The organism is Rosistilla carotiformis, from assembly GCF_007753095.1.
GTDB classification, from domain to species: domain Bacteria; phylum Planctomycetota; class Planctomycetia; order Pirellulales; family Pirellulaceae; genus Rosistilla; species Rosistilla carotiformis.
The window spans coordinates 5,780,838-5,896,180 of sequence record NZ_CP036348.1 but is presented as its reverse complement, the minus strand read 5'-3'; the positions used below and the strand labels follow the sequence as shown (position 1 = coordinate 5,896,180).

The following is a 115,343-nucleotide window of genomic DNA, read 5'->3' as shown; positions in this document are numbered from 1 at the left end:
CGCCGCGACGATCTCTTCGACCACACACTCGTCCTGCCGCGTCAATTCGCGGCCCAGTGCGTAGGTCATCAATCGCCGGGTGAGTTCGGTTACAAACATCGTGCCGCGAGTCTCTCGCAGCATCGCTATCATCTGCTGGGCATCGGCGAACGTTTCTCCCGTGGGAAGCGTTCCGGAAGCGTCGATCGGATGTTTGCCATCGCGATCTCGCCACTGGCCGGTGACATCAAAATGTTCAAAGCTGAAGCCGATCTGATCCATCACGCGGTGGCACGAGGCGCACATCGCATTGTCGCGGTGGATCGCCAATTGCTCGCGGAGCGGAGCGTCGGGATTCGACTCGTTGGTCGCCTCCAATTCGGGAACGCCCGCGGGTGGATCTGGCGGCGGGGTGCCAAGGATGTTCTCCATCACCCACTTGCCCCGCTTCACCGGCGAGGTTCGCGTGGGATTACTGGTCAGCATCAGAATGCTGGCCTGAGTCAGGATGCCTTTGCGACCGGTTCCCTTCAGCGAGACGCGGCGGAATTCATCTCCTTTGACCCCTTCGATGCCATAGTGATCGGCCAAACGTTGGTTCAGGAAGGTGTCTTGCGAATCGAGCAAGCTCAGCACGCTGCCATCGCCTCGCATGCAATCCGTAAACGTCAGACGCGTTTCCTGGACCATCGCCTCTCGCAGCTTTTCGTCGAATTTAGGGAACTGCTTTGGATCGGGAGCCAAGCCACTGAGGTTTCGCAAGCCAAGCCATTGGTCGGCAAAGTTCTCCACCAACGCTTCCCCCTTGGGCTCGGCGAGCATTCGTTTGACTTCGCCACGCAACACCGCTTCGTCGGTCAATTTTCCCTGCTTGGCCAGATCGCGAAGCCGGTTGTCGGGCATCGAAGCCCAGAACATATAGGACAACCGACTGGCCAATTGGTACGGATCCAGTGCGACCAAGTCGCCCGGCTTTGCACCTTCGCTTGGCAATTCGCTGCGGAACAGGAAGCGAGGTGAAAGGAGCGATGCGGTGATCGCGACCTGCATGCCCCGTTCGAAGGTCTCTTCGCGTTGGACAGCGACATCGACCAGCGCCGCATAACGGGCGACGGTTTCGTCGTCGACGGGCGAACGGAACGCCAGCGGTAGATAGTCTTTCAGGTTCTCTTTAGCAGCATCGAGTGTCGAACGTTTGTTTCGTTGGGGGCGATGGCGAAGCAGTTGCCAGTGCGTTCCCGAAAGTCGCTCTTTGGGAATCCCGTAAGGACCTTCGAAGTACATGCCCCGCATCCGGAACTGCGGCAATGCGTCGTCGCTCTTCTTGTCGTCGCTCTTCTTCTCGTCGTCCTTCTTCTCGTCGTCCTTCTTCTCGTCGTCCTTCTTCTCGTCGTCCTTCTTGTCGCCGTCCTTCTTGTCGCCGTCCTTCTTGTCGCCGTCCTTCTTGTCGCCGTCCTTCTTGTCGTCGCTCTTCTTGTCGTCGCTCTTCTTGTCGTCGCTCTTCTTCTCGTCGCTCTTGGCGGCGCGAATGTCGATTGTGTGCTTTCCCTTGGTCAGCTTCACCTTCAGCGTTTGGCGATGGACGCCACCGGTGCTATCGCGGAATTTAAAGGTCGTCTTGCCGAGCGATGTCTCGCCATCGAGGAAGGCTTCGAGCGTGACCGTCGAATCTTCTGCGACCGCAGCAGCTTCGACGATCAATCCATAGTCGCCGTCGTAGGGCGATTCGAACTCGCCATGGATCTCGCCATCGCCATCGATCGTATGGATCTCAAAGTTATTGGTCGTGTAATTGCCTTTGATCTGGACCTTGTCGGATTGCCAGCGGGCGTCGATCTTGGTCAGAGTCTTCGGATCGGTGACGGCGACGGCAGCGACCTGTTCCGCCGCTTCGACGTATTTCTCCAACAGCATCGGCGGCAGAGTCAGTACGTCGCCGTTGTTGTCGAAGCCCGCCCCCACCTCATCCGATGGGAACGCATCGGCCGGTCGGATGGACACGCCAAAGAGATCGCGGATCGTGTTGTTGTATTCGTTTCGATTCAGCCGCCGAACGGTCACCTTCCCCGGCTTGGCATCGAGATCGCATTCGCCGCCGTAAAGCGCTCCTTCGATCAGCGCCAGCAACGTCTTTCGCTCTTCGTCGGTGGGCTGGTCGACATCCCCCGGAGGCATCGAACCGAATTCGACCTGCTTGATCGTCTCTTTCCACATGTTCTCCGCAGCGATCAAACTCTCGGCTGCCGCAAAACCCTCCAGATTGACCTCCGCTTCCTGTGTTGAATTGCTGTGGCAATCGAAACAGTATTTTTCCAGCAGAGGAACCGCTTGTGCTGGCCACAGGTCATCGCCTTGGAGTCCTGGGGCCATCAAGCCGTGTGATAGCAATAGGCCGAGCAATAATCGGAGCTTTGGAGTGCGCACGGTTTAGGCGGGGGGATTGTGGGGGGAAACGAAACCGCAGGTTGCGATTAATCGATAATCGGGCGGGAAAGGGGGGCCGGTGGGTGAAGCCTTAATTGTAGCAGAGCGTTCTGCGGAGTCCACTGCGAAAATTGCTCGGCAAAGTTCAGCGAGCTTGGGATTTGCGGGCTGGCAGCGTTGGGGTAATCTAACGTTTAGGCGAAGGGTGGGTTTGCAAAAGGATGCAAATCGCGAGCATCGGTTCAGGAGACAAAGATCGTGCCGAAAGTCATTCATGATCAGGGGGAAAGGCCCCTCATCGTTCATTCGGAACTTCAGGGGCCGATTCGCGAGCTGAGTTTTATGCGGCGATCATTATTATTCGCCGAACTCTCGATGATCAGCTACAACGACGAGCGGGAAGCCACGCTGGCGGGGCAGGCGATTGGATTTCCGATCGTCAAATTTTTCAACAACGATGGATCGCAAGCCTATCAATTCGCCAACGAATTCGATTGTGTGATCGCCGCCCGTGGCACCGAACCACACGAATGGAACGACATTCAAGCCGATGCCAACGCGGCAACGGTCTTGGCGGAAACCGCCGGCCGTGTCCACCGCGGCTTCAAAAAGGAAGTCGACGATCTGTGGCCGATGATCGAAGGCGTGCTCAAAACCAACAACCGACCGTTGTGGTTTTGTGGGCATTCGTTGGGGGGGGCGATGGCGACGATCTGTGCCGGACGCTGTTTCCTGTCTTACATCGCCAGCAATCCCGAAGAACTCTACACGTATGGCAGTCCACGCGTCGGCGACCGACGCTATGTGAATTACGTGAAGCTGACCCATTATCGATGGGTCAACAACAACGATATCGTCACCCGCGTGCCACCGACCTGGTTAGGCTATCGTCATCGGGGAAACGAGATTTATTTGGATTATCGAGGTCGGATTCGTAAGCTCGAAGGGTGGTGGCGAACTCAAGATCGCTTGCACGGTTTTTTACGCGGCCTGCGAAAATTTAACATCGACCATTTCAGCGATCATAGCATTCATCGCTATATCGAATCGATCCTGTATGCGATGTATGAGGAGGAGGGGATTACCGAGCCTCCGGTTCCGGTCAAACTCGCTCCGCCAGCCCCTCACACCTCCGAAGCCCAGCCGAATCGGGCGTCGACGACCTAGTCGCGTCGCCGAGGTCGCTCGATTTTTCTTCTTTCCTGGGAACGCTTGCAAATTCAATCCAGGCAAGCTGGGGCGCGTCGCGCGAACAGCCAAGCGATTCCGACCGTCACGATGATTCCAACCGTTAGGGCTTTTCCGGCCGATAACGTGGACTAATGCAAGTCGGGTGAGATGTTGCGGGCGTGATCGTCGACGGCAACGCGGGCCCTTGTGAAACGTTCCACTCCTCTGTTGGCAATCCACCGGGAACATAAGAATGCGGCCACTGCGAGATCTACTGTTTGGCAAATCGAACCAGTCGAAGACGAATAAAAGGCGAGCCCGTCGCGGGTTGCGACTCGAATCGCTCGAAGGACGCCAATTGATGGCTGTCGATTTTGGCGGAATCAACGGAACCGTCTACAACGACCAGACGGGCGATGGGCTAACCACGGACGACGTCGCCCCGCCCACGGTGACGCTGCACCTGTACCGCGACGGTGGTGATGGAACGTTTGATTCGGCCTCCGGGGTCGCCGGTGGCGACGATGTGTTTGTGGAGACCCAAACGACCGATGCCAATGGCGAATTCGCCTTCGATCGTTTGATCGAAGGTGACTACTTTGTGGAACGGAATTTACCCGCCGGATTGATCGCCGAGCCCGGCACGAATGTTTCGTCGTTGATCGCGATCAGTGAGTCGGAGGCTTCGGGCGTCGACGCGGGCGTCCAGGTCGACAGTTTCTCCGAAGGCACGCAAAGCTTGCAGGCCGATGCCGGAACTCCCAGCGACGAAGGTTTCTTTTCTGCTCCTGCCGGCAGCCAATCGATTCTGGGACGCGAGCGCGACCTGATGCTGGACTATACGTCGGGCCTCCGTGTGAATCTGGATGTCAACACGACATCGGGCACGCTCAGCTACAGTTCCCCTACGAATGCGACGGGCGGCTATACCGTCGACTACGATGGCATCGATGGTTCAGCGACCCTTGATCCCACGGGGTTAGGCGGCGTCGATCTCACCAACGGCGGAACTGCCGATCAATTGATGTTGATGCTGGGCGCCGATATCGCAGGCGTTCCGATCACCCTGACGGTCTATACCGATGGCGGGAATTTTTCGTCGTTTACAACAATCTTGCCCGTCACCGCTGGTGGTGGCGCGACGGATGAGTTGTTGATTTTGATGACCGATTTCGATGCGAACCAGACCGGAAACGGAGCCGATTTTACCAACGTCGGCGCGATTCGCGTGGAGGTTACGGGCGCTGCGGCGTTCGATAGCGATGTTTCTGTGGTGGGTACGGTTGGGCAGACGAACAAGATGGTCAACTTTGCATTGCTGGAACCGCTCACGCTTGGGAATCTGGTCTGGGAAGATCTGAATAACAACGGCGTGTACGACGCCGCGTCCGAAGCCGGGATTGGCAACGTCGCCGTCAATCTTTACGAAGACACCGATGGCAACGGCCAGTACACTGCGGGAACCGATACCCTCGTCGACTCGACAACCACCAGTGCAGCGGGAATGTATACGTTCACCAACCTGCTGCCCGGCGACTACATCGTGCAATTGGCGCAATCGAACTTCAACACCGGTGGCGTGTTGAACAATTTCGTCTCCAGCAGCGGCGTGGCGGATCCCAATAACAACGTCGACAACGATGACAATGGCGTTGTGTTGGCAGGGCAGGGGATTGTGTCAGCGGCGATCACGCTGTTGGTCAATTCCGAACCGACCAACGACGGCGATACCGACAGCGACACCAACCTGACACTTGATTTCGGTGTCGTCTCGACGCTCGACATCCAAATCGTCAAAGCGCTCGCCGCGACAACGCCCACCGCGGTTGCTGGCGGTGAACTGACCTATGTATTGACGATTCTCAACAATGGTCCGATCGATGGTACGGGAGTGACGGTCACCGACGTGCTTCCGTCGACATTGACGATCGTGAGTGCTTCGGCCAGCCAAGGATCGGTCACGCCCAATGGCAACAGCCTGTCGGCCAACCTAGGCAATTTGGCCAGTGGGGCTACGGCGACGATCACGATCGTGACCACGCTGGCTGCGTCAGCCACCGGTACGGTCACCAATACCGCCAATGTTACGTCGAACGAGACCGATTCGAACACCAGCAACAACCAATCGACCATCAGCAGCACGGTCACGCAGCAAACGGACCTTTCGATCGTCAAGACCGATATTGGTGATCCGACATCACCCGGCAACACGATCGATTACACATTGACCGTCACCAACAACGGTCCTTCCAATGCAACCGGCGTCGTCGTGACCGACAACCTGCCTGCCGGTGTAACCTTCGTCAGCGGTTCCGGATCGCAGGGAACGGTGACGAACAACAATGGAGTGATCACGGCGTCAGTGGGGAATCTCGCTTCGGGCAGTACCGCCACCGTCACGATTCGTGTTCAAGTGGCATCGGGGACCACCGGCACGATCTCCAATCAGGCAACGGTCACCGGGAACGAACCCGATCCGGTTTCTACCAACAATTCGTCCTCGACCACGACGACGGTCCAGTTGGCCAGTCTCAGCGGGTTCACCTACCTCGATGCCGACAACGACGGAGTCTTCGACACGGGGGAAACACCGCTTGCGGGAGTCACCGTGGAATTGATCGGCACCGATTTGTTAGGGGCCGACGTCAGCAGAACGGCTGTCACCGATGCGACGGGAGCGTACTCCTTCGACAATCTGAATCCGGGCACCTACCGCGTTGTCGAGACGCAACCTGCCGGCACGCGTGACGGGATCGATACGGTCGGAACGGGAGCGGACGACAACGGTACCGCAGGGGCGGATGCGATCATCGACATCGTTTTGGGGACCGGTGACAACGCTGTCAACTTCAACTTTGGCGAACAGTTGGAGATGTCGAAGCGACGCTTCCTGGCCTCGTTCGTGAACGCGTAACCAAGCGTTGGATGCGTTGACGGCCATAGACACCCTTGTCGCAACAATCCCCAAGGGATCGAAGACGGTAGCCGGAGGTCGTCGCACAGCGGCGCACCTCCGGGATCCGACGGCCATAATGATCAACGCTCCCGAAGGGATCGCAGACATTTGCAATGTACGACCCCGCCGGGGTCGGCGAGCATTTTTGCCTTGGGCCCGGTGGTATTCGCTACGCTCAAACCACCGGCTACCTTCTAAAACCGCTTCGCGGTCAACGCGTTACGACTTCGCCCCAATGCAATAGAGGGCCTTGTCGCTGCGGAGATAGAGCTTGCCATTGGAAACCGCTGGCGAGGCATTAAAATCGCTTTCGTCGTCGGCGATCTTGTTTTGCGCGATCGGCTCGAAGGCGTCCCCGGGATCGAAGACCAGCGTGCCGCTGCGGCGCGTGACGACGTAGATATGGTCGCCGATCAAAACCGGAGATGCATAGACCGGCCGGCCGCTCTGCAAATTGCCGACGCGTTTACGATAGATCACCGCGCCATCCTCGGCCGAAGTGCAATAGGCGATCCCGCGATCATCGATCCAATAGAACCGGCCATCGTGCAGCAGCGGCGTCGCGACGTACGAACTCGATTGGTTCGTCCACAGGACCTGGGAATCGGAGACATCCTCTTTGCCTCCCGCTTTCACGGCGATGCATCCCGAGGCGCGATAGCCGCCAAAACTATAGATCGTTTCTCCGGCGACGATCACCGACGGGGTGACGTTCCCCGTCATCGGCGTCTGGGCGTACCATTTCAGTTTCCCGGTGACCGGATTCATCGACCACATCTCTTCGGGAACACTGATCACCAGTTCGGATTCGCCATCGGCTAACGAAACGATCCGCGGCGTGCCGTAGGTTAGTTCGAGCATCCCCGCCTCCTGTCGCCACAGTTCTTTCCCCGTCGCTTTGTCCAGCGCGATGATCGCTTTGCTCTCCTCCGCGGCGTTGACGATCACACTGTTTTCAAACAGCAACAGACTCGCGGCCGATCCCCAGCGTCGGTTGCTCGATTCCTTGCCGACATCGACACTCCAGCTCCGCTGGCCGTCGAGTCCGATGCAGTGCACGCCCCCTTTGCCGAGGAACACATAAACGTTTTCGCCATCGGTTACCGGCGTGTTGCTGGCGTAACCATGTTCGGTGATGTAGCCCTGGTAGCCGTCTTCGCGATAGTCGATCGGGAAATCGACCGACCAAAGCTGTTCGCCGGAGTTCTTATCGAAACAAAGAACCTGCCGCTTCGCGTTCCCATCGCCGTTGACGTAGCAGGTCACGATCACGCGATCCCCCGTGATGATCGGACTGGATGAACCCGATCCCGGCAGCTCGACGCGCCACGCCATGTTCTCCGATTCGCTCCACGAGGTGGCGACTTTATCGCTCGACCTCGCGGCTCCTTGAGGTCCCAGAAATTGAGGCCAGTCGTCGGCGCGTGTGACCAGTGGGAAAAGCAGCAGTGTTGCGGTCAGTAGGATTTTTCGAAGCATCGTCGGTCCGTTCATCGGTGGTAGCGAGGTGTCTCATGAAATGTCGCAGGTCACTTTGTCTTTGACTTAAACCCCAACTGGCGGCGAGCGTTTTGATAAGTCAATAAAAATTCCACGGTTTCAAACCAGGGCGTCGACTGGGCTTCAGGGCCCATTTGCTCGGTGGGCAAGGCGATTTCAACGGCCGCTTCGCGGGCCTTGGCCAGCTCGGCTTCGGCCTGATCGCGCCGGCCCACGTTGTCGTAAGCGATCGCCAAGCTGGCATGAACGATCGATTGCGAACGCCACCGGTTTTCCTCCAGCACCTCCGTCCAGCACTCGATCGCCGCATCGTTATCGCCAGCTCGCAGGTACAACAATCCGAGAATGTAGAGGCAAATCTCGCGAGGAACCGACGGTCGCCCTCCATCGTGTCGCCGATCCGGCGGCGGTCTCCATCGCATCGCGTCGGAGGCGAGGTGCCACGCTTCACCGATGCGTGCCAGTTCGTCGTGCGAAACCGAAAAGGTGTAATCATCCGATACGGCGCAGTCGCGCAACAATTCCCAGTTCGGCCGCTCGTCGAGGTTGGCGAGTCTTTGATCCAGCCGCTCGCAGATGCTTCGATAGTCGTTCGGTCGATCGGTCAATAAAAACAACGCAGGCGTTCCCCACCAGGAAGACGTGTCGGTCGGCGCTCCCAGTGTCAGCGCCTTGGCGTAATCCTCCGCGGCCGCTTCCCAATCGTTTCGCCCGGTATGGAATTGAGCCCGCGCCACCCACGGTTGGTAGTAGCCCGGTTGCAGCGCGACCGCCGTGTCGAAATCGCTCTGAGCCGCTTCGGTTCGGCCGGCGTTGACGTGCGCCTGGGCGCTGGCGATCAACGAATTCGCTCGCGTGATGTTCTCGGCGAACTGTTCGATCTCCGCCTTCGCGGCGGTCGCTTCGCGAAGCGCCGCTTCCTTCTGATTCCGTTGGTCGATCGCTGCGGTCATCTGCCACAGACTGACTGCCGAACCGATCAACATCGTCACGCCGACCAACATCGCCGTGACCAACGCCGCGCGATGGCGACGGGCAAATTTGCGAAACTGATACGCTCGCGACGGCGGTCGCGCTTCGACCGGTTCGGAATTCAAATAGCGCTTGATATCGGCAGCCAGCGCGGCCGCCGATTCGTAACGCCGCGTCCGATCCTTTTCCAACGCTTTCATCACGATCCAGTCGAGATCGCCACGGATCGTTGCGGCCAAGCGGATCGGTTGCAGACGGCGGGTGGTGGCGACCGTCGACAGGGCGTCGTTGAGCGTTGAGAGTCGCTTGCTTGGTTTGGGAGGATCTTCTTCGCGAATGATCCGACGCAGTTCGTCGTAGCCAGCCGAATCCATCCGCTCTCGATCGAAGGGCGTCGCGCCGACAAGCATCTCGTACATCAAGACACCCAACGAATAGATGTCGCTGCGCGTGTCGATGTCCAGTCCACTCATCTCCGCCTGCTCGGGACTCATGTACAGCGGCGTTCCAATCATCGAAAAGAACCGCGTGTAGATCGTCTTGTCGGTCAGCGTCTGCCCGATCGCTTTGGCGACGCCAAAATCGATCACCTTTGCCACCGGCTTGGCATCGTGCAGCGTAACCATCACGTTGGATGGTTTGATGTCGCGATGAATCACCCCTTTCTGATGGGCGTGATGGACGGCGGAACAGACGTCGACCAACAGCTTCAACCGCTCCCGGACGGTCAATTGATGGTTGTCGCAGAATTCCGTGATCGGCAAACCGCGGACCAGTTCCATCACGAAATAGGGACGATGATCGGCCGTCACTCCGGCGTCGAACACCTGAGCGATGTTGGGATGATTCATCATCGCCACCGCCTGCCGTTCGGCCTCGAACCGAGCGATCACCTCTTTGGAGCCCGAGCCCGGTTTGACGATCTTCAACGCCACTTTGCGGGCAACCGGCTCTTCTTGCTGAGCGACGAAGACAAGTCCAAACCCACCTTCGCCGATCTGTTCCATCAACCGATAGGCATCGATCTGCAACCCGATGTGCTCGATCGGTTCGGCGAGGGGAGGCGTCATCGTGGCGGCGATCCCATGGCCTCCGCCGATCGGTTGATCGAGCAATTTGGCGGGTTGGTCGTGCGCGGCCAGCAAGGCTTCGACCGAAGCGCGAAGCTGCAGATCGCCGCCGCAGGCAGATTGCAAATAAGCAGCGCGATCCTCGGCGCTCTCCTCATCGATCGCTTGCAGGAAGATCGCTCGTTCGGCCGGATTGGTCATCGCATTTCGTCTTACTTAAACGTCGTCGGTAACTCTGGCTCCCTGGATTCCTTCACCTCGGGAAGTGCCGAGCTGTTCCGCTCTCGGGAAGTTACAGCCATTTAATATACCGACTCCAACGCGCGCCCCGATCGGCACCGCAGTAAATCGTTTAACCGCGTGGGCATCGCCCCGCGTTTCATCCTATCTCCTGTATCCACCACACGGCCAAGCGGCCCTATAAAACTTAACGGTACGGGTCGTCTAACCGCGCGGGAATCACCCCCGCATGTCACCGAGTGTAGCGTTTCGGAGACGCGCGGCCCGTTGGGCACGCGGTTAAACGAGATCGGCGCTAGAAGGACCTTCGCGCCGATGAGTTATTCTGGGCGACGTGGGCGATCGCCTTGCTCTTCGCCTGGAGCGCCGTGCCCCTGCGGGCCTTGGGGGGGCTGCTGCAACGCGACCAATTGCTCGTCGTTCAAGATCGCCGCGAGGCGTTTGTCGACAGTCGTCTGCAGCGCGGTCAACTGTTTGGTCTGCCGTTCGGTCAAGCTCAATGATTGAACGACGAAGTCGGGAATCAACTGGCCTGGCCGCGGTGGCGGGCCGTGATGTCCCTCTTGCCCCGGTTGTTGTTGTCCCATCTCGCCGCCAAGGGGACCGCCTTGCGGAGGCGGACCGCCGGGTCCCCCCGGTCCACGACGTTGACCGCCTCGCATCGACTGCATCGTTTGCATCGCAACCGAAAGTTCCTGCTTGGTCAGGCTGCCATCGCGGTTCGTGTCGGCGTGATCGAACAATTGGCTGATCATTTCCAAAGGCGATCCACCGCGACCGGGAGGCTGTGCCGAAACGGTGGTCGCCATTGTGAGTATGCCGCTGATAGCGAGCAGTCGAAGGGTTGAGTTCACGGTGGATTGTCCTTGCGGAGATTGAGAGAAGAGGTGAGTCGCAAGGCTCAATGCGTCTTCGAGTGGGCTGGGGGGACACGAATCTTCCAACTTTTGAAGAGATTGTTCACCAAGCCCAATCCCGACCGCAAATCCAACGTTTTCCAGTGGTTTTGCCAATGTTGGACGCTCAGAATCACGAAAGTGCTTCTTGCCAACGTGTAGTAAGTTGAATCCGTTGGCTCGCCTCGAAGCCAATTTTTTAAGGAGCGACAAATGAGCATTTCCGCAACGGGAGCCTCTTTCACATCCCCCACCAACCACGCCTCCGGATCCAATCGGGGCCCGTCGGCCGAAGAGAAGCAAGAGCATCTTGCGGCGGCACTGCAGTCGATCGGAGTCGATTCGTCGACGGCGTCGGATGTGTTGAGTCAGGTCGAAGAGACGGTGGAGTCGCTGACAGCAAATGGGTCGACAACCAGTCGGTCTTCGCTCCGCAGCGCTGTCGAGGAAGTGCTCGAAGCCAACGGCATCGACTCTGCCGAAGTCGAGGCAGCGATCAAAGCAAATCGACCGCCGGGACCTCCGCCCCGAGGGCCCAAGCCGAGCGACGACGATTCGACCGATTTGGAGTCCGCGCTCCTCTCATCGAATCTCGACGCGGGCACCTTGGATTCGTTGCTCAGTTCGATCGTCGATACGATCCAAGAGCTGACCAGCGATTCGGCGACCGAAGTGTCCGATGAGTCGATCCGGTCGGCGTTGACGCAGTCGTTCGAAGAGAGCGGCCTCGATATCGATCTACTGGAACAAGCGTTGGGGCAGCCGATCGGATCCAGCGGCAGCATTTTGAATCGCCTCGCCTAGGTGGAACTGGCACGGGGCAAGTTTTCCTGTTTTGCCTGTCCCAACTCGGCGGTCAATGACGCATTGAAGGCTGCCGGTTCGCTCCGGCCCCTTTTTATTGCGATTCATTTGGCCGAGTTGATCCCTATGCGAAGCTGGTTCCGTCAGAACTCCACCTCCCCCAAACGTCCTGCCTCAAGCCTGCGACGGCGACTGCGACTAGAAGTTGTCGAACCGCGGATGATGCTGCACGGCGATGCCATCGACGAACTATCGATCGATGCCGAAGGGGAGGCTTTGCTGATGGACGAGACAACGGTCGAGGAGACATCGGCATTTGCCGTCAGCGCGTTGGCTGCGGACGATCTGACGTCATCGTTCTGGGATCCCGTGGCGATCGACGACGAAGCTGCCGCTTTCTTTGACGACAGCTACGTCCATGAGATCTACATCACGTTTGAAGCTCCCGATTGGTACGACACGCTTTACGAATCGCATGCCAACGACATCGACGATCCCTATTTCGAGGCCAGCTTCGTTGGCGACGGTATCGAATTGGGCAGCATCGGGGTTCGGTTCAAGGGCAATTCCTCGTTCGACGGGACCGGTATAAAGAAGTCGCTGAAGCTCGATTTCAATGAGTTTGAACAGGATGGCGAAGACCTCTCCTTCCTGGGCCTGACCAAGCTGAATCTGAACAACAACTACAACGACCCCACAATGCTGCGGGAAAAATTGTTCTACGACTACGCATCGAACTTTGTCGAAGGGGTCAGTCGAGCGGTTCACACGAAGGTCTACATCAACGGAGAGTACTACGGGCTCTACACGGCAGTCGAACAGGTCGACAAGAACTTTGCCCAGAGTCGTTTCGGTAGCGATGAGGATGGCAATCTCTACAAAGGAGCCGCACCGGACGATGCAGGTGACGACCCGCAAGCCGACTTCGGTTCGGATCTAACCTACCTGGGCGCGGACCAAACCGCGTACGAAGAGTTCTACCAACTAAAGACCAACGAGACGGCAAACGATTATACGCAGTTGATCGAAATGATCGACGTGCTTAACAACACACCGTCGGGCGAGTTAAGCGATGCGATCGAATCGTTGCTCGATGTCGACGACACGCTTGCTTCGTTGGCGTTAAACAACCTGTTTGGCAATTTGGATTCTTATCTCGGATCGGCGCACAACTACTACCTGTACGACCGGGACGACACCGGACAGTTCACCCATATCTTCTGGGATGTCAATGAATCGTTTGGCACTTTCACCCAGTTCGTCGATCGCGGCACCGACCTCGTGCAACTGGAGCCCTTCTGGTTGCCAGTGGAAACGGCTGCGGGACCTCCCGGTCCACCAACAACGGGCGAAGATCAACCGCGCCCGTTGGCAGAGAATCTGTGGGCCGTCGACGAATATAGCACCGAATACCTTCGCGATCTGGCGGAAATGTTGCGGGAAGGCTTCGACGTCGCGTCGGCGACCACGCGGATCGATGAACTCGCCGATTTAATCCGCGATGATGTCGCCGCCGATCCGAACAAGCAGTTCACGACAGCGCAGTTCGAACAAAACCTGACGACCGATGTCGTTTCGGGACAACGCATCTATTATGGCCTCAGCAGCTTCATCGAAGAACGATCGACCTACCTGTCGTCGGTCTTGGATGTATACGCTGATGATGCCGATCTGGCGATCAACGAATTGATGTCCGTCAATGTCGCAACGGCCCAGGATGAATCGGGCGACTTCGACCCATGGATCGAAATCTACAACAACGGCCCCGGTACGGTCAGCCTCGAGGGGCTGTATCTGACCGACAACCTGAGCGATCTAACCCAGTGGGCGATCCCCGCAGAAGACCTCGGCGATGGTCGGTTCGCAACACTTTGGGTCGATGGGGAAATCGGTGAAGGTTCCAACCATACGAGTTTCACGCTCAGCGCCGGTGGCGGTAGCCTGTATTTGACCGATGGGACCACCGTGATCGATGCCGTCACCTACACCGCGATGGCTAGCGACACGTCGTTGGCTCGAATTCCCGACGGTACCGGTGATCTGGAGACAACCGATCAACCAACGTTTGGCAACGAAAATCAGGCGAGTCTTGTCAACGTCGAATCGGTCGAGATCTACATCAACGAATGGATGGCCGACAACGATTCGACGATCGAAGATCCCGACGAAGCGGAATCTTATGAAGATTGGATCGAACTCTACAATCCCGGCACGACAGCGATCGATCTGAGCGGGTTCTACCTGACCGACGATGCTTCCGAACCAACGCAGTGGCAATTCCCCGTCGGATCGACAATCGATGCCGGCGGCTATCTGGTCATCTGGGCCGATGGAGACACCGACCAAGGAGACGACCACGCTTCGTTTAAGCTGTCCTCTGGTGGTGAAGCGATTTGGCTGTACAACGTCGACGGAGTGTCGATCGTCGATACGGTGACGTTTGGCGAACAGACAACCGATGTCGCTTATGGACGCTCTCCCGACGGAACAACCACCTTCGGTCAATTGACCGAGGCGACTCCTGGAGCTGCCAACGCATCGATCCTCACCGCGGCAACGGCAGTCGAGATCTACATCAACGAATGGATGGCCGACAACGATTCGACGATCCAGGATCCCGACGAAGCGGAAGCTTACGAAGATTGGATCGAACTCTACAATCCCGGCACCGCAGCGATCGATCTGAGCGGATTCTACCTGACCGACGATGCTTCGGAGCCAACGCAGTGGCAGTTCCCAACCGGATCGACAATCGATGCCGGTGGCTATCTGGTCATCTGGGCCGACGAAGACACCGACCAAGGAGACGACCACGCTTCGTTTAAGCTGTCCTCTGGTGGGGAAGCGATTTGGCTGTACAACGTCGACGGAGTGTCAATCGTCGATACGGTGACGTTTGGCGAACAGACAACCGACGTTTCTTACGGGCGCTATCCCGACGGATCAGATACTTTGGTTTCGATGTCGACACCAACGCCCGGTGCAACGAACCAAAACGTCGCGACCTCCGATGGCACATTCGATCTCGACGCGTTGATCGAAGACATTTCGATCGACGTTGTCGACGATGAAGTTCTCGTCACCAGTGGCGATTCTGTCCTGTTCCGCGCGGCGGCCTCGACATTGCTGATGCAAATCAATGGCAACGGGAGTGACAACACGATTCTCTTCGATCACCTGGCACTTGCCCTGGGGCTAAATATCTCCGGTGGCGACGGTAGCGACCTATTGCAGCTTGTTGGCAACGGGCACGTTCTCGACCTGACCGCCCGCGTGATCGAAGCGATCGAATCGATTGACATCCGCGGCGATGGTGCCAATCAGCTAATGCTCGATCCCGAATCGGCCCTAGCTGCCGCCGATATCCTTCGCGTGACCGTCGACGACGATGATTCGGTCGATTTCGGCGACGGCTTCACCGTTGATGACCCTCAATTTGTCGACGATCAATTTGTGACCGTTTTGGTGGCGGATAGCGGAGCGATCGTGCAGTACGTCAGTTCCGCTCCTTGGATCAACCCGCTGAACCCTTTGGATGTGAACCACTCCGGCGATGTGACTCCGCTGGATGCCCTGGTTATTCTGAACCGGCTGAATCTTACTTCCGCAATGGAACTGCCGACACCCACCGTCGATGGCGAATTCCCCGGATTCTACTACGACACCAACGGCAATAACTTTCTCGCTCCGATCGATGCGTTGGTCGTGTTGAACTATCTAAATCGCTTGACGGTCTTCGGTGAGGGGGAGTCGGCAACCGCCATGCCGCTGGAGACTTTTGCCAGCGTCGAGTCGACCGAAGAAGAATCCGAAGTGGCGTTCGAGGAGCCCGCGGACTACACCGAATCGTTGCCCGTCGCGATGGCAACGCAAGCGGTTCCATCGCAATGGACTCCCGAATTAATCGATCTCGCCCTGACATCGATTCACGAAAAAACGTTCGAGTCGGTACCGCGGGATGATGACGAGTTTCTACAATGGCTGAATGAGGTATAACGCGAAACAAGTCGTTCCGCCCGGAGACTGAAATCCGAATATCGGCAACACCAGCTTTCGTCGAGAGAGCTATTTTTACCACGCCGGAATGGTTGGCATCATGAATGTTGTGAAACGCGACGTCACGAGGATTCTGTCGGCCATTCACGATGGGGATCGGCAGGCTGCCAGTGAATTGTTGCCATTGGTTTACGAAGAGCTGCGCAAACTGGCGACCAGCAAAATGAATCAGGAGAAGTCGGGGCAAACGCTGCAACCGACCGCGCTTGTTCACGAAGCGTTCTTGCGGCTCGTCGGTGGCGAGACGCCGCAGGAATGGGATTCTCGCGGCCACTTCTTTGCCGCCGCAGCTGAAGCGATGCGACGGATCTTGATCGATAACGCCCGTCGGCGAGGCCGCGACAAACGGGGCGGCGATTACGTCCGGCAGGAACTTCACGAAGAGAGTGCTTTTGTCGATGCCGACGACGTCGACGATCTGCTCGCGCTCGACGATGCCCTCAACAAACTGGCCCTCGAAGACGCCGACCTGGCCAAGCTGGTCGAGCTGCGGTACTTCACGGGGCTGACGATCGAAGAGACGGCGCAAGTCCTGGGGCAATCCCCGCGAACCGTCAAACGCCACTGGGCCTTCGCCCGCGCCTGGCTGCAACGCGAAATCAACTCGTAGCCCATCGGTGGGCGGTCCCCCAAAGGGTGTGAAGCGACCGAATCCTCTCGCCTGCCCCGTGGTTGCGATTTCTCAAAACTGCATAATTGGAACGTTGCCGCTGGCGACCGCCGTTCTCTAGGTTTCCGATTTGCCAGGACGAGGGTTTTGTGTCTCGAGGATTTGTCGATTACGTGATGATCGTATCAGCGGGCCTGCTGTACGCGATCGCGCTGAAGTATTTTGTTCTGCCGTCGAAAGTCATTCTGACGGGAACCGAAGGGATCGCGGCGGCACTCTCTTATTACTTCGAAAGCTATCCGCTGTTCATCGTCTTGTACCTGGTCTTCCAGGCGGCGCTGCTGGCGTTTGCCTTCACGCGCGTCGGTCGCACCTTTGCCCTTCGCTCGCTGATCGTTGTCGCCACGGTCGTCCTCGCGCTCGCCGGGCTGCCCGAATTGCAATTCGCTTCGCCCGAACCTCAAAACGAACGGATCATCCTAGTCATCTTCGGCGGCCTGTTGGCTGGGTTTGCCAAAGCGCTGGCCTTCAAAAATCGTGGCTCCACCGGCGACGAAGATATCCTGGGCGCCTACTTTGCCATGAAGTATCTGAAGCCGGTCGGATCGATCGCGATCTTTGCCGCCGTCGGCTCGACCGCCTTTGGCCTGGGGATGGAGCTGCTGAAACATGGGCACATCGAATCGGTCGTCAACACGCTGATGTACACCTGCATCTACATCTTCGCGTCGGCCGAAACGCTGAACAATCTGTACCACAAGTTCAAAATCACGATGCTGGTGATCATCACCCGCAATCAAGAGGCGATCGGCGAAGCGATCACCGCCACATCGGCACATCGCACCTACACCGTGCAGCCAGGAATCGGTGGCCACAGCGGCGAATCGTTTTGGATGGTACGGACGATCATCACGCAAGAGGAACTTCCGCATCTGGTCGACGCTGTCGAGGAATCGGACCCCAGCAGCTTTCACTACAACTATGATATCGAAGGGATCTCGCGTCGCTACTACATCACGCCGATCAGTTAGCCGCGTGAGCGAGTGGCTTCTTTACGCTGCCAGTTTAAGACCAACAATTCCCCCGATGATCAACCCGATACATGCGATCCGGATCGCCGACGCCGGCTCGCCAAACAGTAAGATCCCCAGCGATGCGGTCCCGACGGCGCCGATGCCTGTCCAGATCGCATAACCAGTTCCCAGCGGAATCTCTTTGATCGCATGGGACAGGAAATAAAAGCTGGCGATCATCAGTACAACCGTGATCATGCTGGGGACAAGCCGCGTCCAACCTTCGGTCTGCTTCAACCCGATCGCCCAAGCGACCTCTAACAAGCCAGCGATCACCAAATATAACCACGCCATGAACTGAGACCATTTCCGTTTGTGAGTGAGCCGTTTTTACGGTGTCTATTTTTCTGCGGGTCGCGCGTCGGCAGCAGCCCCTTCGTCGCACTTCTTGCATTGCATCAGATGCCCGATCATCCCCGCGCGGCCCGCGGCGGTTGTCACCCAAGGGCGATTCATCCACGGCGGCGTATGGCGAACGTGTTGATTGTGACCACATCCGAGCTGAGCGACCCAGTCGCCCTCTTCATCGGTGTGGTAGCCAGTGATCGGTTGATGCATCGCGCGTCGCAGAAACATTGGGAGAGTGGCGGGAGGATCCGACGGCAATGCATCTATTTAGCTTTGAATCGTTCGCTGGACAACCCAAGGCAGGACAAATGCGACAGCGAACACCCGTTCAATTTGCGAAACAAACCGCCCATCGATCGTCCCAGAAGACTGTTTCTAAAAAACGTTGCCCGCTTCGTGGCGCGAAGTGCAGTTGCAGTCGAGTGTGGTTAGAATACCCGGCATGACCATTTTGTATTACGATCCGATTTTCATGGAACACCTGACGGGAGACCATCCCGAACGGGGCGGGCGGATTCTGCCCGCGGTGCGGAACTTGAGCTTTCTCGCTTTGGATTCGGCTTGCAAACGTCCCGCTTGGGATTCGGTTTCGAAAGACCGTTTGCTCTACGTCCATCAACACAAATACATCGAAGCGCTGCAACAGATGGCCGAGACCGGTGGCGGGTTGATCGATACCGATACTGTCGTCAGCCCGAAGTCTTATGAAGTCGCATTAAAGGCGACCGGAGCTGTTTGCGACGCGGTCTGTCGCGTTGTCGCCGGCGAAGACAAGACGGCATTTTGTCTGATCCGCCCTCCCGGACATCACGCCATGCCCGACCACGGTATGGGGTTTTGCCTGTTCAACAATATCGCCGTCGGCGCGCGCGTTGCGACCAACGAACTTGGAATCGAGCGGGTGCTGATCGTCGACTTCGACGTCCATCACGGCAACGGAACCCAAGCGATGTTCTGGGAGGCTGCCGACGTCGGTTATTTTTCGATGCATCGATCTCCCTTATACCCGCATACCGGTGCGGCGGATGAAATCGGCATCGGCCCTGGCAAGGGAACGACGATGAATCTGCCCGTCGCCTTGGGAACGCCGCGCGAAGAACAGCTGGAGACCTTCACCAACGGAGTGCACGCGTTTGCCGACACGATCCAACCGCAGTTGGTGATGGTCAGCGCCGGCTTCGACGCGCACAAAGAGGACCCGATCGGATCGCTGGGACTCGAGAGCGAAGATTTTCGTGCGCTCACGCGCGTGCTGTTGGATGTGGCCGACAAACACTCCGGCGGCCGCTTGGTCAGCGTTCTGGAAGGGGGCTACAACGCCGAAGCGATGGCCGAATGTGTTCCTATCCATTTAGAACAATTGATCGAAGCGTAAGCTGCTGGGCAGCCAAAGCTTTCACCGCGGGTCAGTCGGAATCGACCAAGCTCTTCTTGACCATCACGGTATCAAACGATTTGGATCGATCGATCTCAAAACCGCGTCGCTGGAACATTTGGATCATCCGATGGTTCGACGCGGCGGTCTCAGCAACGACCGATTGGATGTTCCAGCGTTTGCAAATCGTCAGGCACTTGTCGGTCATCAACGACCCAAGCCCGCGTCCCTGCCAGCGATCGGCAACCAGGATTGCAAATTCCGCTTCATAGTGATCGGCGTCGGCGACAAACCGGGCAACGCCCGCGATCTGCTTGACCCCCTCTTCGACCACCTCCACCACGATCGCCAGTTCGCGGTCGTAATCGATGAAACAAAATCGAGAAGCCATCGCATGGGTGGCGGTGCGGAACATGTAACGGAAGCGCTGCTGGATCGTTTCGGCGGAACAGCTTTCGATCAACCGATGCCACATCGGTTCGTCTTCGGGTTTGATCGGTCGCAGCACGACCGGAGTGCCGTCGCGGAGTTCGATGTTGCGAATGAATTCTTCGGGATACGGGCGGATCGCCAAGTGCGCGAATCGTGAACTCGCTTTCTGGCGTGTCAGTCCGTCGAGAATGATTCGTGAATCGAGCGCGATCACATCGCGGTCGCTCGCCATCAACGGGTTAATATCGATTTCAGCGATCTCGGGACACTCGACGATCATCTTGGACATCCGCAACAAGCATTCCACCAACAGATCGACATTCACGCCGCGACGTCCGCGGTATCCTGTTAAAAGAGGCCACGATTGCAGCGATTCCAACATCCGCCGTGCGAGTCGTTCGTTCAGCGGCGGCAACTCCATCGCGCAATCTTGCACCAACTCCGCCGTGATCCCTCCCGCACCGACCAACAGCACCGGTCCAAAGACGGGATCGCGTTTTGCCCCGAGGATCAATTCACGGCTAAGGGAAGCGACAACCATCGGTTGCACCGTCACGCCGCCGAACTCAAAGTCGGACCGATGTTGCGCTACGCGTCGACCGATTTCTTGGTACGCCTCGCGCACTCGGTCGCCGTTTGTCAAATTCAACTCGACGCCATCGACATCGGTCTTGTGCATGATCTGCGGCGAATAGACTTTCAAGACGACGGGGTAGCCGAGCCGATCGGCGATCGCCACCGCCTCCTCCTGCGATCGAGCGATCTCGGTCTCCGCGACCCGAAAGCCATAGTTCTTGAGCACCAACTTCGATTCGTATTCGCTCAGCGGTGTCCGCTCGTCGGGGCGTGCGTTGCCCGCGTCGACAACACATTTCCGCCGCTCCGTTTCGTCGACCGGAAAGGTCAGCGGCACCTCCAACGGCGTTTCGCACAACATTTCGCGGTTACGGCCATAACGCACCAACTGCATAAACACCCGCACGCATTTTTCGGGCGTCGCGTAGACCGGGATGCCCCCCTGCGTCAGCCGCCGAATTCCTTCGGCCACGCGAGTGCAGCCCATCCACGACGCCAAGACCGGTTTGGTCGTCGACTTGGCAGCGGCGATCACCGCGTCGGCAACCCCGCTGGGATCGGTGGTCGCTTGCGGTGCCAGCAACACCAACGCCGCGTCGACGTTCGGATCGCGGAGCACGGTTTGCAGGGTGGCGGCGTAGCGTTGGTCGCTCGCGTCGCCGATCACGTCGACCGGGTTGCAGCGCGACCAAGCGGCTGGCAATTGAGCGTCCAACGCGGCGATCGTTGCGTCGGACAGCGGCGCCAGCTTTCCGTTCCGCTGCAACAAGGCGTCGGTTGCCATCACGCCGGGGCCGCCCGCATTGGTGACAATCGCCAACCGGTCGCCGCACGGCTTGGGGTGGCGAGCCAAGAATTCGGCGCTGTCGAAGAGGTCGTCCAGTTCGTTCGCGCGAACGATTCCCGCCCGCGCGAATGCCGCTTCGTAGGCGCTGTCGACACCCACCATCGCTCCGGTATGCGATGCCGCTGCGGCCGCCGACGCGTCGAAACGCCCCGACTTAAACGCGATGATCGGTTTGGATTGCGTGAACGCTCGCGCGGCCGAGAGGAACGCGCGGGCTTCGGTCAACGATTCGACATACAGCACGATCGACTCGGTCCACGGGTCCTCCGCAAAATAGTCGATCAAATCGGCGATGGTCACATCGGCCATGTTTCCGATCGAGACAAACTGAGAGAAACCGACGTTCTGCTGGATCGCCCATTCGAGGATCGGCGTACAGAGGGCCCCGGATTGCGAAATGAAAGCGACGTTGCCCGCCGGAGGCATCTCGCTGGCGAGGCTTGCGTTGAGATGCCGATGCGGCGAGATGATGCCAACACAATTGGGACCGATGATTTTTGTCCCAGGAAAGGCTTTGGCGACCCTCACGATCTCGTCTTGCAACCGCGCCCCTTCGGCTCCAACCTCGCAAAAGCCGGCCGATTGGATGATGATCCCGCGGATCCCCGCCTGGCCGCACTGCTTGACGACTTCGGGAACCGTTGCCGCCGGGGTGCAGATGATGGCCAGATCGGCCACCTCGGGGATCGCCGCGACCGACGGGAAACTGGGCAGCTGTTGGATCGATTCGTAGTTGCGATTGACGGGATAAATTCGCCCGCGGAACCCGCCCTCGATCAGGTTTCTCAGCGACAACCTGCCGACACTCTCCTCCCGTTCACTGGCACCGATCACCGCCACGCTGGCCGGTGAAAAGATCTTCTTCAGGTGCTTTGAGGTCATATGTAGGTTTCCCTTCCAGACACGGCGACGTCAAACTCCCAGCAGGCGTCGGATCGCCCGACGGTCGTCGGCGACCGCTTCGATCCGCTGAGCCGCTTTTTGCGGATCGCGATGATCGATGTATTCCATGTGGACCGAAACGGGGATTCCCGCGATCGGATCTTTCCGCAGCCGATCATAAAAGCTGGTGGAGACCAGTCCCGATCCCAACGGAACGTTCTCCACCTTCGCCTCGTTCCAGCGAAAATCTTTGCAATACAACGCGCCGACATGTTCCCGCAACATGCTCCAATGTATCGGCCACGACAGCCCGGCTTCAACGGTAGCATGCCGGATGTCGAACGCGACGGCCAATTGTTCCTTTGGCTGGTCGGCAGCAATCCGATAGAGATCCCACATCCCCGCACCGCAATACCGCGTCCCCGCGTGATTCTGGTAGAGCGCCGTGATGCCCACCTCGCGGTTCAGCTGTACCAACTGTTCGACCTGGCGAGTGAATCGATCCAGCTGGGGCAAGATCGGTCGATCGAGGTCGTATCGATAGTAGGACATTCGATAGTAGCGGATCCCCAACTTGGCCGCCTCCCGCAATGTCGGTTCGGTCAGCGGTTGTTCGACGCTGTTGATATCGCTGGCGAACAACACGACCTGCTTCTCTTTTGCCGCCAACGCATCGACCAGCTTGGGCAATTGCTCCCCAACCTGCGGCGGCTCCACCTGGCCTCCCTTGCGAACGGTCGCTTCGATCCCATCCCACTGCTGCTTAACCAACAGATCGGCCAGCTCCGGGAAACTCAGCATCTGCAGCGGCTTGGCAAAGACGCACAACGGTCCCCATGGGGATGGCGAATCCGAACTTTGCGGCTTTTCATCGGCGTGAGTCCAGCGAGCGGCGAGGCCTGCAGCGAGTGCGCCCATCGCGAAGCGTCGGTTGTATTTCATCGGATTGCAAAAGGGGGTACGAGTCGCACGATCCGGCTTCGATCCATCGAGACGCAGGTTCGTTGGAGGTCAAGAAAAGCTTCTCATCCAAGCACGCTGGGTTGTCACACCAACCGTGAAGGCGAGAAAAACGTATGCGGTAACCAGTGTAACCGTTCAAGCATCGGAGCGTTCAACATTTCGACTCCTCCGGCGCGGCCATCCGCTGATGGGATCGTGCCCCAACCGCGGCGAACGGCAGACAGCCCCAACTCGCTCCGAAGCCGCTTGCCAATAATGCACTCAAAGGTATACATTAATAGAGGTCACCGGAACTCATGTTTCATCCAGCCCGTCACCCTCAAATTTTGGAGCCGCATCGGATGACAATTCCCCACGCAAAATCTGGCGAGATCATCGCCGTCGGCCCCTTAGGGAGCGAGCTTCCCACGGCGAAGACCCACGCGCTGTTGAAGTCGGACGCGATGGAACTGTTGCGGATGGTCCTTCCCGCGGGGAAGAAGATCGCCGAACACAAGGCACCAGGCGAGATCACGGTCCATTGCCTGGAAGGGAAAGTGGAATTCACGGCGATGGGCAAGACACACGAACTGACATCGGGACGACTGTTGCACCTTCCTGCCGCCGAACCGCATGCGCTACAAGCTGTCGAAGACTCGTCGCTGCTGGTGACGATCTTACGTCGTCCGGCAGATGCGTAAGCGGAGCATCGAAAGCGACGCCGATCGTTGTGAAGGTTGGACGACTTGTGGCAATGACTAGCAGGATCGCCGACGCTGTTTGGTTGTCAACCGAACCGGACAGTGTCGCCGACGGTTGACGCGATTCGGGACGTCGACTCGGAATTCTCCACAAACTTGCCAATTATCTGCCGTTTCAGCGATCTGGCATGTTGATTGCGTTGTGGTGTGATCGACACCAACGGGGGTGCCGTTTCTTATCTCCGATTGAAAGAGTCCCATTATGTTGATGCGCAACCCGGAAATGACGCTCGTCGATCCGCTCGAACGCGACGAAGAGATTCTCGCTTCTCGCCGTCGCGAAACCTTGTTTGGGCAGGTGATTGCAATCCTTGTGGTCGTGATCGCAATTCTGTTGCGATCGCTTTGCTAATCGCGATCCCCAGAAGCCAGTGGGACGCGAACCGCTGCGGGTGTTAAAATGAACGCGATGAAAACCAAGCCGGAACTACCATCCGACGCCCGTGGGGAGATTAGCAACGACTACTTCCGGGCGATTGCGAACTACACCTACGACTGGGAAAGTTGGCTCTCGCCATCGGGCCGATTGTTGTGGGTCAATGCAGCGGTCCATCGAATGACGGGGTATTGGCCCGACGAGTGTCTGGCGATGACCGATTACCCGTTGCCGATGATCGTACCGGAGGACCGCGCTCGGATCTCCGCGATGATGCATCAAGCGAAAGCGGGGCAGTTCGGAAACGATGTCGAATTTCGGGCCATCCATCGCGATGGAAGCATCCGTTGGATGGCGGTCTCATGGCAACCGATGTACGACGAATCGGGCAAGCACTTAGGTTTCCGAGCCAGTGCACGCGATTTCACCGAGCGACAGAAGCTGCGCGACCAACTGCGTCTGCACGCCGAGCACCTAGAACAGTTGGTGCAGGAGCGAACGGCGCGGATCGCTCAGCTGGAAATGCACCGCCGGAAGATGGAAAAGCTTGCCGCGTTGGGGCAATTAGCCGCTGGAGTTGCTCATGAAGTCAACAATCCGTTGGCGGGAATTCGCAACGCGTTTGCGCTGATCAAAGGCGACATGTCACCGGAGCACGAGCATTACGAACTGCTGGAACTGATCGACCGCGAGATCGAACGGATCAGCTCGATCACCCACCAAATGTACCAACTGTACCGACCCAGCGCGCAACATAAATCGCTGTTGACGATCGAACACACGATCGCCGATGTCGTGTCGCTGCTGGAACCCGTTGCAAAAAAATACGACGTTCAGCTGGAATTCCACCCAGCGAAGCGTCCGAACGAAATCACGCTTTCCGAAGGGGAGGTGAAACAAATCCTCTTGAATCTGATCCGCAACGCGATTCAAGCGTCTCCCGCGGGAGAAAATGTGTCGATTGCTGTCGAATCGGCCGGGCATTCGGTGCGGGTGGAGGTTTCGGATCGCGGCGAGGGGATCGCCCCGGAAACGTTGAGCCAGATCTTCGACCCATTTTTTAGCACTAAGACAGGGCAACCACGCCAGGGAATGGGGCTGGGATTGTCGGTCTCGCGGAGCCTGATCGAAGCGATGGGAGGTTCGATCGAAGTCGACAGCCAAGTCGGACGTGGATCAAAATTCATCGCGGTATTCCCAAAAGAATAACTCTGTCCCCCGACTCACCCCGACGTCTCACAACACGATCGAATCGATGAACCCAACCCCATCCGCACGGATCTTGATCGCCGACGACGAACCGCTGTATCTGCGGACGACCGGTGAACTGCTGCGCAAGGCCGGCTATACCTGCGTATGCGTCGCCGATGCAGGGGCCGCACTGCACGCGTTGCACGAGGCTCCGTTTGACCTAATCCTTTCGGATCTCAACATGCCCGGCAATCTGAAGCTGGAATTGCTGCACGAAGGGCGAGGGAACTGGCCTCAAATCCCAATGATCGTGATCACCGGCGTGCCGTCGGTCCCATCGGCAATTGAAAGTGTGCGGTTAGGCATCGCTGACTATCTATTGAAGCCGGTCAAATTCGAGGACCTGTTGGGGAGCGTTCGCCGCGCCCTGGTCCAATCCTCCTCGACAACCAAAGTTGAAGTCGCGCCGACCGACGATTCGCGGACGTTAAACGAACGGTACCCCGAGATCATCGCGCGCTGCCCGCAGATGATCGAACTGCTGGACATCGTCGACCGCGTCGCCGCTGTCGACACCAACATCTTGATCACTGGCGAAAGCGGCACGGGGAAGGAGGTGATCGCGAGGGCGATCCACCAACACAGCGCCCGCCGAGAGAATCGTTTCCAAGTGATCGATTGCACCGCGATCCCCGAATCGCTATTCGAATCGGCACTGTTTGGCCACATCAAAGGCTCGTTCACCGGTGCGGTGAAGGATCAGGTGGGGCTATTGAATCAGTGCGATCGGGGAACGGCGTTCTTCGACGAATTGGGAGAACTGCCCGCCACGTCGCAGGCGAAACTGCTTCGCGCGATCCAAGAGCAAACCTTCACGCCGGTTGGTCAGAGCACTCCCGTCCAAGTTGACACGCGATTCATCTGTGCCACCAACCGGAATCTGGAACTGGAAGTTGCCGCCGGACGCTTCCGCCGCGACCTCTTCTATCGCCTGGGTGTGATCCACATCGAACTCCCTCCGCTGCGCGACCGCGGCGACGACGTGCTGTTGCTGGCCGAGCGATTTCTTCCTCAACTGAAACCGGCCGGATCGTCGGTTTCGGGATTCTCCGATGCAACACTGCGGTGCTTCCAGCAATACGACTGGCCCGGCAATATCCGCGAACTGCGAAACGCTATCGAACGCGCCACGGCGCTGGCGCGGACCGATTGTGTTGAGGTCGGCGACCTCCCCGAAGCCGTCCGGCAAGCTGCCCAACCCGGGATGCGGAAAACGCTCGATGTGGCGGCTAGCGTGTCGGGACTGGAGAATTCATCGCGAGATGAAGCTATCGAAAACGCCGAACATGCCTACCTCTCTTCGTTGCTAGAGAAACATGCAGGCAACATTTCGCAGGCGGCTCAGCAAGCGGGGCTGTCGCGCCAGGGGATGCACAAGCTGCTGAAGAAGCATGGGATCGCTGCGGCGGATTATCGCAGATAGACCGTTTTGATCGGTGGATACAGCCAATGGCACCCCGCTTGCTCTGTTGATGGTCGTAACTTCTTTTTTGCGTACTTCTGACAGGGACGGTGCCGATGATTTTGGAGCAATGGAGTCGAGAGAACCAGTGGCGGAACGAATACAGTGCGGAATTGATCGCTCAAACGCATGGCTCGGTCCGACCGATTTCGTTGGAGGTCGATGCGGAAACCGCTGTGGTTCACGCGGTAGCCGCGTCCTATCACGCGGTTCAGTTAGCGATTCGCGTCACGCAATCGTTGGGACGCCAGCAATCCGCGTTTGCCCAAACTCAGCTCTCGCTTACCGTGGACGGCCGCAGGCTGGACCTGATGATCCCGCATGAAATCGCGACTCCCTGGGTGTCACTTCCGGTTGACACTTGTCAGCGTGAGTTGACATTGGTGGGCTAACCGACGAAGCCGATGGGACGTTGGGCCCCTTTGTGTCCGTGGGCGTGTTTCGCTGCTGGACGCTACCGCTATCAAAAGCACAGACAACTCGGCTTGCCCGAACGGGTTTTCCCGGGAATTGATCTGTACGTCCCACCAAAATGCTTGGTAGGGTGGATCGCAAGTTCCCGCAGAAAGCGTGGGAGAATGGGTATTCGAGAGATGTTCAATCCAAATGTGACTTGATTGCAATGCGTCAACAAACCAAATCACTTGTAGCCTTGCTTGCGTTTGTGGCCCTGGCCACAGGCTGCCGTCAAGGGACGCCGATCCCCAATCCGATGACGGCGCTCACGCCAAGCCGCGTGCCCCCGCCGGCAACGGGCAGCTATCCGATTCCCGATCGCTACTACAAAGGGCAACCGGTAGCCGGTCAAGCCAACGCGGCAGCTAGTGCGTCGACAGTCAGTTTGGCCAGCAACAACGCCGCCGTCGGCAGCGGGGCTGTGGGCAGCGGCGTCGTTCAGTCATCGTTTGTCGATCGCAATAGTGCAGCCCAACCAACGGCCAGTGTTCAGACGAATGGTGGCGAGTTGGGCGGTTTCCGCGGATTTGCCGAAGCTAGGCAGCCCGTTCCTTTGTCCACGCCCGCATCCAATTTTGCTCCGACGCCACAACCGGCAACCAGCACCGCTCAGTATGCGGGAATGCAAGATGATCCGCCGGCGCCAAAACCATCGACCTCTCCGCTGAATTGGCAACAACCGGTTCAGTAAGCGGAGCCGTGCGGCGGCCGATTCAGGCGAGCCGCGATTGATCGGTTAGAACGCGGACGACCTCTTTTTTGTCGCCGCTGAGTTCGAATAGATCTCGCTGTCGTTGGGCCCAGCTGGGGCCTCGAGCGACCCTGGAAATCTCTGCCAGTTCGTCCTCGCAGCCCAATTCTTGGGCGATCGGTTTGAGCCACGTCGCCAAGCTGTCGGCCACCTCGACCACTGGTTGGACTTCGTAGCTGTAGGTGTTCACCAGCCCGGCATCGATCCCATAGCGCGCGGCTCGCCATTTGTTCTGTTGGACCATCATCGGATGGCAATCGAATTGGTAGGTCCCCTCGTCGATCTCGTCCGACAGCTGTTTGACCAGGCACTGGATCAGCGCCGACAACGCGCAAACATCGTCCATGCTGCCAGGCATATCGCAGACGCGAACCTCGACGGTGCCAAAATTATGGTGTGGACGAACGTCCCACCAGATCTCGCGGATCGAATTGATGAACCCGGTTTCGATCATGTGGTTGACCAACCAAACGTATTCGCTCCAGTTCCGCATCAGCGTCGGCAGGCCAGCGGTCGGCAGCCCTTCCATGATCTTGGAGCGATGAGAATGCAGCCCGGTATCGCGATCCTCCCAGTACGGACTGCTGCAACTGAGGGCCAACAGGGTCGGCAAGTGCTGCATGATCCGGTCGCAGATCATCACCGCTTTGTCTCCCGAATCGACGCCGATATGGACATGCAGTCCGAAGGTCGCCATCCGCCGGGCCATCTCTTCCAGCAGGACGACCAGGTTTTGGTACCGTTCGGTTGGGGTGATCACTTGATCGCGCCAGTGGCTGAACGGATGCGTCGATCCCCACCACAACCGCATACCCAACGCCTCGGCTGTCGATTCCAGCACCTTGGTTTTGCCGGCCAAGTCCTGGCGTACTTGGGCTACGGTCTCGCAGACACCCGTGTTGATCTCGACGCAATTTTGCATCAGTTCGGGTTTGTACTGACCGGCAAATTCAGGGGGGAGACGATTGATGAGTTCGTCCGATCGGTTGGCCAACGCAAACGTTTGGGCGTCGACTAATGCGAGTTCGATTTCGACGCCGATCGTCTTCGAATCGTTGCCGTTGAAGTGCAATTTACCCATCGGAGACTGTCCTCTGGAACGCGAGGTTTTATGGTTGATCCGACACCATCGTGGCTTCGCCAGCAAACGTCCGCTGCGAGGTTCGTGAGAGCCAGCGAGGATTGTCAGCCGTTGCGATGGGGATCAAAATATTCGATCACCGTCGCTGCTAATAATCGTACACCACCGGCGATCGCTCGTTGGTCGATATCGAAATGGGGCGAATGCAGCGGCTCTTGCCCGATTTGTTCGCTACACGTTCCCAACCGGAACATCGCGCCGGGAATGTGCTCCAGGTAATAAGAAAAGTCTTCGCTTCCCATGCTGGGACGGGGGATCGGTTCAACCGCGTGATCGCCCAGGGTTTGCTGTGCCGCGTGGGTGACAACGTCGACCAGGTGAGGATCGTTGACGACTGCTGGCGCGGAAAAGCCGAGTTCAAAGTCGACCAGGCAGCCTGTCGCCATGGTCAATGCTTCGCTGATCTTGGCGATCGTCTCCAGAGCCGAGGCCCGTGCGCCGGAATGGAACGTACGCAACGTTCCTTCGAGAACGGCGTGGTCGGGGATCACATTCGCTTTATTGCCCGCTTCAAAGCGGCCAATCGAGATCACCGTCGCTTCGTGGGGATCGAACGCGCGGGAGACCGAACGGTAGACCGATTGCACCCACTGCGTTGCCGCATCAATGGGGTCGATCGTTTGATGAGGTCGAGCGCCGTGGCCGCCACGCCCCCGAAACTTGACCTTAAACATGTCGCAATTCGCTGTCAGCGGGCCGGGGCTAATTCCGATCCGGCCGACACTGCGACTGGGGTCGCAATGGATTCCGATGATCGCCGCGACATCATGCAATGCCTGGTTCAGGATCATGTACCGCGCGCCGACAGCGGTCTCTTCGGCGGGTTGGAAGATGCCACGCACGGCGATCGGCCAAGGCAATTGATCGCGCGACGCCATTTGGTGAAGCACGCGCAACGCTCCGTAGAGCATCGTCGTGTGGACGTCGTGACCGCACCCGTGCATGACGCCGTCGCGGGTGCTGTGGTAATCGACCTGCTTGGCGTCTTGGATCGGCAGCGCGTCGATGTCCGCTCGCAGCGCCAATCGAGGTAGATTGCTTGCCGCATCGGGGGCGAGCAATTCGCAAGTAAGGCCGCGGCGTTGATCCGCGATTCTCAGCGGAAGCGGGAGCCCTTCGATCAGCCGGGCAACGTGGGTCGTCGTTTCGAACTCTTCACCCGAAAGTTCCGGGTGTTGGTGCAAATAACGCCGCAGCTTGAACAGCCCATCAAGCGACTCTTCAACGGCGGATTCAAGCGGCCCTATCCAGGCGGCGGATTGCTGCGGTGCCTTGGATTCCACGTTGTCTCTAAGGGGTTTATTCCATCATCATGTCGACAACGATGTCCGAGATGGTGTCCATGGGACGAGGTGCCACGGTCAGACCCGCACCGATGAAGATCGCATCCAACGCTTCTTGCGCCTTGTTGCCAACGGTTTCCCGCGTTCCACCACGGACGTTGCCGGGGGCGGAGTATGCCGAAACAGGACCGCTGTATTTGATCGAAACCAGGTGCTTGGCGATTGCGACAAAGTCGATTGCTTCACAGATTTCTGGCAACGTGCGGTCGGCACGCTTGATCGCTGCAGCGTCGGCTTCTTCGGAGATGCCCGACAGGCGAACGGAAGTGATTTTCTCTGGCTTCAACGCGGTCAATTCCTCCAGCGTTCCGCCACCAGCAAACCAATTGAAAGTGTCGATCAGGAAGCCGATATTGTCACCAGCACCTTTCACCAGTGGCAGGAAGCCTTCGACATTGCGGATGAATTCGAACTGCTTGCCTTCAGCCAATTCCGAAGCGGCTTGGAAACCGACGGCCAATTGGATGTTCTGGCCAGCCAAGCACTCGGCGATTTGATTCAAACGCTTGGTGATCGCTTCGAAGTACTCGTGGTAGGGCAAACGATCGGTTGCCGCAGGGACGACGATGCTGCCGACCTTGGCGTTCAATTTGCCCGCGACTTCGGCCGCTGGATGCAACTGAGCGACTTGAGCGGCAAAGGCGTCGTCGTCGGCATCGAGATTGACGGGAACATCAAAACCACTCACGACGACATCGGCGGCATGCAGGAAGCGCGCTGCGCGATCGAAGTCGCTGCGTTGAACGCGGCGGTACATGTCGCTCAGATCGATGTCCAGTCCACGGAAGCCGTAGGTGAGTGCCAGCTCGATCAATTCACTTTGGCGACCCGAAATCCCTAAACCCTGTGCTGCGAAATTTTTGTACACAGATCTACTCCGTACCAATTCTTATCTATTAACGTTTGTTCGTGTCGCCCACCGCGGGCAGTTGTTTTTGTCGATTCAGAACGCAGAAGTATGGCAAAAAGCACGCAAAACGTATAGTGGGTTTTAGCAAATCGTTGCGGTTCGGCGTTGAGAAAGCGGGGGCGATCCCGGTTGGAGCCGAGAGCAAACCCGGTTAGGCTTGCGAATTGCAACGATTCAGCGTGTTTCGTCCTCCTCGATCGCTCAATTTTTTGGTCACTTTCGTGAAAAAGAAACTGGTCTCCACCGACTTTTCGGGCCAGATGATCATGCTGGGAACCGGAACCAGCGTCGGGGTTCCCGCGATCGGTTGTGGATGCGACGTCTGTCAGAGCTCGAATCCGAAGAACAATCGGACCCGATGTTCGGTCATCTTGGGGTTGCCCGAGGGGAATCTGTTGATCGACACCCCCCCCGATCTTCGCGAACAATTGCTCCGCGAGCGGATCGGGCTGGTTCACGCGGTCGCTTACACCCACGAACACGCCGACCATTTATATGGTCTCGACGACCTGCGGCTGTTCCCTTTTTATGTTGGTCATCCGATCCCGATCTACAGCGAACCGCTGGTTCAAAAGCGGATCTACGCCGCCTTCGACTACGCCTTCGCCGACCGCGACGACACGCATCCCGGAGCTCGCCCGTCGCTGACGATGCTGCAGATCGGGCTGGAACCGTTTGACGTTTTGGGGTCGACAGTGACGCCGATCCGCTTGCGTCACGGGCCGCACTTCGATGTTTTGGGCTTTCGCGTCGGCAACGTCGCCTATTGCACCGACACCAACGAGATCCCAGACGAGAGCTGGCCGCTGCTGGAAGGGCTCGATGTGTTGATCATCGACGCCCTCCGCTACACGCCTCACGCGACGCACTTTAGCGTCGATCAAGCGATCGAAGTCGCTCGCAAAACGGGAGCCAAGCAGACCTACCTGACGCACATCTGCCACGAATTGGATCACGACATCGACGACGCCAAACTGCCGCCGGGAATCAACCTCGCCTACGACGGGATGCGAATCCCACTGACGTAACGTCGGCCCGCTCTGATTCTAATGTCCCAGCGGCCGCGGCTTCAGCGGAAACACATTCGCCCGCTCGGCGTACGCCTGCCATAGCGCAGCCAGTTCTTTGACGATCTGCGGCTGCTGCGTCGCCAGGTCGTTCTGTTCGCTGCGATCGGCGGCGATGTTGTACAGTTCCCATTGCCCCTCAGCTCCCTTGGCGACCAGCTTGTAATCGCCGCGGCGAACCGCTCGGTTCCCTTCGTGCTCCCAGTAGATCGCTTCGCGCTGCAGCGGTCGTCCGGCAAAGGTGGGCAGCAAGCTCTTTCCCTCCATCGGTTGGATCGACTGGCCGTCGTGAAAGATCTCGGGATAGTCCGCCTCGGCGACATCGACAGCTGTCGCCATCAGATCGATCAAGTGGCCCGGCGTCTTTTCCAGCTCTCCCCGTCGGTCGATCCTGGCGGGCCAATGGACGATCATCGGCGTCGAAACACCTCCCTCGTGCGTCCAGTGTTTGTATTCGCGAAACGGCGTGTTGGAGACCGTCGCCCAGCCGCGACCGTATCCGATATAAGTGTCCGCCGGTCCCGCCATGACCCCCTTGCCGACGCGGACCGGATATCCGTCGCGCGTCTGTTTGGGCTGCATGTCGGGTTCCAGATAATCGTCAGCCAACGGCGGCAGTGTCGGTTTGTCTTCTCGCGGTGGGCCGATCTTGCCGCGACCGTAGTTCTCCGCGCATCCACCGTTGTCTTGCAGATAACAGATCAGCGTGTTGTCGAACTGGCCGGTCGCTTTCAGCGAAGCGATGATCCGCCCGATCCCCTGATCCATGTTGTCGATCATCGCCGCATAGACTTCCATGTTGCGAATATCCCAGTCGAGAAACTTAGTCAGCTTCCAGGCGTCGGGGATCGGCCAATTGATCGTGCTCCCCGCATCGATCACTCCCAAATCGATCATCCGCTGGTACCGAGCATCGCGGATCGCCTGGTACCCCGCGTCGTATTTGCCTCGATATTTGGCGATGTCCTTTTCCAACGCGTGCATCGGCCAATGAGCGGCGGTGTACGCAACGTACATAAAAAACGGTTGCTGGTCGATTTGATCGCGATGCTCCTCGATAAACCGCACCGCGTGATCGCTGATCGCATCGGTGTAGTAATAGGTCTCCGGCTGGTACTGCGAGTCGGCATAAGGGGAGATCAAATGGTTGTCGCGAGTCAACGAATTGGGATCGTAGAAGCTGCCCGCGCCGTGGATCGTGCCATAGAAGCGATCGAATCCGCGCTGCCGTGGCCAGTTGTGTTTGCCCGATTCATCTTTGGGCTGAACCGTCTTGGTGACATGCCACTTGCCCGACATGTAAGTCCGGTAGCCCGCCTGCCCCAGCACCTCGGCGATCGTCACACAGTTCCGGTTCAGGTCGCCGCGATATCCGTCGTGTCCGCGATCGTCCATCATGTGACCGATGCCCGCTTGATGCGGATAGAGTCCCGTCAGCAGGCTCGCTCGCGTCGGACAACACCTCGCCGTGTTATAGAACTGAGTGAACCGAATCCCGTTGTCAGCCAACGCATCCAAATTCGGCGTCGCGATCTCGCTGCCATAACAACCGATGTCGGAGTACCCCATGTCATCGGCCAGGATGTAGATAATGTTCGGCCGATCACTGGCCTTGGTCTCCTCAGCCACCACGTCGCGCTGCGGCCCGGCCAGCAGGATACCGACGATCCCAGCAAACGCCGCCATCGGCAAGCGACTCCGCCAACAAGTCGTCCGACGGTGCGCAAACACTGCGTGAATTCGCATCGACGTGGCAACAAACAAACGCATACCGAACCCCTTAGAGTTTTGGATCGATCGGGAGCAAGCGACGGCTCGATTCCGCAAGTCACTCTCGCGCGGCAGATCGATGAGGCATGCCACCCCCATCGCGCCGCCAACTCGCCACATCCCCGAGCCTCAGACAAACAGACCTTGCGACCCAATAGTGTCGTTGGTCGCAAATCACAAATCAATTCCCGCGTGGTCCTCGAACCAAAACACGCCGGGTGCTTGTCAATTCGGTCGGGCGATAGACCGCCGTTGTTGACGGTGAATCGAACCTGCAGCACGAGTTGGGCGGCTAGCCACAACACCAGCGGATCAGCCCATCGGAAAAGAGGAGCGAAACGAGTCGAATGCTGCGCCACCGATGAGAGCAAAGGCGAGGATCGCCAAGAGCGTCAGGATCAAAAGAGTTAACGCGATCAGATTCAATGTGCCCCAAACGATCCAGAAACTTGGCAAGCTCGTCATTACCTGGGACATCGCAGCTTGCGCAATAAGAAGAGTCCTGCCCACCTCTTTTTGCTCGTTGGGAAGGCGATCATTTTGTGGATGTCCCCTCCTGCCCCAACTTATTCGATTCACGGGCTTTGGTAACGGCTTAGATTTGGGGATTGGGATTGGGACGCAACTGCCGTCCTTCCATAGCGGCTCGCAGCAACAAAGCATCAAATTCTGGGACTGAGTGAAACGACTTGCCGAAGCGACCGCTGGGTTCATCCACGGCCAGTTCGACTTCGGCGTTGAGTACTCGCGAACGACGAAAGAACTTCTGTTGCTGTAATTGGTTCCGCAGTGCCACGGCTTGCCAAGCAGGAATGTCAAGCGTTACGACATCCACGACTCGACGATCGGATCGAGGTGAATCGGGGTGTTGCGACGCAAAACTTGCGAGCATCGTTGGCACGCTGGCGGTTTCATCATCGTCGAGATGTGTAATTAATGTAACTTGAGCCGACTCGGCAGTCCCTGACGGATGGGGGTACTGAATTTGCATTGTGCTGCGTGTCATATTTGGCAGCACCATCTGTGACGCGTGGCCGTGAGCTGCCAGTAGCGTTGTTGCCGCGCCGCCTGCGAGATTCAGACGATCCGACGCCGTGCTGTAAGTTATCCGAGTCGTGGCGGTCGGCGCGACTTCCGACTCGGGTGATGCCACCGTCTTCGCAGCGGGTAACCGGCATCCTGCTGCGTTACATGTCAGGCACACCAATGCGATCCATAGTAGTCGCTGGGAAACAATCATCGTGACATCGCCTGTGTTAGATGGAAAACTGCACGTGGGCGTACGAAAATCGTCGCGTCGTAGAACTTTCCGGAGTTGGAGGGATGATCGTCACCGCAAGTTCGGCTGCGCAACGATAGTGCGATCGTTTCGGGTCGTAACGTTTATGTGAGATATTTGGGCAGGCATATGCGCCGGCCTGCAGCTGACCGAGGGCGTCTGTAGGTCGTTGACTGTGGGCTACCCCAAATCCGACATCAACATAGATGAACAGAGAGTCTCTACTAGCTTGCATGGTTGTAGTCACACGGGTCTTGCGACGTCTTACAACTACGTTCTGCTTCCCCCCCCGATCTGCAAATAGCATTGGTAGATCGAGTGCCGAGACGATGCAGCTTGGTAGCGATGTACGCCGCCAATGAAGACATTGGCTCCCGTGTTAGGTGGCAGGATTTGGGCGGCGACTTCGTACGCTCAACCTCGCCGAAGTACCTGTACGGTCGTGTACGTAAATCATTCTTTAAGGGACTAAGGCGATGAGATTGTTATTTTTGTTTTCCACGTTTGCGATTTGCTCGGTAATCGGGGGACTTGGCAACGTGGATGCCGCGGATGGACAGAACAGTCGTTACTTCAATGGAAATAGCAGCGGCTTTAATTCGGGTGGTGCCTTCATCATGCCCGAACTGTTGTTGCTTCGTCCTTACAATACGGATCCCGATGGTGACTCGGATTCCGACACGCACGATTTTAAGGAGGCGCTCCGCCTGACAATCGGCTACGTTAGTCCTACCGGATTTGGATTCCGCGGCCGCTGGTTGGACTACGACGTTAACACCCAGGACTCAGACTTCACGGTGCAAACCGTCGACGGTGAGTTGTTTAGTACGATCGAAATGGGTAGCCGTTGGTTGGGAACGTTCTCTGGTGGTGCCCGCTGGGCTGAGATGACCGAGACAGAAGGCGATACGCTGGAGGACGGTTATGGATTAATCGTCGGGGCCGAACTTCAATACATGTGGAGCGATTCGATTGCTCTTTACAGTATCGCTCGCCACAGCGTGTTGTTTGGTGACAGCGGTAACGACGATGACCTGGCAGTTAGCGCCACCGAATTACAAGTCGGTATTCAAGGTCAACTCGCCTTGAGGTGTGGCGGCATGGTATTCGGTCGCGCCGGTGTGGAAGCCCAGAACTGGAACGGCTATACCAACGATAATGGCGAGACATTCGGCTTATTTGGTACCGTGTTCGCTGTTGGCTACCAGCGATAGTTAAATCCGCACGCGAGCAGACTCAGCAGGCGAATTCATCGATCGAATTCGTCTGCGACTCTGTGCCATAGTGTTTCAGTGAGAGCCCTTGTGCTGGGGGCCGGAGAACTCTCACGGAGACACGAAGGCACAGAGTAGCAGACGAGGGGCCTGGTGCGAAAAAAGGGGTGAAACTCTTTCCGGCTTAATTTGCCCTGGTATTCCTAAAAGATCACATGCCCCCAAACGAGCTGACGAGGCGAACGCGATCTACCACGCATTAAACCGTGGTATTGCGCGGGCCGATCTCTTTCACAAGGAAGCCGACGACGAAGCCTTTGAGCGAATGTTGGCCGAGGGATTGGTGCGGTATTCCGTTCAGCTGCTCGCTTATCAGTTGTCGCCCAATCACTGGCAGTTGGTGTTGCGGCCTACGGAGGCTGGACGCATGAGCAAATTTCTGCGGTGGGTGCCTGCCACGCATACGATGCGCTACCACGCTCACGATCACACCTCCGGTGAACGAAATGTCTACCACTGGCGATTCAGGAGCTTTCCGGTCCAAGACGACGATCACTTCCATGTTGTCTGGCCGCGCGGCGGTTGGCGCAGAGCCTTTAGGCGAATTCAGCTGCGCATAAATCGGCTGAAGCCTCGACTCCAACGCTCATGCTCGCGCCATTCAGTCCTGCCCTCGGTTAATCGCAATACCGTTCAACGAAGGAGCCTCGGTCCGTCGAAAGCTTTAGCGGCGGGACGTCGTGGACGAGGTTACGAGTCCCAGCGATTTGGTCTGATGCAAATGGACTCGTAACCTCGTCCACCACGCTTCGTTGAACGGTATTGCGGTTAAGCGAGTAAATAGATCTCGTGAGCCGCACGTGTCGTTGCTCGCAGATCACAAATCAATTTCCTGGCGTAAGCAACTGCCGGGCGTTTGTTGTTACGGACCCTCCAGCTCTTTATGATGGTGCGACAATTCAGGCGGCCTATGTTAATTTGCTTCACTGAATCGGAGGGTGCGTCGGAGTGCACGCTCTGGCCGGTTCGATGATTCTTGCAGGCGGCGATCCTACCGTTTTACCTAAGAGGCCAAGGAGCTGATGAAAAACTTTCGCGTTGCTTCGGTTCAATTCAACCATCTGCCAGGCGACAAGGCGGGGAACCTCGCGATCATGCGTCCGTTTGTTGAAGCGGCGGCGGGGCAAGGTGCCGAACTGGTTTGTTTTCCCGAGTGCTGCGTGACCGGGTATTGGCATCTGCGCAAACTGTCGTCGCAACAGCTGGCCAAATTGGCCGAACCGGTTCCCGACGGGCCAACCACGCAAACGCTGCTCGCTTGGGCTGCCGAACATCAGATCACGATCGGAGCGGGACTGATCGAGGTCGACGCCGCGGGGGTGCTTTACAATTCGTACGTCGTCGCGACGCCCGCCGGCGAAGTGCATTGCCACCGTAAACTGCATTGCTTTATCAGCGAGTTCATGGAGTCGGGAGACACCTACACGCTGTTCGATCTCCCAAATGGTTGGCGCGTTGCGGTGCTGATCTGTTACGACAACAACATCCTTGAAAACGCGAGAGCTTGCGCGCTGGCGGGGGCTGAGGTGATCTTGGCACCTCACCAAACCGGAGGTTGCAATTCGGGAAGCCCGCAGGCGATGAGCGTGATCGATCGCCAAGTCTGGGATGCGCGAGAGACCGATCCCGAGGCGATCGGAGCCGAAATCACAGGCGACAAGGGACGCGGGTGGCTGATGCGATGGCTCCCCTCGCGAGCCCACGACAACGGCGTTTTCTATGTCTTCAGCAACGGCATCGGCCCGGACGACGACGAGGTCCGCACCGGGAACGCGATGATCCTGGATCCCTACGGCCGCGTGATCGTCGAAACGTGCAAGGCTGGCGACGACATGGTTGTCGCCGACCTCGATCCCACGCTTCGCGATCGCTGCACCGGCGTGCGTTGGATGCGCGCCCGCCGGCCCGATCTCTATAGGTCGCTAGCTCGCCGCCGCGGCGACGAACAGGATACCCGCGCCGTCCGCTTCGACCACCGATCGTAAGCCGCCGGCGATTCCCAACGTTTCCTATTTCCGAACGCTCAGCGCCGCGGTGGTCGCCAACCGCAGCGGCGTCGTTTCTTCGTAGGTGATAAACGCTTGCGGATTGATCCCATGGATCATCGACATCAGGGCGGGGACCATTTTCCGCGGGATGACACTCAGATTGACTTGCACGTCGCCATCGCGTCCGCGAGCGTCGACGGTCGTCACGTAATAGCCCGCGTCGCGCATCAGTTGCGACAGTTCGGGAGTCCCGGACGGAGTCACGATTCGGACCAACGCATCGCCGATCGCCAACCAGCTCTCCACGGTGCTCCCCAGCATCGTCCCGGCGGCGTATCCGCTGGCAAAGGCGATGAACTTGATCGGGCTGTCGAGATTCCCCAACACCAACGAAGCGGCGATCAGCCAGGTGAGTGCTTCAAAAAAGCCAAACATCCCGGCCAGCGCGCGGCGACCTCGAAACAACATCGAGATCCGCAAGGCTCCCAGGGAAACATCGACCAGGCGCAAAACAAAGATCAGTGCGGCACTGGCTAGCGGCACGCTGAAACTTTCGATCACTTCTTCTCCAATCTCGGATAGTCAAAAGGGTGGCGCAAGTTCCCCACAGGAATGTGCAGGAGGATTTGCAAACGGAAACGCAACAACAGGCGAAACGCAAGAGCAGACAGCAAGCAGAAAACAACCGCGACAGATCCTTCGGCGGACTGGCGACGGCATCACGTCGATCGACGTGTGTTAGAGAGCATTCAAACGCGAAAGTTCAACAATCGGAGCGGATCGCAACGCGGCCAGGTCAAACGACCGATGGCAGGATTGGATGCGCGAACAATTACTGTGGAAGCGTGTGAGCGGCGAAAGGTTCACGGCCCGGCGGGGGACTCCGAGAACCTCTTTGTGAAAATAGAGTGTTTTGATGTTTGATTTTTGTTGTTGTATCGACAGCCCCCGCCGGTCAGCAATGCCAAATCGTTGGGGATCGATCCGATTGCGAACAATTTCTGTTTGCAGTCGCCCCATCCGGCGAAGAGCCACCGAATTGAGACGCCCCATGCGGCGGAGACTCCGCTCGCGCGGGGCAAGTGCTGTCGCGGTCTGTCGATCAATCGGCGATGCAGAACAGATGTCGCTCGCCTCGGATGAACAGTTCGTTGTCGACCGGCGCGGGAGTCGCGTCGACGGTTTCGTTCATCGCGTTGGTCGCCACGATCTCCAGTTCCGGCGAATCCTTGATCACCACAATCCTGCCGCTGCGACCGCTCAGGAAGATGTACCCGCCGGCGGCGACGGGGGAGGCGTAGGTGCTGTTGATACCGTTGACACGCGAAGCGGCGAAGTGCGGCTGCCCGGTCTTGGCATCCAGGCAGGTCAACAACCCCGACCTCCCTTTGTAGAAGTACAGCCGCCCCGAAGTGAGCAGCGGTGAGGCGATATCGGGCGTGTCGCGGCCGAGCGACCAGACAACCTTTCCTGTCCCTTCGATATCCCCTTTACCGTCGGGGGTGAAGGCGCCGAGATACGCACCGCGAAAGCCGCTTGCGACGTAGACCATCCCGTCCCCCGCGACCGCCGACGCGCCGGGACGCATCGTTTGACCGCCGCATCGCCACAACTCCTCCCCCGTCTCCAGATCGTAGCTGCGGGCATATCCGTCGCCGTTCATGACCACTTGCATCTGACCGTCGTGTTGAACGACCAACGGAGTCGCCCAGCCGGTAGGTTCCTCGCGTGCAACTTTCCAGATCGTCTTCCCGGTCAACTTGTCCAACGCCATCAGCGCCGAAGGGCCTTCGTGATCCCAGGGGACGATGATTTTGTTCCCCGCCAGTACCGGAGAGCTCCCTTCGCCAAAGCCGTTGCGGGTGTTCATCTTGCCAAAGTCGTCCCGTTTCCAGACCAGTTGGCCGTCCAGGGTGTAGCAATAAAGTCCGCGCGATCCGAAGTGGGCGTAGACATGTTGCCCGTCGGTGCAGGGGGATGCCGATGCGAAGCCGTTGGTCGCGTGCGTTCCTTGGTGCGGACGGGCGGTGGCCGCTGTCTGTTGCCACAAAAGTTTGCCAGTGGCCCGATCAAAACACATCAACAGAAAGTCGAGCGTCTCGGCAGGAGCGTTCGCTGCGGGGGCGGCCGTGACGACAAAGACTTGGTTCTCCCAAACGACAGGCGATCCGGAGCCTTTGCCCGGGATCGCAACTTTCCATTTCACGTTCTCCGTGTCGCTCCACTGCGTCGGCGGCGATGCGTTGGCCGCTGCACCGTTGCCGCCAGGGCCGCGCCAATGTCCCCAGTTGTCTGCCTGGGAGGTGGAGATGGCAAAAGAGAAGCTGATGGCCGTGGCGAGGAGCATCAAACGCATGAACGTATCCTGAAAGGGAAGAATCGATAGGTTGATTTGCGAATTGGATTATAACCCCAACATTTCAGGATAGGGTCGCTCCATTTTGCCTGCCGCTGCGGACGGCTTGCGTCGGCAGAGGCACCACTGTACCGGAAGCTTCTGTTTTGAACGCACCACTCGCTGCGAGCCATTAGGTCGCCGCGGTGCCCGATGGGCCGTGGAAGACGCACAACACGACAGCGGGCCGCTTGTAGGAATTGATGATCCGATGCGGAACGCTGCTGTCGAAGTAGATCGCATCCCCCTGGCGAAGCAATTCGCTCTGGTCGTCGAATTCGAACTCGATCGTCCCCTGCTGAACCATCAGGAACTCTTCCCCTTCATGGGCCAATGGTTGTTCGCGAGCCACGCCTGGCGGGATCGTCAGCAGAAAAGGATCCATCGCCCGGTTGGGCCGCTTGTGAGCCAAGGCTTCGTAGACCGTGGTGTTCTCGCGACTGCGGTCGCGTTCGACCACCTTGCGTTCGTTGGCGCGGACGACTACCAACGCCGGTTTGTTGTCCAGACCGGCGACCAGGTCCGCCGTCGATACCCCTAGCGCTTCGGCGATCTTCGCCAAAGCTGGCAGCGACGGTGTGATCCGAAAATTCTCGACTTTGGAAAGCCAGCCAGGCGTCAAGCCGGCGCGCGACGCGACTTCGTCGAGCGTCAGCCGACGGTCGAGACGGAAGGCGCGGATTCGTTGGGCGAGTTCGACAAGATTCATGGCGGGATGATACGCGAATCCCACCGCAATGACTACGGTCGGCAACCACCGCGCAGCAACTCGACTCTCCGTCACCGATCGTTCCCGACACCGCACCCAAACTTTCATTCGCGCAAGCGGATATTGCGTGGGCTGGGGGAATCCCTTTCAAAACACAACGAATTGGTTCTCTGAAGCTCCACGTTCCCGGGTGTGATTTCCAAACGCCGAGTCGCCATCGATCGTTCAACAGCCGAGTCGCCTCACACCGCCTCATCCCAGAATTCTTGCAATCTTCATCAACCAGAAGAGCGGGCTGCGGAAGAGCACGTTACAACCTAACGACACGCCCCAGTGCGACGTTTGTGTCCGGTTTGTTCACGCCGCGCCCGATCGCATTGAGCCAGGAAATTGGACGGTTGGATCAGGCAAGTTGCATCCCTGCCTTGCCACGAGGGCGGAGCCCCGTCCCCTTGAATCGCGGAGGAGGAAACTCGCCTCCGGGGCGATGTCGCGTCCGTTGAGGGGGCAACGGATGGCGGAAGATGTGAACGACCGGGCTCTCACGTAGTTGACTGAGAGTCACGTTTTGTGCATCGTGGCAAAACGGAAAGCGTTTGATTGCCGCTTGGTGCATCACAACGAAGCCCTTGATTGCGTCGAGCCGAGTGATGGTTCAGCAACGCGTTGCCACCGGCGCAGTCGAGCGAACGAACGCTTTCCCGCGACAACCCACCCGTGAAAGATTCACGGCCCGCAAGCTACCCGTTGGAACACCGATGACTATTCAGAACGATTCTGTTTTTTTGAATCCGGGGGATCTCGCCCAAGTGGCTCAGATCGTCCACCGCCTGGCTGCCCAACGGATCATGATGGTTGTCGATCGGGCGGCCTATGATGCGAGTGGCGCCGCGGCGGTGTTGCAGCCGATTCTGGAGACGCTCGACGTTTCTTGGTTTTGCGATTTTGAGTTGAATCCAAAACTTGCCGACGTCCAACGCGGCGTCGATCAGGCGCGAGCGTTCGCTCCCGATTTGGTGATCGCGTTGGGAGGGGGAACGGCGATCGATCTGGGGAAATTGATCAGTTCGCTTTCCCATCAAGACGCGTCACCTCGCGAGATCGTGACCGGGCAGGCGTCGATCGGACGTGCCGGGACGCCGCTGCTGGCCATTCCGACCACCTCGGGGACCGGCAGCGAAGCGACTCATTTTGCGGTCGCCTACGTCGGGCACGATAAATATTCGATCGCGGATGATTCGCTGCTGCCGCGCTACACGATCGTCGATGCTCAGCTGACCTACAGCCTGCCGGCGACAATTACCGCAGCGACGGGGCTGGATGCGTTTTGCCAAGCGATCGAATCGATCTGGGCGGTGGGGTCGACCGACGAATCGATTGGTTACGCCGTTGCCGCTGGGCGCTTCGCGTTGCAACACCTTGTCGCCGCGACACACGATCCGACGCCGGCAGATCGATTGGGGATGTGTCGCGCCGCGCATCTGGCGGGACGCGCGATCAACATCAGCAAGACGACTGCTTCGCACGCCCTTTCGTATCCGTTGACCTCGCTGCACGAAATTCCGCATGGGATCGCCGTCGCGATGACGCTCAGCCCAATGCTGGCCTATAACGCTCAGGTCTCCGATTCCGATTGCACCGACCCGCGTGGTGCCGAAGCGGTCCGACGACGAATCGCGATCATCGTCGAACTGCTGGAAGCTGCCGATGTCGCCGACGCTTGCCAGCGAATCGAAGCTTTTTTTGCGGAACTCGGCTGCCCTTCGTCCCTTGCCGAAGCTGGCATCTGCGACGACCAAGCGCTGCGACAGATCGTCGACAGCGTCAATACGCAACGGCTGTCCAATAATCCGCGCAGCGCAAGCCCCGAAACCTTGCTGCAGTTGCTCAAAGGCAACCTCGCGGAAAACGAAGCCTAAAAAACTCTGCAACCTCCAACCCTCATCCGCAACGGAACTCTCATGAACAACGAAACGGCAAATCCGATTCGCCTGGTCGTCTTCGACTGGGCCGGCACCACCATCGACTTCGGCTCCCAAGCCCCTGCGGCCGCCTTCACCAGCGTCTTCGCCGCCCGCGGAATCGAAGTCAGCGGCGATGAATCGCGCGCTCCGATGGGGCTGAATAAACGGGAGCATCTGATCGCGATGCTGCGTCAGCCGGAGATCGCCCAGCGATGGCGAGATGTCTATCAAAGGGATTGGACCGACGACGATATCGATGCGATGTATCACGAGTTTGTGCCGTTGCAATTGAAGGCGATCGAGCAGTTCGCCCAATTAGTGCCTCAGCTGACCGAGACGGTGCAACAATTGCGCGACCGCAACCTGCAGATCGCGGGAACGACAGGCTACTTCCGCGCGGCGGCCGAAGCGGTCGCCGATCGCGCCGCGGCGGCTGGTTTTGTCCCCGACACCAACATCTGCGCCGATGACGTTCCCCAGGGCCGCCCCGCTCCTTGGATGATCTATCGCGCGATGGAACGCTTGGGCGTCTATCCGCCATCCGCCGTTGTCAAAGTGGGCGATACGGTCGCCGACATTCAGTCCGGCCTGTCCGCCGGTTGCTGGTCGATCGGAGTCTGCGACAGCAGCAGTCTGACCGGTCTATCGGTCGAGCAATTTGCAGCACTGACCGAAGAGCAACGCCAGGACCGGCTGGCCCAAACCGCCGCGGCGTTTCGAGCTGCCGGTAGCCATGCGGTGATCGATTCGATCGCCGACCTGCCCGCGTTGATCGATACGATCAACGAGCGCTCGTTGGAGTATCCGCAAGTCATCGATCCCGTCGCTGCCACGCTCTGATCGTCACACGCCGGTCCCATCCAACCCCTTCAATCACACGAGAGCCCGCCCGATGTCTGCTCCCAATCGTCCCGCACCCGTTGCTACGCCAACCAACAGCTTTACGCGTTTTGGGTTTGCGAGAAGTTGGCGGATCGCGCTGTGGTGCGTTCTGATCGTCGCAATCCAACTGCCAGCCAGTGCCAACGATGTCGTGGGGCCTGTCGTCGGTGCGGTGGAAGCGACGACGGCTCATCTTTTGTATCGCCCCGCGGCAGCGGAAAAGCAGATGCGGCTGACGCTCCTTTCCGAAACGGGCGACGTGATCAAGACGGTCGATGCGAGCAGCGAACAGGCGAACGACTACGTCGCCAAGTTTGCCGTGGCGGGACTGCAGCCCGGTACAACGTATCGCTATAAGATTGAAGAGCTGACGGAAAAGTCGAATCGCCAGGCGAAACCAATCGCGTTGGTGGAGGCCGACGCAAAACATGCGTTCACGACCGCCACGCCGGCACGCGACGACAACCGCGTGAGTGTCGGATTTGTCTCGTGCGTCGATATCGAACCCAACGGGATGTGGGCCGACATGCGGAAACTGGGGATCGATACGCTCTGCCTGATGGGCGACACGCCCTACATCGATACCGCCGATCTCAAGGTCGTCCGCGACCGACATCGCAAGTTCATGCAGATGGAAGATCTGGGCGCGCTTGCTCGAACGACCCCGGTCGTCGGCACTTGGGACGATCACGACTTTGGCAAGAACAACGGAAACGGATTGAACATGCAAACGGGAAAGCCGGCCACGCGCCGCGGCTTTGTCGAATACCGTGCTCACTCGCAATACGGCAACGGCAGCGAAGGGGTTTATCACAAGGTCGACCTCGGAATGATCGAGGTCTTCTTCTTGGACCCGCGTTATTTTTCGCAGACCGAACCGTCGCCAGTCGATCCGAGCCAACCGACTTGTTTTGGCAAACAGCAGTGGGAATGGCTGTTGGAAGGCCTGCGGCAATCGAAGGCGCCGTTCAAGGTGCTGGCGATGGGAGCGATCTGGCAGGACAAGAAGAACCGCGAAACCGACGACATGTTCACCTATTGGTACGAACGCGACGCGCTGTTGGATTTTGTCAAACAGCAGAAGATTGGGGGCGTCGTGTTGTTGGGAGGGGACATTCACGTCGCGCGACATCTACGGCATCCGCAACGCGTCGGTTACGACCTGCACGACTTTGTGATCTCACCTGGGCACACCCGCGTGATCACGGAACTGGATGTCTATCACCCGTCGCTGGAATGGTCGCTTGTCGAAGGCTGGCAGTTCCTGACTCTGACCGCTTTGGGAAAGGGAGCCGATCGCAAGCTGGTAGCTCAGTTTCGCCAGCCCGACGGAATCGTGAACCGCGAGGTTGTCATCGATCTCGAATCGGCAACGCCAATCCCAACCAAAGTTAATGCCGACACGGATTCGCTGTCGCGTGAACTGCGAGCGTATTGGAGCTTCGACGACGACCTCGCCAATGCGTCGGTCTTGGGGGATCGAATCGATGCGTCGGCGAAAAACGGAGCTGCCGTCGTCGCGGATGCTGGAATCCGCGGCGGTGCGGTTCAACTGAAGCGTTCGCAGCAACAGTTCCTCAACGTCTCTCGCAGCTTCCTCGACGAGACCTCCACCGCTCACACCGTCTCGGCTTGGTTCCGATCCGACAGCCTGCCGGCTCACGGTTCTTCGGAGCGTCAGTTTCTGTTGGAGAGCACCGCCGAAGGGTCTCCCGACGGCCAGCGCGCCTGGCACTTGTCGCTCGGTTTGCGGACTGGCGAGAAGCCCGATCAGGTCAACTTGCAAATCCACACTGTGACGTTGCAGCCGGCAGCGAACCCCGAAGCCGCTCCGCAAGCGATCGCTCAAGGGCCGTTTAACGCGATGCTCGACCGCGACCAACTGAAAGGCCAATGGAATCATGTCGCTTTGACGTTTGATGCCCAACGGATGCAGATGTTCGTCAACGGCCAAAAGGTGATCGATCAACCGCTCCCCATCCCCGGACCGGCTGCCGAATTCGGCGGCTTGATCCTCGGCGGGCATCGCGCGGGCGTGGGCCGCAATTTCGATGGCGCGATCGACGAGGTGGCGATCTGGCAACGGGTTCTCTCAGCGGCGGAACTGCAATCGCTGTACGGGAACGGCAAACCCGCCAAGATCGGCCAATAGCAGGCGTTGCGGAAAACGCAGCAGGTTGCCGCGCCACGGCACAGATTCCCCAGGGTGGAAGGGAAGGCCATTTGGGTGGAATCCGAACGCGGCGCTTGCCAGGATGTCAGACAGCAAATAGCATGTGGTTTGAAGGAATGGAAACGCCAGGATCTCTTGGTCCGATCCGACGACGCAGACGTTCAGCGAATGGCATGTGGTTTGACCCAATGGAAAACGCCCTTGCAAGGCTTCAGATTTCGATCGAGATCGCCCATGAAAAACCGCTTGCCTTCCACTTCTTTGCCTACCCCTCGTGATGGTTCTGCGGCTTTCGCCCAGGATCGAATTCCCGCCTCTCGCTTAGCCTCTCGCCCGTACGCGTTTTCTAACAGCGACCGCATCCCATCCGCCTTTGCATGCGGTCGTCGGTTGCCTTGAAATATCGAAGCGAGTTGCGCCGGCTTGCACATCCTTTGGAGAAAGAAACGATGAGACGAATAGGTCCGATGGCCTTCGCAACCCTTGTCATGCTGTCGCTGACAATTGGAATCCAGTCAGCCCAATCGACCGCCAACGCGGCGGCTCCCGAAGGCTTTACGCCTCTGTTCAACGGCACCGATCTGTCGGGCTGGAAGGGTTTGGTTGGAAACCCCAAGACGCGGGCGGCGATGAGTGCCGACGAGCTGGCCGCCGCTCAAAAGGAAGCCGACCAGGTGATGCGCGACCACTGGTCGGTCGAAGATGGCACGCTGAAGTTCGACGGCAAGGGGAAGAGCCTTTGCACCGACAAGGACTACGGCGATTTCGAAATGTACGTCGACTGGAAAATTTTGGAGGGAGGCGACAGCGGGATCTATCTGCGTGGCAGCCCCCAGATCCAGATCTGGGACACCGAGTTTGAGAACTATTTCCGCCACGGTGCCGAAAACGGTTCGGGTGCGTTGTGGAACAACCAAAAGAACCCACGCTTCCCGCTAGCCAAAGCGGACAAGCCGGTTGGCCAATGGAACAAGTTCTACATCCGCATGGTTGGCGAACGCGTGACCGTCAAGCTGAACGGCACGCTGGTTTTCGACGACGTCGTGATGGAAAACATCTGGGACCGCGGCCTGCCGATCTACCCTCGCGGCCAGATCGAATTGCAGAACCATGGCAACACGCTCTACTTCCGCGACATCTCGATCCGCGAGATCCCCACCGAAGAAGCTAACGAGATCTTGGCAGCTCGCGAGCCATCCGACTTTTTCACGCCGATCTTTAATGGCAAAGACCTGACCGGATGGAAAGGTGCGTTGGATGAGCACGAAGTTGTCGACGGCGCGATCGTCTGCAAGCCGGGCAAAGCGGGAACGATCTTCACCGAAAAAGAGTACTCCGATTTCGTCGCCCAATTCGAATTCAAACTGCCACCGGGCGGAAACCATGGCCTGACCTTGCGTTATCCCGGCAGCGGGGCGCCGCACTTGGACGGCTTGGAACTGCAGATCCTCGATAATGAAGATCCTAAATACGCCAAGCTCGATCCGCGACAATACCATGGTTCGGTCTACGGTCTGGCCGCCGCACACCGCGGTTATCTGCGTCCAACCGGCGAATGGAACTTTCAAAAAGTGACGATGGTTGGTTCGAATGTTAAAGTCGAACTCAACGGAACGACGATCCTGGAAACCGACCTGTCGACGATCAAAGAATCGAAAGATGGCGCAGTGCCTCCGGGAGCCAAGCGCAAGAGCGGCCATTTTGGTCTGTGTGGCCACAACGATCCGGTTGCGATTCGCAACTTGCAGATCCGCGAACTGCCAGGCGAGCCCGCGACGCCGCCGAGCCGCGATGTTGCGATCAGCCCAACCGATGGCCCGATCAAACTGTTCAACGGCCGCAACCTGGAAGGCTTTTACACCTGGATCCGCGACACCGCCTACGCCGATCCTCGCAAGATCTTCACCGTCAAGGATGGCATGATCCACATTACCGGCGATGGCTGGGGTGGACTGATCACCAACCAGATGTATCGCGATTACCACCTGATCATCGAATTCAAGTGGGGCGAGCGAACCTGGAGCACTCGTGAGGATCGGGCGCGCGACGGCGGCGTTCTGCTGCACTGCTGGGGTCCCGATGGCGGCTATGCCAAAACCTGGATGGCATCGATCGAAGCTCAGATCATCGAAGGGGGCGTCGGCGATATCTTGGTTCTCACGGGAACCGATCCCGAGACCGGACAGGTCCTGCCGACTTCGTTGAGCGCAGAGATCACCAAGGATCGCGACGGCGAGAAGATCTGGAAGAAGGGGGGCGAGATGACTTCGCTTTCCCGCGGCCGCGTCAACTGGCTCAAACGTGATGTCGATTGGGCCGACAAGATCGACTTCCGCGGCAAAGACGATGTCGAAAGTCCCTTCGGTGAATGGACACGGATGGAAGTCATCGCCGACGGAGATCACTTGATCTACAAAGTCAACGGCGTGGTTATCAACGAAGCCTTCGACGCTTCGCCAAGCTTCGGCAAGCTGCTGTTGCAAACCGAGTTGGCCGAGATGTTTGTCCGCCGCTACGAACTGTGGCCACTGGGCAAAGCTCCCAACGACGAGCTGAAGCAATAGTCAAAACGTTGGTCGTTCATTCCGCCGGACCGGTCGCAGCCTAAGCGGCGGCTGGCCGAGCGGTAAACGTCAACGGACGAGAATTCGAAACGACGCGCTGCGATCCGCAACGCGTCGTTTTTTCGTGCGCACCTTGAGATTCGTTTAAACGCGTCGCCAGCAGGCCCGCGAATCGAGCTGCACCGTTAGGCCGCAAGGTCCAGGCGATCACGCACGCGATTCCATACGCCAACGGCGTTGTGCCACCGGCTGCCGTTTGCGGCGCCTGCGACGTTGTGCTGCCTACTACTGTCTAAAACGCTTGCAGCGTTGTTATGCGATCACTTCTTTGACGACTCGGGCTGGCCGATGAGCGGTGACGATCTGTTGTTGGTTGCGGTGGGGGAAGACGACTTGTTCGTGATCGAGCCCAAACAGATGCATCACGGTCGCTTGGAAGTCGTTGGGGGTGACGACGTTTTCGACGGCGCGGTGGCCAAACTCATCGGTCTTGCCAAACGTCATCCCGCCGCGGACACCGCCACCGGCCATCCAGATGCTGAAGCCCTGGCCGTTGTGATCGCGGCCCGCCTTATCGGCGGCCCCTTGCCCCTGCGTCACGGGCAGCCGACCGATCTCGCCTCCCCAGTGGACCAGAGTGCTGTCGAGCATTCCGCGTTGGCGAAGGTCGGCGACCAGTGCGGCGGTCGGTTGATCGGTCTTTTCGCAGATCGATGTCAGGCCTCCCTTGAGGTTGCTGTGATTGTCCCAAGGCTGGCCGCTGTGGAACAGCTGCACAAACCGGACGCCTCGTTCAACAAGCCGCCGAGCCAACAAACACCGCGTGCCGTATTCGCGCGTCTTGGGATTGTCCAAGCCGTACATTGTGTGCGTCGCGGCGGTCTCTTGCGAGATGTCCAACGCTTCGGTCGCGGCGGTTTGCATTCGGGCTGCGAGTTCGTAGCTGGCGATCCGGGCTTCGAGATCCGATTCGCCCGGATGCGAGTCCAGATGCTGGCGATTCAGTTCCTGCAAGAAGTCGAGGTTCTGACGCTGGTAGTCTCCCGCCAGATGCGACGGCGGCTGCAGGTTCAGGATCCGTGGCTCCTTCGGCCGCAGGACCGTTCCCTGGAACATCGACGGCATAAATCCGTTGCTCCAGTTCGTTGCCCCATCGACGGGATGGCCGCCAGGATCGGCAAGGACCATGAACGCGGGAAGGTCTTGCGTTTCGGAGCCCAAGGCGTAGGTCAGCCACGAACCAAACGTCGGCCGCCCCAATACCGCGGGGATGCCGCCGTGGAAGTAGCGGATCGAAACCTCGTGCCCATTGGCACCGGTATGCATGCTGCGGATCAAGCACAGTTCATCGGCCACGCCCGCGGTGTGCGGCAGCAGTTCGGACAGCTCCATCCCACATTCGCCGTGCGCCGCAAACTTGAACGGAGTGCCGAGCAGCTTTTTACTGGCGTCGTTGACAAACGAAAAATGGATGTCGCCCGAGTATTCGGTGCCGTCGTATTTCGTCAGCTCCGGCTTGGGATCGGTCAGATCCATGTGCGACGGGCCGCCGTGTTGGAACAGCGAGATCATCGCCCGAGCCCGCGGCTGGAAGTGTGTCTGCCGCGGCTGCAGATCGTTGTGCGGCGTCAGCTTCAGCACCGGAGGCTTGGCTGTGGCAGTCTCCTGAGCCAGCATCCACTGCAGCGCCAGCGAACCGACGCCCATGCCGGTGCTCTGCAAAAATTGCCGTCGTGTGTTGGGAAGCATGTTCATGCGAAGCTCGCGATTATTCGATGTACAGGAATTCGTTGGAATTGATCAGCATCTGGCAGATGTTGATTAACACCTGGCGTCCCGGTGTTTGATCTTGCGGTGTGCCTTGAGGGTCGGCGAACAGCTGCGTCAGTTGGCGGTTGGCAAACTGCAACGCGGTTTGCATCTCGGAATCGGTTGGCGAACGCGACAACACGATTTGCCAAGCGGCTGCGATCTGATCCGGCAGCGGCGCGAGGTCCTCCGGTTGGGAGGGCCCGCGGAAATCGGCGACCGAATCGTAAAGATGAGGTTTGCCGCCGGTGGGCGTGAAGTCGAGCTTCACTTGCCAGCTGAAGGAGTCGGCGTTTTCGTTGGCCAAGCAATCGGTGACGATGTCGATCGTTTCGCCGCTGGCGACAGCAAAGGGCGCGACGTCGGTAGCGGTTGAATTGTGAAGCGCGTTCCAGCTGCCTCGCAGGCCGCCAGCCGAAAGGATCCGGCCGCGAACGCCATCGCCGTTTTCACTGCCGTGTTGCAGCGAACCGGAAATGCTCAACTGGCCGTCGGTCGGAGCGGTCCAACGCCGGATGGCGGGATGTTTTGGATTGCCGGGATGGCCGCCGGTTTTAGTCAGAAAGACCCAACCGAAACCAGGGGCTGGCACTTTGGGGCCTCCCTGCCAATGCGTCCCCGTGAAGTTCGGCAGCGCTTCGAAACGGGCCAGCATGCCAGTCGCTTCGTCGACTTCTCCCGTGCCGTACGTCCAGATCGGTTTGGGGATCGCCGGCATCCACGAACGGTCGTCCGCTTCGCTGGCCGCGGTGGCGGATTCCGCTGCCGCGGTCCGGTTGGTTTGTTCGGCGGCGACGGCGCGCTCGGCGACCAACGCGGCTTGTTCGAGGATGAAGTCGCCGTTGAGCATCATCAGCGACTGGGGAGCGACGGTCGAGACCGAGCGGACGTCGCAGTTGACGCTCATCACCGGAGCGTCGAAGGTCTGCAACATGCCGACCGGTTGGCTGCGTCGCGCCCGGACGTAGATGCTGCGCCGCGGTCGCTTGGCATCGACGCGAACCTGCCCGGTTTCATCTTCGGCGATATCGACGGGAGGCCCAAACCGATCGACGTCCAGATTGCCGGAGACCGACAGGATCGAATCGCGAAGGATCTCCGCGTCGACGCGTTGCAGCGACTTTCGCCAATAATAATGGTTATCGCCATCGATCGCCTGACGCGTCGGTTCGCGATACGACGCCTGACGCCATGCTGTCGACTTCAGGATCTGACGATGCAGGTGCTTCAGACTCCAGCCATGTTCGACAAAATCGTTTGCCAACCAATCGAGCAATTCCGGATGCGTCGGTTCTCCACCCAAGCGACCAAAGTCCCCCGGCGTCGACACGATACCGCGACCGAAGTGATGCATCCAAATCCGATTCACGATCGCTCGCGGTGTCAGCGGATTGCTATTCGCATCGGTCAACCAGCGGGCAAAGGCTAGCCGTCGGCCGGTCGTTGGCAGTTCGGGATCGTTGCTGGGGAACTGGGCCACAGCGCCTTCGGGAGCGACGACGGTCAGCCCCGCCGGCAAGACTTCCTGCTTCGGTTGGTTGAAGTCGCCGCGGTGAAACAACTGGGTGACCGGCGCGTGGTTGGGAGCTTCGACCAACGCGTGGATGAACTCTTCGACCGGCTTCTTCGCTCGCATCTCGGCGATCCGTTTGTCGAATTCCTTCAGCTCTTCGGCCGCTTTGGGACGGTACTGGTACAGCACGCCCGCGGTGATGTTGACGGCGGGGTTGGCTGCCAGCAGCTTATTCTGCTCTTCGGTTCGTTTGTCCTTGGCCGTGTTGTAGGCCTCGCGAAGCTGTGAACGCTGGGGCTCTTCGAATTTCAGGAGCTCTTCTTCGAAGACCTCCTGAATAAACGCGGTCTGTTTCTCCGCTCGCTCCTTCGCGACCAGCTTCACCTCCTCTTCAATCGTCGCTGCGGCAGCCCGATCGGCGGCGGTGTAAAGCGAGACCAAACGGCCGGCCGGAGCTTTCCAAGCTTTCCAGTCCAGGGCCGGTTCGAAGACCGATCGGATTGCAAAATAATCGACGTGCGAGATCGGATCGTAACGGTGGTCGTGGCACTGGGCGCAGTGCACGCTGGAACCCAACAGCGTGCTGCAGACGATCTGCATCGTGTCAGCGATCGTCTTATTGCGAGCTTCGGGGCTGTTGTCGCCGCTGCCGGTTCCATCGGCTGCCATCCGCAGGAAACCGGTTGCGGTCAGCAGCTCGATCTGCTCCGCAGTCCAATCGCCGTCGGCAGGGCCGGCCAGTTCATCGCCAGCGATCTGTTCGGTGATAAAGCGGTCAAACGGTTTGTCGGCGCTGAACGACCGGATCACGTAGTCGCGATACCGCCACGCCCAATCGCGGCTGCTGTCGGCCACGGTGTAGCCGTCGCTGTCGGCATAGCCCGCTGCGTCCAACCAATGCCGGGCCCAGCGTTCGCCATAATGCGGCGAACGTAGCAGTTCTTCGACGAGCTGTTCGTACCAATCGGGATCGGAATGCTGCATCCATTGGGCGACTTGTTCCGCGGTCGGCGGAAGGCCAATCAAGTCGTTGAACAGACGCTGGATCGAGGTGAAGCGATCGGCGTCGGGCGAAAAGCTTAAGCCTTCGGGCATAGCAGCGGCCAGCAGCGCATCGATCGGCGTGCGGATCGTCCCTCGCGCTTCGGGAAGCGGCGTTTGCGGCGGCGCGATCGGTTGGTAGGCCCAGTAGTTGCGTTCCTCTTCGGTGATCGGAATCCCCGGCCCAATCTGTTCCGGTTCGGGACGCAGCGTCGCGGCGCCGCTGGCGATCCATTTTTCCAGGATCGCTATTTTGTCGTCCGAGACGCGCGCTTCCCCCGGTGGCATGTCGCCGTCGCGAACGCGCGTCAGCAGCAAACTCTCTTCTGGATCGCCCGGCACGAGCGCCGTTCCCGAATCGCCTCCCGATTTGATGAACCGAACCAGCCGCAGATCGAGCCCACCTTCCAGCTCTTCAGTCGCGCCGTGGCAATCGAAACAATACTCGCGCAGGATCGGCCGGATCTGCGTTTCGAAAAACGATGGCTCTTCACCCGCCGCCACGCCGGAACTCAGCAGCGTCAGCATCAGGAAAGCGGCGGCAACACGATCACAGCGAAACGGAACCCAACATGCAAACATGTCTTTTGTGCCGAAGGGGAATGGGGGGATTTGGGGGGAGGGCTGGCTCTTAAAAGAACCAGATCGATTGATTATGATCCTCGCTGAGGCATATATCAACGCCGTATCGAGCGTTGATATCAAATCCCACGCCGCTGCGAAACGGTTATTCCGCTGGAATCACCGGCAAAATAATCCGGCTAGGTCGCGTTGCGTCGTGGTGGATCGTTTGCGTCGCCACGACGGTTCGGCGATGACGGTTCAACGGTTCCCCGGTGTTGGGGTTCACGTCGAAGCGAGGGAAGTTCGAACTGGAGATGTCGACGCGAATCCGATGTCCCTTTTTGAAGACGTTCGACGTCGGATACATCTTGATCGTGAATTCGTACGTCTCGCCCGGTGTCATCAAGACTTCCTTCTTCAGCGACTCGCGGAACCTTGCTCGCACGATCCCGTCGGCGATGTTCAGATCAAACCCGCCCGGCCAATCGGCCGAAGGCGGATAGACATCGATCAGCTTGGCGGTGAAGTCGGTGTCGACGGCGGAGCTGGATGCGAACAAGCGAACTTCCAATTCGCCGGTGACTTCCAAGTCTTCGGTCAGCGGTTCGGTTTGGAAGACCAAAACATCGCTGCGAGCCGACAGCGGGATCGGATTTTTGAAGTTCCAGATGTGGCTGCCTCCCTTTTGATCCCAAGCCCCTTGGACCATGATGTCGTTGGCCGACGAGATGTTCCCGCCGATGTTGGGGACGGGATTCTTGGGGTCGAAATCGTATTGCGTGACCGCCTCTTCGTCCGCTGGCTTTTCCGTCGCCAAGCCGCCATCGGGTTGCAGATAAAAGTCGGTGTACTGTGTCCGTTCCAACGGCCAATCCAATTCGCTTCGCCAGTAGCCACCGTGCTGTAAGCGTCCCTTTTCGTCTTTGCCGCCATCGCCGGTTCCCATCACGAAGATCCGCACGGGAGTCTTGAACGGATCGGCTTTGCCGACGGAGTTGTCGATTCCTTTGAGCCAGTGGTCGTACCACTCGCGTCGCCACGCCCATTGATCCGCGATCGCGGCCTGCTTGCCAAACGAAACCTGCCCGTGAGCGTAACCGGATTGTTGACCGTGAATCCACGGCCCCATGATCATATAGACCGGGCCCTTGATCTCCGGTCGCAGCGCCATGAAAGTGGCGGTGTTGTTGCCGCCCCAAGAGTCATACCAACCGGAGACCAGATAGACGGGGATGTCTTTGTATTTGTGGGGCGCATCGACGATATTGTTTTGTTCCCAGAATTCGTCGTTCGGCCCATTCTCCATCGCCGAGATCAACCAGTCTTCGTATTCGGGGGCCAGACGCAGTGGCGTCATCCCGCGACGTGTCGGCAATTCTTGAAGATAGGCGTGGCGTTGATCCGCCATCTCTTTTAAGACCTCTTTGGTGCCAGGATCCTGGCCGGCGCGGCTGCCGTTGCTCGCGTTCAAGAAGATCCAGTTCCAGAAACGCAACTCAAAAGCCCCCGCGTTACGAAGACTCTGCCGCCCCATGTTCGCCATCGCATCGACAGGGATCACCGTCTTCAGTTCCGGAGCGCCGGCCAACGCCATCGCGTGTTGGGTGCCGCCGAAATAGGAGGTCCCGATCATTCCGATCTGCCCGTCGCTCCAAGGTTGCTTGCCGATCCAGGCGGCGCAGTCGACGCCGTCGGGGCCATCATCGGTCAACATGTGCCAGACCCCTTCGGATGCGTAGCGTCCGCGAGTGTCTTGCGCGACGTAAACGTAACCGTGCGTTGCGTAATAAGCACCGCGCGACTTGGCTCCGTTTTTATTGTACGGCAGGCGCGACAGAATCACCGGCAGCCGCTCCTCCGACGGTTTGCCATCGACCATCGGTCGATAGATGTCGGTCGCCAGACGAACGCCATCGCGCATCGGGACCATCACGTCCTTTTCCACGTGATAATCTTCGGCTGCGGCGACGAGACCGCTGGTAACCAGCAGCGCGATGATGGGGATTTGAAACATGAAACGACGAGTGCATGCGAGCATGAGGGATCTCCTGAGAAGTAGCTCTTGGTGAGTCTGTTCGAGGTGGGAGGGGATCGGGCGGGAAAGGCAAGGTTGTTGCAAGTGGATCGCCTTTCGCGCCGCGAAAGTGCGAGACCGGCAAACGCTCTTTCGCGGAGCGAAAGGCGACCTATTCTAACCGCCGAGTCGCGGGAGGGGAGCGTGGCCGTAATTTGCCGGCTGGTAGGCGATCTCCAGTTCGGGAGTCATCCGTTTGGTTTGCCCTTCGGACAGCGAGGTGAGGGCGCGATCCAAGATCCCGCTGGTCAGCAGCGTCCGCTCGACGGGATAGGTCGGCCGGCCGGTGTGGATCATCGTTTCGATCCCTTTGAGTAACCAGGCAAAGTGCGGGTGGCGCGGCTCCGTCCGCTCGTCGAACCGCGTCGCCAACGGCTCCGTTTTGCCGGCGACTTGTAACGCAACCGACGTCCCGCGAGCGAAGGTTGGCAGCATAAAGACAGCTCCCAACAAACCGTCGGCATATTGGAACAGGAACAGCGTGGCATCGTCGCTCTGCCGCACATCGCCGTCGCGATGATCGATCGCGGCCAACGCGGCATCAAATAGATCCTGCCGCACCAAGCCATCGTCCAGCGTCTGCCAGACCGCATCGCCTTGCAGGCATTGCACCCAGCGAACGCCCTGCTCGGCGCCGGGTCGCTGTTCGACGTGGCACTGGAAAAATTCCAACGCGTGGCTGCCGTAGATATCGAGACCGGAGTAGCCGATGCCCACCGCGGCTTCGATGGGGCTGCCCACCGGGACGGAGATCTCGGGCGTGCGGTAGCCGACCGCCATCGAAGAACCCGCCATAAAAGGAATGTTCAGTTCGACGGCGCGGTCGTACATCCATTTCGCGTCTTTCCAGACCGGCCCGAGATGCTTGTCGTTGAAGACCGGGACGACCCGATCGTATTTCACAAACGTGTCGGTGATCTCTTTGAAAAAGCGCCGGCGCGGATAAAGATGCTGCTGTTTGTCGTTCCACGGATAATCGCCGTGCTCCCCGATGCTGATCACGCCGTCGACCGGGATCGTGTTGCCGCCGACGGTGACAGCTTCTTCGATCGTTTCGAAAATCGGAAAGCCATATTTTTGAGAGAGCCCGCGAGCCATGTCCCTATCGGTGAACTGGTCGACGTACATCGATGCGAGCGTCAAACGGGGCCCCGGTCCGCCATTCTGTTTCCAACCTTCCAGAATCTTGCCGATCAGAACGTCGGCGTGCAAACCGTGTTCGTACGCGGTGAGGACCGCCGCGACCGATTTTGTTTTTACCGCGGGCGTCTCGGCGGTGGCGACGTTCAACCACGGGCTACTGGCGGCTGCGATCGCCGTGCTGACTAAGAAGGCTCGACGCGTGGGCTTTGATGGAGATGGCATTATTCCACTCGTTGATTTCTGAGGCGGGGATTACTTTAACGAAATCAGGTAGGACAACAGGTCGGCGACCTGTTGAGAGGTGAGGTCGCGGACCAACAGTTCGGGCATTAGCGACTTCCGCTGCGGAACCAGTTGTTCGATATCATCGGCAGCGACGACAACAACGGTACCGGTCGCTTCGCGAAGCGTTACCTGGTTGTCATCCTTGCCGACCAGCAGGCCACTTAAGACGCGGCCATCGATCGTTTCCAACAGATAGGTCAGGTAGGGGGCGTCGATTCGCTTGGAGGGTTCGAGGATGCTTTCGAGCAATTCGGCGGCGGAGAGTTTTTTGCCGATCGCTGTCAGGTCGGGGCCTACCGCCGTTCCGGCCTCTCCGATTCGGTGGCAGTTCTTGCACGATACGCCCGCGGTTTCGAAGAAGACCAATCGGCCGCGATCTGCATCGCCCGAGAGGGCAAGGATTTGATCGGTCGCAACGACATTGCCCAATCGCTCCACGCGTTGGTCCGCTGGCAGAAAGCGTTCAAAGAGATCGCGGATGCCGGCGTTGGGATGTTTGGCAGCGCGAGCGATCGCTAGCGAAGCGACCGCCTCGGGGAGCGACTTCTGCTGCAGCGACCGCATCAACAGCAGGCCCCCTTCGGTTGTCGACAACAGTTTTTCCAACGACGCTTCCGCGTCGGTTTCCGTTTCCGCCGACTGCTCTAATTCAGCAAGTGCCGCCAGAGCATCGGATTGACGTCTGATCGCCGCCGGATCGGAGGACGACTCGCTTGGCGGCAGTTGATCGATCCAATCTCCGATCAACGCCAGTCCCGCCACGTCGACTTCGCTGCTGCCGATGTAGGGCATCCGACCGCTGCCGAGCTTCGCCATCCGGTACCAGAGGACCGAACGGAGCGGATCGCCGGGCGTGATCACATGCGCCGAGTGGATGCCAAAGGTCCCCTGCGATGGTCGGGCGTCGAGCATGTTGGTTTCGGAAAGGGGAACGTCGGAATGCATCTTCGACAACACCGCGCCTCCCGCATGTTGGCGATGGCAATGGGCGCAATTGGCTTGCAGATAAGCCCGGGCTCGCGGAGCGGTTTCCGCGGGCGTATCGCTTGGATCGACTAAGCTTTCGCGATCTTTGGGATCGATCGGTTTGTCGATCAATCCGATCTCGGCCAGTCGATCCAGCTGCGAAACATGAGCGTCGCCGATATCGAGATCGCAGTTCAATTGCAGCGTATTAAAACCGAGTGGCGGACCGGACCACGAGTTGTGGCACCGCTGGCATTCAGCTCGCCCCGCAAAACGCCAAGTCTGATTTCGCAGACCGCCGGGCGATGCAGCGTCGACGATTTCGAACGCGCGTTGATCGCCATCGCTTGGAACCAACGTGGCGTCGGTCTGCTGCTGGTTCCAGGCGTAGGTATAGGGCAGCCAATCGATGCCATCGTAGTGCAAGATCTGCGTTTCGACGTGCTGTCGCGTCGCGGGGTTTCCTTGTTCCATGTCGAGCGACAGCGTTTTGACCAGGACCGTTCCCGAGGGAAATGCCCACGTCTTCGGCTTGGGCTCGATCATCTCGCTGCCGGGAACCGCGACAAACCGCTGGGCGACTGCATGATCGGCCCACGGTTGGGCGCTGATCGCATAAGGGATCACGCCCGGCATCGGAGTTTGATCGACCACGGAATCGAAGAGCCCGGTTTCGCTGAGCTTTCGCGGAAAGCGGCTCGGTTGTTCGCTGGGTCGATTGGCGACCAGCCGCTGGATCGTTCCGGCCGTGTGATCCAACAGGTACATCGCGTTGTTATTGTCTTCGCCAAACGAAACGATCCGATGCGTGGTGTCGGCTAGTTCGCGGTGCTCGACAACTTGGCCCGCTTCGTAGCGGAAGCCCCAGATTTTTCCGGTGTCGTAGTCGCCGTAGATGTGCGTGCCGCGGAGTTCAGGTAGCCGCGAACCGTGGTAGGTCAGGCCGTCGGTGATCGAAGAGGATTCGGTGTGCGAATGTTCGATCGTCGGTGGCAGGATCGGTGTCGGACCGCGTTTCCGTTCAGGATTCGACGGGTGCGAACCCTCCAAAACCGACCAACCATAGTTGCCACCACGCTCGACGCGATTCAGCATCTCCCAAAGTTCCCAGCCGACATCGCCCACCCACAGGTCGCCCGTTTCGGAATCGAAACTCATCCGCCACGGATTTCGCAAACCGTACGCCCAGACTTCGCCCCTCGCGCCGGCGAGATCGACAAACGGGTTGTCGGGCGGGATTTGGTAGTTCTGGTCTGCGGATTGTTGATCGACGTCGATCCGCAAAATCGAGGACAGCAAATTACTAACATCCTGCCCGGCGTGCTCCGGATCGGGCGGATTGGCTGGGCCCCCATCGCCGGTGGAAATGTAGAGGCAGCCGTCGGGGCCAAACTTCAGACAGCAGCCGTTGTGGCCGCCGGAGAGCCAGGTGAGCAGAGTCGTTTCGCTGGCCACGTCGATCGTCGGCGGGTCGGCGTCGGTCATCTTAAACCGAGCCACGTGCGTGCCATCGGGCTCACCGACCTTTTTGATGTAGCAGACGTAGCAGTAGCGATTGGTTTCAAAATCGGGATGGAAGGTCAGCGAATAGACGCGGCTGACTCCGGGGATCGCTTTGGCCAAATCGATCACGAGATCCGCTGATTCCACATCCGACCGATTCGGAAACGAAAAGACTTTACCCCGTTCCTCGACCACAAAAATTCGGTCGCTGCCCGGGGCGGCGGTGATATCCAAACAGCGATTGAAGCTCAGCGACGGGAAGGCGCGCTCGGTCGTATAGGGAAGTGGCGGCTCGGGGGAGCCCGAGATTTGCGAAGTGGTCCATGCCGCGCGGGGCTCGCTCTTTGCCAGCGGTTGCTCGGCCGATGCATAAATCGGAAGCGTCGACAGCATCCCAACAACAAGCCCCCATCTGACGACAGTGGCCGCGGACTCGCGGGGCGTTCGATCCATACAAGCATTCCTTGGGGAATGAGGCGGCGGGATTTGGTGGCGCGGAGGGAGGAGAGCTGGCACCAAGATAGCGGCTCAAGCCGCGAGAGTCCAGAAAATCGTGCCACCGCGGTCTTGCAACCGTAGTCCCGCCACTCCGCCGGCGGGACGTGAGGTATTTAGACTGCAGATCCAAGACTCTCGGTGCTAAATTGAGTTCTTCCCGAACCGCAACAGAACCCGCTAACAGCAGATTCTTCGAGTCGCATCTACCCGCTGGCCAACCCATCACGATCCCCAACCATCCACCCGTTCCAAACATGCGATCGGAATCGCAAGAGATAAGTCGGCTGGGTTAATTCACAAGCTCGACGGAAGGCTCGTGGTCGAGTTGCAGAGCCCTAGAAATCGTGCCATATGCCAATTCCAAGCTGTTGCTCAAACCGGTCGTGGAGCGCGAATTGATTGCTCATTCCGTTCGCATATTGAGCGCCGATTCGAAACAGTCGTCCATTTTTTTTACGCCATGCCCAACCGGCTTGCAATGTGAATGTCCCACCGAAATCGACCTCTTCCCTGAGGTAAGCGTTGGCGGCGATGAAAGGTGCACCGAAACAGCTGGTTGGCATCACCGGAGCGTATTCAGCACCAAACTGGAGTTCCCATTTTTCGCTGATCGTCGACTTAAAGGCATAACCCGCCTCGCCGTACAACCGGAATCGCTCAGCAAAGTACCGAGAATGTCCGAGCACGAGCGATTGACGTTGGAAAAAATCTTCATTACGGAGCGCGGGAATTCTATCGATCAAACGGTCGGTGGGATGTGAACGCAAAAAGTAGACACCGAGCTTGGTTTGATGGTTGTTACGCCCAAACGAAACAGGAAACCCTACACGAATATCACTGGTGAGGAGATCGAGGGAGGCAAGGTTGGTTTGACGCATTTGTGCGGACGCTTCAAGATCGAACTGCACACCGGTAGGAGAGTAAGGATCGTCCGAACCGACGCGTAAGAATCCCCATTGGCCTCCGATCGAAGAATCGTAGATCCAGCCAAAATCATCGTTCTTACGCAGTTCGACACTCGTTCGCGATTCTTTCGGTCCAGCGAGGTAGGGATGATAGATCAATCCCTCGGGAAGAAAGTGCCATCCCCGTTGAGGCAGGACAACGAGCGGCTCAGCCACCGGCGTCGCAAAAGGGTCAAATTCATCGGCGCGCGCAAATGGTATTGAATCGGGCAAGCATCCCCACGCAAGCGTGAGCATCAATAGCTTCACCCCCGTTGTCGGCAAGAATCCTAACGCATGCGTTTGCTCTAACCGTTGGGTTCGAATACTGCGCCGCAACTGCTGAATCAGTGTGTACCAAGTCTTCATCAACGTCGAAAACCATTGCTTGCAGAAGGCGGTGCGTAGCTCGAGGGTGGCGATGCAAGCAATGTCGGTGCCGTTTCGGTGGGGACGAAGAGCGTGCTTTCCGCATGCTGTTTCAAAGTCCGTTCAACCCAGTGCACCAGATTCACGTCTTGCGAATCGGGCACACCTGCAGGATGTTCGTTGCGTTGGTTGACTGGGCCGCTGTCTTTGAATGCGAGCCAACTGTCACCTAATGATCGAGACGTGGGATAGATGACGACATCCGCAAAAATGATGTTCTCCTGACTCGTTGTCACCAGACTCTCGCGTGGACGGAACAGTCCGCCCACAAGTGGAATGTTCTCCATCAGCGCAACTCCGTTGCCCTGTTGCTTAGAGCGAATTGCGACACGAAATCGACTGACTTCGCTGAAGTCGTGGCTTTGTGCATGGACCTGAGACTCGACGTAGTGGCGTCGAATGCCTGAAGTGCTGGAGGCGTCTTCGTCGGACGATTCGACCCGAGGCGAATGCGTATAGAGCAGATGAAAAGCAACACTGGTGCCGTCTGGTTGGATGACCGGGGTTAAATCGATCTCATCCCCAACGGCTACTGTCCGACGCGAGGTTTGGGTTGTCAATGCTTCAAGGTGTTTACCTGGCGCCTGCGTAACGCCTGCGGCTGACAGCAGACCGCTGCTTCCAGGGACCAACGTTTCACTTGCCCCCTGCGCAGCAATGGCCAGGCCGACGCCACGCGCTTCCTGGGCCAGACCGTTGGCGACCTCCAACCCCTCTTGCAACAAAATTGCGTGCTTAGGTTGATCCAATACCGCAACTTGTTCCGGGCTAACGCGTGCTCGCTGCCGGTCGTTGGTAACGATCGTCGTCGTTTGGAGTTGCCCCATCTGCACCTTCCAACCGTGCGATGCACCACGTAGATCCCCGAGGACAGGCTCATAAAACTGTCGTCGAACATCCTCTTCGAACGCCTCGGCAAGACTTCGCAAGTGCCCGTCAAGCATTGCCACTTCGCCTCGGAGGCTTTCTTGAAGATCCAAGTATTTCTTTTCTCGCTCGTGAATGACTCGATCCGTCAGTTGGCAAAAGGCCGCGATGCTCATCACTTCTCCCGAAATCGGATGCGCTGTGGTGGTGGACCCATCGCGTGTTTGTGAGGCTTGAAAAAGCACTCGATGGTCACGCATTTTCGCAATCGCCGCGCCGGTGGTTTGTAGCGCTATACTCGCGCGTTGAAATCGTACTAACGCAACCTGAACGCTATTTGCCGCTGCATCGTCCCGTCCCAGTGATTGAAGGTAAGACGTGATTCGTGAGAAAGAAAAATCGGCCTCGTGAACTTCGATCGCTGGGGTGTCGGGTTCGCTGGAAGTGAAGCCCGGTATGCGAAAACCGCGAGCGCTTTGATTCTTTGGCACCGACGCTAACATCGTCATCCGGTACCGTTCGTGAAAACGCGGGAATGCGTTGGCAACCAGTCGATGGAATTCAGCAAGTACCTTTTGTCGTACGTGAGCCTTCGCGATTGCCACGAAAAAAAGTGTGCTAACGATGTCCCGTGAGTCAAATGCTTCGACTGAGATTTCGCCTTTGTTGGCGTTGTGTCGTTCGCGAAAGTTGCTGATGCACGAATCAAAAAAGAACGCTTCGGCGAAGCTGTTTGGATTTTCGGCATGTATCTGGCTGACCACGGTCCGAAACGCAAGATGAAACAGTTGCTGAGACTCCCGGGCCATGAAGCGCGCGTGATAGAGAACTTCATTGATAGCAATGTGCATGTCTTCGATGTCTTCATCGTTGGAGCCATCCAGTTGCAGAACGTGGATGCCAATCTTGACCTGTCCCACGGGCTGATCAAGCTTGTGCAGCATTCGAGTGATTGCATTGACGCCCTCCAACGGGCCCCGAAGATGCAATCGGCCCTGCCCTGCGACACCCATTTGCACATGTTGGGTGATGTCGGAGGAGTTCGCGCTCGATTCCCACATCTGGTTGTTTGTAGTCACTGGCGATTCGTTGCCCCGCCTAAAAGCTTCGGCGCGAATCGCTTGCTCGTTGGCGCTGATCTGTGCGAGCGACTGATCAATCCGTTGCAACTCAGCATACTTTGGATCAGCAGCGTTTCCGATTCCGAGCGCGGATGCCAAGGGTTCCTGAATGTTGCTGCCGGATGTCGCATCGCTGGAAAGCATTTCCCGACGATCGAGCAATTTCTGACGCTCAGCGCTCAGTTGCTTCAATGCGGCGAATGAGGGATCGACTTGTGGCACGACCTTTTCCGGCAAGTGCCCTCGCACCAATGACATGACTTCCGCGACGTCTTGGGCATAGTAGAGAGGTACGATGCGAGTGGTGACGACGGACGAATTCGCAGCCCCAACAGACAATGCCTGCCCAAACGCAATTGCCGATGGCAAGTATGTGCCAATGAGAACCCATTGAAGTATGCGCATCGTTTGCCCAATTTCGGCAGGGTAGCGCCAACGTACGGAATTCATGTTATTGCGTTGGGTGTTGCATGGAAAACGGTTCTCGTGCGTGATTCCATCTATATCAAATTGAAGCGTCACAATGCCTCGAAAGCTCCAAGGCTTGAATCCTTTCCACTGCAACGAACTTTGCTTATAGACGAAGCGTTTAGTGTGGCATAGGGAGATCTGTGCCAGTGCACAGAAGGACACTATCCGGGCACTCACAAGGCTATTCAGTGTTTGGGTTCAGGCACTCTTGATAACCCGACGCGCATGAGAGACGCCTAGTGAATTCTTCGCTTACGCATCGGGTTACCGTTTCCTGAGCCGCTCCATTTAGAAAAGTGAATAGCTCTGGGGACGCCCACGAAATGATCGCCACTGCGGTGTCGTTTGTACTGAATGTTTGAGGTTCGGGCGTTGCGGGAAGAGCAGGCGGCACGGTATTTCACGGGGGTGACCGCTGGAGGACTTGGAGATGTCTCGGCAAACGTGGGATGAGTTGATCGATACTGGGCAGGTGCAGATCGTGTTTTGCATGGAGCGTTGTGCCGGATTTATCCAGCACTCGTCGACTGGACTGGGCGTCCGATGTGCGACGATATGCGAGACTTGCCCCCGCATATTTTGCACGGATTCTGGCTCGACGCACCCGCCTGGTGCGATCTGGTCGCGTGATTCGACCAAATTGCTGGCACAGCGCTGAGTGTCTGTTAAGAAGCCGCTCAGAGTGGGCAAGTCTTGCTTGACGCGTCAAGAACCGTTCATGTCCCTGATGGCCCGTTCGCCTAGGCCATCAAGGACACGCATCATACGATATCACTTAGATGTGGACTTGGCTGCCGCGGTGAGTGCGGCGTGGCGATTGGGGCGGTCGCGGTGCCCGAGTTGGATGAAAACTTAAGTGATGGGCGGCTTCAACAGGACTTTGGAGCGTGTGGGGATGCAGGGGACGCGGTAGAGATTTTTGATCGCTTGGTTCTTGAAGTGGGTGCACGTCGGCTGTGGTGTGTGCCGGGGAACTCTAAGACGATTGGACTGCGGGTTTGGGGAGAGTCCACAACAGGAACGTCATCCCCAGGACGGCGCTGATGCCGGAGCCGACGAGGATGCCGGTCTTGGCGTTGGTGAAACCATCGTCCCCAAAGGCGAGGCCGTCGATGAACAGGGCCATCGTAAATCCGATTCCCGCCAGGAAGCTGCCGGCCGCCAAGACAGACCAACTGAGTCCCTCGGGCAACCGCGCCAAGCCGCTTTTGACCGCAAGGAAACTGAACCCCAGCACTCCGACCGGTTTGCCGATGACCAAGCCAAGGATGACCGCGACCGCCACCGGGTCGTTGATGTTGCTCAATTGAAACGCGACCCCCGCGTTGGCCAACGCAAAGATCGGAATCACCAGATAGCTACTCCATTGATGCAGCGCCGTTTCCAAATATTCCAACGGCGAGATCGTCTCGCGCGATATCCGCTGCAGCATCCGCACCTGTTCGCCGCGACGCACCCGCACTTCCAAATGCTCCTCTTCAAACGACTTGCTGGTTTGGTTCAGGTAGACGCGGAAACGCTCCGGAACGATCGACGCTTTGGCTGGCGTCATCAGCCCCAGGATCACGCCGGCAAGCGTGGCGTGGACTCCCGATTCGTGGAAGGCAAACCAAGCGATCAGGCCGGCGACGATGTAGGGTGGGAAGCGGCGGACGCCGATGTACGAAAAGAATTGCACGATGCCGATGACCACCGCCGCCATGCCCAGATAGCGAAGGTCCAAGTGATCGGTGTATCCGATCGCGATCACGATGATTGCCCCGATGTCGTCGACGATCGCCAGCGACAGCAGCAGAATGCGGAGGCTGTTGGGAACGCGCGATCCCAGCAGCGCCAGACATCCAACGACAAAAGCGATGTCGGTCGCCATCGGGATTCCCCAGCCGCGAACCGCCGGTTGGCCGTACTGCATCGCGATGTAGATGCTGGCCGGAACGATCATTCCGCCCAGCGCCGCCGCGATCGGCAGCGTGGCTCGGCGGATATCCGAGAGCGAACCGTGAACGAGTTCGCGTTTGACCTCCAGACCGATCACGAAGAAGAACAACGACATCAAGCCATCGTTGATGATGTGCCGCAGCGAATGTTCAAATTGAAACGAACCGATCTGCAGATTGACTTTGGTCTTCCATAACCCGAGATAGGTTTCGGCCCAGGGGGAGTTGGCCAAACCGATTGCCACTGCGGTGCAGATCATCAAGACAATTCCGCTGGTCGCTTCGATATGCAGGAAGCGGGCCAGCGGTCGGGCGAGGCGATCGATTGGTCGCCTGGGTAGCAGCGGATCGGTTTGGTTGTGGGAATCGGAACCGCTCTGGTCTACTGGCAATGGTACGTGCATCAAGTCGTTAGGCTTGTCGGATTCTCGGCGGGCTGATCTCGTTCGGGTTGAAACAAGATCTCTTCAATACGTGTTCGGCTTTCGCCGCTAGGGACTTTCCAACATACCATATCTCCCACGCGGTATCCGAGGATCGCGGTCCCGATCGGCGCCAAGACCGAAAGTTTGCCGTCGGCGATATTCGCTTCGTCGGGGTAGACCAACGTAAACGTTTCCATTTCATCGCTGTCGAGGTCCAGCAAACGAACGGTCGATCCCATCGTGACCACATCGGGGGGCACCTTTTCGGGGTCGACGAGTCGCGCGGCGGCCAATTCACCGCGCAGGTTCTTCAGATTGACTTTGTTGCAGAGCGCTTGTGTGAAGTCGCTTGCAAGCAGGCTCTCCAAGCGTTGACAGTCTTCGCGAGTGACGACAATTTTTCGAGCGGCCATCGCCGTATTCCATGTAGTGGGTGAAACCGAAAAGACGCAGGCGACGTGAATGCTTGCGTTAGGGGCCGATATAAAAGTTGCCCAAGGGGATTACGTTGTTGCAAGCGGCGGACCAAACCAACAGGCAAACCGTCTCGAAACCGTTGACCGTCACGAAATCGTGAAAATGGACGCAACGGAGACGTAATCGATTGAGTTATTTTCGGCGCGCAAGCAATTGCGGAACGGTAGGAGAGGATGCTGGCGAAGCCTTGCAAGGATCACGGGGCGTCAACGTGCGTTGTCAGCTGTCGGCAAGGGTTAGCAGCGGTACCATCGCACGCCCCTCTACCCAGACCCCGATCCGGGGCGCGGCGACCGATGGGGCTAGGCCCGAACCAACTGCACGATTTGGTCGACGGCGGTCTGCAGGGAACGGGCGGCCATTTGAAAGTTGGTATGGCTGCTGACTTCAGGCTGGATTGCGACGAACAATTCGGTCGCCTTGCGAAGTTTGCTGAGCTTCTTTTTGGCTTGCTTCAGATAGGCCGCATGGTCTCCGCTAGCCAACGCCGGCCCCAGAGCGAGCATGAAGTCGTAAAGGTCGCGGTGGATCTCTTGCAGTTCCTCATCGTCGACAGCTTCTTCGCAGTGCTTGAGAAACGCTCGGACCATCCAAACATGACTCACCAACCGATCGATTTCGGCCACGCGCGAAGCTGGATTGGCGGGGTTTTCGGGAACCGATGGATGCGAGGAGTCGTTCATGGATAAGTGGGATATGTGCGCGGGGGGTCGCTGTCAGATTTGCCTTCAATCACTATACTTCAACGGCGTCCGTCCGCAGACATACCGACATAAAAGAGACTTGAGGTCAACCGAATGAAGATATTCTTACCCGTTCTGTTTGCTTTGTGCACCGCGATGTGCTGGGGAATGTATGGTCCCACGATTGGCAACGCCCAAAGCAAATCTTGGTCGCCGTTCAAGCCTTACGTATTTATTGGTATCGCCTACGTGGTCCTCGCGATCATTGGAGGTCTGATCGCGATGCGTTTAAAAGGAGACACGTTCTCGTATTCCGGCGAACACTTTGCTCCGGCGAAGTGGGGATTCTTGGCGGGGTGCCTGGGGGCCTTGGGCGCTTTGTTCCTGACCTCCGCGATGATGACTAGCAAAGGGAACGCGTTGTTGGTGATGCCGATCGTTTTTGGCGGAGCGGTTTCGGTTACGGCGCTCTATTCGACATGGCGGTTGTGGGGCCACACCCAGATCAGCCCCGCGCTGTGGGGCGGGATTGCGATGGTTGTTGTGGGGGTGATCGTGGTCGCCACGAACACGCCGCATGGACATGCCGCTGCCAAGCCGAGCCCAACGGTATCGCATGAGAACGCGGCTGCCGAGGGAAATGAATCGCCGTCGGCGGAAGCGGCTGGCGAGACCTCGCCGGCTGCCGATTCCAATTCCTAGTCGCCCAGTCCGTTTGCATTGCGGAGCTCATTTTGGTTGAACCCGTCTCAGTTTCGATCGCCATCACGATAGCGCATGTTGTGGCCGCTACCTTGATCTCGTTTCGCGTGATCATGCGCAAGCCTCCGGTCGGGGTTGCGCTGGCATGGCTGTTTTTGGTCGTCGCGGTTCCGTTGGCCGGAGTCAGTTTTTACCTGCTGGTCGGCGAGCGTCGCGTGGGCCAACGTCGGGCACGGAAGATTGCCCGCCTGCGTATCGATTACGAACGCCTGACGGAGTTGGCGATCACCGAAGGCTTGACCGATGTCGACTGGACATCGCATCGCCGTGAGGCCGCTGCCATGAATCGGCTGGGGCTGAGTCAAGTCGGGGTGCCGACGGTCTCGGGCAGTCGAGTTGAGTTGTTCCAAGATGCCGACACGATTCTCCGAGGCATTGCCGCGGACATCGATCAGGCGCGTAACAGCGTCCTGATTGAGTTCTATATTTGGAACCAAGGGGGCGCTGCCGAGCTGGTTTTGGAGGCGTTGAAGCGGGCCGCCGGGCGCGGCGTCTCATGTCGCGTGCTTGTCGATAGTGTCGGCGGACGACCGTGGTGGAAGGGACAGCAACCGGCGGAGCTGCGCCAAGCAGGAGTCCGCTGTCGACCTGCGCTGAAGGCTGGGCTATGGCGTACGATCTTCGCGCGCAACGACCTCCGGCTGCATCGCAAGATCGTTGTCGTCGATGGCGAGGTGGCCTGGACGGGCAGCATGAATTTGGTCGATCCCAAGTTCTTTAAACAGGATGCCGATGTGGGCCAGTGGGTCGATGCAATGCTGCGCGTGCAAGGTGGCGCGGTCTCGCCGTTGGCGATGACCATGATCGGCGACTGGATGTTGGAAACCGATGAATCGATCGATGAAATCATCCGTTGTGCGGAGCTGCGGATGGTGGAGCGTGAAGGGACCGGCGACATCCAAGTGATTCCTTCGGGACCGTCGGAAACCGACGATGGGCTGCTGCAGATGCTGCTGGCGCTTATCAATTCAGCGCACGATGAATTGGTCTTAACGACCCCCTATTTTGTTCCCGACGATTCGATGGTCCGAGCGATTCGCGGCGCCGCGGGGCGGGGTGTGAAGGTGCATCTGGTTGTGCCGAACCGTGTCGATTCGGTGCTAACGCATTTCGCCAGCCGATCTTATTTTGATGAGCTGTTAGAGGTGGGGGTGCAGATCTATCTCTACGACAAGGGCCTGTTGCATACCAAGTCGATCACGGCCGATGGGGACATGGCGATGTTCGGAACGGTGAATCTCGACATGCGCAGCTTGTGGCTGAACTATGAAGTTTCGTTGTTCCTGTACGGGCAGGATTTAACTGGCCCGGTTCGCGCCCTTCAGGGAAGCTACATCGATGCCAGCCAGCGAGTGGACCATGCAACGTGGACCAATCGGTCGCTGAGAGAACGTCTGCTGGAGAACATCCTGCGGCTGATTGGTCCGGTGCTTTAATTCAGCGTTGCACGCCGAATCCGCTACGCGCCAACCTGGCGAATTAGGTTGTCGATATCCGCGAGCATTTTGGATTCGCATCGCATGACGCCTGCATCGTTTTGCGGGACATCGATCGCAGGCGTTTCACCTGTCACGATGAACTTGCAATTCATCCGTTCCGGGGATGCTGCGATGTGTTGATACACGTCGCGATGGTCTCCCGTCTCGACCGCTTGATCGACGATGATCACGTCGTAGCGATTGCTGAGGATCCGTTGTTCGGCGGTTTGCCAGTTGTGAGCGGTTTCACAAGAGAGGCCCCGCGAGTTGACTTGCTGACGCGTGCGATCTGTCAATTCAATATTCTGATTGACTACCAACCATCCACTCATCGTTCTTTCCTCGACATTGAAAGTAATCGTGCATCTGTTGCACAGCCAACCCAATAGCCGATGGCTCGCCTGTCTTGCAACGCCGATTCAGGCTCCTCAATTAGAGCTGAAAGGCGGGCATGGCACCGTTGAGCCACACAAAACAGAAACCCTCGTGCAACCTATTCTTAATTGGTCGACAGTAACCACGCGATTTCTGAAGCCGTACCTGAAACATAGCTAACCAATAACAGGGCACCGTCGGGCGTGTGGCAGATTTGCAAATCAGGATTAGGTTCAAGGGGGCACCATTGGCAGAATCGGTCTGATCGCTAAAAAAGGTTTTCAACCTCAGCCTGGGCGCCCCGGTGAGGACCGCCCCGCGAGGGGACCGAAGCATCGGTGTCCTATAGTTTTGATGAAAGCGGCGCGGGAAGGATTGGAGCGATCTCCGCCATTGGTCAGTTAGCACTAGGCTGTCCATGGTGATTCTTTCCGTTGCTAGGCCACTCACGTGATGACACCCATTTGACCGAACCTCGCCTGCAGATCCTTCTCGTCGAACCTCGCGATACCGATGCGCTGTTGCTGCATCGAATGTTGCAACACGCCCATTGGCAACCGTGGGACGTTTCCGCTTGCTCAACGTCCGCCGAAGCGATCGATCTGCTGGCCCGACAGCCATTCGATGGTTTGATCATCAACATCGATCACGAGGAAGAGGATCCGTTTGAAACCTTGTTGGCGATTCGGAATATCGATCCTCAGCTGGCCATCTTGGGGCTGACCGATCGCAACGATGAAGCGATGGGGATGCGAATGGTTGAATGTGGGGCTCAAGATGTCCTTGCCAAGGATCTGATCAACGGACAACTGCTGTACCGTGCGATTCGGTACGGAATCGCGAGGCAGCGTCAGATCAGTTTTCTCAAGACTGCGGCGCATACCGATGCGCTCACGGGCTTGGGAAACCGTCGCGCCCTCGATCGAGCGCTCAACCAGACGTTGGCAAAGTTTTCAGCTGACCAGCAGGCTTTTGGTTTTCTGATTTTGGATGTCGACCATTTCAAGCAATTCAACGATCAACATGGGCACCGCGCCGGGGATTATGTGTTGAGTGAATTGGGCCGGGTGCTTCGTGGTTCGGTGGCCTCCGACGAGACTTGTTCGCGCTATGGTGGTGAAGAGTTTGGCGTTTTGTTGCCCACGACCACCGATCTTCAAGCGACCACCAGGATGCGAGACTTGATCGACCTGATCGCGTCGCATTTGGTCGAATTCGAAGGCACGCGCTACCGAGTCACCGCGAGCGCTGGTTTGACGATCTCGCATGCAAATGATACCGTTGGCAGCATTATCGAGCGGGCGGACAAAGCGTTGTATCTGGCGAAGTCCAATGGCCGGAATCGGGGCGAGTTGAATCTGTTCGCGGATCCGGCGTTCCCGTTGCCTTGCGACGCCTTGATCGGTGGCGACGTCTGATGGGCTTGCCGGTACCGCACGATCGCTACGCCTAACGCCAAGTCTGTCTTCGCATGCAAAAAAGTCTCTACGATTACCCGCAGTATTACGACCTCGCCTTCCGCGATGAAACCGATGACGAAGCCGACTTCATCGAGGCGGCGTGGGCCAAGTTTGGCGACGGCCCGCTGAAACATCTGCTGGAACCTGGCTGCGGCAGCGGACGCTTAGTCGTCGAATTGGCCCGCCGTGGGTACGACGTGACCGGGTTTGATCTCAGCGAACCCGCCCTCCGCTACACCCGTTCGCGACTCCGCCGCATCGATCGCACCGCCCAGGTGCTCAACGCCGATATGATCGACTTCTCGCTGCCGCGGAAGTTCGACATGGCCTACTGCACGATGAACACCTTCCGGCATCTGTTGACCGAAAAGGAGGCTCAATCCCATCTGCAAATGGTCGCCGATCATCTGCGTCCCGGCGGTCTGTATCTGTTGGGCTTCCACTTGATGCCCCCCGACGCCGACGAGGAGTGTATCGAACGCTGGCGTGGCAGCAGCGGCAAGACCTCGGTCTGCTTCACCTTGCGCGTGCTCGATTTCTGTCGCCGCACCCGGCTCGAATCGCTCCGCATCTCGATGCTGGCCAAGACGCCGCGCGGCGAGATCCGCGGCCGCTCCGAATTCCAGTTGCGACTGTACAAAGCCGCTCAATTCAAGACGCTGATCGCCAAAGTCCCCGATCTGGAGTTGCTGGAAGTTTTTGATTTCGATTACGACATCGATGAACCCCAGCGATTGGACAACGAATTAGCCGACGCCGTCTTCGTCTTCCGCCGCCGCGATTCAAACGCTTAAGATTGGGATAGCCCTCCGCTGGCCGGCGCGTCCGCAAACCGCCGGTTTGGTTCGCGCAGCGCCGGGCCCGATCAACGCATCAAGGATCAACAATGTTTGCCAAATGGTTCCGACGACGCCGGCGTACCGTGGTCGATCGCACCCCTTGCCCGCATTGTGGTGCGATGATTCTTGAGACGGCCACCTTTTGCCGGCACTGCGGCGCCTCGGATGCTTCGGGTTGGCAGGACGAAACCGAAGGCTACGCCGACGACATGTCGGACGATGACTTTGACTACGACGAATTCTTGCAGCGCGAGTTCCCCGGCGACGCGCCCCCACGCCGCGACTTCAAGTCGTTTGTGATCATCGTACTGCTGATCTGTTTTGTCGGCGGATTGCTGCTGTCGTTGGGGATGTGAGGATGCGCTCGGTCGGCTGAAGCCTCGACTCCAGCGCAAAGGTCGGCTGAAGCCTCGACTCCAGCGACTCAGCCGAACTGTTGTTGGGCTTGCTCGAATAGATGTCGGACGGCTCGGCCGCTGATCGTTGTCTTTTCGATCAACTCCTTTGCGATCCGTTCGATCGCCACCGCATGCGCTTCATCGCTTAACAGATGTTCGGTCTTGTCCAACAGTCGCCGCTGCAAGCGTTCCAGTTGACGCTGGGTCTTCGCGCGGCCTTCCAGAACACGTTCGACCGTTCGCAGATCCGCCGCGGCACCGCGCGGGCAATACCGGCCGGTAAAACGAGCTTCGGCGACCATCCCGGCCAGCAGGATCAGCGCTTCGTCTTCGATCACGTCTTGCGACGCCCGGCCGCGTCCCTTCCGCAGCTCGCAAACGCCCAACCGATAGCCGCCGGTTTGCAGCGGCCCCGGAGCGATCGTCACCTTTTGAATCGGCCGGCCCAACGAGATCGCCATCACCGCATGCCCCGCCTCGTGATAGGCGGTCGCTGTCAATTCGATCGCCGCTTGGCGAGCGGCCGGATCGGCTGCCGGTTCGTTCATCTGCGTTTCCAGTCTTCGTCCTACAAGGTCCGCAGGTAGGCGATCAGATCGGCGACTTCATCGTCGCTCAACTTCGGCAGCCCCGAAACCTTTTCGGGACTGTGCAAGTCGGTCAGCACACGCTCCAGCGATTTCGCCCGGCCGCTGTGCATCCAACGCACCTTGCGATAGGTGCCACGCAGCGTCGGCGTGTTGTAGCCATCGTAATGATCCGACTTCGAACCGGTCCCCACATCGTGGATCTCGCCATCGGTAAACTGCGGTCCGCTGTGGCAATCGGCACACGCGGCGCGGCTGCTGTGAAACAGTTCCTTCCCTCGCTGCGCCGCGGCCGAAAGCGTCCCATCGGACTCGGTGAACGGATTGGGCGGGCTTGGCATCGTGCTCAGAAACGCGATCAACGCATCGGTCTCCGCTTGCGTCGGCTGCTTCCCCTGCATCGTCACCGTAAACGACTTCTTCATCGCGTCGTCCAGGTCTTCCTGCCAACCGTGCCACGTCCAAGGACCGGTCTGCGTCAGTTCATACAACGGCAGGACCGTCTTCAAGGTCATCTCGGTCCCATCGTTCCAGGTATCCATCGGTCGCGAATTGATCCCGCCGTTTTGATGGCACGAGTGACAGCTGTACCATTGATCGAGACTGTGCTGGGCGTCGTAAAAGATCGCCATCCCCTGCCGCGCGGGCGATGGAGTCGACGGTCCACCGAGATCGATCTCGCGGACAACTTGCTTCGTTTTCAAGTCGACCGACTGCAGCGAATTCTTCAGATAGTTGGCGACATAAACCGTCTGGTTGTCCGCGGCGATCTCCAGTCCCATCGGCCGGCCGCCAACATCGATCCGGCTGAATCGATCGCGATCCCGCTGCAACCGCCGATCGATCAGATCGCCGGGGCCACCGGTCGAGACAAAAGGAAGGTCGGGCAAGCGATAGACGAGCAATTCGTGAGTCCCCGACGAGGACGCAACCAAACGCTGGCCGTCGCCGCTGATCGCCAAGCCATGCGGATCGGCCACCGCCATCTCGGGCACATCCAACGAGATCGCCTCGCGGTACGAAGCTCCATCCAGACGGACGCGGCCGATTCGGCTGGCCAAAATCCAGCCCCGTTGAATGTTGTCGCGAGTGATTGGATTGGTGCGATAGATCATCCAAGTGAAGTAGGCGTATTGTCCGTCGGCCGATGGCGTCATGTGTCCGATGTTCACGCCGTTAGCCAATGGCTCCTCGTACAACGGTTCCGCCGTTGCGGTGTCGATGACTTCGATCTCGGCATCGCCGCTGGAACCGACAGCCAATCGCGTTCCATCGGGCGAGAGCGTTAGATAACGCGGCCAATTCCCAACGTCGATTCGGCGAACGACCGACAGGCTGCGAAGATCGACTTGCGCCACCTGAGCCGCCGCGGTCAGCCCCACGTAAACCGTGCGATTGTCCGGGGCGATCGCAAAACCTTGCGGATGCCCACTAACGTGAACCGATCCGATGGCGGCAAGTTTGCCTTCGCGAATCGCCAGCAGACTCAGTTCCCCCGACCACTGATTGGTCGCCAAAATCGTAGTCCCATCGGGCGTGAAGTCGATGTGTGCTGGATGGCTTCCAATCCGAAGCTCGTCGACCACACGTCCTGCGACGGCGTCGATCAACGACACGCTGCCGGAGGTTTCGTTGGCGGTGACCAGCCACTTTCCATCGGGCGAGAGGGCTAAGTCGACGGGGGAACGATCGATCGACGGATCGATCACCTCTGCCCGAGCTGCAAACGCAGCTCCACAACCGACAGCCAAACTCAGGTAAACCAACGTCAGCAACAAGGCTCGCGATCGAGATTGCATAAAGCGGTTCCGGTGGGATTTCGGGAAGGAAGGAGTAAAGGATCGGGGCACGGCCCCAATCCGTTTCGCGTTTCCATCGCAGGGATCAACCGGCACGCATTCGCGTCCAATTCGCCCCAATGGAAACCACCTCGACGCAGTGCATTGTATCAACCAAGGTTCCCACTGTCCGCGCCGATCCTCACAACGAATCAGCTTGGCAGTAGCAAACCGCTGCGGGGCTCGGCGGTTTGCTTGCGCCGCGCCTTGATCCGCACATAGGGTGCGATATAGCTGGCACGGTGCGCGAACGCCCCCGGTTCCGCATCGGCCTTGGTGTGCATCGGTTCGACAAGATCTTCGATCACCATCCCGGCGCGGCAGATTCCGCCGACGATCTGTTCCCAGCGATGCAGGTATTCGATCGCGCGATCCTCCCGCAACCGCTTGGCGGCATGCGTCTTCTCCGTCGCCGCGGGGATCGCTTGCTGGCGGTAATAGGTGTGCTGAACCGCATAATGTCCACTAGCCGATGGCGACAGCGTCGACTGCAAACTTGTCGGTTGTTTGTGTTGGCTGATGTAGAGCGCGCCGGGCAGCAGCAACCGCGCAATCTCTTGAAAAACAGGGGCCACGTCGGGGACGTAACAGGTGCTGACGGGGTGGATGACCAGATCGAAACTGGCCGAATCCAACATCGGCAGATGCTGCATGTTCGCCTGGATCGTGCGGATCGGCAACTGATGCTCCTGAGCCGCGCGGCGATCGAGTTCCAGCATCTCGCCACTTATATCGACCACCGTCACGTCGGCTCCCGCTTTGGCGTACAACGCACTCTGCCGACCGCCGCCAGCCGCCAAGCACAACACCCGCCAGCCGGCGATGCTTTTGCCCAGCCAGCCGATCTGATCGATGGTCGCCAACGGCTTGCTCAATTCTGCTTTGGTCGCCGGTCGGCACAACGGCTCGCCCGCCAGCGCCATCTGATCGTACGCGCGGCGGTTGTGATCGATCGCGGCATCGTGATCGTGTTGCGCTAGCCGGGATTGCGGGTCGGAATTGTTCAATTCAGTCATCTTTTGTGGTGTGAGATGCGACGCTGCGGTCAGTTTTGCCCTGATTCGCTGACAAACTGCTCGATTCGAGCGATCACATCTCGGTATGATAGGGAGGCCCCGTCCTTGCGGAACCGATCATTGTCGGATCGATTCCCAAAAACGCAACTTCAAATCCGTTTGCCCCCAAATTCCAACGGAACCCCAACATGACTTACGCCTCGCTTTCGACAGTTCGACCGCGCATCGACCAATCGGCGATTCGCATCTGCTTCCTTTTTGTGATCTTTGCATCCTCGGCGATGCTGCAGGCTGCCGACCGTCCCAATATCTTGTTCATCATCGCCGACGATCAGTCCCCGTTCGACTTGAAGTCGTACAACCCCGATTCGGCGCTGGAGACTCCCGTCCTGGATCGCTTGGCCGCCGAAGGGATGACGATCGACGGAGCGTATCACATGGGATCGTGGTCTGGCGCGGTCTGCACCCCGTCGCGACACATGGTGATGTCGGGGCGAACGCTGTGGCATCTGCCCGGCCCTAAACCGAACAAGAAGCAACAAGCCAAAGCGGGAAACAACAAGCCTGTCGGATTCGATCACGCTCCCGCCGATCTGGCGGAGCATACGATGGCGGCGGTTTTTAACCGCGCTGGGTACGCGACAATGCGAACGTGCAAACGGGGGAACAGTTACGAAGCGGCCAACCGCCAGTTCACACGGCGGCACGACGCGACGAAACGTGGCGGGACGGCGGAATCCGGCAGCGCGTGGCATGCCGAACAAGTGCTCGACTACCTGAACGATCGCGAATCGGAAAAACAGACCGATCCGTTCTTGATCTACTTTGGTTTTTCGCACCCTCACGACACGCGTGACGGTACTCCGGAACTGTTGTCAAAATATGGAGCGGTCAACCACGCCGATCCCGAAACGCTGCCGCCAGCCAACGAAGATGCACCGCAACTGCCGGTCAACTACCTTCCCGAACATCCGTTCCATCACGGGCACCCGAACCTTCGCGATGAGGTCAGCGTCAGTGGCGTCTGGAAACGCCGCGACCCGACGACGATCCGCAACGAGATAGGACGCGAATTCGCCTGCAGCGAGAACATCGACATCCAGATCGGTCGCGTGTTGGAAAAACTAGACGCGATGGGCGAACTGGACAACACCTACATCGTCTACACCGCCGACCATGGCATGGCGATTGGCCGACACGGATTGCAGGGCAAACAGAATCTGTATCAACACACCTGGCGGGTGCCGTTGATCGTCAAAGGTCCCGGAATCAAAGCGGCCAGCCGCGCCGAGGGGAACGTCTATCTGTTGGATGTCTTGGCGACGCTGTGCGATCTGACGGGCGTCCAACCGCCGAAGACCAACGAAGGGACCAGCTTTGCCCCGATCCTGAAGGGAGAAAAAGAAACGATCCGCAATGTCCTCTACGGCGTCTATTGCGGTGGCACCAAGCCGGGAATGCGATGCGTCAAACAAGGGGATTGGAAATTGATCAAATACGATGTCCTCGATGGCAAGGTCCGCGAGACACAGCTGTTCAACTTGGCCGCCAATCCGCATGAATTCCTGACGCAGCATCACACAGCGTCGGTCAGCCAGTTGACGGGGACTGCCCCCACCGAGGACCAAGTGAACCTGGCCGACGACCCGCGATTTGCGGAGAAGCGGAAAGAAATGGAAGCGTTGCTTTTATCGCAGCAACAGCAGTTCGACGATCCCTACCGATTGTGGGACCAGCCGCAGATCGACTGATCGAGATCCTCAGCATCCCACCGCCAAGGCATCGTTGCCGGGGCGGTGGTGCTATAATTCGACCTTCGAAAAATCACTCACCTTTCACCCCGACAGGTTCCACATCATGAGATTTCAAACTCTTGCTTCACACAAATGGTTCCTCGCAGCATCCCTGGCCAGCGCTCTGCTGGGCGGTGCGATGATGAGCGGACAACTGGGAGACCGATCGATGGCGATCGCCGACGAAAAGCCAGCAGCCAAGACACAGCTGTTGCGGCACGTGGTGCTGTTTAAGTTCAAAGAGAGTTCATCCGAGGCGGACGTTCAGAAGGTCGTCGACGAGTTCGGCAAACTGAAGAGCAAGATCCCGCAGATTCACGCCTATGAGCATGGCACCGAAAACAGCCCCGAAGGGCTCGCCGACGGGTTCACTCATTGCTTTCTAGTGACCTTCAAAAGCGAAGCCGATCGCGCGGCCTACCTTCCCCACGCCGATCACCTCGCCTTTGTCGACGTGCTGAAGCCTCACTTGGACAAAGTGTTGGTCGTCGATTATTGGACCAACGAATAAGCATCGTCCGGTCGCTTGCCGCCGCTGGTCTCGCCGACCCGCGCGGCTGGCCGAAGCATTAGACCGCTTCGACCATCCCCTCGGGATTTTTGTGTTGCCAGTTCCATCCATCGCGACACATGTCCAATAGATTCCGCGTCGCCTTCCAGCCCAGTTCTCGCTCGGCACGCGACGGATCGGCATAGGCGACGATCACGTCGCCGGCGCGACGGTCGACGATTTCATAAGGCAGATCGATCCCGGTCGCTTCGCGGAACGCAGCGATCACCTGCAACACGCTTGACCCGGTTCCGGTTCCCAGGTTGTACGTGAAGATTCCCTCTTCTTTGCCGACCTTTTCGACAGCTTTGACGTGCGCTAGGGCGAGGTCGACGACATGGATGTAATCGCGGATGCAAGTTCCATCGGGCGTGTCGTAATCGCCGCCGAAGACATTTAATTTCTCGTGTTTGCCCAACGCAACTTGCGTGATGAATGGCATCAGATTGTTGGGGATGCCATTGGGATCTTCGCCGATGTCGCCGCTGGGATGGGCTCCGACGGGATTGAAGTAACGCAGCAGCGCGAAGTTCCAACTGGGGTCGCTGACATAGACGTCGCGCATGATCTGCTCGGTCATCAGCTTGGTCCAACCGTACGGGCTCTCCGCTTGAGCGACCGGATGGTCCTCGGTCACTGGGCGTTGCTGCGGTTCACCATAGACGGTGCAGGACGAACTGTAGACGAGATTTTTGCAACCGCAGGAGCGCATCGCATCCATCAGGTTGATCGTGCCGGTGACGTTGTTCTGGTAATACTCCAACGGCTTGGCGACCGATTCACCCACCGCTTTGAATGCTGCAAAGTGGATCACCGCATCAAAGTCGGCAGCGGACAAGACGCCGGTCAGCGCATCGCGATCCAGCAGGCTTAATTCATGAAATTCAAGCGTCTTACCGGCCAGTTGTTGGACGCGGCGCAGCGACTCGCGTTTGCTGTTGCTCAAGTCGTCGACGACGACCAATTCGTGTCCCGCGTGCAGTAATTCCACGCAGGTGTGGCTGCCGATATAGCCTGCACCGCCGGTCACTAGAATTCGCATCCGTATCGATCCTGCCCAAGTTAAATAGGTAGTTAGTTTTGTGTCGCCATTTGCGATCGCAGCGATGATCCGGCCCCCTCGTGGTCCGAAAAACAGGCGTCGCCGCACTCGAGACAAATCGCTGGACGCTAAAGCTTAGGTCACAATCCCACGCTGTCCAACCAGTCGTGATCGCGCGGCCGGCTACGAATCGGTAACTGGCGATGCGATCTTGTCGCGCAGGCCATAGGTGACGATCGGATCCCGAATTCCCTTAACGGGCTGCGGCGCGTGGGGTTGCAGGTCGTGAGGGTGTTGCAGTTGCCTGTGCGTTGCCGCGGTCAGCAGCATCGGTGTACCGACGGTTTTGGTCAGCGATTCGATTCGTGAGGCAATATTCACGGCATCGCCGATCGCTGTAAATTCCAGTCGTTGATTCGACCCGATACTGCCGACCAACGCGTTGCCCGAATGGATCCCGATACCGATCTGCAGCGGTGGCATTTGCCGCGACTCAAACGCAGCGTTCAGTTTGCCTAAGCGATCGATCATGCTTACCCCCGCGTCGACGGCGTCGTCGGCGTGCTGCGGACGATCGGCCCCGACGCCGAACAGGGCCATGAAACCATCGCCAAGGTATTTGTTGACCATCCCGTGATGTTGTGTCTCGACGACGTCGACCATTGCCGTCAGGAACTCGTTCAGAACCGCAACGACTTCGGTTGGGTCGCGTCCTTCGCTGCTGGCGGTGAAGCCGCGGATATCGACAAACATCACCGTGATCTCCCGCGCCACGCCGCCGAGCCCCGGCACACTGGCCAGGATCTGTTCCGCCGCTTGCCGGCCCACGTGCAGACCAAACATCCGCCGCAGTGATTCCTTCTCTTGCAGGCCACGCGTCATCTGATTGAACTCCTCGATCAACGGCCCAAACTCGTCGGCTCGCAACAACCGGACTTGCGTATCCAGTTCGCCGCGTGCAACCGCTTGGGCGGCTTGCTTCAACTTGCGGATCGGTGTTCCGTACAATCGTCCTACCAGCCATGCCGATGCGAGACCAAACAACATCGCGATGCACCCGACCGCGATGGGGAACGTGAGTTCTCGCTGCGCCTCGGGTTGCGGAACATAGAACAGCAGCAGGATCGAAACGATCGGACAGAAGACCGCTGACAGACTCCATGCGATCCCCCGGCCGCGAAGTGTTAATGGATACGCGCCACGGATCGACGACGGCTGGATCTCGACAAACAGCAATGGAAACAAGAACTTGTGGCTCGCCAATTCGAGGGCGAAGAAGGCGTGCGTCAAGGCGATCTGCGCCGAGACGACGATCGAAACCGTCAACAGGATGGGGACCCGCGCATCGAGCCCGCTGTCGGCAAGTTTCAGCGGAACGACGATCATTGGAATACAACTCAGCCAAGCCAAGCTGCCGATCAAGATCATCCACCAGGGAAGATTGATCGCCAGACGCTGAATCGATTCCAGTTTGTCGGAAGGGATCGGTAGGCCACGCTCCCGCTGACTGAGAATCGATTGGAAACGCCCGACGACGCTCCCCCAGGCGATGGTTGCCGCCGGATAGACCAGGCAATTGACCCACATGATCGAACTCAACAGCGTGGCCTGTTGGGCGTCGGAGATCAGCGGACGGACATGGGCGACGTTGTAAAAAATGTTAAACGCGCTGCCGACAACCTGCGCCACGATGGGGATGATCGCGACGAGAAGCAGGGCTTGGCGGTAGGTTATCGAACGCTGCATTTTCTCATTGAACCCAACGGCGGGGGTTTCGGGAATGTGGGGCGTCAGAAACCGTAGCTTACCTGCGATGCTCAGGTTACAATGGCCGTCCCCGTCCATCTTACCCACCTCTATTCGAATCTGGAGTGCCTTGCGCATGCTGCGTTCTGCTTTTATCGTTCCCCTTGTGGCCTTGGTTTGCACGGTCGCCAACGCTCAAGAGACCACGCCCGAGTTCACCTCTTTGGTTCCCGAATCGGGACTCGAAGGCTGGCACGGACGTCCCCACTTGGACCCCCGCAAATATGCGGACGTCGACGCCGAAAAGCTTGCTCAGTGGAAGCAAGAGACCGAAGCGCATTGGTCGAACAAAGACGGTGTGCTGATCAACGACGGCCACGGCCCCTACCTGACGACCGACAAAGAGTACACCGATTACGAACTGAAGCTCGAATACCGTACGGTGGCCAAAGCGGACAGCGGGATCTACCTGCGTGGCACACCGCAGGTGCAAATCTGGGACACGACCGACGAAAGCAAGTTTAAGCTGGGTGCCAACCTCGGCTCCGGCGCCCTCTGGAACAACTCCGCTGGCGCTCCCGGCAAAGACCCGTTGGTCAAGGCCGACAAGCCGTTCGGTGAATGGAACTCGGTTCGCGTGATCCAAGTGGGGCAACGCACGACCGTCTACCTGAACGATCAATTGGTCGTCGACAATGCCCTGATGGAAAACTACTGGGACCGCAGCCAACCGCTGTTCCGCAGCGGCCCGATCCAATTGCAAACCCACGGCGGCGAGATCCTGTGGCGCGACGTCGCGATCCGCGAGATCGGTGCCGACGAAGCGAATCAGATCCTGGCGTCTCACGGTGGCGAAGGGTTTGAATCGGTCTTCGATGGCAAATCGCTGACCGGTTGGAAGGGCGCGGTCGACAACTATGAAGTCGTCGACGGCATGATCCGCTGCAAGCCGAAGCACGGCGGAACGCTGTTCACCGACAAGACCTACGGCGACTTCAAAGCACGCGTGATGTTCCGTCTGCCTCCAGGTGGCAACAACGGCTTGGCGATTCGTTACCCCGGCGAAGGCAACCCAGCTTATTCGGGAATGACCGAACTGCAGGTTCTGGACAACACGGCTGAAAAATATGCCAAGCTGGACGCGAGGCAATATCACGGTTCGGCTTACGGCATGGCAGCGGCGGCTCGCGGCTTCCTTCGCGAAGTGGGCCAATGGAACTTCCAAGAGGTGACTGTTAAAGGCTCGACCATCGTCGTCGAACTCAACGGCAACAAGATCTTGGATACCGATGTCAGCAAGGTGACCGAATTCATGGCCGATTCGCCTCACCCAGGTCGCGAACTCAGCAAAGGTCACTTCGGATTTGCCGGACACAACGATCCGGTTGAATTCAAAGAGATCAGCATCTTGCCGCTTTAATCTGCTTGAAGATCAATAACGCCAAACGCGTTTGATCATGAAGACAGCGACAATCGCGACGACGGAGTTTGCCATCCACACGCTGTAGGGTGGCAATTCTCCGTTTTTGGCATAGTCCTGGCCGACGATGAAGATCGGAAAATAGAAGATCAGAATCGGCAGGAAGACCATTCCAAAGCTGGTCCAATAATCGGCGGTTCTGGCCATGATCGCCAGTGGTGCTCCGACCAGCACGAAGAAGAAACACGAGAATCCGAACGACCAGCGTCGCCAGGGTTCGACGTGCAATCGGTTCAGCCGATCGGCACCGCCGCCAATCGCACCTCGCAAGTCAGCCCCCGGCGGTCCGACGATATCGTTCCAGCGGCCATTGGCCAACGCAAAACCGGTTTGAGCGGCTAGACGTTGACGATCGATCGACATCGCTTTTTCGCTGCGAATCGCTTCGGGACCGATCAGATACAGTGGAAGATCGGCGGGGCGGGAACTGCTGGGGTCCCCCTTGGCGAAGGCTTTGTTTAGTGGAATCTCCGGAACGATCTCGCCGGGGAAGTGGCTGCGGAAAGCTCCGCCCCCCTCGATTCGGCTGTCGACCAACCGCAGCATCAACGTCTCGCGTTCGGCATTCAGATGCAAGCTTCCTTCGCTAGCCGTGACCGTGATCGGCAATTCGCTGCCCGAACTATGCAAGGTGACCGTTGGCCATAGAAGGCGACGATCCTTGACATCTTGAACGTGGATCGAAAACCCTTTGTCCGAACTGTAGGAACGTTGGGCTTGCAGGCGCCGATAGACGATCTCTTCGAGCGAATGCAGCAGCACATGTTTCACGCCCGGCTTGCCCCATCCGACGGCCAGATCGTTCAGCCCCACGGCGATCGGACTGAGGATCAAACCGAAGATGAAAGCCGGCTTCATGATCGTCAGCGGCGAGATTCCAGCCGCTTTGACCGTCGCGATCTCGCCGTCCGCAGAGATCCGCCCGTAGACGGCACTGACAGCAAAAAGGGCCGTCGTCGGCAACGCGAATTGCAGACTCAGCGGCAGGAACAACGGTAACAACTGCAGCAGCGCCGCCGGACCAAGACCTTGGCGCAATAGTTCCCGCGCGACGACGATCAATAAGATCAGCACCGTGAGCGAAACGATCGCTACCAGGAACACCTTCGTGATTTCCCAGAGGATATATCGGGTCAGCCGCGTGGGCATCCGGCAATCACACTTGAGGCCTTGAGATTCTAAATATTGGCCGGAGAATAGCGAATTCCGCGAAAATCGGAAACGCCGATCGGCCTTTACCTATCTAGATAATCGGTTCGACCCAGGTAACCGCTGAGCCCCAATGCCCCTGGGATTGCCGACGCTGCCTCGCCAAATCCTAAACGGCAACAGTCAGTTAAAATAATCGGGCAAATGCTAGCGAGTTCACTCCCCCGCTTCGACCTCGGCACGCGTCAAAATGCTATCGCCATTGCGATCCAAGCGATCGAAGGTTGCATGCAATTCGGAGGGGGTTTCCTTGCGCGCGATCTTGCCATCGCCATCGCGGTCGATCCGCTCAAAGACCCGCAGACGGCCGTTTCGCCGGACCGCATCGGCCGCCCGCTGACGCATCGTCGGCGCGGCCGCCTTCGCTTCCCCACGCGGCACCGCGTAATGAAAGTACCCGATCATCATCTCATCCCAGGTTTGGTCCCCCCAGCGAACGGTCGCGGTCGGATCGGGATTATTCAGGTTCTTGGAGCTGTTATCAAACGCGGCGGTGCACAACATTTGCGATCCCGCGTCGACCGAGATCGGATTGTCGAACAGATAAAACGTCTGCCAATTGAAGTCGTACGCTGGGATGTCCAACAGCGTGCTGCGATCACCGCTGGGGTCGATCAATTCGTAACGGAACGCCTTGCCGCGCAGGTGCATGTGGGGACTGAAGCCCAGCAGTTGGCTGTCGGGCAAATTGCGTTGGACCGCGGTGACTGTGTAGTTGTCGTCCCCGGGAGGAATGTTTAACCGAGGCTGCACCGCACTGGTGGTGACGATCTCATGCGTGACCTCCGCATCGTCGGCAAAGATCATCCCCAGGCGGCTGTGATCGATTTGCGGCGATCCGATCGGAGTGTAGTGGACTTGGAAGATCAGCTCGCTGCCGGCGGGAATCTTCTTGGCCCAGCCTTTGGGCAAAGGTTCGATCCGCGTGCCGGGGACATAGCCAACCAAGTAGCCATGTTGAGCTCCCAGCCCACGCTTGGTTCCCTTAGGCACCGCGAAGGCCAAGATGTGATGGACCACCTCGCGATTGCCAGGCTGCAGTTCGGCATAGCGCAGCCATTTGTCTTCGGTGAAACCGGGATCGACACGGAAATATTGATACTTCACAGCCCCATCGGCGGGAACCTCGAAGGGCTCGGGGCTGACGTTGACGACCATGTCGGGCTCTTGGGGCAGCAGCCAGCCAGGCGTGTATTGGACCGGTTCGGGAAGGTTCGCAAGATCGCCCGCCGGAGCACCCGCGTCGGCCCAATCGTACAGCGTCTGTTTGTCTTCGTCGGACATCGAGCGATCGTTGGCAAACGACCCGTGCGCGGGATCAGCATGCCATGGAGGCATCCGTCCGCCGCGAACGGTTTCGGCGATCATGTCAGCCCAGCCGGAGACCTCGTCGTAATCGGTCAACGCAAACGGCGCGATCTCTCCCTCACGATGGCACTCGACGCAGTGCTTCTGCAGGATCCGCGAAACCTGATTGCCAAAAGTGATCTTCGAATCGCTGTCGGCTTTCTTTTGACGGCCGATGATACATCCAATCGATCGCGTCACCGGCGTCTTGATCGGCCGACCGGCCAGTCGATCGTCGATCGCATTCTTGAGATCGAAGCTGCGAGGGAAATCGCGGGCGAAACCTATCCCGTATTGGTCGTCGACGCGTCCCCAATAAACGACCTTTCGATCGCGGTCCAACAGGAAAACCTCAGGCGTTCGTTCGGCAGCCAATCGATCGGCGATTCGATTCCCCGCGTCTTTGAGCACCGGAAACGTCAGCTGGTGGTCGCGAGCGAAGGCGGCGATCTCGGCAATCGAATCTTGCGTGTTGCTCATCACCGCGACAAAGCCGACGCCGCGGGGAGCGTATTCCTTTTCGAGCTCGACCAACCGCGTTGCATACAGCTTTGCCAGAGGACACTGCGTTCCGAGGAAAGCGACGACCAGCAAGTCGGGCTGGTCAAAGTCCTGCACCTGCCAACGTCGTCCGCGAAAGTCATCGGCGTCGATCTTGGCCAATTGCAACCCGAGATGTCCCGCTGACGATTCAACGCCCGGCAGAGGAGAATGGAAGGCAACAACGACTAGCAAAGAAGCGACAAAAGAGCGGAGCACTTCGACAACCTTTCCAAGGGGGAAGACCTATTCGAGCCGGCGGCCGATCGAATCGGCGGAGACAGGTAGCTTGTCCAATGATACGCAATCTTGGTTGGATTACACGAGATCAACAGGAATTTAACGAAGGCAGATCACAGCCGGGCGGAACAAGACGCACGGGTAGGAGGAACCATCAGGCCGATTCGGCAGCCGTTGGAAATGGCCGGACCCTTGGTCCTGACTTCGTTCCGCTGTCGTGTGGTGTGGACGAGACGTTTGCTGGGTTGCGGCCGGGGTGGGGCTGCGACAATAGGGCGGCAGCGGGGCGGTCCGATCGGCCTGGGCAACTCGCCGCATCGGGATAGAATGAAGCGGATGGATGCTGAAATACGTAGAAAAATTGCCCTCGGTATCGCCTTGCTGGCGCTGCTGATTCTCCCAGGCTGCGGTACCGAGCCGCCCGATTTCCGCATGAATCGGGTCTTCGCGCACAAGATGGAGATCCACGGCGCGGAATTGGACACCGCGATCGACGACACCCAGATCGCGATCACTCAGTTGTTCGGAACGCCGGACGAGCCATTGTTGCCGGCGGTGCTGACCGAGAATCCCGATTTTCAATCGCTGATCCAGCTCGAAAATCTTCAACGCGCTGCCGGAGCGGTTGCCAGCGATCGCGACGGGACCGATCGCGGCCTGTTCCGCAAACATTGCTCTCAGTGCCATGGGATCAGCGGCGATGGGAACGGGCCGGCCTCCAGCCTGCTGAATCCCTACCCACGCGATTTCCGAATGGGTGTGTTTAAGTTCAAATCGACCCAGTACGGCGCCAAGCCGACGGTCGACGATCTGGTTCGGACGCTGCGACAGGGGATGCCCGGCACGTCGATGCCTTCCTTTCATCTCTATCCCGCCGAAGATCTGACCGCGTTGGCTCAGTATGTGATCTATTTGACGCTTCGCGGCGAGGTCGAACGGGCGATGTATCGCGACGCGGCCAACGAACTCGGCTACGGCGATCCCGACCAAACGCCGCAAGATCGTCTGTTAGCAATGGAGCTGAAGGAGAGCGATCCGGAAGCGTATCAGGAACAATGGGATGCGATCGAGGATTATGTCGTCGCGGCGGCGAGCCGATGGATCGACGCTCCCGAACAAGTCGTCGCGATCGCGCCGCCGCCCGAAAAGATTCCGGCCTGGCCGTTGGCAGCCGATGCGACCGCGGACCAGCAGGCGGAGATGGCCGCGTCGATCGCGCGCGGCAAAGCGTTGTTTGGCGGCAAAGTCGCCAACTGTGCCATCTGCCACGGAGCCGATGGGCGGGGCGACGGTCAAGTCAACGACTACGACGATTGGACCAAAGAATGGACGATGCGCAACGGGCTGGATCCCAAGGACCCTGAAAAGAAGCAGGTCGTTCGGGAATATTTGGCTCTAGGAGCCCACAAGCCGCGGAACATCTTGCCTCGCGATATGCATGCCGGTGCGTTTCGCGGTGGCGATCAGCCGCAGGACATCTACCGCCGGATCGTGCAGGGGATCGATGGAACTCCGATGCCCGCGATCAACCTGGTCGACCAACCCAGCGGCAGCGGGCTGACGACCGGCGACGTCTGGGATATCGTCCATTATGTGCTTTCACTTTCGCAAACCGGGCGAGGCGAAGCACTATGAATCGCGAACAGGAACCGATCTTGGACGAACTGAAGAACGAAACACCCGCGACCGACGAAGCGGGAGCGCCGTCGCGGTCTCCGTGGGTGCATCGCTGGGCGGTGCTGTTGGTCTGCCTGACCTGGCCGCTGATCTGGGTTGGCGGGCTGGTGACAACCTACGATGCCGGGATGGCGGTCCCCGATTGGCCGGCGACCTACGGATATAATATGTTCCTGTATCCGTGGACCACCTGGTTGCTGGGCCCCTTCGATTTGTTGATCGAACACGGCCACCGTCTGCTGGCCTCGCTGGTCGGCCTGATCACGATCGCGATGTTGGTCGCGGCCGTCTGGTCGCGGCAGCCTCGCTGGATCGTGCGGCTGTGTATCGTCGCTCTGGTCGGCGTGATCTTACAAGGCGCCCTGGGGGGCGCTCGCGTCGTGATGGACGCGCGAACCGTGGCGATGATCCACGGCTGCTTTGGCCCCGCCTTTTTTGTCCTCTGCTGGATGATCGCCGGAGTCAGTTCGCGATGGTGGCAAGCGACCGACGCCCCAAGTGTTCCCAGAACGGCAGTCCGCTGGGGGGCGGCGTTGGCGATCAGCAGCTACGTTCAATTAATTCTGGGAGCTCAACTGCGGCACATGCCGGTCGACGCCGGCGACTCGTTTTTCCGGCATATCGTCTTTTCCCACCTTACCGGAGCGGCCCTGGTTGCGGTTTTGTCCGTGATTACCGCCTGGAAGTTGCGTCGCTGCGGCGATTTGACGCTATCCAGAATCGGGTTGGGGCTGATAGGATTGCTAATCTTGCAGTGGTCGTTGGGACTGGGAACGTGGTTGGTGAACTACGGATCGCCGTGGGCCCTGAATCAATGGCCGTCGCTGGCGCGGTATGTGATCGTGGCCAAAGGATGGACCGAATCGATGATCGTGACAGGGCATATGGCGACGGGATCGATGATCTTGGCGCTGGCCTGTTGGACTTGGTTGCGAGCATCGCGACGCTGCGAAGGCTCCTCATTTGCGAAACCCGCGTTCGATTGAGAACGCTCACAATACAAAGGCTAACTTCATGAGTGGCGATCTTGTCGTATTGGATCGACCGGAACGACTTAGCACCGTCGTGCGACCAACTCGTGTGCCGATCGCATCGGAAGGCAATTCGATCGACGCCGCCGATTTGCCGCATCGCGGACGGCACGGCGGCACCGCCGCAGCGTCGCTCAAAGCGTCGATTCGCGGGCTGTACGATCTGACCAAGCCGCGGATCGTGATGATGATCCTGATCACCACCGCGATGTCGGCGATGTTTTTGGCGGGCACCGATCTTTCGCTGTGGATGTTGATGCATCTGATGATCGGCACCGCCGCGGTCGCCGGTAGTGCCAGCGTGATGAACCAGTTCATCGAGCGCGAAGCCGATGCGAAGATGATGCGGACGATGAAGCGCCCGCTCCCCAGCGGCCTTGTCTCTCCGGGAGCTGCGTTGATTTTCGGAATCACGATCGGCCTGTTGGGAACCGCTTACCTGGCGATCAATGTCGGCCGGAGCACCGCGTTTGTTGGTGTCGCGACTTGGGTCGGTTATGTGATGCTGTACACTCCGCTGAAACAGAAGACCGCATGGAACACGACCGTCGGCGCGATCGCTGGTGCGTTGCCGATGATGATGGGCTTCGCAGCCGCTGGCGGCAGCCTGACCGATCCTCGCGGATGGTTGTTGGTCGCCGTGTTGTTCCTGTGGCAATACCCGCACTTCATGGCGATCGCTTGGATGTACCGCGGCCAATACGCCGATGCGGGCTTTAAGATGACGCCGGTTGTCGAACCGACGGGCAAAAGTGCCGGATGGCAAGCGATTGCCGGCGCGTTGGCTTTGCCAGCCGTTTTGATCACGCTGGTCCTTCCCTACAACTACGCTCCGCTGTTTGCGGTCCTCGCCGTCGCCGCCTCGTTCGGGATGATTCGCAGCTCGTTCCGCTTCTGCGGTAGCCCCAACGACGTCACCGCGCGACAGCTGTTGATGTCGTCGCTGGTCCAGTTGCCCGCCTCGCTGGCGGTTTTGATCGCCGCGCGACTGCTCGGTTAATCGACCGCCGCAGCCCTATCCCTCCTCCGCTGGTTTCGCCCGCCGCGTCGCTTCGCTGGCGTGGCGGATCACCGCCGCAGCCCTACGACCTTCCCATCGATCGCCGACTGAAACAGGTCGGAGCCGTGAAAATGACCTCCGCAGATCCCCACCATCCGTCAACCCAATACGCTGTCGAAGCTGTTGATGTGCACCATCGCTACGATGATCATGTCGCCCTGGACGGCGTCAATCTGCAGATTCCGCAAGGCAAGATCTTCGCGCTATTGGGCCCCAACGGCAGCGGGAAAACGACCCTGTTTCGTTTGTTGGCGACGCTGATGCCGCTGCAACGCGGGCAATTGAGCGTCTCGGGTGCGAGCGTCGATTCGGTGATGGAAGTCCGCCGCCGGATCGGGATCGTTTTCCAATCGCCTAGCTTGGACAAGAAGCTGACGGTTCAGGAGAACATCCGCTGCCAAGCCGCGTTGTACGGAATCCATGGCGCCGCGCTGCGACAGCGGGAAGAAGAAGTTCTGCAGCGTTTGAGGCTCGCCGACCGCCGCAATGATTATTGCGAAAAGCTCTCCGGCGGTCTGAAGCGACGCGTCGAACTGGCCAAGGGAATGTTGCATCAACCGCAGGTGTTGCTGTTGGATGAACCGAGCACCGGCTTGGATCCGGGGGCTCGATTGGACCTGTGGGAAGCGCTCAAAGAGTTTTCGCAGCAGGGACTGTCGGTCGTGTTGACGACGCACCTGTTGGAAGAAGCCGAAAAAGCGGATCAGATCGCGATCTTAAGCGAAGGGAAAGTGATCGCCGAAGGAGCTCCCGATCGGTTGCGATCGCAGATGGGTTCGGGCTTGATCACGATCACCACCGACCAACCCGAAGCGGTTTGCCAAAAGCTGCAACAGCAGATGGGAATCGAAGGGCAAGCGTTACACAATCAAGTTCGCATCCAGAGCGATCAGCCCGGTCCGATGGTGCCTGAGTTGCTGACGACGCTGGGCGACCAAGCGACTTCGATCTCGATCGGCCGGCCGAGTCTAGAAGATGTCTTTATCGCAAAGACCGGTTATCAATTCTGGTCGGGCGAATAACAGAAACTGAATTCATCATGAGTACACTGACCTCGGAATCCTCCGAACCGAAAACGCCAGTCGCATCTAGCGGCTCGCTTGGCGCTGCCACGTCGCTCGACATCCGCCCTAGCGGAATCGCCGCGGCTTGGATGCTGGCTCGCCGCGAATGGACACGCTTCTTCCGGCAGAAGAACCGCGTCGTATCCGCCGTCGTTCAACCGCTGCTGTTCTGGCTGATGTTTGGCGCCGGAATGCGAGGCTCGTTCTCCTGGACGACCAGCGGACAAGAAGGCTTCTTCGAATACTTCCTCCCCGGCACGATCGGTTTGATCGTGCTGTTCACCGCGATCTTCGCCACGATTTCGGTGATCGAGGATCGGCGCGAAGGGTTCATGCAAGGCGTGCTCGTTTCGCCGGTGGGCCGTTGGCCGGTGTTGGTCGGCAAAGTTGTCGGTGGCGGCGGAATCGCTTGGGCTCAAGCTGTTCTGTTCCTTGGCCTGGTGTTGCTGTTTGGCATGGCCAGCCCCGGGATTAACACGGTCTATGCGCTTGTGCTGTTGGCTGTGATGTCGATCACGTTGTGTTCGGTCGGCATGATCGTCGCCTGGCCGATGACCAGCACCCAAGGCTTTCACGCGGTGATGATGCTGTTCCTGATGCCGATGTGGTTGTTGAGCGGTGCGTTTTTCCCGATCCCCGCGATCAGCGACGCGACGTCGATCGGCCAGTCGATCCTGCACTGGATCATGCGCTGCAATCCACTCAGCTATTCGATGGTCGAACTCCGTCGGCTGCTCTATCCCGAGGTTGTCTTGGCCGACAACGTCTGGGGCCCGTCGTCGATGGTCACTTGGACGGTCTCGCTGCTGTTCATGATCGGATCGCTGGTCCTAGCGGGCTGGTTGATGCGAGGCAGCCGTCGCGCCGATCTGGTTTAGAGCGAACCGGCCCAGCCCCCTTCCCTTTTGCTGGGGAATCCTTCATCCTGAGCCAGCTGGATAATCTTTGGAAGCGGCTCTGGGCGGCTTCCCCCAACACCCGACGAATCGTAAGAAGCTATGGCCGTTCCACGCGTTTTGATCCTTCGTGCTCCGGGAACCAATTGCGACGAAGAGACCGCGTTTGCGTTTGAAGCTGCCGGTGCGGTCACCGAACGCGTTCACGTGAACCGGTTGATCGAAAATCCCAAACTGGCCGAGGACTTCCAAGTTCTCTGCCTGCCGGGCGGATTCAGCTATGGCGACGACATCGCTGCCGGGCGGATTCTGGCAAGCCAATTGGACCGCAACCTGGGCGATATGGTCCGCCAGTTCTGCGACCAAGACCGCCTGGTCCTTGGGATCTGCAACGGCTTCCAAGTTCTAATGCGACTGGGCGTGTTGACCTCGGGCGTTCGCGAGACGCAACCGGCGACGCTGACCTGGAACGATCACGGCCGCTTCGAAGACCGCTGGGTTCACTTGTCGGTCGACGAGACGCCATGCGTCTTCCTGAAGGGGATCGATCAGATGTATCTGCCGATCGCGCATGCCGAAGGCAAGTTCGTGACCGCCGACGCTGAGGCATTGAAGGCGTTTGGCGACGCGGGACGGTTGGCGCTGCGATACACAACCGCCGATGCGGGGCAAACCAGCGACGAAGTCCTGCCGTTCCCATCGAACCCCAACGGGTCCGAAGCGAACGTGGCCGGAATCTGCGACGCGACCGGCCGTTTGTTTGGCCTGATGCCTCACCCCGAACGCCACATCGATCCAACGCATCACCCACAATGGACGCGCCGCACCGAGCAGCCGCAGTGGGGCGAAGGGTTTGCCATCTTCAAAAACGCAGTCGATTATTTTGGTGAATAAGAACGAGCCAACGTTAGTCGGACGATTAAAGAAAATCGCAGGACCTGTCTTCGGGCTGATCCTGTTCTCCGTTGCCGCTTCGTTTTTGTACAAGAAGACGCAAGAGATCACCTGGGATGAATTCGCCGCGGGCGTCGCTAACATCCCACTGGCGTATCATCTGCTGGCCTGCGTGTTGGTCGCGCTTAACTATTTTGTCCTAACCGGCAACGACGTGTTGGCTGTCCAGTTTGTTGGGGCGGGCAGTTCGGGAGCCGAAGAGGGCCGCCCTAGGCTGAGCTATCGCAAGGTCGGCTTGGTCTCGTTCCTCGCCTACGCCTTCAGCAACAACATCGGCGCGGTGGCCGCCGGGATTCCGATCCGCGTCCGGTTCTATAGCGGTTGGGGATTGGGGACCGCTCAAATCGTGGCCCTGCTGGCCTTCACAAGTCTCTCGTTTTGGGTCGGTGTCTGCATGGTCGGCGGCGTGGTGCTGTCGATTGCGGAAATTCCGATGCCACCGAAGATCGATCTGCCGGTCAGTTCGCGGATCCTCGGTTTTACGCTGCTGGCAGCGATTGCCCTCTACGCGGCGCTCTGCACTTGGTGGCGTCGTCCGCTGCCGCTGGCGGGACTGAAGCTGTTGCCTCCCGGACCGGCACTGATGCGGAAGCAGATCGTTGTCGCGTCGATGGACCTGATTCTGGTGGCAACGACGCTGTACGTTTTGTTGCCGAGCGGGATTTCAGCCAGTTACCTGCAAGTCGTCGGCGTCTACCTACTGGCGCTCGCCGCCGCGATGCTGACGCAAGTCCCCGGCGGTCTGGGCGTCTTGGAAGCGATCCTGCTGACACTGTTAGCCAGCAGCGACGAAGCGGTCATCTTGGGCGCGCTGCTGATCTTCCGAATCTATTATTACGTCGTGCCACTGTTGGTCGCGTCCGTGGTGTTGGCGACCGTGGAGGTGCGATCGACGCGTGCCGCTCGGAAGCTATTGAGCGGCTGAGTCTTCTTCGTCGTCGGTGCTGGTCGCGGCGTCGAGGCTGGTTAGCGGAGCTGCCAGGCGGACTCGCAGGCTGACGATGCGGGGACCTTCGACGCGAAGGATCTCGATCTTCGCTCCGCCGATTTGAACCATGTCCCCCTGCTCGGCGACTCTTCCCAGTTGTTGCATCACAAATCCGCCCAACGAGTCGGAATCGTGCGACTGCAGCGTCAGCCCCATCATTTTGTTGATGTCGTCCAGCGGCGTCTGCCCGAGGACGCGGAAGGTTTGATCGTCTTCGCGAACGATGTCGCGGACCTGTTCGTCGAACTCGTCCTCCAGTTCTCCGACTAGCTCTTCGAGCACATCTTCCAGCGTGACGACGCCGACGACGGTTCCGTGTTCATCGACGACAAAAGCCAACAGCGATTGCGACGACTTAAAATGCTGCAGCAGCGTTTTGATCGGGATCGTTTCGGGAACGAAGTTTGGCGGCTGAAGCAGGGCGGCGCGGTCCAGCGGCTGCGAAAGATCGAGCCCGACCAGGTGCTGGATGTGCAGCACGCCAACGGCTTTCTCCAGCGATTGCTCGACGACCGGATAGCGACTGAAGCGGTATTTGCGGATCGTCGTGATCCAGTCTTCGATCGGAGCGTCCATCGACAGCGTGACCACATCGGTTCGCGGGGTCATGATTTGATGGGCCGATTGATCGTCGAACTCCAACACCGCGTTGATCAATTGGGCTTCGCTGCGCGTCAGTTCGCCATGCACATGCGATTGAGCGACCAGGTTGCGCAGCTCCTCTTCGGTGTGAGGCGTGCCATGTTCGTCGACCGCTTCAACGCCGATCGATCGCAGCAGCAGCGACGTGATCCAGTTCAGGGCGACCAGCAACGGATAGGCGACGTAATAGAAGCCGGCCAGGGGCAGAGCGCACCACACGGCCATCGGTTCGGGTTTGCGGATCGCAAAGATCTTGGGTGCCTGTTCGCCGATAACCAGATGCAGCGCCGTGATCGTAGTGAAGGCGAAGACCAGGGAAACGACATGCAGCACGTCGGGGTTGGAGATCCCGATCCAGGCGAAGACCGGTTCGATCAGATGATGGAACGCCGGTTCGCCGACCCACCCCAAGGCGAGCGAGGCGAGAGTGATTCCCAGTTGGCAAGCCGATAGCGACGCATCCAACCGCCTGGCGAGCCAGTTGGCAACTTTAGCGAACAGGTTGCCGCCGAGTGCCATCTGTTCCAGCCGGCTGGGCCGCGCCTTGACGAGCGCGAACTCCGCCGCAACAAAAAAGCCGTTGACCGCCACCAGCAGCAGGGCGATTCCAAAGTTGATCCAATTTTCCATAGTATCGATGACGGCCGATGTTAAGATTCCAACAAACGAAACATTTCAAGGGAACTTGCGATCCCAGCAAGCGCCACCAATGATAGACGCTATTGCGGCGTGTGCCGAGGATGGCGATAGGTTCTGTTTTCTCCATCGCAACGATGGGTGCCGCCTTGGCGGTGATTGGCGACGCCTGGCGACGGACTTTAAATCCTGTGGAAATGAAGCGACCGGATAACGAATCAACAATGGAACCTGTCGATCGCACCGCGGCGTTGAACCGTGAAACCGATGCCATCGAGGACGCGTATCGCACCCACAGCCGCGCGGTGTTCGCAACGCTGGTCCGATTGATCGGCGATTTTGATCTCGCCGAAGAAGCATTGCACGAAGCGTTTATCGCGGCGCTCGAAAAGTGGCAGCAACAGGGAATCCCCGCGGATCCGCGATCGTGGCTGGTGTCGACTGGACGGTTTAAAGCGATCGATGTGATTCGCCGCCGCGCACGATTCCATCGCGCGGCCGACGAACTGGTCCAACGCGTCGACGCGATCGCGGCGGCCAACGCAAGTGTCAGCGAGCGGGAGATCCAAGACGATCGCTTACGGCTGATCTTCACCTGCTGCCATCCGGCGATCGATCCCAAGGTCCAGGTTCCGCTGACGTTGCGAGAGGTCTGCGGGCTGACGACCGAAGAGATCGCCAGTGCCTTCCTCGCCTCGCCATCGACAATGGCTCAACGGATTGTCCGCGGCAAGGCGAAGATTCGCGACGCCAAGATCCCGTTTGTCGTCCCCTCGCTGACCGAATTGCCCGATCGGTTGGATGCCGTGTTATCGGTTGTCTATCTGGTCTTCAACGAAGGCTATTCGGCGTCTGCCGGGGAGAGCCTCACGCGCCCCGATCTTTCGCAAGAGGCGATCCGATTGAGTCGGTTGATCGTGGAGTTGTTGCCCGATCCCGAGGCGATGGGACTGCTGGCGATGATGCTGCTGCACGAATCGCGGCGGCAAGCTCGGCTGACGCCCGACGGCGACTTGGTGCTGTTGGAAGATCAGGATCGCAGTTTATGGGATCGCGATTTCATCGACGAAGGAAAGCTGTGGGTGCAGCGTTCGTTGGAATCTCGCCGCGTGGGCGGTTACGCGATTCAAGCGGCGATCTCGGCGGTTCACGCCGACGCGGCGACCGCCGATGCCACCGATTGGCCTCAGATCGTCGCCCTGTATGGCGCGTTGATGCAAGCGACGCCATCACCCGTGATCGAACTGAATCGCGCCGTTGCGGTGGCGATGGCCGATGGTCCCGCGGCGGGACTGCAGATCATCGATGCAATCCTGCAGCGCGGCGAATTGCAGGGCTATCGATTAGCGCACGCCGCCCGCGGCGAACTGCTCCGCCGCCTAGGAGATCGCGACGCGGCGAGGGCCGCGTTTCGGCGGGCGCTCGAACTGGCAACCCAGGAACCCGAGCGGCGGTTCTTAACGCGAAAGCTCGACGCGCTCGATCAGGTCGAGTAGTCGGAGTTAAACGTCACGTAAGCGGTCGTCAGATCGCTGGTCCAGAAGACCGAAGTCCCCGGCCCGTCGCCGACAGTCACTTCCAGCACCACCGTCTTGTCGGACGCCATGCTATCGCTGATCGTTTTTTCATCGAAGTCGATCGGCTGGCCTTTATCGAAAACCATTGCCCCGTTGATCTTCAGTTGACACAGTTCGGGCCGCACCAGGACGCCGGCATATCCTGCCGCCGACATGATCCGTCCCCAGTTGGGATCGTTCCCCGTCACCGCCGTCTTGACCAGCGGGCTGTCCGCAATCGCCTTGGCGATCTGCTTGGCATCGTCACAGCAATCGGCACCCGCGACACGGATCTCGATCACGTGCAACGCGCCTTCGCCGTCGGCAGGAATCTGTTTCGCTAATTCGATACAGAAATCGGTCAGCACTTCGGTGAAGCGAGTCAGATGTTCTTCGGCCAACGGCGTCGCCGATGCGGTGCCACTGCACAGCAGGTTGACCGTATCGTTGGTGCTCGTGTGCCCATCGACGCTGATGCTGTTAAAGCTTGCGTCGGCAGCGACACGCAGCGCCCGTTGCGCGTCGATCTTGGTGAGGTTGGCATCGCATAGCACCAATCCCAACATCGTCGCCATGTTCGGGCCGATCATCCCCGCTCCCTTGGCCATCGCGGCAAAGGTGATCTTCTGGTCGCCGATCTGTTCGCAGCGGAAGGCGAGCTTGCGACCTTGGTCGGTCGTCAGGATTCCGTCGGCGGCGGCGAGGAAATTGTCGGATGCATTGTTCAGCTGGCCGGCGGCCGACTCGATTCCTTTTTCGATGCGATCCATCGGCAACTTGTGCCCGATGATCCCGGTGCTCATCACCAGCACGCTGCTGGGATCGAGATCGCATGCTTTGGCGACAAGGTTTGTCATCGCCAACGCGTCGCGGTCACCTTGTTGGCCGGTGCAGGCGTTGGCGTTGCCGCTGTTGATCACGACAGCGCGAACGGCCGACGAAGGGGTCCGGCTGCGGCTGAGAACGACCGGGGCCGCGACGATCTTGTTTTGGGTATAGACGCCCGCGGCGACGAGGTCGCGATCACCAACAACCAGTGTTAGGTCCTTGCGGTCGGCTTTGGCTTTGATGCCGCAACACACGCCGGCAAATCGAAATCCTTGAGGAAGCTGCATCGTTCCCTTTCCTGGTCTGGCGAAAAAAAGTTTGGCGGCACAAAATAAATTATCGTATTGGGGGGATGCCGGGGCGTTGATTTTATGCAGGCGGAGGTTTGTTGAGTAGGCCGGTCGCCGCTGTTATCGGGACGACGCACGATCGGTTACAACCTACACTACACGCTTCGATCGCCTCTCCGCTGCTCCCTCTCGCTCTCCGAATCCAAGCCTATGTCGATTGTTGAAACGCGCGCGTTGACGAAACGTTTTGGGGACTTTGTTGCCTTGGACCGCTGCTCGCTGACGGTCCAACCTGGCGACGTGTTTGGTTTGCTGGGGCCCAATGGAGCGGGGAAGACGACGCTGCTGCGAACCCTGCTCGGTTTCCTGCGACCGAGTTCTGGAACCGCGTCGATCTGCGGTCACGATGTGTTCAGCGAAAGCTTGGCCGTCCGCCAGAACGTCGCCTACCTGCCCGGCGACGCGCGGCTGCCGCGACACATGCGGGGGCGCAGTGTGCTGCGATTCTTCAGCGACCTGCATCCGTTGGGTTCCGCCGAACGCAGCCTGGCGTTGGCCGACCGCTTCGAATTGGACCTGCAGCGCCGCGTCGGATTTATGTCGACCGGGATGCGACAAAAGCTGGCGCTCTGTGTCGTGCTGTCGACTCAGTCGCCGATCGTGATCCTCGACGAACCGACAGCCAACCTGGACCCTTCGGTTCGCAAGGCGGTGCTGGAACAGGTCGAACAGATCCGCGACAGTGGCCGCACGGTGATCCTTTCGTCGCATGTGCTCTCGGAAATCGAACAGGTTTGCAATCGAGTCGTCTTCTTGCGACGCGGCCAATTGGTGCTGGAGCAATCGATCTCAGAACTGAAGGATCGACATCGGATCATCCTTTGGATCGATGACAAACACTTTGAGATTCCGCATTCGCTGCGAGAACGCGTCGAGGAAACGTTTCGGGAAGGAGACCGGATTGTGCTGGAGACCGATAGTGATTTGGCACCTTTGCTCAGCTGGTTGGCGACCCTCGCGCCTCGCGAACTGCGATTGGAGCCTTTAGGAATCGAAGCGATCTACGATCGCGTGCACCATCCCGTCGGCGACGCCTCGGTCGCTGATTCCAACGCGCCGCAGGAGGTGGCATAGATGACACGCGTTTTGATTCGCAAGTATGTTGGTGAAGCGATTTTGCTGTGGCTCGCGTGCGCGCTCGCTTTGGTGTCGTTTAATGTGTTGCGCGTTTGGTTGGTCAGCCAGATGGAGATGGATCGCTTCAAAGCGATCATCGAACAGTTCCGCGAATACGAACGCTTTTCGCCGATCCCGTTCGATCAATTGTTCAGCTACGTCGGCCGGATTGGGATGACCTTTGATGAACCGATCGTCGTTTTATGCATCGTTGTCTGGGTGATCGCGCGGGGTTCCGATGTGGTCAGTGGCGAACTGGGGCGTGGCACGCTGGAGATGTTGCTGGCTCAACCGGTCACGCGCAGCCAAGTGATGCGGGCCCATGGGACCGTCGCGGTGCTGGGCTTGGCGGGGCTATCGCTGTGCGTCTGGCTCGGCATCTGGATCGGAATCATGCTGTTCAGTGTCAAACAGATTCCCCCAGCTCCTACGTTTTACATCCCCTTGATCGGCCTGCATCTGCCGCTGCCAACCGGGCCTGCCGAACCGATTTTTACGCCGATGCGGCAGTTCGTCTCGGCAGAGGTCTTTGGCGTGGGCGTGTTGAACCTGTTTGCGTTTGGTTTCGCGCTGTTGGGCATCAGTACCTGGCTCAGCAGCATCGATCGCTATCGTTGGCGTTCGGTCGGAGTGACGATCGGCTTTTATGTCGTCAACGTGATCCTGATGATCGCCTCCCAAGCGACCGAGCGACTCGATTGGTTGAAATATTTGACGTATTTCACCTGTTACATGCCGCAGGAGATCATCCAGCATCGGGTGAACCCCGAAACGGGGTCTCCTTGGCAGATCCTCCTGACAGGTCCCGACGGTACCCAGATACCCGGTCCCTTTGCGGCAACCCTGTTCTTGTTTGCCATCGGGACGGCAGGGTATTGTTTGGCGCTGCGACGTTTCAATCAACGCGATCTTCCCGCCCCTGTCTAGCCGAGAACCGGTTGAACCCCTCCAACTGGGTGGAATGCAAAACTACCGGTATTCTTTTGTTTAGAGTTGCCGGCGCGTGTGGAATTCGATAACTTTATGCATTGTCACTAGCTTCCCTAACACTCTGCGCCGCGAGATCTCATCATGCTTCGTTCCATCATAGCGCTGTCACTTTTGGTGGGTGGCGTTTTACAGCTCTCAGCCGACGATACCACTCAATCGCTTCGCGTGCGTACGGCGAGCACGCAACAGGCGCTCGGCGGAAGCGCTCCCTTTCCCGAAGGCTTGATTGCAAACGTCGATAGCACCGGCACGATGCAGGTTCAATTGATCGATCTTGCAACGGGCACCGGGGGCCCATCGGCGGTCGGTAATTTGTCGGTCTCGCTTGTTGGAGCCAATGGCCCTGTGGGACAGGCGATCGCCAATGCGGGCGGAGTTGCTGCATTGCGAGTTCCGGGAGCGGGTTGGTATTCGTTGGTCGTTGCCGATGCGAAACAACAAAAGCACGGTGTCCTATTCATCTATGCGAACGTCGCGAACGAAGCAAAGTCGGCTCCGTTGGTCTTCCCGATCGTTTCGGTTTCCGAAGCGGAAGTGCTGCGAAACATTCGCGGTTATCTCGGTTCGCCCGAAGGCCCTTTTGCACCGTTGGCTGGTTTGGAAGCCTATCAGGTTTCCGGCAGCAGTTTCTATCAAGTCCAATTGGCGTCCGATGGCAGCCTCAAGGGACAGGTTTTGGCACCGCTGCGAGCGGACATGAAGACGATTGGTTCGCTGGAATCGATCAACGTCTCGATCGTGAAAGCGGGAACCGTGGTCACGCGAGCAGTCACCGACACCGCCGGAGGTTTCTCGGTGGCGGGTTTGAATCCAGGTGTTTATGGCGTGATCGCTGCGGGACAACTGGGATACACTGCGTTCTCCTTTGAATTGCTTGCCGCCCCAACCGTTTCGGCTGTTCAACCCGTCAGCATGCGAACCAATCTGCAATCGGTCGGCAACGTGCTGATCTGTGGTCTGGTCCCGACTTCGATGCTCAACTCGACGATCGATGCGATTCGCAACAGCTACCAATCGACTGGCGGGATCGCGAACGCGGCCGCTGGAAATGGCGCAGCCCCTGCCGGTGGCAGTAACATGGGCGGCGGCGGTGGTGGTGGCGGCGGAGGCGGTGGAGGAGACTTGGCCGCATTGGCTGGTTTGGCAGCCGCGGCAGCCGTTTTGGCGAGCGATGATGATGATGACGACGTCGCCAGCCCAGCAGCCCCCTAAGTTCGCAAGTGTCCGGTTTGGGAACACTTTAAATTTCTGATAAATTGACGTGTAAGAGGCCTTCGAAATTCGAAGGCCTCTTTTTTTGGCATCGTCTGCGGCGAGTGACGCATCCCTCTCGTTTGGTTTTCCGATTGCCGTCGGTTTCACTGCGGAAGCCTATTGCCGCGACCTGCGCGGTGAGGTGGCCAGACGAAGGCTTCGGGGGCGACGGATGTACCTGCGCTACTCGCTGCGCGGCGAATATGCTACGGTCAGGTAGTCCGCCTCGCAAACCACGCCGCACCCCTCGCATTTGACTCTGCCCACTCATGCCAACGCGACCCCGCGCGATCCTCGCGACCGATATGGACGGCACGCTGTTGCCGCTGCAAGACGATCCGACTCACATCGCCGACCTGCAAACCTTGCTCGAAAATTTGCAAGCCAACGACGTGCAAGTGCTTCCCGTCACGGGGCGCGATCGCGCGGCGATGATCGAAGCGTTGCAGGCGTTTCGGATTCCGGCACCCGAAGTCGCGATCTGCGATGGCGGCACGACGATCGTTGTCCGCAACGACGACGGTGACTTCGACTACCTGCCCGACTTCCAAACGCATCTGGAAGCGAACTTCGCCAGCTTTGCGACCGATGACGTCTCCTACCTGCTGAGAGATTTAGTCGACCTGCGGTTCCGCGCCACCGAAAAACAGAACCAGTTCAAGATCAGCTACTTCGCCGAAGCAAAGACGCTGCAAGCGACGGTTGCCACGATTCAAAGCCGTCTGCGCGACTCGGGGATCGATTGCGATGTGATCTCGGGTTTCAATCTCCATTGGGGCGAAGGGCTCGTCGACATCCTGCCGGCAGGACTCTCCAAAGCCTACGCCTTGCAGTGGTGGTTGGATCGCAGCGGCAATGATCGCGATCAAGTTATCTTCGCCGGCGACGGTGGCAACGACTTGGAGGTCTTCCTCGCGGGATATCGCACGATCGTCGTTGGCAATGCCGAACCGGAGATCGCGTCGACAGTTTATGCAGCCCACCGCACCGGCAAAACGTTGGATCGATTCTATCTGTCGGAGGCTCGAGCGACGTCGGGTGTCTTGGAAGGATGTCGTTGGTTCGAACTCGTGCCGCCGGAAAAACGAGAGTCCCGTTCCAGCGATCCGCTGGGCGCGGTCCCCGTCTCCTGCAACGCGACCCATTTCAATATCTGGGCTCCCTACGCGGGACGGCTTGCGATCGAAAAGCAGACCGACGGCGAAGTCCAACGCTTCCGGATCCAGCCCGACGAAGATGGATACTTCCATCGCACGGTCCGCGGAATCGGTGGCGGCGATCGGTATCAAATCTCATTGGACGATCGCGTCAGTCGCCCCGATCCCGCTTCGCGCTTCCAGCCGCAAGGCGTTCACGGCCCTTCGATGGTCGTCGATCATCGCAAATATCCGTGGCACGATGCGGACTATCGCGGCGTCGCAAAAAGCGACCTGGTGATCTACGAAATGCACTTCGGAACCTTCACTAGCGAAGGATCTTATCTGGCGGCGATCGATCGGATCGAAGAGCTTGTCTCGCTAGGGATCACCGCGGTCGAAGTGTTACCGTTGGCCCAGTGTGCCGGTTCACGCAACTGGGGCTACGACGGAGTCCAAATCTATGCCGCCACCGAAAATTACGGGACGCCCGACGATTTCAAACGCTTCGTCGACGCCTGTCACGCCGCCGGAATCGCGGTGATCTTGGACGTCGTCTACAACCACCTGGGGCCCGAGGGAAACTACCTTCACGACTTCGCTCCCTATTTCTCCAAGCGACATCACACGCCTTGGGGCGACGCGTTCAACTACGACGGCGAGAACTGCGAATCGGCGCGGCGATTTGTGATCGAGAACGCCGTCTATTGGCTGCGCGAATACCATCTGGACGGTTTGCGTTTGGATGCGGTCCATTTCATGTTCGACGACAGCGACCAGCCGATCCTCCGCAGCATCCGTCACGCGGTCACCGATTTTGCCAGCACCGTCGATCGCCCGATTCATTTGATTGGCGAAGCGAACATCTACGATCACGCCCTCGTCTCGCCGACCGATGGGACCGCCTACGATGCGATCTGGGCCGACGATATCATGCACGCGATCTATTCCCACACCGTTCCGGATATCAATCTCGCGCATCGACATTACGCGGGAGCGAGCGACATCGAAGAAGCGTTGCAGCACGGCTACCTGCACACCGGGCCCAAGGTCACGCGGATCGATAGCGAAGTCCGTCGCCAGATGCACGCCGAGGGAGACTTCTCGTTTTTGCCATCGCTGATCTGCGGTTTGCAGACGCACGATTGTGTCGGCAACCATCCGCATGGTTCCCGCTTCCATCAACTCACCTCGACCGAAACCCAACGCGCCGCGATCCCGTTGCTGATGCTCTATCCATCGATCCCGATGATCTTCATGGGAGAGGAGTACGCGTGCGACGCACCCTTCATGTTTTTTGTCGACTTCGGCGATCCGCGATTGCGACGCGCCGTCGACCGCGGTCGCCGCAACGAATACCCGCATCACCAATGGAAAGGTGCGATCGCGCCGAGCCACGATGATGCGTTTGCGAATTCCAAGTCGATCCAGATCAAAGACCCCGCGATCTGGCAATGGTATCGCGACTTGATCGCGCTGCGGAAAACATGGCAGCGGGAGTCGTTGTTGGATTGGAAAAATCTGTCGGTCGTCTGCGATCCCGCGCGGTCGTTGTTCGCGCTACAATATCAAGCTCCCAACGGCCGACCGAAGTTTGTCGTTTCGCGATTTTCCGCCCCCGCGGATGAATTGCCTCCGCTGTCGCTGCAAATCGACGGCGAGGTGTTGATGCAGTCGTCGGTTCATCGCGATTCGCCGACTCAGCTGACCCTACAAAATCAAGCGGTTCTGATCGGCGAGGGGACTTGGAATCTCGCCGCGGGCCAGTAGTGCACATCTTGGGAATTTTGAATATGAATCGAACGTTGTCGCCAATAACCGCTGCGCGATCGAAAACGGTTTCGCTGGTGATCTGCATCGCGTTGCTGTTGTCGGGCTGTTCGTCCAGCAGCGATTCTTCGGCCGACGGATCGACCTCCGACGCGACCGGATTGCAACAGGTGACGCTGCAATTGAACTGGTTCCCCGAAGCGGAACATGGCGGTTATTATGCGGCCGATGTTCATGGCTACTTCGCCGACGAAGGGCTTGAGGTGACGTTGTTGCCCGGCGGGCCCAACGTTCCCGTCGTCCAGTCGGTTGCGGCCGGGCGAGCTGCATTTGCCGTGACCAATGCCGATCGCGTCCTGTTTGGCCATCAAGCCGGCGCGGAAGTTGTCGCGTTGTTCGCCCCGATCCAGAACACGCCGCGATGTATCATGGTCCATCGCGAATCGGGGATTTCGAAGCTGGCCGATCTTCGCGACGTCACGCTGGCGATCGGTACCGGCCCGGCGTTCTTTCAATACATGCAGAAGCATCTGCCGCTGACCGGCGTCGAGACGATCGCCTATCCCGGCAGCATCGGCCCCTTCTTGGCGAACAAACGGTTCGCCCAACAGGCTTACATCTTCAGCGAGCCCTATGTCGCCAAACAGCAGGGAGCCGATCCGGTCGCGCTAATGGTCTCCGAGATCGGATACAACCCGTACGCCAGCGTGCTGGTTGCAAGTCGCAAGACGTTGGATACGCAGAGCGACCTGGCCCAGCGAATCGTGCGGGCGAGCGCTCGCGGTTGGCAAAAATATCTCGACGATCCGGCCGAAACCAACGCCCTGATCGATTCGATCAATCCCGACATGGATGCCGGTGCGCTGGCGTTTGGGGCGGAGCAGATCCGTCCGTTATGCGACCGCGAAGATCCCTCCGCCCCGCTGGGCCAGATGACTGCCGCGCGATGGCAGACGTTGATCGATCAGATGGTCGAAATCGAACTGGTCGATGCCGATAAGGTATCAGCCGCCCGCGTCTTCGACGATCGATTCATAACGCCAACTGCACCACAGGAATGATCTTGGTAGCCGAAGCATTCCGTGGCAGACGTGAGCCAGTCTAAGCTGCATGCTAACGGCTGCTTCGCCCGACATGGGAAGTGGCAGAATGATAACGGCAGAATAATTTTGGGTGGTGGTTTGGGGGCGGGAGATGTCGTTCGTTGGTCGCGATTTCATTTTATCATCTGCCCACATTATTCTGCCAAACAAGCCGCATCCAACAATCCGTCGTTCGGTGAGAGAAGCCTCCGCCGCCTCTGCGTTCTCTATGGCTGACATCGTCCACAAAACCGGGCCCTGTGAGGCGAGTAAGTTTTTAGATTGTGGTTGGAGTCTCGGTTTCAGTGAAATCGGTGCAGCGGTCGCGGTGTCAGGAGACCATCGCAAGATCGAGTTTGTGCCCCTCATGTACGGCGCTCCCGTTAACCGGGCAGCGACATGCTGGGTTGGATTTTAGGCTCGGTGCGAAAGTCTGCGTCGGTCGATTGGTGTGTTGTGATTTTTTCAGTGGTGCGTGTGAAGGTGAATTCGTTACATCCATGCCCTGCCGATGTGGTCATTTCTTCGAGGAAGAATCCGCGGTCTCGCAGAAAGCGAAAGACTTCTTCCGGCTTCGCGACCTCAAACGGCCACCCACCGACCCAATCGACCAGATCATACCAGCCATGCATTCCACGGGATTGGGTTTCTGTGGCCCAATTCATTAGCGGCACGAAGGGGTTGCGCAATGTAAGTAGTCGCAAGACGCAAGCAAGCATGGTGACCACAAGGCGTTTCGCAAATGCGGAGAACCCTATCGCAACGACGTACAGTGGTCGGAGGAAGGCAGGCAGGCGGTGGTAGATGTGTTTTATGGCGCGCCAGACGCGCGAAATATACAGCTGATCGTTGTAGATCGCGAGCACGATCGATCCGTCTGGCTCCACGAGCGGCAACAGATTTTCGATCGCCGTCCACATGCTGCCGGAATGATGGGCAACACCCCAACAATACACACCCTCGAAACTCCCAAGCGTGTCAAGGAACACTTGGTCCAATAACGAACCACGCATCACACGCCAGCGGTCATCGTCTGTTGCGTATCGCCGCCTGAGTTCCTCAGTGCATGCCACCGAATCATGATCGACGTCGAAAGACGTAACGACGGCCCCAAGTCGATACGCAGCCAAACTGAACAGGCCACTTCCGCTTCCCGCATCGAGGAACCGGTAACCGTTGAGGTCTTGTCTTTGAAGTAGATTTCGTAAAGAAGCCTCAGCAGCCTTGATGCGCTCCTCATTCAGGCTGGCCAGGAATCGTGCCCAGTTTTTTCCAAATGCGAACGGAGCATCGGGCGTTTCAATTTGGACAGGAGCTTCGCGAGCATCCGTCATAGGCATTCTATCGAGATGCATCAAACTGCGATTGTCCTAACGGCGGTTGAATGTAAGGCTCTGAATTTCAGGTGCCATGTGAATGATTGTTCTGGTTTTGCGTTGGGGCGCTTACTTGCCTTTATTGAGATCCCATTGACAGATAAATCCGGGGCGACCGGATGAAGTAAGGTTGGGATACGCTTTTGGATCGAGTGGGTAGTCCCACCATAAACCGTTGAGCTTGGTCAACGACACCGCATAATGCTCGACTCTCATCGCATTATTCGGTTGATGAAAGTTCTTCTTGTCCCAGTTTGTGAAAATTACACTCGTTCCATCCGTGTGTATCCAAGTCCCTTCACGCTGGTGATCGCTAATATCTAACCAGAACCCAGATAAATTTGCTTTCTTTGCAAGGTTCGTCAAGAAATCGTTCTCTTGATTATTTGATATCCGTGGTAGCGTTCCGCCCAACCCAGTACATCTCTCTCGCGCTTGCTCCCACGTCAGTTGATCTGGGAAGACCTTATACGCAAGGTGCCCGAAACGGATAGCGTCATGCGGTATGACGGCTTTGCCTGAAACAAACTGTTCTAGCTTGGCTTGGACCGATTTCGCCTGTTCGATGGCTCCGGATTTGGTTAGGTCGGTGACGGTCTGCTCGTACGCTGAAATCATTTTAGATTTCGCCAAACTCATCTTTCGCGAATACGCACGCACGGAAACCATTTTGGGAAGTTGCTGATGTTCCTTAAACTGAGTGATTTCATCGTCAATTCTCTGCAGGCTTTTCAGGTCACCTCTTTTCTGCGCAATCTCCCGTTTGGAAGCCAGGGCATCAAGTAATTCCTCACGGTATTGCTCGATTTCAGCGGTGTAGTTTTTTTCCGCTGCTACGACTCGGTCGAGCAACGAGTCATCGGCGCAACACACCAATATGGATGTCAAGGCAATACACAGCGTAAGTGTGATTCGTTCTGGCATCAGGATTCTCCGACTGTATGCGATTTAGGCAAGACGTCATTCGTGACAAGGCGAACGAGGCTCCACTCAGGCACGCCTCGTGAGAATCGGTTGTTCTTGGACGGTTTGCGGAGCGGGCGAAGATGGCATTCCCCAATCGTCGTTGACGTTGCGTAGGCGATGCGTTTCGTTCCGGAACAGCCTGTTCACCCGGCCTGCTCCTGGACAACCTCGTCTGTTCCGAAACGTCGATTTTACCCACTAGGCGGTTGTGTGCAAGCGATATTGTGAGGGGGCCGGCTTCGGAGGCGTCGCCACCGTGGTTAAACAATGCGGGCAGTCGTGTCCCCGTGGGGACGTCTTGCGTAGCGGAGCCCATCAAGAGTTTCGGCGGAGGGATTTGCGGTGGGGCTAAAACAACTGAAGGTTTGAACCCCGCGAGTCACACCGGATTGGATCATTGTTTTTGCCACAGAGCTCACCGAGTTCACTGAGAAATCTCGATGCCGATCCAGGTCTCTGTGAACCCGGTGGCCAATTTTCGCACTCCGAAGGGCGAAGCTCTGATCGTTCACTTAGCCCGAGCCAAACCACGTGAGTTCGGTGGGCGAAGTGCCGGCCTGGAGAAAGCTGCGGATTTCGATTCAATCGATCAACACCAGCGCGTCGTGCAGTTCGTTCACGTCGTCGGTGGCTCGAGGAAGCGGACCGGCGAGCTTTTCTCCTGCCGCGGCAATCACGTTGGAAATCGCTTCGCTCGCGTCGCCTTGGCGAAGGCCGTCGGTCAGTTGTTGGCAGAGTTGATCGAGGAAGTTCTGCCCCATTTTATCGATGATCTCTTGGTCGCCGAGGACGACGGCGATGTGTTCAAACAGGGAGACATAGATCAGTAGACCGGTCGAACCGGTTGTGTGATGGATCCGTTTGTCGAAGAACGTTTCGCGAGCTCGTGCGTAAACCTCTTCCTGCATCTGCTGGCGAGGAGTGAACAATCGCCGGAGCCATCCGATCCGACTCCCGATCCAAGCACCTGCGATGAACGCAACCACGACGCTGGCAACCATCGTCAACAGACCGACGTAGTTCGGAAGGCCACTCCAGCTGCCCGTTTCGTCGAGTTGCCGTGGGAACATCACCCAAGCCGTGATCGCGGCAAGAATCGCCAGCCAGAGCCCGATCATGTCCTCCGGTCGGTCGTAGCGGCCCGACGATGTCGCCACGACTGGCACGATTTCGCACGACGTCTTGGCTTCAGCTGCCACGACCGCCGCTTCGACGCGTTTGCGTTGTTCGTCGTTGATCAATTCCGTTGCACTTTTCATGATCGCCTCTGTTTACCAAGATCCCGTTGCACCGCCACCACCGGACGAGCCGCCGCCAAACGACCCACCGCTGAACCCTCCACCGCCACTGCCACGACTTGTCATCATCTGGTAGAGGATCACTCCGAGGACGGTAAAGAGGGCACCCCAGAAAAGCCAAGCCCAGCCGCTGGATCCGTTGCGGACCAGCGAGACGATCGTGAAGATCGCCAGTCCGACAAATCCGACTCCCAACGCGTAATGCCACCAGGGACGCGGTCGTGTCGGCAGTTGCAATTTGCGAGCCATCATGTCGAGTGCTTCGACGCCGGCCGCAATCCCTTCCGAAAATCGCCCCTGTTTAAATTCGGAAACGATGTAGTCGTCCATGATCTGTCGGCAGAGGGCATCTTCGCGGCGTCCCCATCCGCCTCCAAGCTCGATCCTTGCTTTCCGGTCGTTTCTGGAAACCAGCAACAGGATCCCCGTATTCCATTCCTGGCCGCCCAATGTTGCCTGACCGATTCCCCATTGATCGAAAAGCAAAGTGGCAAACGTCTCGATCCGCAGCCCTTCGCCGCCGTATTGAGCCATCGATTCGATGGTGATCACGATGATCGGCGTCGCTTTGTCGGTCAGCAGACTGTCGCACAGTTCTTGGATCTGTTCCTTGGCGCCAGGGTCGAGCATCCCCGCCAGGTCGCGGACAAATTCACGCTCCCCCGGCGGCTGCAAATCGATTTCAATCGCCGACGCCGCTGAGGCGGCTAGCAAGCCATAGGCGATGATTGCGGCGCAACAAACAAACGCCCCACTCCTGCGTCGACTAATCATCTCGATCTCCCCCTTATCCTTCGAACCTACGCGTGCGATCTCTCGCTGTTGTTCGTCAACCGATTCCCATTCTTTGCTAACTTCCATACCCGGCGTCGACTGTTTGGGCGCCGTCATCCGCGACCTTGTCGTGGTTGGCGGTTTTGCCAAACAGCATCCAGAGGAAGTCGATCGCGGCGAATACGAGCAGCTTACCGGGCCAGCAACAAATCCGGCCCCGCAGAGCGGATCGCAGAAGGTAGCCGGTGGTGTAAGCGTAGCGAATACCAGCGGAAACGACAACGCAATGGATCGCTGTCCTCGGCGGGGGCGCAGAACCGTCTGCAATCCCGTTGGGATTGCGCTTCGTAATGCGGCTCGCGATCCGGAGGTGCGCCGCTGCGCGACGACCTCCGGCTACCGTCTTGAATCCCTGCGGGATGTTTGTGATTCCGCAGCAACCGCAAATCGTTTAACCGCGTGCCCAACGGGCCGCGCGTCGAGGGGCATGGACGCGCGGGGCGTTGCCACCGCGGTTAAACGAAGCGATATAACGTGTTGGCCACTGAGCTCACCGAGGCCTCAGAGAAATTCAGAAGAGACTCTGTGAACTCTGAGTCCTCTGTGGCTAATTGTTACATCCCGAGAGGCGACGCCGCCGCTAGACGACCTCCGGCTGTCGTCTAGCATCCCTGCGGGATCGTGAGAATCCGCTGCCACCGCAAATCGTTTAACCGCGTGCCCAACGGGCCGCGCGTCCGAGCCTCATGGACGCGCGGGGCGTTGCCGCCGCGGTTTAACGAAATGATTTGAAATGTAAGCCACCGAGATCACCGAGGCCTCAGAGGAATTCAGAAAAGACTCTGTGAACTCTGAGTCCTCTGTGGCTGCCGCCGGATCGGTAGTGGACGAGGCAACGAGGCCTTGAGCGAAATATTGCTTCGGACACGGGGGTTGGGGCGATGGCATGCGGGCTTGTAGCCTCGTCCACTACGGCATGCGGGACTCGTAGCCTCGTCCACTACGGGGGCAGATGGGCGCAGGACCACCGGCTTCTTTGCCTATCAGCCTACTCAGCAGGTGGCTGGGGAGGTTTGGCTTCGTGGCGGCAGATGGTTGCAGTGGGGGCGGAGAGTTCGGTTCGGAGGGCGCGGAGGATGGGGACCGCTCTTTCGCGTTCTAGCCCGGCGCTGTGGCGGCCGGCGCGTTGGGCGAAGAACAATCGGGTGCGGAGGTGGTCGAGGCACTGGCAATCCGATTTGGCTTCGTCGCTGCACGATTCTCCAAGCTCGTTCCAGAATGCGTAGCCGTCGAAAGTCAGCGCAAACTCTTCGATAGCAACCATCTCCGCCTCATCCGCCGGTATGTCGCGCAACCGAAGCTGCAACGAAGGAATGATTTTGATATCCACGGAAGTTGTCCAGGTTCAGAGCGAGTTTTAAGTCGGTAGCAGGAACGGTTTTAGAGCCGAGAAGGTTTCGGGAATCAGAGATTTGAGTCCTGGAACCTTTACTGGATCAAAATACCTACTCGTAGTACTGTGGTGCATCGAATAGTTGTGCGAAACTATTTCAAAGTTAAGATCACAAATGATCATATCATGCCGGGCTAGTGTATAAATATCGGTTCCCAAAGTTGAGGATATACAGGATGGCTGACGAACAATCTCGGTTGGATAGTGAATTTGTCACACTGAATGCAGTTCGTGAGCTGATTCGGTTGGCAACAGACGGTGATGCGCGAAAAAGCACATACGATCAGGCATTAGAATTTGGAGCACAAATTTGTCCGAAAATTCTCGGTGATGACAGTTTGTTAAAGAAGCACCGCGAAAGTGACATGGTGCGGAAGTATCGACAGAAAGCACGGGCGATGAGTGTTCAGTCGAATGCGAAAGTCGAAGCGTTGGGGTTGGTGCGAAACGACATCAAAGAATATGAATCATTGGTTAAGGCTGGCGGGCAGAAAAAAGATGTCGACCGATTGCAGAAAGAGTTGGTCGATATGAAACGTGCGGAGGAAGCATTGAATCCACAACGGCATTCAGAACATCAAGCAATTTTTCGTGATGCGAGAACAGCGATTCGAGGAATACCTGAAGTCAATGTTGGGTTGGGAACAAGGGATTTTGAATTGCCTGACGGCGACATTCTGCGCTTGCGAGTGCTGCATCCTGATAATCCAGAGCATATTAGCGGTGCTGATATTGTTTATGAACGCCACGATAGATTTAAGAAGGCAGTGAATATTGTTGGGGTTCAGTACAAGATCTGGGAGAATAGAGAGCTGTATCTAAACGAAGAGAGGATGCAGGAGCAACTCACGAAAATGGGCAAATTCTTTTGTGAGAACAACTTGTGCAAGGCAGGAGTAGAAGATCACAAGTTTCGATTTCCATATTGCAGCGCATTTCTGCGTCCAACGGATAGATTGCAGTCGCCAGACCAGAAGCTGATGTCAACAGGTGAGCATGTTCCTATTTGCCAAATTGAGAACGTCAAAACCACCGGAGTCCGTGGTGGCGTGAAGCTTACGTACGAAAATGTTCGAAAGTTGTCATTGTCTTATGACGTATTTGAAGGTTTGTTTACCACGAAGAAAATCGGATCACGCACGCTTGGCTATGAGGAGTTGCTTGGTCTTTATGATCAGTTTGGTGATTTGGTTGACAGCGATCGAGTGTTGATTCATGCTCAGGAATTTCAATCTGACTTGTCTGATCCGTTGTTTTCTAGTCTGCCGTGATGTGAGTATAAAATATGTTTCAGGGCTCAAAATGAGCTTTGAGTATTGGGATTATTTATTGGTCTACACGTTGGTCGTGAGGAATCTTGCGTTCTAGGAATCAGAGGAAGGGGGCCTGGATCCTTCGTGTTTCCTGGAGTCGGTGCATGCGGTGAGGAAATGTTAGCACCTCTACTTGGGACGTGGGGTAGGGGCTAGGTCGTCAGCAGAAAACTTAGAGGAAAACTTTTTCGCTTCCGCAAGAATAGGAGCAATGTTGGTTTCAAACACGTGGCCACTCGCAGTTCGTACGGTAGCCAAGTATGCAATTGAAGCGTAATATTCGCACGCCTCGTTCTCATCGTAGAGCATCCATTGGCTAGCGCATTGACGTGTTGCGCCAGCGGCGACATCAGCAATCACGGAAGACGAAAGCGTCTGGACATGGCGTCCCCAGACATTGAAGACGAGAAACCGCGTTTCAAAAGCCCGAATCTCCTCAAGAGCTTTAACGGAATAACGGGACGCATAAACATATTGAGCGGGCCTGTAATCGGTTTCAGGTTCGTAAACCGTCCAGACGCCAACGCAACCGGTTAGCCCAGCGGGTAGCGTCTTGTCAATTACGGTGATGAACTCTCGTTCGAGGCTCGATTCCTTGTTCAATACAATGGAGTGCGTTAACCGCGTACGAATTGATCCACCAGGTTGTCTAAGGACGACGATGTTTTCCGACAGCGGAGAATCTGGCGATGTAGTTAGACTTGCCGTCAGTGACTCAGTAATCGTGCCCTCGTCGCCACATTTCGGACATTTGATCCGTCTGCCAACATAGGTGTCCGAAACAGTTTGTGAGTGATCGCAATTAGAGCAGTCAAACGAAGCCATTGAAGTAAGGGTTCCTAATTAGGCTAACGATCTTACTCATCGAGCCAGCCAGTGAGAGTTGGTTGAATTGTTCTGGGGTGGTGTTTCAGAGAAGGAAGCTGTTGGGGGAATTTGCCGAGATTTTCCCGCAGGACGGCTAGCTTCGACAAGCGAGATTCGCTTCGTTCTATGGGATGGCATATTCGGGCAATCGGCGACCGTTTTTCCTCTCAAGTTCAGATTGAGGATTTTACCCTGCGATCGGCGTAACGCAAGCGTGCGCAAGAGGGGGGGGCGAAGTTCATGCGCAACGATGACACCAAAACATCGTTGTGGTGATCCTCAGCGTGGGCTGCAACGAGTTGATGCGCTCGTGCACGGGATGTCGGGCGAACGTCGCGCCAGCTACAGCACGCGGCGGACGATTAGCTGGGCGATCGCGATGGCGACGGCTATCGTGACCATCCAGAAGATGTTTTCGTGACGAAAAAACGAACGGCCAGGATCGTTGTTGGAATTCATCGCGTTGGTCCCTCCCTCTCTCGACCCATTATATGGCGTGGCAGCGGCGATGGCACGGATGTTTTTTCGTTGGGGCGGAGGGCAGAATGGTGACGCGGTTGCGTTGGTGTTGAACAGATCGCATTGTGTTTTGGTTTAACCGCGAGCCCATCGGGCCGCGTGGCGGCTGATCGGGGCGCGCGGCGTGCGCGGGGTTGGAGAGAACCGGACGCTAACGCGTGGCGGCTGAATGGGATGCGGGGTGAGTAGTGGTTGGGGGGCGCATAAAAAAACCGGTCGCTTGCGCGGACCGGTTTGGAGTTGTTCCTAATTAGCCAAGAGGCGTCGGTTACTTTTCGGCCAGGTAACGCTCGGCGTCCAGGGCGGCCATGCAGCCGGTGCCGGCCGACGTGATCGCTTGGCGGTAGTAGTCGTCGGCGACGTCGCCGGCGGCAAAGACACCTTCGACGTTGGTGTTGGTACGGAACGGCTTGGTCCACTGGATGTAGCCCTTTTTGTTCATCGTCACCGCGCCGCCGAGGAAGGCGGTGTTGGGCGTGTGCCCAATCGCGACAAACATCCCGCCCACCTTCAGCTCGCGCGTCGAATCGTCGACGGTGCTACGCAGACGCAGGGCGTTGACGAGTTTGCCGTCGCCGAGGACTTCGTCGACGACGGTGTTCCAGCACATCTCGATGTTAGGATGATTC

The 115,343-nt window shown here is 58.3% G+C and carries 87 protein-coding genes (2 of these 87 cut by a window edge); 43 read left to right on the top strand and 44 right to left on the bottom strand.

Features of this window, described 5'->3' with window-relative positions; translation table 11 throughout:
* A protein-coding gene (locus Poly24_RS21340; RefSeq protein WP_145100393.1) for a DUF1592 domain-containing protein crosses the window boundary here: on the bottom strand, positions 1-2,349 show its 5' portion. 111 nt of this gene lie to the left of the window's left edge; the window shows 2,349 of its 2,460 coding nt (coding positions 1-2,349); it begins with the start codon at positions 2,347-2,349; its stop codon lies off the left edge, out of view.
* Between the two features lie 396 nt (positions 2,350-2,745).
* Between Poly24_RS21340 and Poly24_RS21335 the strand changes: the two genes are divergently transcribed.
* Positions 2,746-3,570: a lipase family protein gene (locus Poly24_RS21335; RefSeq protein ID WP_145100390.1), complete on the top strand. Its 825-nt coding sequence runs from the start codon at positions 2,746-2,748 to the stop codon at positions 3,568-3,570.
* A gap of 256 nt (positions 3,571-3,826) precedes the next feature.
* Positions 3,827-6,487, top strand: a complete 2,661-nt coding sequence (locus tag Poly24_RS21330; protein ID WP_145100387.1) for a DUF11 domain-containing protein — start codon at positions 3,827-3,829, stop codon at positions 6,485-6,487.
* A 261-nt stretch (positions 6,488-6,748) separates the two neighbouring features.
* Here Poly24_RS21330 and Poly24_RS21325 read toward each other — a convergent pair whose 3' ends face one another.
* The 3 genes from Poly24_RS21325 to Poly24_RS21315 form a co-directional block, all read right to left on the bottom strand.
* Complete coding sequence (locus tag Poly24_RS21325) at positions 6,749-8,008, bottom strand: outer membrane protein assembly factor BamB family protein (RefSeq protein ID WP_145100384.1); 1,260 nt, start codon at positions 8,006-8,008, stop codon at positions 6,749-6,751.
* Positions 8,009-8,058: 50 nt separating this feature from the next.
* The gene (locus Poly24_RS21320) at positions 8,059-10,272 is read right to left on the bottom strand and encodes a serine/threonine-protein kinase (protein WP_145100381.1); all 2,214 of its coding nucleotides are present in this window, start codon (positions 10,270-10,272) and stop codon (positions 8,059-8,061) included.
* Positions 10,273-10,631: 359 nt separating this feature from the next.
* Positions 10,632-11,165, bottom strand: a complete 534-nt coding sequence (locus Poly24_RS21315; protein WP_231753274.1) for an EF-hand domain-containing protein — start codon at positions 11,163-11,165, stop codon at positions 10,632-10,634.
* A gap of 255 nt (positions 11,166-11,420) precedes the next feature.
* Between Poly24_RS21315 and Poly24_RS21310 the strand changes: the two genes are divergently transcribed.
* From Poly24_RS21310 to Poly24_RS21295, 4 genes are all read left to right on the top strand, one after another.
* Complete coding sequence (locus tag Poly24_RS21310; protein WP_145100378.1) at positions 11,421-12,011, top strand: hypothetical protein; 591 nt, start codon at positions 11,421-11,423, stop codon at positions 12,009-12,011.
* 126 nt (positions 12,012-12,137) lie between these two features.
* The gene (locus Poly24_RS21305; protein WP_145100375.1) at positions 12,138-16,007 is read left to right on the top strand and encodes a CotH kinase family protein; all 3,870 of its coding nucleotides are present in this window, start codon (positions 12,138-12,140) and stop codon (positions 16,005-16,007) included.
* Between the two features lie 109 nt (positions 16,008-16,116).
* On the top strand, positions 16,117-16,677 hold the full coding sequence (locus Poly24_RS21300) for an ECF-type sigma factor (protein WP_145103286.1): 561 nt from the start codon (positions 16,117-16,119) through the stop codon (positions 16,675-16,677).
* 149 nt (positions 16,678-16,826) lie between these two features.
* On the top strand, positions 16,827-17,708 hold the full coding sequence (locus tag Poly24_RS21295; RefSeq protein ID WP_197452077.1) for a YitT family protein: 882 nt from the start codon (positions 16,827-16,829) through the stop codon (positions 17,706-17,708).
* A 21-nt stretch (positions 17,709-17,729) separates the two neighbouring features.
* Here the strand turns inward: Poly24_RS21295 and sugE are convergent, their stop codons facing one another.
* Both sugE and Poly24_RS21285 read right to left on the bottom strand, forming a co-directional pair.
* A complete protein-coding gene (gene sugE / locus Poly24_RS21290) occupies positions 17,730-18,044 on the bottom strand; it encodes a quaternary ammonium compound efflux SMR transporter SugE (RefSeq protein WP_145100372.1) in 315 nt (104 codons plus the stop codon).
* Positions 18,045-18,089: 45 nt separating this feature from the next.
* Positions 18,090-18,326, bottom strand: coding sequence for a DUF3565 domain-containing protein (locus tag Poly24_RS21285; protein WP_231753273.1), 237 nt, complete (start codon positions 18,324-18,326; stop codon positions 18,090-18,092).
* Positions 18,327-18,540: 214 nt separating this feature from the next.
* Here Poly24_RS21285 and Poly24_RS21280 point away from each other — a divergent pair, with 214 nt between their 5' ends.
* A complete protein-coding gene (locus Poly24_RS21280) occupies positions 18,541-19,473 on the top strand; it encodes a histone deacetylase family protein (protein WP_145100369.1) in 933 nt (310 codons plus the stop codon).
* A 31-nt stretch (positions 19,474-19,504) separates the two neighbouring features.
* Here Poly24_RS21280 and Poly24_RS21275 read toward each other — a convergent pair whose 3' ends face one another.
* Both Poly24_RS21275 and Poly24_RS21270 read right to left on the bottom strand, forming a co-directional pair.
* Positions 19,505-22,210, bottom strand: a complete 2,706-nt coding sequence (locus Poly24_RS21275; protein WP_145100366.1) for a bifunctional acetate--CoA ligase family protein/GNAT family N-acetyltransferase — start codon at positions 22,208-22,210, stop codon at positions 19,505-19,507.
* Positions 22,211-22,240: 30 nt separating this feature from the next.
* Positions 22,241-23,152 carry a sugar phosphate isomerase/epimerase family protein gene (locus tag Poly24_RS21270; protein WP_145100363.1) on the bottom strand — a complete coding sequence of 304 codons (912 nt, stop codon included), beginning with the start codon at positions 23,150-23,152 and terminating at the stop codon, positions 22,241-22,243.
* A gap of 362 nt (positions 23,153-23,514) precedes the next feature.
* On the opposite strand from Poly24_RS21270, the gene Poly24_RS21265 reads away from it, so the two are divergent.
* From Poly24_RS21265 to Poly24_RS21245, 6 genes are all read left to right on the top strand, one after another.
* The gene (locus Poly24_RS21265; RefSeq protein WP_145100360.1) at positions 23,515-23,853 is read left to right on the top strand and encodes a cupin domain-containing protein; all 339 of its coding nucleotides are present in this window, start codon (positions 23,515-23,517) and stop codon (positions 23,851-23,853) included.
* 262 nt (positions 23,854-24,115) lie between these two features.
* Complete coding sequence (locus tag Poly24_RS27185) at positions 24,116-24,265, top strand: hypothetical protein (protein WP_197452076.1); 150 nt, start codon at positions 24,116-24,118, stop codon at positions 24,263-24,265.
* A gap of 57 nt (positions 24,266-24,322) precedes the next feature.
* The gene (locus tag Poly24_RS21260) at positions 24,323-25,498 is read left to right on the top strand and encodes a PAS domain-containing sensor histidine kinase (RefSeq protein WP_197452075.1); all 1,176 of its coding nucleotides are present in this window, start codon (positions 24,323-24,325) and stop codon (positions 25,496-25,498) included.
* Between the two features lie 46 nt (positions 25,499-25,544).
* On the top strand, positions 25,545-26,963 hold the full coding sequence (locus tag Poly24_RS21255) for a sigma-54-dependent transcriptional regulator (protein WP_145100354.1): 1,419 nt from the start codon (positions 25,545-25,547) through the stop codon (positions 26,961-26,963).
* A gap of 95 nt (positions 26,964-27,058) precedes the next feature.
* Positions 27,059-27,394 carry a hypothetical protein gene (locus Poly24_RS21250; RefSeq protein ID WP_145100351.1) on the top strand — a complete coding sequence of 112 codons (336 nt, stop codon included), beginning with the start codon at positions 27,059-27,061 and terminating at the stop codon, positions 27,392-27,394.
* Positions 27,395-27,624: 230 nt separating this feature from the next.
* Positions 27,625-28,149, top strand: coding sequence for a hypothetical protein (locus Poly24_RS21245; RefSeq protein WP_145100348.1), 525 nt, complete (start codon positions 27,625-27,627; stop codon positions 28,147-28,149).
* Positions 28,150-28,171: 22 nt separating this feature from the next.
* On the opposite strand, the gene Poly24_RS21240 is transcribed toward Poly24_RS21245, so the two are convergent.
* From Poly24_RS21240 to Poly24_RS21230, 3 genes are all read right to left on the bottom strand, one after another.
* A complete protein-coding gene (locus Poly24_RS21240) occupies positions 28,172-29,290 on the bottom strand; it encodes a carboxylate-amine ligase (RefSeq protein WP_145100345.1) in 1,119 nt (372 codons plus the stop codon).
* Between the two features lie 104 nt (positions 29,291-29,394).
* Complete coding sequence (locus Poly24_RS21235; RefSeq protein ID WP_145100341.1) at positions 29,395-30,633, bottom strand: M20 metallopeptidase family protein; 1,239 nt, start codon at positions 30,631-30,633, stop codon at positions 29,395-29,397.
* Between the two features lie 16 nt (positions 30,634-30,649).
* Positions 30,650-31,561: a sugar phosphate isomerase/epimerase family protein gene (locus Poly24_RS21230; protein WP_145100338.1), complete on the bottom strand. Its 912-nt coding sequence runs from the start codon at positions 31,559-31,561 to the stop codon at positions 30,650-30,652.
* A gap of 263 nt (positions 31,562-31,824) precedes the next feature.
* On the opposite strand from Poly24_RS21230, the gene Poly24_RS21225 reads away from it, so the two are divergent.
* Positions 31,825-32,631, top strand: a complete 807-nt coding sequence (locus Poly24_RS21225) for an MBL fold metallo-hydrolase (RefSeq protein WP_231753272.1) — start codon at positions 31,825-31,827, stop codon at positions 32,629-32,631.
* Between the two features lie 18 nt (positions 32,632-32,649).
* On the opposite strand, the gene Poly24_RS21220 is transcribed toward Poly24_RS21225, so the two are convergent.
* The 3 genes from Poly24_RS21220 to Poly24_RS21210 form a co-directional block, all read right to left on the bottom strand.
* Positions 32,650-34,440, bottom strand: a complete 1,791-nt coding sequence (locus Poly24_RS21220; protein ID WP_231753271.1) for an arylsulfatase — start codon at positions 34,438-34,440, stop codon at positions 32,650-32,652.
* A gap of 312 nt (positions 34,441-34,752) precedes the next feature.
* Positions 34,753-35,019 carry a hypothetical protein gene (locus tag Poly24_RS21215; RefSeq protein WP_145100334.1) on the bottom strand — a complete coding sequence of 89 codons (267 nt, stop codon included), beginning with the start codon at positions 35,017-35,019 and terminating at the stop codon, positions 34,753-34,755.
* Between the two features lie 16 nt (positions 35,020-35,035).
* Positions 35,036-35,593 carry a hypothetical protein gene (locus Poly24_RS21210; RefSeq protein WP_231753270.1) on the bottom strand — a complete coding sequence of 186 codons (558 nt, stop codon included), beginning with the start codon at positions 35,591-35,593 and terminating at the stop codon, positions 35,036-35,038.
* Between the two features lie 602 nt (positions 35,594-36,195).
* Between Poly24_RS21210 and Poly24_RS21205 the strand changes: the two genes are divergently transcribed.
* The 3 genes from Poly24_RS21205 (at position 36,196) to Poly24_RS21195 (ending at position 38,978) form a co-directional block, all read left to right on the top strand.
* Positions 36,196-36,933, top strand: a complete 738-nt coding sequence (locus Poly24_RS21205) for a hypothetical protein (protein ID WP_145100327.1) — start codon at positions 36,196-36,198, stop codon at positions 36,931-36,933.
* Positions 36,934-37,021: 88 nt separating this feature from the next.
* The gene (locus Poly24_RS21200) at positions 37,022-37,726 is read left to right on the top strand and encodes a transposase (protein ID WP_231753269.1); all 705 of its coding nucleotides are present in this window, start codon (positions 37,022-37,024) and stop codon (positions 37,724-37,726) included.
* A gap of 289 nt (positions 37,727-38,015) precedes the next feature.
* Positions 38,016-38,978, top strand: coding sequence for a nitrilase family protein (locus Poly24_RS21195; protein ID WP_145100324.1), 963 nt, complete (start codon positions 38,016-38,018; stop codon positions 38,976-38,978).
* A 24-nt stretch (positions 38,979-39,002) separates the two neighbouring features.
* On the opposite strand, the gene Poly24_RS21190 is transcribed toward Poly24_RS21195, so the two are convergent.
* The 3 genes from Poly24_RS21190 to Poly24_RS21180 all read right to left on the bottom strand — a co-directional run bounded on the left by Poly24_RS21190 (position 39,003) and on the right by Poly24_RS21180 (position 42,085).
* Complete coding sequence (locus Poly24_RS21190; RefSeq protein WP_145100321.1) at positions 39,003-39,542, bottom strand: DUF2179 domain-containing protein; 540 nt, start codon at positions 39,540-39,542, stop codon at positions 39,003-39,005.
* 541 nt (positions 39,543-40,083) lie between these two features.
* Positions 40,084-41,337 carry an outer membrane protein assembly factor BamB family protein gene (locus tag Poly24_RS21185; protein ID WP_145100318.1) on the bottom strand — a complete coding sequence of 418 codons (1,254 nt, stop codon included), beginning with the start codon at positions 41,335-41,337 and terminating at the stop codon, positions 40,084-40,086.
* Between the two features lie 172 nt (positions 41,338-41,509).
* Positions 41,510-42,085, bottom strand: a complete 576-nt coding sequence (locus Poly24_RS21180) for a helix-turn-helix domain-containing protein (protein ID WP_145100315.1) — start codon at positions 42,083-42,085, stop codon at positions 41,510-41,512.
* A gap of 758 nt (positions 42,086-42,843) precedes the next feature.
* Here Poly24_RS21180 and Poly24_RS21175 point away from each other — a divergent pair.
* From Poly24_RS21175 to Poly24_RS27180, 4 genes are all read left to right on the top strand, one after another.
* The gene (locus Poly24_RS21175) at positions 42,844-44,004 is read left to right on the top strand and encodes a phosphonoacetaldehyde reductase (RefSeq protein WP_145100311.1); all 1,161 of its coding nucleotides are present in this window, start codon (positions 42,844-42,846) and stop codon (positions 44,002-44,004) included.
* A gap of 42 nt (positions 44,005-44,046) precedes the next feature.
* Positions 44,047-44,889, top strand: a complete 843-nt coding sequence (phnX, locus tag Poly24_RS21170; protein WP_145100308.1) for a phosphonoacetaldehyde hydrolase — start codon at positions 44,047-44,049, stop codon at positions 44,887-44,889.
* A 52-nt stretch (positions 44,890-44,941) separates the two neighbouring features.
* Positions 44,942-47,083, top strand: a complete 2,142-nt coding sequence (locus Poly24_RS21165; protein WP_145100305.1) for an alkaline phosphatase D family protein — start codon at positions 44,942-44,944, stop codon at positions 47,081-47,083.
* Positions 47,084-47,553: 470 nt separating this feature from the next.
* Positions 47,554-49,668: a 3-keto-disaccharide hydrolase gene (locus Poly24_RS27180; RefSeq protein ID WP_197452074.1), complete on the top strand. Its 2,115-nt coding sequence runs from the start codon at positions 47,554-47,556 to the stop codon at positions 49,666-49,668.
* 312 nt (positions 49,669-49,980) lie between these two features.
* On the opposite strand, the gene Poly24_RS21155 is transcribed toward Poly24_RS27180, so the two are convergent.
* From Poly24_RS21155 to Poly24_RS21110, 10 genes are all read right to left on the bottom strand, one after another.
* Positions 49,981-51,423 carry a DUF1501 domain-containing protein gene (locus Poly24_RS21155; protein ID WP_197452073.1) on the bottom strand — a complete coding sequence of 481 codons (1,443 nt, stop codon included), beginning with the start codon at positions 51,421-51,423 and terminating at the stop codon, positions 49,981-49,983.
* A 13-nt stretch (positions 51,424-51,436) separates the two neighbouring features.
* The gene (locus Poly24_RS21150; RefSeq protein ID WP_197452072.1) at positions 51,437-54,613 is read right to left on the bottom strand and encodes a PSD1 and planctomycete cytochrome C domain-containing protein; all 3,177 of its coding nucleotides are present in this window, start codon (positions 54,611-54,613) and stop codon (positions 51,437-51,439) included.
* Positions 54,614-54,758: 145 nt separating this feature from the next.
* Positions 54,759-56,633 carry a CocE/NonD family hydrolase gene (locus tag Poly24_RS21145; protein ID WP_145100302.1) on the bottom strand — a complete coding sequence of 625 codons (1,875 nt, stop codon included), beginning with the start codon at positions 56,631-56,633 and terminating at the stop codon, positions 54,759-54,761.
* Between the two features lie 153 nt (positions 56,634-56,786).
* Positions 56,787-58,034 (bottom strand): hypothetical protein, encoded by a 1,248-nt coding sequence (locus Poly24_RS21140; protein WP_197452071.1) that lies wholly within the window; start codon positions 58,032-58,034, stop codon positions 56,787-56,789.
* A gap of 30 nt (positions 58,035-58,064) precedes the next feature.
* The gene (locus tag Poly24_RS21135) at positions 58,065-61,019 is read right to left on the bottom strand and encodes a PQQ-dependent sugar dehydrogenase (RefSeq protein WP_145100299.1); all 2,955 of its coding nucleotides are present in this window, start codon (positions 61,017-61,019) and stop codon (positions 58,065-58,067) included.
* Between the two features lie 380 nt (positions 61,020-61,399).
* The gene (locus Poly24_RS21130; RefSeq protein ID WP_231753664.1) at positions 61,400-62,266 is read right to left on the bottom strand and encodes a DUF1207 domain-containing protein; all 867 of its coding nucleotides are present in this window, start codon (positions 62,264-62,266) and stop codon (positions 61,400-61,402) included.
* Between the two features lie 110 nt (positions 62,267-62,376).
* The gene (locus tag Poly24_RS21125) at positions 62,377-64,989 is read right to left on the bottom strand and encodes a hypothetical protein (protein WP_145100293.1); all 2,613 of its coding nucleotides are present in this window, start codon (positions 64,987-64,989) and stop codon (positions 62,377-62,379) included.
* Positions 64,990-65,872: 883 nt separating this feature from the next.
* Positions 65,873-67,159, bottom strand: a complete 1,287-nt coding sequence (gene nhaA / locus Poly24_RS21120) for a Na+/H+ antiporter NhaA (protein WP_261343126.1) — start codon at positions 67,157-67,159, stop codon at positions 65,873-65,875.
* Between the two features lie 77 nt (positions 67,160-67,236).
* Positions 67,237-67,671 (bottom strand): nucleoside diphosphate kinase regulator, encoded by a 435-nt coding sequence (gene rnk / locus Poly24_RS21115; protein WP_145100287.1) that lies wholly within the window; start codon positions 67,669-67,671, stop codon positions 67,237-67,239.
* 366 nt (positions 67,672-68,037) lie between these two features.
* Positions 68,038-68,418, bottom strand: coding sequence for an amidohydrolase (locus Poly24_RS21110; protein WP_145100284.1), 381 nt, complete (start codon positions 68,416-68,418; stop codon positions 68,038-68,040).
* 114 nt (positions 68,419-68,532) lie between these two features.
* Between Poly24_RS21110 and Poly24_RS21105 the strand changes: the two genes are divergently transcribed.
* On the top strand, positions 68,533-69,120 hold the full coding sequence (locus tag Poly24_RS21105) for a hypothetical protein (RefSeq protein ID WP_231753268.1): 588 nt from the start codon (positions 68,533-68,535) through the stop codon (positions 69,118-69,120).
* 32 nt (positions 69,121-69,152) lie between these two features.
* On the top strand, positions 69,153-70,616 hold the full coding sequence (gene cls, locus Poly24_RS21100; protein ID WP_261343095.1) for a cardiolipin synthase: 1,464 nt from the start codon (positions 69,153-69,155) through the stop codon (positions 70,614-70,616).
* Between the two features lie 23 nt (positions 70,617-70,639).
* Here cls and Poly24_RS21095 read toward each other — a convergent pair whose 3' ends face one another.
* Positions 70,640-70,990 carry a response regulator gene (locus Poly24_RS21095; RefSeq protein ID WP_145100277.1) on the bottom strand — a complete coding sequence of 117 codons (351 nt, stop codon included), beginning with the start codon at positions 70,988-70,990 and terminating at the stop codon, positions 70,640-70,642.
* Between the two features lie 477 nt (positions 70,991-71,467).
* Between Poly24_RS21095 and Poly24_RS21090 the strand changes: the two genes are divergently transcribed.
* The 3 genes from Poly24_RS21090 to Poly24_RS21080 all read left to right on the top strand — a co-directional run bounded on the left by Poly24_RS21090 (position 71,468) and on the right by Poly24_RS21080 (position 73,688).
* Positions 71,468-72,451, top strand: coding sequence for a GGDEF domain-containing protein (locus Poly24_RS21090; RefSeq protein WP_145100274.1), 984 nt, complete (start codon positions 71,468-71,470; stop codon positions 72,449-72,451).
* 53 nt (positions 72,452-72,504) lie between these two features.
* Complete coding sequence (locus Poly24_RS21085; RefSeq protein WP_145100271.1) at positions 72,505-73,287, top strand: class I SAM-dependent methyltransferase; 783 nt, start codon at positions 72,505-72,507, stop codon at positions 73,285-73,287.
* A gap of 92 nt (positions 73,288-73,379) precedes the next feature.
* Complete coding sequence (locus Poly24_RS21080) at positions 73,380-73,688, top strand: zinc ribbon domain-containing protein (protein WP_145100268.1); 309 nt, start codon at positions 73,380-73,382, stop codon at positions 73,686-73,688.
* A gap of 68 nt (positions 73,689-73,756) precedes the next feature.
* Here the strand turns inward: Poly24_RS21080 and Poly24_RS21075 are convergent, their stop codons facing one another.
* From Poly24_RS21075 to Poly24_RS21065, 3 genes are all read right to left on the bottom strand, one after another.
* The gene (locus Poly24_RS21075; RefSeq protein ID WP_145100265.1) at positions 73,757-74,278 is read right to left on the bottom strand and encodes an ATP-dependent metallopeptidase FtsH/Yme1/Tma family protein; all 522 of its coding nucleotides are present in this window, start codon (positions 74,276-74,278) and stop codon (positions 73,757-73,759) included.
* Positions 74,279-74,298: 20 nt separating this feature from the next.
* Positions 74,299-76,116 carry a c-type cytochrome gene (locus tag Poly24_RS21070; RefSeq protein ID WP_145100262.1) on the bottom strand — a complete coding sequence of 606 codons (1,818 nt, stop codon included), beginning with the start codon at positions 76,114-76,116 and terminating at the stop codon, positions 74,299-74,301.
* A 191-nt stretch (positions 76,117-76,307) separates the two neighbouring features.
* Complete coding sequence (locus Poly24_RS21065) at positions 76,308-77,171, bottom strand: class I SAM-dependent methyltransferase (protein ID WP_231753267.1); 864 nt, start codon at positions 77,169-77,171, stop codon at positions 76,308-76,310.
* 281 nt (positions 77,172-77,452) lie between these two features.
* Between Poly24_RS21065 and Poly24_RS21060 the strand changes: the two genes are divergently transcribed.
* Positions 77,453-78,922, top strand: coding sequence for a sulfatase-like hydrolase/transferase (locus Poly24_RS21060; RefSeq protein ID WP_231753662.1), 1,470 nt, complete (start codon positions 77,453-77,455; stop codon positions 78,920-78,922).
* A 106-nt stretch (positions 78,923-79,028) separates the two neighbouring features.
* Positions 79,029-79,475, top strand: coding sequence for a Dabb family protein (locus Poly24_RS21055; RefSeq protein WP_231753266.1), 447 nt, complete (start codon positions 79,029-79,031; stop codon positions 79,473-79,475).
* Positions 79,476-79,533: 58 nt separating this feature from the next.
* Here Poly24_RS21055 and galE read toward each other — a convergent pair whose 3' ends face one another.
* Together galE and Poly24_RS21045 are read right to left on the bottom strand one after the other, a co-directional pair.
* Entirely contained in the window at positions 79,534-80,556 is a 1,023-nt protein-coding gene (gene galE / locus Poly24_RS21050; RefSeq protein WP_145100256.1) for a UDP-glucose 4-epimerase GalE, read from the bottom strand.
* A 183-nt stretch (positions 80,557-80,739) separates the two neighbouring features.
* Positions 80,740-82,302 (bottom strand): adenylate/guanylate cyclase domain-containing protein, encoded by a 1,563-nt coding sequence (locus tag Poly24_RS21045; RefSeq protein WP_197452067.1) that lies wholly within the window; start codon positions 82,300-82,302, stop codon positions 80,740-80,742.
* A gap of 136 nt (positions 82,303-82,438) precedes the next feature.
* Between Poly24_RS21045 and Poly24_RS21040 the strand changes: the two genes are divergently transcribed.
* Positions 82,439-83,722: a 3-keto-disaccharide hydrolase gene (locus Poly24_RS21040; protein WP_145100250.1), complete on the top strand. Its 1,284-nt coding sequence runs from the start codon at positions 82,439-82,441 to the stop codon at positions 83,720-83,722.
* 12 nt (positions 83,723-83,734) lie between these two features.
* Here Poly24_RS21040 and Poly24_RS21035 read toward each other — a convergent pair whose 3' ends face one another.
* Both Poly24_RS21035 and Poly24_RS21030 read right to left on the bottom strand, forming a co-directional pair.
* A complete protein-coding gene (locus Poly24_RS21035; protein WP_145100247.1) occupies positions 83,735-84,931 on the bottom strand; it encodes an LptF/LptG family permease in 1,197 nt (398 codons plus the stop codon).
* A 216-nt stretch (positions 84,932-85,147) separates the two neighbouring features.
* A complete protein-coding gene (locus Poly24_RS21030; RefSeq protein ID WP_145100244.1) occupies positions 85,148-87,097 on the bottom strand; it encodes a redoxin domain-containing protein in 1,950 nt (649 codons plus the stop codon).
* A gap of 357 nt (positions 87,098-87,454) precedes the next feature.
* On the opposite strand from Poly24_RS21030, the gene Poly24_RS21025 reads away from it, so the two are divergent.
* The 7 genes from Poly24_RS21025 (at position 87,455) to Poly24_RS20995 (ending at position 94,725) form a co-directional block, all read left to right on the top strand.
* On the top strand, positions 87,455-88,753 hold the full coding sequence (locus Poly24_RS21025; protein WP_197452066.1) for a c-type cytochrome: 1,299 nt from the start codon (positions 87,455-87,457) through the stop codon (positions 88,751-88,753).
* Positions 88,750-89,781 (top strand): COX15/CtaA family protein, encoded by a 1,032-nt coding sequence (locus Poly24_RS21020; RefSeq protein WP_145100237.1) that lies wholly within the window; start codon positions 88,750-88,752, stop codon positions 89,779-89,781. Before Poly24_RS21025 ends, Poly24_RS21020 begins: the two co-directional genes overlap by 4 nt.
* 28 nt (positions 89,782-89,809) lie before the next feature.
* On the top strand, positions 89,810-90,826 hold the full coding sequence (gene cyoE, locus Poly24_RS21015; RefSeq protein WP_145100233.1) for a heme o synthase: 1,017 nt from the start codon (positions 89,810-89,812) through the stop codon (positions 90,824-90,826).
* 131 nt (positions 90,827-90,957) lie between these two features.
* Entirely contained in the window at positions 90,958-91,908 is a 951-nt protein-coding gene (locus Poly24_RS21010) for an ABC transporter ATP-binding protein (RefSeq protein ID WP_145100230.1), read from the top strand.
* Between the two features lie 17 nt (positions 91,909-91,925).
* Positions 91,926-92,828, top strand: coding sequence for an ABC transporter permease (locus Poly24_RS21005; protein WP_145100227.1), 903 nt, complete (start codon positions 91,926-91,928; stop codon positions 92,826-92,828).
* Between the two features lie 120 nt (positions 92,829-92,948).
* Positions 92,949-93,740 carry a phosphoribosylformylglycinamidine synthase I gene (purQ, locus tag Poly24_RS21000; protein ID WP_145100224.1) on the top strand — a complete coding sequence of 264 codons (792 nt, stop codon included), beginning with the start codon at positions 92,949-92,951 and terminating at the stop codon, positions 93,738-93,740.
* On the top strand, positions 93,733-94,725 hold the full coding sequence (locus Poly24_RS20995) for a lysylphosphatidylglycerol synthase domain-containing protein (protein ID WP_197452065.1): 993 nt from the start codon (positions 93,733-93,735) through the stop codon (positions 94,723-94,725). The genes purQ and Poly24_RS20995 overlap by 8 nt, the downstream gene beginning before the upstream one ends.
* On the opposite strand, the gene Poly24_RS20990 is transcribed toward Poly24_RS20995, so the two are convergent.
* A complete protein-coding gene (locus Poly24_RS20990; RefSeq protein WP_145100218.1) occupies positions 94,711-96,060 on the bottom strand; it encodes a hemolysin family protein in 1,350 nt (449 codons plus the stop codon). The two genes, Poly24_RS20995 and Poly24_RS20990, sit on opposite strands and share 15 nt — an antisense overlap.
* 230 nt (positions 96,061-96,290) lie before the next feature.
* On the opposite strand from Poly24_RS20990, the gene Poly24_RS20985 reads away from it, so the two are divergent.
* Positions 96,291-97,562, top strand: coding sequence for an RNA polymerase sigma factor (locus tag Poly24_RS20985; RefSeq protein WP_145100215.1), 1,272 nt, complete (start codon positions 96,291-96,293; stop codon positions 97,560-97,562).
* On the opposite strand, the gene argJ is transcribed toward Poly24_RS20985, so the two are convergent.
* Positions 97,550-98,737, bottom strand: a complete 1,188-nt coding sequence (gene argJ / locus Poly24_RS20980; protein WP_145100212.1) for a bifunctional glutamate N-acetyltransferase/amino-acid acetyltransferase ArgJ — start codon at positions 98,735-98,737, stop codon at positions 97,550-97,552. The genes Poly24_RS20985 and argJ overlap by 13 nt on opposite strands.
* 213 nt (positions 98,738-98,950) lie before the next feature.
* On the opposite strand from argJ, the gene Poly24_RS20975 reads away from it, so the two are divergent.
* The 5 genes from Poly24_RS20975 (at position 98,951) to Poly24_RS20955 (ending at position 106,127) form a co-directional block, all read left to right on the top strand.
* The gene (locus Poly24_RS20975) at positions 98,951-99,874 is read left to right on the top strand and encodes an ABC transporter ATP-binding protein (RefSeq protein WP_145100209.1); all 924 of its coding nucleotides are present in this window, start codon (positions 98,951-98,953) and stop codon (positions 99,872-99,874) included.
* Positions 99,875-100,843 carry an ABC transporter permease subunit gene (locus tag Poly24_RS20970; RefSeq protein ID WP_145100206.1) on the top strand — a complete coding sequence of 323 codons (969 nt, stop codon included), beginning with the start codon at positions 99,875-99,877 and terminating at the stop codon, positions 100,841-100,843.
* 144 nt (positions 100,844-100,987) lie between these two features.
* On the top strand, positions 100,988-102,118 hold the full coding sequence (locus Poly24_RS20965; protein ID WP_145100203.1) for a hypothetical protein: 1,131 nt from the start codon (positions 100,988-100,990) through the stop codon (positions 102,116-102,118).
* A gap of 311 nt (positions 102,119-102,429) precedes the next feature.
* Positions 102,430-105,066, top strand: a complete 2,637-nt coding sequence (treZ, locus tag Poly24_RS20960; protein WP_145100199.1) for a malto-oligosyltrehalose trehalohydrolase — start codon at positions 102,430-102,432, stop codon at positions 105,064-105,066.
* Between the two features lie 23 nt (positions 105,067-105,089).
* A complete protein-coding gene (locus Poly24_RS20955; RefSeq protein ID WP_145100196.1) occupies positions 105,090-106,127 on the top strand; it encodes an ABC transporter substrate-binding protein in 1,038 nt (345 codons plus the stop codon).
* A 404-nt stretch (positions 106,128-106,531) separates the two neighbouring features.
* On the opposite strand, the gene Poly24_RS20950 is transcribed toward Poly24_RS20955, so the two are convergent.
* The 5 genes from Poly24_RS20950 to Poly24_RS20930 all read right to left on the bottom strand — a co-directional run bounded on the left by Poly24_RS20950 (position 106,532) and on the right by Poly24_RS20930 (position 111,952).
* A complete protein-coding gene (locus tag Poly24_RS20950; RefSeq protein WP_145100194.1) occupies positions 106,532-107,482 on the bottom strand; it encodes a class I SAM-dependent methyltransferase in 951 nt (316 codons plus the stop codon).
* A 111-nt stretch (positions 107,483-107,593) separates the two neighbouring features.
* Positions 107,594-108,448 carry a C-type lectin domain-containing protein gene (locus Poly24_RS20945; protein ID WP_145100191.1) on the bottom strand — a complete coding sequence of 285 codons (855 nt, stop codon included), beginning with the start codon at positions 108,446-108,448 and terminating at the stop codon, positions 107,594-107,596.
* Positions 108,449-109,071: 623 nt separating this feature from the next.
* Positions 109,072-109,749, bottom strand: a complete 678-nt coding sequence (locus Poly24_RS27500) for a TPM domain-containing protein (protein WP_231753265.1) — start codon at positions 109,747-109,749, stop codon at positions 109,072-109,074.
* 12 nt (positions 109,750-109,761) lie between these two features.
* Positions 109,762-110,679, bottom strand: a complete 918-nt coding sequence (locus Poly24_RS20935) for a TPM domain-containing protein (RefSeq protein ID WP_145100188.1) — start codon at positions 110,677-110,679, stop codon at positions 109,762-109,764.
* Between the two features lie 931 nt (positions 110,680-111,610).
* Positions 111,611-111,952, bottom strand: a complete 342-nt coding sequence (locus tag Poly24_RS20930) for a hypothetical protein (protein WP_145100185.1) — start codon at positions 111,950-111,952, stop codon at positions 111,611-111,613.
* Between the two features lie 239 nt (positions 111,953-112,191).
* On the opposite strand from Poly24_RS20930, the gene Poly24_RS20925 reads away from it, so the two are divergent.
* Positions 112,192-113,286 carry a hypothetical protein gene (locus Poly24_RS20925; RefSeq protein ID WP_231753264.1) on the top strand — a complete coding sequence of 365 codons (1,095 nt, stop codon included), beginning with the start codon at positions 112,192-112,194 and terminating at the stop codon, positions 113,284-113,286.
* Positions 113,287-113,457: 171 nt separating this feature from the next.
* Here Poly24_RS20925 and Poly24_RS20920 read toward each other — a convergent pair whose 3' ends face one another.
* Both Poly24_RS20920 and Poly24_RS20915 read right to left on the bottom strand, forming a co-directional pair.
* The gene (locus Poly24_RS20920) at positions 113,458-113,931 is read right to left on the bottom strand and encodes a hypothetical protein (RefSeq protein WP_145100182.1); all 474 of its coding nucleotides are present in this window, start codon (positions 113,929-113,931) and stop codon (positions 113,458-113,460) included.
* Between the two features lie 1,051 nt (positions 113,932-114,982).
* Positions 114,983-115,343, bottom strand: partial view of an FAD-dependent oxidoreductase gene (locus Poly24_RS20915; protein WP_197452064.1) — the end only. 704 nt of this gene lie beyond the right edge of the window; the window shows 361 of its 1,065 coding nt (coding positions 705-1,065); its start codon lies off the right edge, out of view — the gene reads right to left on this strand; it ends in the stop codon at positions 114,983-114,985.

What these genes read in the sequence shown, in the direction of transcription:
- Poly24_RS21110 (WP_145100284.1), bottom strand. Translation starts at nt 68,418, where the DNA reads ATGAACGACTCCTCGCATCCATCGGTTCCCGAAAACCCCGCCAATCCA.
- Poly24_RS20965 (WP_145100203.1), top strand. Translation starts at nt 100,988, where the DNA reads ATGCTTCGTTCCATCATAGCGCTGTCACTTTTGGTGGGTGGCGTTTTA.
- Poly24_RS21130 (WP_231753664.1), bottom strand. Translation starts at nt 62,266, where the DNA reads ATGCTCACGCTTGCGTGGGGATGCTTGCCCGATTCAATACCATTTGCG.
- Poly24_RS21045 (WP_197452067.1), bottom strand. Translation starts at nt 82,302, where the DNA reads ATGCAGCGTTCGATAACCTACCGCCAAGCCCTGCTTCTCGTCGCGATC.
- Poly24_RS20990 (WP_145100218.1), bottom strand. Translation starts at nt 96,060, where the DNA reads ATGGAAAATTGGATCAACTTTGGAATCGCCCTGCTGCTGGTGGCGGTC.
- Poly24_RS20955 (WP_145100196.1), top strand. Translation starts at nt 105,090, where the DNA reads ATGAATCGAACGTTGTCGCCAATAACCGCTGCGCGATCGAAAACGGTT.
- phnX (WP_145100308.1), top strand. Translation starts at nt 44,047, where the DNA reads ATGAACAACGAAACGGCAAATCCGATTCGCCTGGTCGTCTTCGACTGG.
- Poly24_RS21255 (WP_145100354.1), top strand. Translation starts at nt 25,545, where the DNA reads ATGAACCCAACCCCATCCGCACGGATCTTGATCGCCGACGACGAACCG.
- Poly24_RS21220 (WP_231753271.1), bottom strand. Translation starts at nt 34,440, where the DNA reads ATGCGTTTGTTTGTTGCCACGTCGATGCGAATTCACGCAGTGTTTGCG.
- Poly24_RS21150 (WP_197452072.1), bottom strand. Translation starts at nt 54,613, where the DNA reads ATGTTTGCATGTTGGGTTCCGTTTCGCTGTGATCGTGTTGCCGCCGCT.
- Poly24_RS27500 (WP_231753265.1), bottom strand. Translation starts at nt 109,749, where the DNA reads ATGAAAAGTGCAACGGAATTGATCAACGACGAACAACGCAAACGCGTC.
- Poly24_RS21250 (WP_145100351.1), top strand. Translation starts at nt 27,059, where the DNA reads ATGATTTTGGAGCAATGGAGTCGAGAGAACCAGTGGCGGAACGAATAC.
- treZ (WP_145100199.1), top strand. Translation starts at nt 102,430, where the DNA reads ATGCCAACGCGACCCCGCGCGATCCTCGCGACCGATATGGACGGCACG.
- Poly24_RS21095 (WP_145100277.1), bottom strand. Translation starts at nt 70,990, where the DNA reads ATGAGTGGATGGTTGGTAGTCAATCAGAATATTGAATTGACAGATCGC.
- Poly24_RS21240 (WP_145100345.1), bottom strand. Translation starts at nt 29,290, where the DNA reads ATGGGTAAATTGCACTTCAACGGCAACGATTCGAAGACGATCGGCGTC.
- Poly24_RS21060 (WP_231753662.1), top strand. Translation starts at nt 77,453, where the DNA reads ATGCTGCAGGCTGCCGACCGTCCCAATATCTTGTTCATCATCGCCGAC.
- Poly24_RS21055 (WP_231753266.1), top strand. Translation starts at nt 79,029, where the DNA reads ATGAGATTTCAAACTCTTGCTTCACACAAATGGTTCCTCGCAGCATCC.
- Poly24_RS21320 (WP_145100381.1), bottom strand. Translation starts at nt 10,272, where the DNA reads ATGACCAATCCGGCCGAACGAGCGATCTTCCTGCAAGCGATCGATGAG.
- Poly24_RS21005 (WP_145100227.1), top strand. Translation starts at nt 91,926, where the DNA reads ATGAGTACACTGACCTCGGAATCCTCCGAACCGAAAACGCCAGTCGCA.
- Poly24_RS21075 (WP_145100265.1), bottom strand. Translation starts at nt 74,278, where the DNA reads ATGAACGAACCGGCAGCCGATCCGGCCGCTCGCCAAGCGGCGATCGAA.
- Poly24_RS21080 (WP_145100268.1), top strand. Translation starts at nt 73,380, where the DNA reads ATGTTTGCCAAATGGTTCCGACGACGCCGGCGTACCGTGGTCGATCGC.
- Poly24_RS21025 (WP_197452066.1), top strand. Translation starts at nt 87,455, where the DNA reads ATGGATGCTGAAATACGTAGAAAAATTGCCCTCGGTATCGCCTTGCTG.
- Poly24_RS20975 (WP_145100209.1), top strand. Translation starts at nt 98,951, where the DNA reads ATGTCGATTGTTGAAACGCGCGCGTTGACGAAACGTTTTGGGGACTTT.
- Poly24_RS21185 (WP_145100318.1), bottom strand. Translation starts at nt 41,337, where the DNA reads ATGCGTTTGATGCTCCTCGCCACGGCCATCAGCTTCTCTTTTGCCATC.
- Poly24_RS21195 (WP_145100324.1), top strand. Translation starts at nt 38,016, where the DNA reads ATGAAAAACTTTCGCGTTGCTTCGGTTCAATTCAACCATCTGCCAGGC.
- Poly24_RS21020 (WP_145100237.1), top strand. Translation starts at nt 88,750, where the DNA reads ATGAATCGCGAACAGGAACCGATCTTGGACGAACTGAAGAACGAAACA.
- Poly24_RS21105 (WP_231753268.1), top strand. Translation starts at nt 68,533, where the DNA reads ATGAAGATATTCTTACCCGTTCTGTTTGCTTTGTGCACCGCGATGTGC.
- Poly24_RS20970 (WP_145100206.1), top strand. Translation starts at nt 99,875, where the DNA reads ATGACACGCGTTTTGATTCGCAAGTATGTTGGTGAAGCGATTTTGCTG.
- Poly24_RS21040 (WP_145100250.1), top strand. Translation starts at nt 82,439, where the DNA reads ATGCTGCGTTCTGCTTTTATCGTTCCCCTTGTGGCCTTGGTTTGCACG.
- Poly24_RS21310 (WP_145100378.1), top strand. Translation starts at nt 11,421, where the DNA reads ATGAGCATTTCCGCAACGGGAGCCTCTTTCACATCCCCCACCAACCAC.
- Poly24_RS21275 (WP_145100366.1), bottom strand. Translation starts at nt 22,210, where the DNA reads ATGACCTCAAAGCACCTGAAGAAGATCTTTTCACCGGCCAGCGTGGCG.
- argJ (WP_145100212.1), bottom strand. Translation starts at nt 98,737, where the DNA reads ATGCAGCTTCCTCAAGGATTTCGATTTGCCGGCGTGTGTTGCGGCATC.
- galE (WP_145100256.1), bottom strand. Translation starts at nt 80,556, where the DNA reads ATGCGAATTCTAGTGACCGGCGGTGCAGGCTATATCGGCAGCCACACC.
- Poly24_RS21165 (WP_145100305.1), top strand. Translation starts at nt 44,942, where the DNA reads ATGTCTGCTCCCAATCGTCCCGCACCCGTTGCTACGCCAACCAACAGC.
- Poly24_RS21260 (WP_197452075.1), top strand. Translation starts at nt 24,323, where the DNA reads ATGAAAACCAAGCCGGAACTACCATCCGACGCCCGTGGGGAGATTAGC.
- Poly24_RS20925 (WP_231753264.1), top strand. Translation starts at nt 112,192, where the DNA reads ATGGCTGACGAACAATCTCGGTTGGATAGTGAATTTGTCACACTGAAT.
- Poly24_RS27180 (WP_197452074.1), top strand. Translation starts at nt 47,554, where the DNA reads ATGAGACGAATAGGTCCGATGGCCTTCGCAACCCTTGTCATGCTGTCG.
- Poly24_RS21285 (WP_231753273.1), bottom strand. Translation starts at nt 18,326, where the DNA reads ATGTTTCTGCGACGCGCGATGCATCAACCGATCACTGGCTACCACACC.
- Poly24_RS20935 (WP_145100188.1), bottom strand. Translation starts at nt 110,679, where the DNA reads ATGACGGCGCCCAAACAGTCGACGCCGGGTATGGAAGTTAGCAAAGAA.
- Poly24_RS21145 (WP_145100302.1), bottom strand. Translation starts at nt 56,633, where the DNA reads ATGCTCGCATGCACTCGTCGTTTCATGTTTCAAATCCCCATCATCGCG.
- Poly24_RS21035 (WP_145100247.1), bottom strand. Translation starts at nt 84,931, where the DNA reads ATGCCCACGCGGCTGACCCGATATATCCTCTGGGAAATCACGAAGGTG.
- Poly24_RS21140 (WP_197452071.1), bottom strand. Translation starts at nt 58,034, where the DNA reads ATGCCATCTCCATCAAAGCCCACGCGTCGAGCCTTCTTAGTCAGCACG.
- purQ (WP_145100224.1), top strand. Translation starts at nt 92,949, where the DNA reads ATGGCCGTTCCACGCGTTTTGATCCTTCGTGCTCCGGGAACCAATTGC.
- Poly24_RS21245 (WP_145100348.1), top strand. Translation starts at nt 27,625, where the DNA reads ATGCGTCAACAAACCAAATCACTTGTAGCCTTGCTTGCGTTTGTGGCC.
- Poly24_RS20950 (WP_145100194.1), bottom strand. Translation starts at nt 107,482, where the DNA reads ATGACGGATGCTCGCGAAGCTCCTGTCCAAATTGAAACGCCCGATGCT.
- Poly24_RS21330 (WP_145100387.1), top strand. Translation starts at nt 3,827, where the DNA reads ATGCGGCCACTGCGAGATCTACTGTTTGGCAAATCGAACCAGTCGAAG.
- Poly24_RS27185 (WP_197452076.1), top strand. Translation starts at nt 24,116, where the DNA reads ATGTTGATGCGCAACCCGGAAATGACGCTCGTCGATCCGCTCGAACGC.
- Poly24_RS20945 (WP_145100191.1), bottom strand. Translation starts at nt 108,448, where the DNA reads ATGCCAGAACGAATCACACTTACGCTGTGTATTGCCTTGACATCCATA.
- Poly24_RS21335 (WP_145100390.1), top strand. Translation starts at nt 2,746, where the DNA reads ATGCGGCGATCATTATTATTCGCCGAACTCTCGATGATCAGCTACAAC.
- Poly24_RS21205 (WP_145100327.1), top strand. Translation starts at nt 36,196, where the DNA reads ATGAGATTGTTATTTTTGTTTTCCACGTTTGCGATTTGCTCGGTAATC.
- Poly24_RS21085 (WP_145100271.1), top strand. Translation starts at nt 72,505, where the DNA reads ATGCAAAAAAGTCTCTACGATTACCCGCAGTATTACGACCTCGCCTTC.
- Poly24_RS21065 (WP_231753267.1), bottom strand. Translation starts at nt 77,171, where the DNA reads ATGACTGAATTGAACAATTCCGACCCGCAATCCCGGCTAGCGCAACAC.
- Poly24_RS21155 (WP_197452073.1), bottom strand. Translation starts at nt 51,423, where the DNA reads ATGAACATGCTTCCCAACACACGACGGCAATTTTTGCAGAGCACCGGC.
- Poly24_RS21325 (WP_145100384.1), bottom strand. Translation starts at nt 8,008, where the DNA reads ATGCTTCGAAAAATCCTACTGACCGCAACACTGCTGCTTTTCCCACTG.
- Poly24_RS21305 (WP_145100375.1), top strand. Translation starts at nt 12,138, where the DNA reads ATGCGAAGCTGGTTCCGTCAGAACTCCACCTCCCCCAAACGTCCTGCC.
- Poly24_RS21265 (WP_145100360.1), top strand. Translation starts at nt 23,515, where the DNA reads ATGACAATTCCCCACGCAAAATCTGGCGAGATCATCGCCGTCGGCCCC.
- Poly24_RS21070 (WP_145100262.1), bottom strand. Translation starts at nt 76,116, where the DNA reads ATGCAATCTCGATCGCGAGCCTTGTTGCTGACGTTGGTTTACCTGAGT.
- cyoE (WP_145100233.1), top strand. Translation starts at nt 89,810, where the DNA reads ATGAGTGGCGATCTTGTCGTATTGGATCGACCGGAACGACTTAGCACC.
- Poly24_RS21270 (WP_145100363.1), bottom strand. Translation starts at nt 23,152, where the DNA reads ATGAAATACAACCGACGCTTCGCGATGGGCGCACTCGCTGCAGGCCTC.
- Poly24_RS21280 (WP_145100369.1), top strand. Translation starts at nt 18,541, where the DNA reads ATGACCATTTTGTATTACGATCCGATTTTCATGGAACACCTGACGGGA.
- sugE (WP_145100372.1), bottom strand. Translation starts at nt 18,044, where the DNA reads ATGGCGTGGTTATATTTGGTGATCGCTGGCTTGTTAGAGGTCGCTTGG.
- Poly24_RS21135 (WP_145100299.1), bottom strand. Translation starts at nt 61,019, where the DNA reads ATGGATCGAACGCCCCGCGAGTCCGCGGCCACTGTCGTCAGATGGGGG.
- rnk (WP_145100287.1), bottom strand. Translation starts at nt 67,671, where the DNA reads ATGGCCGCTCGAAAAATTGTCGTCACTCGCGAAGACTGTCAACGCTTG.
- Poly24_RS21180 (WP_145100315.1), bottom strand. Translation starts at nt 42,085, where the DNA reads ATGAATCTTGTCGAACTCGCCCAACGAATCCGCGCCTTCCGTCTCGAC.
- Poly24_RS21175 (WP_145100311.1), top strand. Translation starts at nt 42,844, where the DNA reads ATGACTATTCAGAACGATTCTGTTTTTTTGAATCCGGGGGATCTCGCC.
- Poly24_RS21010 (WP_145100230.1), top strand. Translation starts at nt 90,958, where the DNA reads ATGACCTCCGCAGATCCCCACCATCCGTCAACCCAATACGCTGTCGAA.
- Poly24_RS20985 (WP_145100215.1), top strand. Translation starts at nt 96,291, where the DNA reads ATGGAACCTGTCGATCGCACCGCGGCGTTGAACCGTGAAACCGATGCC.